The 115,343-nt window shown below is 58.3% G+C and carries 91 protein-coding genes and 1 riboswitch (2 of these 92 only partly in view); of the genes, 41 read left to right on the forward strand and 50 right to left on the reverse strand.

From position 1 onward, the window contains the following. From iolB to F3J36_RS16425, 3 genes are all read right to left on the reverse strand, one after another. Positions 1–283, reverse strand: partial view of a 5-deoxy-glucuronate isomerase gene (gene iolB / locus F3J36_RS16415; RefSeq protein WP_166720038.1) — the 5' portion only. It extends 533 nt beyond the left edge of the window; 283 of the gene's 816 nt are visible here — the first part of the coding sequence; the start codon lies at positions 281–283; the stop codon falls past the left edge of the window. A 23-nt stretch (positions 284–306) separates the two neighbouring features. After that, positions 307–1,812, reverse strand: a complete 1,506-nt coding sequence (locus tag F3J36_RS16420; RefSeq protein ID WP_166720039.1) for a CoA-acylating methylmalonate-semialdehyde dehydrogenase — start codon at positions 1,810–1,812, stop codon at positions 307–309. A gap of 554 nt (positions 1,813–2,366) precedes the next feature. Then, positions 2,367–3,590 (reverse strand): MFS transporter, encoded by a 1,224-nt coding sequence (locus F3J36_RS16425; RefSeq protein ID WP_166720040.1) that lies wholly within the window; start codon positions 3,588–3,590, stop codon positions 2,367–2,369. Positions 3,591–3,787: 197 nt separating this feature from the next. Between F3J36_RS16425 and F3J36_RS16430 the strand changes: the two genes are divergently transcribed. From F3J36_RS16430 to F3J36_RS16440, 3 genes are all read left to right on the forward strand, one after another. Continuing rightward, positions 3,788–4,864: an AI-2E family transporter gene (locus F3J36_RS16430; RefSeq protein WP_166720041.1), complete on the forward strand. Its 1,077-nt coding sequence runs from the start codon at positions 3,788–3,790 to the stop codon at positions 4,862–4,864. Between the two features lie 339 nt (positions 4,865–5,203). Continuing rightward, entirely contained in the window at positions 5,204–6,808 is a 1,605-nt protein-coding gene (locus F3J36_RS16435; RefSeq protein WP_166720042.1) for an EAL domain-containing protein, read from the forward strand. Further along, positions 6,783–7,742 (forward strand): D-2-hydroxyacid dehydrogenase family protein, encoded by a 960-nt coding sequence (locus tag F3J36_RS16440; RefSeq protein WP_166720043.1) that lies wholly within the window; start codon positions 6,783–6,785, stop codon positions 7,740–7,742. The genes F3J36_RS16435 and F3J36_RS16440 overlap by 26 nt, the downstream gene beginning before the upstream one ends. 27 nt (positions 7,743–7,769) lie before the next feature. Here the strand turns inward: F3J36_RS16440 and F3J36_RS16445 are convergent, their stop codons facing one another. Both F3J36_RS16445 and F3J36_RS16450 read right to left on the reverse strand, forming a co-directional pair. Then, positions 7,770–8,240, reverse strand: coding sequence for a hypothetical protein (locus tag F3J36_RS16445; RefSeq protein WP_021508122.1), 471 nt, complete (start codon positions 8,238–8,240; stop codon positions 7,770–7,772). Beyond that, positions 8,233–9,024 (reverse strand): hypothetical protein, encoded by a 792-nt coding sequence (locus F3J36_RS16450; protein WP_058774975.1) that lies wholly within the window; start codon positions 9,022–9,024, stop codon positions 8,233–8,235. The genes F3J36_RS16445 and F3J36_RS16450 overlap by 8 nt, the downstream gene beginning before the upstream one ends. Positions 9,025–9,382: 358 nt before the next feature. On the opposite strand from F3J36_RS16450, the gene proP reads away from it, so the two are divergent. The 3 genes from proP to F3J36_RS16465 all read left to right on the forward strand — a co-directional run bounded on the left by proP (position 9,383) and on the right by F3J36_RS16465 (position 13,292). Next, complete coding sequence (gene proP, locus F3J36_RS16455; RefSeq protein ID WP_021508120.1) at positions 9,383–10,888, forward strand: glycine betaine/L-proline transporter ProP; 1,506 nt, start codon at positions 9,383–9,385, stop codon at positions 10,886–10,888. 335 nt (positions 10,889–11,223) lie between these two features. Then, on the forward strand, positions 11,224–12,201 hold the full coding sequence (gene hemB, locus F3J36_RS16460; protein ID WP_031279816.1) for a porphobilinogen synthase: 978 nt from the start codon (positions 11,224–11,226) through the stop codon (positions 12,199–12,201). Between the two features lie 116 nt (positions 12,202–12,317). Continuing rightward, a complete protein-coding gene (locus tag F3J36_RS16465) occupies positions 12,318–13,292 on the forward strand; it encodes a diguanylate cyclase (protein ID WP_166720044.1) in 975 nt (324 codons plus the stop codon). Between the two features lie 7 nt (positions 13,293–13,299). Here F3J36_RS16465 and F3J36_RS16470 read toward each other — a convergent pair whose 3' ends face one another. Next, entirely contained in the window at positions 13,300–14,322 is a 1,023-nt protein-coding gene (locus tag F3J36_RS16470; protein WP_166720045.1) for an alpha/beta fold hydrolase, read from the reverse strand. Positions 14,323–14,641: 319 nt separating this feature from the next. Between F3J36_RS16470 and F3J36_RS16475 the strand changes: the two genes are divergently transcribed. Together F3J36_RS16475 and F3J36_RS16480 are read left to right on the forward strand one after the other, a co-directional pair. After that, positions 14,642–15,136, forward strand: coding sequence for a helix-turn-helix domain-containing protein (locus F3J36_RS16475; RefSeq protein ID WP_058759336.1), 495 nt, complete (start codon positions 14,642–14,644; stop codon positions 15,134–15,136). 82 nt (positions 15,137–15,218) lie between these two features. Continuing rightward, on the forward strand, positions 15,219–16,025 hold the full coding sequence (locus F3J36_RS16480) for a hypothetical protein (protein ID WP_166720046.1): 807 nt from the start codon (positions 15,219–15,221) through the stop codon (positions 16,023–16,025). Here F3J36_RS16480 and F3J36_RS16485 read toward each other — a convergent pair. Continuing rightward, positions 15,990–16,337, reverse strand: coding sequence for a hypothetical protein (locus F3J36_RS16485; protein WP_088516543.1), 348 nt, complete (start codon positions 16,335–16,337; stop codon positions 15,990–15,992). The two genes, F3J36_RS16480 and F3J36_RS16485, sit on opposite strands and share 36 nt — an antisense overlap. Positions 16,338–16,515: 178 nt before the next feature. Between F3J36_RS16485 and F3J36_RS16490 the strand changes: the two genes are divergently transcribed. The 3 genes from F3J36_RS16490 to F3J36_RS16500 all read left to right on the forward strand — a co-directional run bounded on the left by F3J36_RS16490 (position 16,516) and on the right by F3J36_RS16500 (position 22,237). Beyond that, positions 16,516–20,172: a S6 family peptidase gene (locus tag F3J36_RS16490; protein ID WP_166720047.1), complete on the forward strand. Its 3,657-nt coding sequence runs from the start codon at positions 16,516–16,518 to the stop codon at positions 20,170–20,172. A gap of 148 nt (positions 20,173–20,320) precedes the next feature. Next, entirely contained in the window at positions 20,321–21,724 is a 1,404-nt protein-coding gene (locus tag F3J36_RS16495; protein WP_166720048.1) for an autotransporter outer membrane beta-barrel domain-containing protein, read from the forward strand. A gap of 12 nt (positions 21,725–21,736) precedes the next feature. Then, positions 21,737–22,237 (forward strand): hypothetical protein, encoded by a 501-nt coding sequence (locus tag F3J36_RS16500; RefSeq protein WP_166720049.1) that lies wholly within the window; start codon positions 21,737–21,739, stop codon positions 22,235–22,237. On the opposite strand, the gene F3J36_RS16505 is transcribed toward F3J36_RS16500, so the two are convergent. Further along, positions 22,155–25,778, reverse strand: a complete 3,624-nt coding sequence (locus tag F3J36_RS16505; protein ID WP_166720050.1) for a response regulator — start codon at positions 25,776–25,778, stop codon at positions 22,155–22,157. The genes F3J36_RS16500 and F3J36_RS16505 overlap by 83 nt on opposite strands. 2 nt (positions 25,779–25,780) lie before the next feature. Beyond that, positions 25,781–26,407, reverse strand: coding sequence for a response regulator (locus F3J36_RS16510; protein WP_088516538.1), 627 nt, complete (start codon positions 26,405–26,407; stop codon positions 25,781–25,783). A gap of 229 nt (positions 26,408–26,636) precedes the next feature. Between F3J36_RS16510 and F3J36_RS16515 the strand changes: the two genes are divergently transcribed. Beyond that, positions 26,637–27,254: a hypothetical protein gene (locus F3J36_RS16515; protein ID WP_141097305.1), complete on the forward strand. Its 618-nt coding sequence runs from the start codon at positions 26,637–26,639 to the stop codon at positions 27,252–27,254. A gap of 173 nt (positions 27,255–27,427) precedes the next feature. Here the strand turns inward: F3J36_RS16515 and F3J36_RS16520 are convergent, their stop codons facing one another. Both F3J36_RS16520 and F3J36_RS16525 read right to left on the reverse strand, forming a co-directional pair. Continuing rightward, positions 27,428–27,781, reverse strand: coding sequence for a hypothetical protein (locus F3J36_RS16520; RefSeq protein WP_166720051.1), 354 nt, complete (start codon positions 27,779–27,781; stop codon positions 27,428–27,430). Positions 27,782–28,391: 610 nt separating this feature from the next. Continuing rightward, positions 28,392–29,576, reverse strand: a complete 1,185-nt coding sequence (locus F3J36_RS16525) for an NAD(P)/FAD-dependent oxidoreductase (RefSeq protein WP_166720052.1) — start codon at positions 29,574–29,576, stop codon at positions 28,392–28,394. A 240-nt stretch (positions 29,577–29,816) separates the two neighbouring features. On the opposite strand from F3J36_RS16525, the gene pitA reads away from it, so the two are divergent. Continuing rightward, positions 29,817–31,316: an inorganic phosphate transporter PitA gene (gene pitA, locus F3J36_RS16530; protein WP_021508108.1), complete on the forward strand. Its 1,500-nt coding sequence runs from the start codon at positions 29,817–29,819 to the stop codon at positions 31,314–31,316. Between the two features lie 78 nt (positions 31,317–31,394). Here pitA and uspB read toward each other — a convergent pair whose 3' ends face one another. Continuing rightward, complete coding sequence (uspB, locus tag F3J36_RS16535) at positions 31,395–31,730, reverse strand: universal stress protein UspB (protein ID WP_010618665.1); 336 nt, start codon at positions 31,728–31,730, stop codon at positions 31,395–31,397. A 422-nt stretch (positions 31,731–32,152) separates the two neighbouring features. Here uspB and uspA point away from each other — a divergent pair, with 422 nt between their 5' ends. After that, on the forward strand, positions 32,153–32,590 hold the full coding sequence (uspA, locus tag F3J36_RS16540; protein WP_021508107.1) for a universal stress protein UspA: 438 nt from the start codon (positions 32,153–32,155) through the stop codon (positions 32,588–32,590). A gap of 84 nt (positions 32,591–32,674) precedes the next feature. On the opposite strand, the gene F3J36_RS16545 is transcribed toward uspA, so the two are convergent. From F3J36_RS16545 to F3J36_RS24085, 6 genes are all read right to left on the reverse strand, one after another. Then, positions 32,675–33,565 carry an OmpA family protein gene (locus tag F3J36_RS16545; RefSeq protein ID WP_088516533.1) on the reverse strand — a complete coding sequence of 297 codons (891 nt, stop codon included), beginning with the start codon at positions 33,563–33,565 and terminating at the stop codon, positions 32,675–32,677. 73 nt (positions 33,566–33,638) lie between these two features. Further along, entirely contained in the window at positions 33,639–43,775 is a 10,137-nt protein-coding gene (locus F3J36_RS16550; RefSeq protein WP_166720053.1) for an Ig-like domain-containing protein, read from the reverse strand. Between the two features lie 507 nt (positions 43,776–44,282). Beyond that, positions 44,283–45,032 carry a 16S rRNA (guanine(1516)-N(2))-methyltransferase RsmJ gene (gene rsmJ, locus F3J36_RS16555; RefSeq protein WP_021508104.1) on the reverse strand — a complete coding sequence of 250 codons (750 nt, stop codon included), beginning with the start codon at positions 45,030–45,032 and terminating at the stop codon, positions 44,283–44,285. Positions 45,033–45,040: 8 nt separating this feature from the next. Continuing rightward, positions 45,041–47,083: an oligopeptidase A gene (prlC, locus tag F3J36_RS16560; protein ID WP_058759342.1), complete on the reverse strand. Its 2,043-nt coding sequence runs from the start codon at positions 47,081–47,083 to the stop codon at positions 45,041–45,043. Between the two features lie 216 nt (positions 47,084–47,299). Continuing rightward, a complete protein-coding gene (locus F3J36_RS16565; RefSeq protein WP_166720054.1) occupies positions 47,300–49,402 on the reverse strand; it encodes a hypothetical protein in 2,103 nt (700 codons plus the stop codon). A gap of 133 nt (positions 49,403–49,535) precedes the next feature. Continuing rightward, positions 49,536–49,985, reverse strand: a complete 450-nt coding sequence (locus F3J36_RS24085) for a hypothetical protein (RefSeq protein ID WP_021508101.1) — start codon at positions 49,983–49,985, stop codon at positions 49,536–49,538. A gap of 336 nt (positions 49,986–50,321) precedes the next feature. Between F3J36_RS24085 and F3J36_RS16575 the strand changes: the two genes are divergently transcribed. Further along, a complete protein-coding gene (locus F3J36_RS16575; protein WP_021508100.1) occupies positions 50,322–51,164 on the forward strand; it encodes a 23S rRNA (adenine(2030)-N(6))-methyltransferase RlmJ in 843 nt (280 codons plus the stop codon). Positions 51,165–51,167: 3 nt separating this feature from the next. On the opposite strand, the gene rnz is transcribed toward F3J36_RS16575, so the two are convergent. Continuing rightward, complete coding sequence (rnz, locus tag F3J36_RS16580) at positions 51,168–52,079, reverse strand: ribonuclease Z (RefSeq protein ID WP_166720055.1); 912 nt, start codon at positions 52,077–52,079, stop codon at positions 51,168–51,170. A gap of 130 nt (positions 52,080–52,209) precedes the next feature. Here rnz and gorA point away from each other — a divergent pair, with 130 nt between their 5' ends. The 3 genes from gorA (at position 52,210) to F3J36_RS16595 (ending at position 55,510) form a co-directional block, all read left to right on the forward strand. Further along, positions 52,210–53,562 carry a glutathione-disulfide reductase gene (gorA, locus tag F3J36_RS16585; RefSeq protein WP_058770933.1) on the forward strand — a complete coding sequence of 451 codons (1,353 nt, stop codon included), beginning with the start codon at positions 52,210–52,212 and terminating at the stop codon, positions 53,560–53,562. Between the two features lie 141 nt (positions 53,563–53,703). Next, positions 53,704–54,636, forward strand: a complete 933-nt coding sequence (locus F3J36_RS16590) for a nucleoside recognition domain-containing protein (RefSeq protein WP_166720056.1) — start codon at positions 53,704–53,706, stop codon at positions 54,634–54,636. 70 nt (positions 54,637–54,706) lie between these two features. Then, positions 54,707–55,510 (forward strand): hypothetical protein, encoded by an 804-nt coding sequence (locus F3J36_RS16595; RefSeq protein WP_166720057.1) that lies wholly within the window; start codon positions 54,707–54,709, stop codon positions 55,508–55,510. Between the two features lie 95 nt (positions 55,511–55,605). On the opposite strand, the gene F3J36_RS16600 is transcribed toward F3J36_RS16595, so the two are convergent. Further along, positions 55,606–56,427, reverse strand: coding sequence for an SDR family oxidoreductase (locus tag F3J36_RS16600; RefSeq protein WP_166720058.1), 822 nt, complete (start codon positions 56,425–56,427; stop codon positions 55,606–55,608). A gap of 95 nt (positions 56,428–56,522) precedes the next feature. Between F3J36_RS16600 and F3J36_RS16605 the strand changes: the two genes are divergently transcribed. After that, positions 56,523–57,425: a LysR substrate-binding domain-containing protein gene (locus F3J36_RS16605; RefSeq protein WP_166720059.1), complete on the forward strand. Its 903-nt coding sequence runs from the start codon at positions 56,523–56,525 to the stop codon at positions 57,423–57,425. Between the two features lies 1 nt (position 57,426). Here the strand turns inward: F3J36_RS16605 and F3J36_RS16610 are convergent, their stop codons facing one another. Further along, positions 57,427–58,068: a hydrolase gene (locus tag F3J36_RS16610; protein ID WP_166720060.1), complete on the reverse strand. Its 642-nt coding sequence runs from the start codon at positions 58,066–58,068 to the stop codon at positions 57,427–57,429. Between the two features lie 253 nt (positions 58,069–58,321). Between F3J36_RS16610 and F3J36_RS16615 the strand changes: the two genes are divergently transcribed. After that, positions 58,322–59,239 (forward strand): bestrophin family protein, encoded by a 918-nt coding sequence (locus tag F3J36_RS16615; RefSeq protein WP_031279808.1) that lies wholly within the window; start codon positions 58,322–58,324, stop codon positions 59,237–59,239. A 301-nt stretch (positions 59,240–59,540) separates the two neighbouring features. Here the strand turns inward: F3J36_RS16615 and F3J36_RS16620 are convergent, their stop codons facing one another. The 4 genes from F3J36_RS16620 to F3J36_RS16635 form a co-directional block, all read right to left on the reverse strand. Further along, on the reverse strand, positions 59,541–60,437 hold the full coding sequence (locus tag F3J36_RS16620; protein WP_166720061.1) for an alpha/beta hydrolase: 897 nt from the start codon (positions 60,435–60,437) through the stop codon (positions 59,541–59,543). Positions 60,438–60,598: 161 nt separating this feature from the next. Beyond that, positions 60,599–60,946 (reverse strand): hypothetical protein, encoded by a 348-nt coding sequence (locus F3J36_RS16625; RefSeq protein ID WP_021507870.1) that lies wholly within the window; start codon positions 60,944–60,946, stop codon positions 60,599–60,601. Between the two features lie 26 nt (positions 60,947–60,972). Beyond that, positions 60,973–62,322: a sodium:proton antiporter gene (locus F3J36_RS16630; protein ID WP_166720062.1), complete on the reverse strand. Its 1,350-nt coding sequence runs from the start codon at positions 62,320–62,322 to the stop codon at positions 60,973–60,975. Positions 62,323–62,375: 53 nt separating this feature from the next. Continuing rightward, entirely contained in the window at positions 62,376–63,584 is a 1,209-nt protein-coding gene (locus tag F3J36_RS16635) for an MFS transporter (protein WP_031279767.1), read from the reverse strand. Positions 63,585–63,677: 93 nt separating this feature from the next. On the opposite strand from F3J36_RS16635, the gene F3J36_RS16640 reads away from it, so the two are divergent. Continuing rightward, positions 63,678–64,607 carry a LysR family transcriptional regulator gene (locus F3J36_RS16640; protein WP_059012526.1) on the forward strand — a complete coding sequence of 310 codons (930 nt, stop codon included), beginning with the start codon at positions 63,678–63,680 and terminating at the stop codon, positions 64,605–64,607. Positions 64,608–64,710: 103 nt separating this feature from the next. Here the strand turns inward: F3J36_RS16640 and F3J36_RS16645 are convergent, their stop codons facing one another. The 10 genes from F3J36_RS16645 to F3J36_RS16690 all read right to left on the reverse strand — a co-directional run bounded on the left by F3J36_RS16645 (position 64,711) and on the right by F3J36_RS16690 (position 75,956). After that, the gene (locus tag F3J36_RS16645; RefSeq protein ID WP_021507874.1) at positions 64,711–65,211 is read right to left on the reverse strand and encodes a TIGR00645 family protein; all 501 of its coding nucleotides are present in this window, start codon (positions 65,209–65,211) and stop codon (positions 64,711–64,713) included. Between the two features lie 54 nt (positions 65,212–65,265). Then, entirely contained in the window at positions 65,266–67,941 is a 2,676-nt protein-coding gene (gene kdpD, locus F3J36_RS16650; RefSeq protein ID WP_166720063.1) for a two-component system sensor histidine kinase KdpD, read from the reverse strand. A 108-nt stretch (positions 67,942–68,049) separates the two neighbouring features. Further along, the gene (kdpC, locus tag F3J36_RS16655; RefSeq protein WP_021507876.1) at positions 68,050–68,622 is read right to left on the reverse strand and encodes a potassium-transporting ATPase subunit KdpC; all 573 of its coding nucleotides are present in this window, start codon (positions 68,620–68,622) and stop codon (positions 68,050–68,052) included. An 11-nt stretch (positions 68,623–68,633) separates the two neighbouring features. Continuing rightward, on the reverse strand, positions 68,634–70,682 hold the full coding sequence (kdpB, locus tag F3J36_RS16660; RefSeq protein WP_166720064.1) for a potassium-transporting ATPase subunit KdpB: 2,049 nt from the start codon (positions 70,680–70,682) through the stop codon (positions 68,634–68,636). A gap of 7 nt (positions 70,683–70,689) precedes the next feature. Continuing rightward, positions 70,690–72,369 carry a potassium-transporting ATPase subunit KdpA gene (kdpA, locus tag F3J36_RS16665; protein ID WP_166720065.1) on the reverse strand — a complete coding sequence of 560 codons (1,680 nt, stop codon included), beginning with the start codon at positions 72,367–72,369 and terminating at the stop codon, positions 70,690–70,692. Next, positions 72,369–72,458, reverse strand: a complete 90-nt coding sequence (gene kdpF, locus F3J36_RS16670) for a K(+)-transporting ATPase subunit F (protein WP_021507879.1) — start codon at positions 72,456–72,458, stop codon at positions 72,369–72,371. Before kdpF ends, kdpA begins: the two co-directional genes overlap by 1 nt. Before the next feature lie 108 nt (positions 72,459–72,566). Next, complete coding sequence (locus F3J36_RS16675; RefSeq protein WP_021507880.1) at positions 72,567–73,730, reverse strand: HD-GYP domain-containing protein; 1,164 nt, start codon at positions 73,728–73,730, stop codon at positions 72,567–72,569. Between the two features lie 91 nt (positions 73,731–73,821). Next, positions 73,822–74,154, reverse strand: a complete 333-nt coding sequence (locus F3J36_RS16680) for a HigA family addiction module antitoxin (RefSeq protein WP_058775157.1) — start codon at positions 74,152–74,154, stop codon at positions 73,822–73,824. 48 nt (positions 74,155–74,202) lie between these two features. Then, positions 74,203–74,502 carry a type II toxin-antitoxin system RelE/ParE family toxin gene (locus F3J36_RS16685; RefSeq protein ID WP_059013049.1) on the reverse strand — a complete coding sequence of 100 codons (300 nt, stop codon included), beginning with the start codon at positions 74,500–74,502 and terminating at the stop codon, positions 74,203–74,205. 59 nt (positions 74,503–74,561) lie between these two features. Further along, a complete protein-coding gene (locus tag F3J36_RS16690) occupies positions 74,562–75,956 on the reverse strand; it encodes an MFS transporter (protein WP_166720066.1) in 1,395 nt (464 codons plus the stop codon). Positions 75,957–76,391: 435 nt separating this feature from the next. Here F3J36_RS16690 and F3J36_RS16695 point away from each other — a divergent pair, with 435 nt between their 5' ends. Further along, positions 76,392–77,306 (forward strand): sugar ABC transporter substrate-binding protein, encoded by a 915-nt coding sequence (locus F3J36_RS16695; protein WP_021507882.1) that lies wholly within the window; start codon positions 76,392–76,394, stop codon positions 77,304–77,306. Between the two features lie 148 nt (positions 77,307–77,454). On the opposite strand, the gene F3J36_RS16700 is transcribed toward F3J36_RS16695, so the two are convergent. Next, positions 77,455–77,949, reverse strand: a complete 495-nt coding sequence (locus tag F3J36_RS16700; protein ID WP_166720067.1) for a GNAT family N-acetyltransferase — start codon at positions 77,947–77,949, stop codon at positions 77,455–77,457. A gap of 63 nt (positions 77,950–78,012) precedes the next feature. Between F3J36_RS16700 and F3J36_RS16705 the strand changes: the two genes are divergently transcribed. Continuing rightward, positions 78,013–79,845, forward strand: coding sequence for an ABC transporter ATP-binding protein (locus F3J36_RS16705; protein WP_166720068.1), 1,833 nt, complete (start codon positions 78,013–78,015; stop codon positions 79,843–79,845). On the opposite strand, the gene F3J36_RS16710 is transcribed toward F3J36_RS16705, so the two are convergent. Beyond that, complete coding sequence (locus F3J36_RS16710) at positions 79,842–80,966, reverse strand: GNAT family N-acetyltransferase (protein WP_058775152.1); 1,125 nt, start codon at positions 80,964–80,966, stop codon at positions 79,842–79,844. The two genes, F3J36_RS16705 and F3J36_RS16710, sit on opposite strands and share 4 nt — an antisense overlap. Before the next feature lie 185 nt (positions 80,967–81,151). Here F3J36_RS16710 and F3J36_RS16715 point away from each other — a divergent pair, with 185 nt between their 5' ends. From F3J36_RS16715 to F3J36_RS16725, 3 genes are all read left to right on the forward strand, one after another. Then, positions 81,152–82,051 (forward strand): LysR family transcriptional regulator, encoded by a 900-nt coding sequence (locus tag F3J36_RS16715; protein WP_166720069.1) that lies wholly within the window; start codon positions 81,152–81,154, stop codon positions 82,049–82,051. A gap of 98 nt (positions 82,052–82,149) precedes the next feature. Beyond that, entirely contained in the window at positions 82,150–83,091 is a 942-nt protein-coding gene (locus F3J36_RS16720; RefSeq protein WP_058759362.1) for a glutathione S-transferase family protein, read from the forward strand. A gap of 11 nt (positions 83,092–83,102) precedes the next feature. Beyond that, positions 83,103–83,708 carry an alpha/beta hydrolase gene (locus tag F3J36_RS16725; protein WP_058759363.1) on the forward strand — a complete coding sequence of 202 codons (606 nt, stop codon included), beginning with the start codon at positions 83,103–83,105 and terminating at the stop codon, positions 83,706–83,708. On the opposite strand, the gene F3J36_RS16730 is transcribed toward F3J36_RS16725, so the two are convergent. Both F3J36_RS16730 and crcB read right to left on the reverse strand, forming a co-directional pair. Then, complete coding sequence (locus F3J36_RS16730; RefSeq protein ID WP_058775150.1) at positions 83,705–84,502, reverse strand: sugar phosphate isomerase/epimerase; 798 nt, start codon at positions 84,500–84,502, stop codon at positions 83,705–83,707. The two genes, F3J36_RS16725 and F3J36_RS16730, sit on opposite strands and share 4 nt — an antisense overlap. A 106-nt stretch (positions 84,503–84,608) precedes the next feature. Continuing rightward, the gene (gene crcB, locus F3J36_RS16735) at positions 84,609–84,986 is read right to left on the reverse strand and encodes a fluoride efflux transporter CrcB (RefSeq protein WP_021507890.1); all 378 of its coding nucleotides are present in this window, start codon (positions 84,984–84,986) and stop codon (positions 84,609–84,611) included. A 91-nt stretch (positions 84,987–85,077) separates the two neighbouring features. Next, positions 85,078–85,152, reverse strand: a riboswitch (Fluoride riboswitch). 107 nt (positions 85,153–85,259) lie between these two features. Between crcB and F3J36_RS16740 the strand changes: the two genes are divergently transcribed. Beyond that, positions 85,260–86,177 carry a nucleoside hydrolase gene (locus F3J36_RS16740; RefSeq protein WP_166720070.1) on the forward strand — a complete coding sequence of 306 codons (918 nt, stop codon included), beginning with the start codon at positions 85,260–85,262 and terminating at the stop codon, positions 86,175–86,177. A gap of 8 nt (positions 86,178–86,185) precedes the next feature. On the opposite strand, the gene F3J36_RS16745 is transcribed toward F3J36_RS16740, so the two are convergent. After that, a complete protein-coding gene (locus tag F3J36_RS16745) occupies positions 86,186–87,214 on the reverse strand; it encodes a zinc-binding alcohol dehydrogenase family protein (protein ID WP_058775148.1) in 1,029 nt (342 codons plus the stop codon). A 135-nt stretch (positions 87,215–87,349) separates the two neighbouring features. Between F3J36_RS16745 and F3J36_RS16750 the strand changes: the two genes are divergently transcribed. The 6 genes from F3J36_RS16750 (at position 87,350) to F3J36_RS16770 (ending at position 95,077) form a co-directional block, all read left to right on the forward strand. Further along, positions 87,350–88,252: a GntR family transcriptional regulator gene (locus F3J36_RS16750; protein WP_166720071.1), complete on the forward strand. Its 903-nt coding sequence runs from the start codon at positions 87,350–87,352 to the stop codon at positions 88,250–88,252. Positions 88,253–88,423: 171 nt separating this feature from the next. Then, positions 88,424–89,794: an MFS transporter gene (locus tag F3J36_RS16755; protein WP_166720072.1), complete on the forward strand. Its 1,371-nt coding sequence runs from the start codon at positions 88,424–88,426 to the stop codon at positions 89,792–89,794. Between the two features lie 381 nt (positions 89,795–90,175). Continuing rightward, positions 90,176–91,549, forward strand: coding sequence for a glycosyl transferase family 2 (locus F3J36_RS24090; RefSeq protein WP_211073142.1), 1,374 nt, complete (start codon positions 90,176–90,178; stop codon positions 91,547–91,549). Positions 91,550–91,562: 13 nt separating this feature from the next. Beyond that, positions 91,563–92,837 (forward strand): glycosyltransferase, encoded by a 1,275-nt coding sequence (locus F3J36_RS24095; protein ID WP_211073144.1) that lies wholly within the window; start codon positions 91,563–91,565, stop codon positions 92,835–92,837. Beyond that, positions 92,837–94,243 (forward strand): radical SAM protein, encoded by a 1,407-nt coding sequence (locus tag F3J36_RS16765; RefSeq protein ID WP_166720073.1) that lies wholly within the window; start codon positions 92,837–92,839, stop codon positions 94,241–94,243. The genes F3J36_RS24095 and F3J36_RS16765 overlap by 1 nt, the downstream gene beginning before the upstream one ends. Positions 94,244–94,291: 48 nt before the next feature. After that, positions 94,292–95,077 (forward strand): hypothetical protein, encoded by a 786-nt coding sequence (locus F3J36_RS16770; protein ID WP_166720074.1) that lies wholly within the window; start codon positions 94,292–94,294, stop codon positions 95,075–95,077. Between the two features lie 52 nt (positions 95,078–95,129). On the opposite strand, the gene treC is transcribed toward F3J36_RS16770, so the two are convergent. The 5 genes from treC to mntP form a co-directional block, all read right to left on the reverse strand. Further along, positions 95,130–96,794, reverse strand: a complete 1,665-nt coding sequence (gene treC, locus F3J36_RS16775; RefSeq protein WP_166720075.1) for an alpha,alpha-phosphotrehalase — start codon at positions 96,792–96,794, stop codon at positions 95,130–95,132. Then, entirely contained in the window at positions 96,778–98,220 is a 1,443-nt protein-coding gene (gene treB / locus F3J36_RS16780) for a PTS trehalose transporter subunit IIBC (RefSeq protein ID WP_058770908.1), read from the reverse strand. The genes treC and treB overlap by 17 nt, the downstream gene beginning before the upstream one ends. Positions 98,221–98,490: 270 nt before the next feature. Then, complete coding sequence (locus F3J36_RS16785) at positions 98,491–99,327, reverse strand: fumarylacetoacetate hydrolase family protein (protein ID WP_166720076.1); 837 nt, start codon at positions 99,325–99,327, stop codon at positions 98,491–98,493. Positions 99,328–99,517: 190 nt separating this feature from the next. Further along, complete coding sequence (azuC, locus tag F3J36_RS24390) at positions 99,518–99,595, reverse strand: stress response protein AzuC (RefSeq protein WP_125310475.1); 78 nt, start codon at positions 99,593–99,595, stop codon at positions 99,518–99,520. Between the two features lie 119 nt (positions 99,596–99,714). Further along, complete coding sequence (gene mntP / locus F3J36_RS16795) at positions 99,715–100,287, reverse strand: manganese efflux pump MntP (protein WP_021507902.1); 573 nt, start codon at positions 100,285–100,287, stop codon at positions 99,715–99,717. Positions 100,288–100,572: 285 nt separating this feature from the next. On the opposite strand from mntP, the gene F3J36_RS16800 reads away from it, so the two are divergent. Together F3J36_RS16800 and F3J36_RS16805 are read left to right on the forward strand one after the other, a co-directional pair. Further along, complete coding sequence (locus tag F3J36_RS16800; RefSeq protein WP_010615729.1) at positions 100,573–100,818, forward strand: DUF1158 domain-containing protein; 246 nt, start codon at positions 100,573–100,575, stop codon at positions 100,816–100,818. 526 nt (positions 100,819–101,344) lie between these two features. Then, positions 101,345–102,955, forward strand: coding sequence for a malate:quinone oxidoreductase (locus F3J36_RS16805; protein ID WP_166720077.1), 1,611 nt, complete (start codon positions 101,345–101,347; stop codon positions 102,953–102,955). Positions 102,956–103,232: 277 nt separating this feature from the next. On the opposite strand, the gene F3J36_RS16810 is transcribed toward F3J36_RS16805, so the two are convergent. Continuing rightward, positions 103,233–103,820, reverse strand: a complete 588-nt coding sequence (locus F3J36_RS16810) for a LysE family translocator (protein WP_058759374.1) — start codon at positions 103,818–103,820, stop codon at positions 103,233–103,235. A gap of 135 nt (positions 103,821–103,955) precedes the next feature. Between F3J36_RS16810 and F3J36_RS16815 the strand changes: the two genes are divergently transcribed. Further along, positions 103,956–105,446: a PLP-dependent aminotransferase family protein gene (locus F3J36_RS16815; RefSeq protein ID WP_166720078.1), complete on the forward strand. Its 1,491-nt coding sequence runs from the start codon at positions 103,956–103,958 to the stop codon at positions 105,444–105,446. On the opposite strand, the gene F3J36_RS16820 is transcribed toward F3J36_RS16815, so the two are convergent. Then, positions 105,413–106,036 (reverse strand): glutathione S-transferase family protein, encoded by a 624-nt coding sequence (locus F3J36_RS16820; RefSeq protein WP_058780243.1) that lies wholly within the window; start codon positions 106,034–106,036, stop codon positions 105,413–105,415. The two genes, F3J36_RS16815 and F3J36_RS16820, sit on opposite strands and share 34 nt — an antisense overlap. Before the next feature lie 114 nt (positions 106,037–106,150). Between F3J36_RS16820 and F3J36_RS16825 the strand changes: the two genes are divergently transcribed. Then, positions 106,151–106,999, forward strand: a complete 849-nt coding sequence (locus F3J36_RS16825) for a PhzF family phenazine biosynthesis protein (protein WP_166720079.1) — start codon at positions 106,151–106,153, stop codon at positions 106,997–106,999. 50 nt (positions 107,000–107,049) lie between these two features. Here the strand turns inward: F3J36_RS16825 and F3J36_RS16830 are convergent, their stop codons facing one another. Further along, positions 107,050–107,808, reverse strand: coding sequence for an SDR family NAD(P)-dependent oxidoreductase (locus F3J36_RS16830; protein ID WP_166720080.1), 759 nt, complete (start codon positions 107,806–107,808; stop codon positions 107,050–107,052). 115 nt (positions 107,809–107,923) lie between these two features. Between F3J36_RS16830 and F3J36_RS16835 the strand changes: the two genes are divergently transcribed. The 3 genes from F3J36_RS16835 (at position 107,924) to F3J36_RS16845 (ending at position 111,499) form a co-directional block, all read left to right on the forward strand. Next, entirely contained in the window at positions 107,924–108,823 is a 900-nt protein-coding gene (locus tag F3J36_RS16835; RefSeq protein ID WP_031279769.1) for a LysR family transcriptional regulator, read from the forward strand. Positions 108,824–108,873: 50 nt separating this feature from the next. After that, on the forward strand, positions 108,874–109,875 hold the full coding sequence (gene yhjD, locus F3J36_RS16840; protein WP_166720081.1) for an inner membrane protein YhjD: 1,002 nt from the start codon (positions 108,874–108,876) through the stop codon (positions 109,873–109,875). A gap of 289 nt (positions 109,876–110,164) precedes the next feature. Next, the gene (locus F3J36_RS16845; RefSeq protein WP_166720082.1) at positions 110,165–111,499 is read left to right on the forward strand and encodes an MFS transporter; all 1,335 of its coding nucleotides are present in this window, start codon (positions 110,165–110,167) and stop codon (positions 111,497–111,499) included. A 305-nt stretch (positions 111,500–111,804) separates the two neighbouring features. Here the strand turns inward: F3J36_RS16845 and ilvC are convergent, their stop codons facing one another. After that, positions 111,805–113,280, reverse strand: coding sequence for a ketol-acid reductoisomerase (gene ilvC / locus F3J36_RS16850; protein WP_021507912.1), 1,476 nt, complete (start codon positions 113,278–113,280; stop codon positions 111,805–111,807). A 162-nt stretch (positions 113,281–113,442) separates the two neighbouring features. Between ilvC and ilvY the strand changes: the two genes are divergently transcribed. Then, the gene (gene ilvY, locus F3J36_RS16855) at positions 113,443–114,324 is read left to right on the forward strand and encodes an HTH-type transcriptional activator IlvY (protein WP_021507913.1); all 882 of its coding nucleotides are present in this window, start codon (positions 113,443–113,445) and stop codon (positions 114,322–114,324) included. A 1-nt stretch (position 114,325) separates the two neighbouring features. On the opposite strand, the gene ilvA is transcribed toward ilvY, so the two are convergent. Beyond that, positions 114,326–115,343, reverse strand: partial view of a threonine ammonia-lyase, biosynthetic gene (gene ilvA / locus F3J36_RS16860; RefSeq protein WP_058759907.1) — the 3' portion only. Its footprint extends 527 nt past the window's final position; only the last 1,018 of its 1,545 coding nucleotides appear in the window; the start codon falls outside the window, past its right edge; it ends in the stop codon at positions 114,326–114,328.

The following is a 115,343-nucleotide window of genomic DNA, read 5'->3' on the forward strand; positions in this document are numbered from 1 at the left end:
CCTCATCATGATGCGGCACGTAAACCGAGTAAGGCGGCGTGCGCTCAAACGGCGACAGGCGCTTACCGATGCCAGGGAATTCTGCGTCGCGGGTTTTCACCGACGCCAGACCGGCCACCAGCACCAGGCACAGCTCCCTCTCGCCGCTGCTTAACCGCAGCGTCTGGCCCTTTTTCAGCAGATAAGCGTCAAAGCCCACGTATTCCCAGCCGGCGCTCTCGGGCGTCACGTGCTGGATACGCCCGTGGCTGTCCGGCTGCTGCACTTTTGAAATCAGTGACATCCTGTTTCTCCTGTTGCGCGACATTAACCCAGCGTTGGCATGCTGAATTCAGAAACGGTCTGCTGACCGCTTGGCCAGCGCACGGTTGCCGTTTTCATGCGGGTGTAGAAACGCACCCCGTCCGGACCGTGCACGTTGAGCGCACCAAACACCGAACGCTTCCAGCCGCCAAAGCTGTGGAACGCCATCGGCACGGGCACCGGCACATTGACGCCCACCATGCCCGCTTCCACGTTGTGCACAAATTCACGGGCGGTGTGGCCGTTGCTGGTGAAAATGGCGCTGCCGTTACCAAATTCGTGGCTATTCACCAGCTGCAGCGCGCTGTCGAAGTCGCTGGCACGCATGATGCTCAGCACCGGTCCGAAAATTTCTTCGCGCCAAATCACCATCTCCGGCGTGACGTTATCGAACAGCGTACCGCCAACGTAGTAGCCCTCTTCATGGCCCGCGACTTTCACGCCGCGTCCGTCAACCACCAGCGTCGCGCCTTCCTGCTCACCTTTGTCGATGTAGCCCAGCACTTTCTTCTGGTGCGCAGCGGATACCACCGGCCCCATTTCATTCTCTTCGGCACCCTGCTGCATGCCCGGCCCCACGCGCAGCGCTTTGATCAGCGGCGTCAGGCGCGAAATCAGTTTGTCGGCCGTATCATTGCCAACCGCCACCACCACCGGCAGCGCCATGCAGCGTTCCCCGGCAGAACCGAAAGCACCGCCCATGATGGCGTTCACGGTGGCATCCAGATCGGCATCCGGCATCACGATGGCGTGGTTTTTCGCGGCGCCGAAGGCCTGCACGCGTTTGCCATGCGCGCTGGCGGTTTTGTAGATGTGCTCGGCCACGCCGGACGAGCCAACGAAGCTGACCGCCGCGATGCGCGGATCTTTATACAGCTGCTCGGCGTCTTCGTTTGAGGAGTGCACCACGTTGAACACGCCATCCGGCAGCCCCGCTTCTTTCAGCAGCTCAGCCATGCGTACCGAGGCAGAGGGATCGAGCGCCGGCGGCTTCAGCACAAAGGTATTACCGCACGCCAGCGCGATAGGGAACATCCACAGCGGCACCATCGCCGGGAAGTTGAACGGCGTAATGCCCGCAACCACACCCACCGGCTGCATCAGTGAATAGCTGTCGACGCCGGAACCGACGTTCGGTGAGTTTTCCCCTTTGATCAGGTGCGGAATGCCGCAGGCAAATTCGATCACTTCGATGCCGCGCGTCAGCTCACCCAGCGCATCGGACCAGACTTTACCGTGCTCAGAAACAATCAGCGCCGCCAGTTCATCGCGATGTTTTTCCATCAGCGCTTTGAAGTTGAACATGACGCGGGCACGACGCAGCGGCGCCGTTTTCGACCATTCCGGAAACGCCGCATGGGCGACCTCAATGGCCTGCGCCACTTCTGCCGCCGTGCTTTGCGTCAGTTCGCGGATCACTTTGCCGGTCGCCGGATCGTAGACCGGAATGGTTTCGTTGCTGGCGCTGTGCGTGATTTTGCCGCCGATAAAGTTTCCTACGATAGTCATGTCGTTGCCTCTTTGATGTGTAAGGTCCCTGCAGGCCGCGGGTCAGTCTGGGTCGCGCCCGATCAGGCAATACGGAAAGCGTGCTATGAAGCTATTACAGTGAAATAAATTTTTCAAATAGTTCTTTTTGGAAAATTTACTTTTAGCGGCCTGGATCGCATTTTTCCGCCAGCGTTAGCGGACTGGCGCAAAGTGCGGGCCTGATGACAATGCTGATGCTGCCTGCGCCCGTAATCAGCAGCAGGGAGATTAGCAGGACGAGCAGTCAGCGAGAGTGTCAGCGCCGGAGCGCGGCTGGATGAAACGAAATATGAAATTTTTGCGAGGCAGATCCAATATCCGTTATTTCATAATTCAATTAAAACGAAATAAATGTTTTCTTTGCAGCATCTGCAGACAATGTGATGTGAAACGAACCCTTATCTGTGTCTTAGCGACACGCTTTTGTTAGTGTTGGCCTCGGTCGGAGGCCTTTTTTTCACCTGTTTCCCCATCCGATGCGTGATTACCCGGTGCGCATCATTGCGTGCTCTGTCATGCTGTAGGGGCGCCATTTATGGCGACCTGGACGCCGCGTCTTCGGCTGGCATCCCAGCCTGACGCTTGATCATCCGCAGGGTACAAAGCAGCGCAAATCCCACCAGCAGCGCAGTCAGCAGGTAGACCAGCTGTACGCCGGCGAAGCTCATGATAAAGCCCGCGATCGGACCGGTGATGCCGAGCGACAGATCCATAAACGCGGTGTAAGTGGCCAGCGCGCTGCCCTGGTTCTGCTGCGGCACCACTTTGACTGCGACCACGCCAATCGCCGGAAACACCAGCGAGAAACCGGCGCCGGTGAGAAAAGCGCCGAACTTCGCCATCCACGGATCGAACGCGCCCGCCACCAGCAGCAGGCCAATCGCCTCGACGGCAAAACACAGGCTGGCGACGCGCAGCCCGCCGAGCTTATTAATGGCGTTGGGAAACAGCAGGCGCATGCCGACGAACGCAGCGCTGAACAGCGTCAGCGCGAAGGCGGCACCGTCCCAGCCCTGCTCCTGATAAAACAGGGTGATAAAGGTGGCGATCACGCCAAAGCCCGCCGAGCCCATCGCCAGCAGCAGGCCAAAACCGTACACCTTACCGAGCACCGCGCGGAACGGCAGCGGTTTGGCCTTGCTGCCTTTCACCGGCGCACGGGGCAGCGCCAGCACTATCGCCAGCACGCTGATGGCGATAATCACGCTGGAGAGCAGCAGCAGGCCGCCGCTGCGAAAGATCATCACCCCAAGCGGTGCGCCAATCGCCATTGCGCCATAGGTGACAATGCCGTTCCAGGAGATCACCCGACCAATATGCAGCGAGCCGACTTTCGCCACGCCCCACAGCGAGGTGCCGGTACCGCAGAAACTCTGCCCGACGCCGAGCAGCACGCGCCCGAGGCACAACAGCGCGAGGCTGAGCACCTCCTGCTCCTCCACCAGCGCCGACAGCAAAATACACAGCCCGCTCACCAGGCTACCAAACAGCCCAAGCACTACCACCTTTTTGGGTCCCCAGCTGTCGGCATAGCGACCGGCATGCGGACGGCTTAGCAGCGTGGCGACATATTGCAGGCTGATCACCACGCCGGCCCAGAAAGCGCTGTAGCCCAGGCCGTCATGGACAAAGCCCGGCAGCACCGCCAGCGGCAGGCCAATGGTGAGATAGGTGGCGAAGTTGAACTTCACGATAGAGAGAATCTGTAAATTCAGACGAAAGCGGCTGTATTCGGCCGCGGCGGGCTGGTCAGGCATGAGTGATTGCGCTCGTGTTTGACGGAATTTTTATAGCTGAAGCTTCACTATACGCCTTTTCTCGCCGTGCGCACCGTCGATTAGCGGCGGTATCTCTGGCGGTGCTTATCGGGTTCGCTTCGCTTACTCCTAAACAAACAATTACTTACTGGCGTTCAACTACACTTTCCACAGCGAACCACCATTCAGGAGAGGGAATGAACGAAAAGCCACAGGAGAAAATTGGCCAGAACATCCTGGTCAAGCTGGCGATGTTAGTGATTATTCTGGCGGGCATTCGTGCCGCGTCGGATATTCTGGTGCCCTTCTTACTCGCCAGCTTCCTGGCGATTGTGCTTAATCCGCTGGTGACCCTGCTGATGCGCCGGGGTCTGCGGCGCGGCGTGGCGATCTCGCTGGTGATCACGGTGATCTTCATTGTGATGCTGCTGCTGGTCGGGGTGCTGGCCAGTTCGGTAAGCGAGTTCAGCGATACCTATCCGCAAATCCGCAGCCTGCTGGAACAGAAGCTGACGGTGCTGCAGCATTTCGCCGCGCAGTTTCATATCAATATCTCCACCAGCGCACTGGCGGCACGGCTCGATCCCAATGTGATTATGAATATGGCCACCACGCTGCTGGCGCAGTTCTCCGGTGCCATGACCAATGTGGTGCTGTTGATTCTGACCGTGGTGTTCATGCTGTTTGAGGTGCACCATCTGCCGTACAAATTGCGCAATGCGATGATGAATCCGCAGATCCGCATCGCCGGATTGCACAAGGCACTGAAGGGCGTCACGCACTATCTGGCACTGAAAACGCTGGTCAGCCTGATTACCGGGCTGGCGGTGTGGCTGGTGCTGATGCTGCTGGACGTCAAATTTGCGCTGTTCTGGGGCGTTGTCGCCTTTATCCTCAATTTTATCCCCAATATCGGCCCGATTATCGCCGGTGTGCCGCCGTTTATTCAGGCGCTGGTGCTGAATGATGTATATGACGCCGTGCTGGTGGCGGCGCTGTTCAGTGCCATTCACATGGTGTTTGGCAATATGCTGGAACCGCGCCTGATGGGACGTGGGCTGGGGCTGTCAACATTGGTGGTATTTCTGTCGCTGATTTTCTGGGGCTGGCTGCTCGGTCCGGTCGGGATGCTGCTGTCAGTGCCGCTGACCAGCGTCACCAAAATCCTGATGGAAACCACGCCGGGCGGCAGCCGGCTGGCGATAATGCTGGGTAATGGCCGCCCCAAACCGCGCCTGCGCGTCAAAGCTAACTGGCCCGCGCCGCGCCCGTAACGTCTTACCACGCCACGATGCCAGACGATCCATATTTGCCGATCGTCTGGCAACTTCCCTGCGCAGTGACGCTGCCGCCGTATGGCATCAATGCGCATCGCCATGCCTGATGATTCTGGCGCAACACTCTTACTCATCTCGTGCCACAGGTATTTTCCTGCCGGGAAATGCCAGTAACGGCAAAACATTGTCAATAAACGCAAAGCGCGAACCATAATTGACTTGTATCAGATTGGTGGAAAATCAAAACGCTAACATGCACGGCCGCGGGAAAGTGTTATGCTGCTGACGCCGTGACGCGCTCCCTGAATGCTGCTTAAACCGACCGAGGAAAGTCTGGTGCCTCTGCAAAAACGACAACGCGATTTTGGCTGGCTGTTGATTGTCTGTGCCGGGTTATTACCGCTGGTGCTGGGCATATTTTGCACAGCCATTGAGGCGCGCCATACGGTCAGCCAGCAGCAAATTGCCACCGCCAATGCCCTGCTGACGCAGGCAGAAAAGATGAGCGACAGCGCCTGGGACATGGTGACCCGCCTGCGTCAGTACCAGAATCGTCGCTGCGCCGATATTGATGAAGATTTGCAGCGCGCCGGCACCCTTAACGCCTACTTCCGCTCGATTGGTACCCTGAAGGGCAGCGAAATCACCTGCTCGTCGGCTTACGGGCTGCAGCACGACACGCTGGCCGGGATGATGATGCAGTCGCCGCCGGTGACCGGCAAAGCCTGGTGGAGCCTGTCGATTCGCGGCACCTCCGGCGTACCGGATCGCCCGGCGGTGATTTTCGTACGTCACCTGCCGGACAGCAGCGGTTTCTGGGCGGTGATTGATGGCCAGTATCTGATGGACTTTATGCGCGCCATCGGCGAGTCGAACCGTTATCAGATGAGCCTGCGCTTCAACGGCGGCAGCCCCATCGCCAGCGGTCCGGACGATCAGCCAGAGCTGCTGTACCTCAGCAGCGCCAACTATCAGGCGGAGTCCAGCCGCTATCCAATCAGCGTCAGCGTGACGGTACCCGCCGCCGAGCTGATCAAAGCCTGGCGTCAGGCGCTGCTTATTTTTCTGCCGATGGCCGCCATCTTTTCGATATTGCTGATGGTGCTGACCGCCAACTGGCTGCGCCGCCGCCTCTCATGGGCGGATGAAATTCGCCGGGCGATACGCAACCGTGAGTTCACGGTGCACTACCAGCCGGTGTACAGCACCGGGATTCAGCGCTGCACTGGTGCGGAAGCGTTGATGCGCTGGCAGCGGCCCAACGGCGAAATGATCCGCCCGGATATCTTCATCAGCCATGCCGAAGCGGAAGGCATGATCGTGCCGCTGACCCAGCATTTGCTGGCGATGATGGCGGAAGATATCCAGAGCTGGCAGGTTGAACCAGGCTTCCATATTGGCTTTAACCTCGCGGCTGAGCATCTGCAGCACCCCGATTTTGTGCAGGACATGATGCGTTTTGCCCGCAACATCCGTGACAAACAGATGCTGATCACGCTGGAGCTTACCGAGCGCAGCCTGATCGAGGACGGCGACGCGGTGTCGCGCAAGCTGCGCTATCTGCAGTCACACGGCATGAAGGTGGCGATTGACGACTTCGGCACCGGCCACTGCGCGCTCTCCTATCTGATGACCTTCCCGCTCGATTACCTGAAGATTGACCGCGGCTTTATCAACGCCATTGAAGGACTGGAGATCGAAACCCCGGTGCTGGATGCCATCATCAATCTGTGCCACAAGCTGCAGCTCGAGGTACTGGGTGAAGGGGTAGAAACCGCGTTGCAATTTCAGTATCTGCAGCAGCGTGGCGTGGTGTTTATTCAGGGCTATTATTACGCCCGTCCGATGGACAATAACCAGCTTCGCGCCTGGCTTAATCAGCAGGGGCGCCAACCGCTTCCCGTTGAGGACCACCATGAGCCTGAACTGCATCATTCTTGATGATTATCAAAATGTTGCCCTGTCGCTGGCCGACTGGGCATCGCTGCAACCGCAGGTAAAAACTACCGCACTGCACCGCCACTACGCCGACGAAGATGAACTGGTCGCTCACATCGCGCACGCCGACATTCTGGTGGTGATGCGCGAACGCACGCCACTCAGCGCCCGGCTGATAGGCCGCCTGCCCAATCTGAAACTGATTGTCACCTCCGGTATGCGCAATGCCTCAATTGATCTGCACGCCTGTGCCGAACGGCTGATTGCGGTGTGCGGCACCGCCAGTAGCAGCGCGGCGCCGCTGGAACTGAGCTGGGGGCTGCTGCTCGGTCTGGCACGCCATATCCCGGCGGAGAGCCAGGCGCTGCGCAGCAACGGTGCGTGGCAGCATACGCTGGGCATGGCGCTGCACGGCAAAACCCTCGGCCTGCTTGGGCTGGGCAAGATTGGCGGTGAGATGGCTAACGTGGCGCGCGCCTTTGGCATGCGCGTGTGCGCCTGGAGCCAGAACCTGAGCGAAGCACGCGCAGCGGCGTGCGGCGCAGAGAAGATGGCTTCGCTGCCGGCGCTGCTCAGGGCGAGCGATGTGGTATCGATTCATCTGGTGCTGAGTGAGCGCACCCGTCATCTGCTGGACGGCGCGGCGCTGGCGCACATGAAGCCGGGTGCGCTGCTGATTAACACCTCGCGCGCCGGGATTGTCGATCAGCAGGCGATGATCAGCGCGCTGCAGTCTGGCCAGCTGGCGGGTGCCGGGCTGGATGTCTTTGAACAGGAGCCGCTACCGGCCGATCATCCGCTGCGTCAGTTGCCGAACGTGCTGGCAACGCCGCATCTGGGCTATGTTGCCGATACCAATTACCGCACCTACTTCAGCGAGGCGGTGGAAGATATTGCTGGCTGGCTGCACGGCGCGCCGCTGCGCTCGCTGCTTTAAGCCCCCGGCGCGTCGACAGCACCAGGGTTAGCTGTGGCAGTACAGCCGCGGCAGCCCGGCATAATTAATCATCTGGTCGCCATTGGGCAGCTGGTACATCTGGTAATAATCGTTATTGCCCTCGCGCGCTGGCGAAAACACGATCTGCGCCGCCAGTGCGGGCGGTACGGTGTCGTCTGCCAGGATACGTACGTTGCGCGTGGTGCTGAGCATGAAATCGCCCTGGCGGCGCCAGGTGGTATCGGATACGCGATGCAGGCGATAGTGGCGATCGCGTACCGTGACGGTTCCGGTCAGCGTTGAGCTGCCGCTGCCGTCCGCCTTAAAGCGCGTGCGAATGGTGGCATCAATCGCGCCAGCCGGCGCGCCTTCATGATCAATACGATACGGTACCTCACACCACTCCGGCACCGGTTCTGCCGGCCGCAGCAGCAGCGCCAGCGCCCACGGCAGCACAAAGGCCAGCACCACCGCCGTGGTGATTATCGCTTTACGCATCGGGTATCTCCTGCGCTGACACCATCCATGAAATACATTCGTTGTCCTTCTGCGCGATCGGTTTGGCGCACAGGAAGGTGCTGGAAAAGAGTCGGGTGCGCACCGGGTTGATGTACACCATCGGCGGCGCTGAGCCATCCGGCAGGCGCGGCTGCCACTGCCGATAGCGCCGCAGCGCGTCCTGCACCACCCACGAATCGGCTTTCAGGTGGCTGGGGATAAACACCTGGCTGTTCTGGATGCGCAGCAGCGGCCGGAAATCCAGCGCATCGTGCTGCACCGGCGCGAACATCTGGCGTGCCAGCAGCGCCAGCGCGACATTCACCAGCAGCAGCGCAACGATTACCCAGCGCAGCACAGGCCGCTTCTTCTTTACGCTGGCCGGCGCGGGCGCAGGTTGCGGACTGACCACCGCTGCCGCTGGCGCAGCCACCGGCTCATCGCTCAGCGGCGCCACATCGACCTGATCGGCCAGCACGCAGCCAATCAGCGGCACCTGATGCACCAGCGGCCCCGGCGCGTGTGCCAGCTGCGCCTGCTGATTGATGGCGGCAATGGTGGCCGTCAGGCGTTCGGCGAACGGTGTGTCGCTGGGGACGCGCTGGAACAGCGCATGCAGGGTCTGGTTGCGCACCAGTTTGCCATCCGCATCAATCACGCGCCGCAGAATGGCGGTTTGCAGCGGCGTCAGTGCCACGCGGTGCGCGGGCGACTGCACCGGAAAGAGGACCTGCTGGTCAACGTCAAAACAGAGACTTTTTGCAAATAAAACAAAGCGTGCCATGCGGCGCCCGATCTCCGGCAGAGAAACTGGCGCAAGTATAGATATTTTCGCTCGCCCGCGCATCTACGCTGCGGCCTGCGTCGCGATTCAGACAATTTTTTTGCCGCGATTGCGGACCAAAACGGCCATAGTTTTAGCCAAAAAATAGCCAGTTATTGGCGGAAACATGACAAATATCACATTTAAACGGTATACTCTGTCGCGGGATGCAATAATTACCTGAGTAATAATTGCTTTGGCAGGCCAGGGAAAAAACCACTTTCACGGCTATGCTTTAATTTTCTCAACGCCGCGGACTGAACGCTCCACCGAGTCCGCAGCGTTGAGGACTTTTTGAATTCCAATACAGGGTAACCTCATGAAATTACGTAGGAAGCGTGTAAAACCTATTGGGCTGGATGACGTCACGATTATCGATGACGCTCGTTTACGTAAGGCCATTACCGCCGCGTCACTCGGTAACGCGATGGAATGGTTCGATTTCGGTGTTTATGGCTTTGTGGCCTACGCGCTGGGTAAAGTGTTCTTCCCGGACGCCTCGCCTGGCGTGCAGATGATTGCCGCGCTCGGGACCTTCTCGGTGCCGTTCCTGATCCGTCCGCTGGGCGGCCTGTTCTTCGGCATGCTGGGCGATAAATACGGTCGCCAGAAAATCCTGTCGATCACCATTGTCATCATGTCGATCAGTACCTTCTGTATCGGCCTGATTCCTTCTTACGCCTCGATTGGCATCTGGGCACCGATACTGCTGCTGCTGGCGAAAATGGCGCAGGGCTTCTCGGTAGGCGGGGAATATACCGGTGCGTCAATCTTCGTCGCCGAATATTCGCCGGACCGTAAGCGCGGCTTCATGGGAAGCTGGCTGGACTTCGGTTCGATTGCCGGCTTCGTGCTGGGCGCGGGCGTAGTGGTGCTGATCTCAACGGTGATTGGCGAGCAGAAATTCCTCGACTGGGGCTGGCGTATTCCGTTCTTCCTCGCGCTGCCGCTGGGCATCATCGGCCTGTATCTGCGTCACGCACTGGAAGAGACCCCAGCGTTCCAGCAGCATGTTGAGAAGCTGGAGCAAGGCGACCGCGAAGGTCTGCGCGACGGCCCGAAAGTGTCGTTTAAAGAGATTGCCAGCAAACACTGGAAAAGCCTGCTGGCCTGTATCGGTCTGGTGCTTGCCACCAACGTGACCTATTACATGCTGCTGACCTACATGCCGAGCTATCTGTCGCATAACCTGCACTACTCGGAAGATCACGGCGTGCTGATTATCATCGCCATCATGATGGGGATGCTGTTTGTGCAGCCGGTGATGGGCATGCTGAGCGACCGCTTCGGCCGTCGTCCGTTCGTGATCGTCGGCAGTATCGCCCTGTTCTTCTGTGCGATTCCGGCCTTTATGCTGATCAACAGTAACGTACTGGGGCTGATTTTTGCCGGTCTGCTGCTGCTGGCGGTGATCCTCAACGCCTTCACCGGCGTGATGGCCTCGTCACTGCCGGCGATGTTCCCGACGCACATTCGCTACAGTGCGCTGGCCAGCGCCTTCAACATCTCGATTCTGATTGCCGGTCTGACGCCAACCGTGACCGCCTGGGCGGTGGAAGCCAGCAACAATCTGTATATGCCGGCTTACTACCTGATGGTGGTGGCGGTGGTCGGTCTGGTGACCGGTCTGTACATGAAAGAGACCGCCAACAAACCGCTGCGCGGCGCGACACCGGCGGCATCGGACCTCGAAGAAGCGCGTGAGATCCTGCAGGAGCATCACGACAATATCGAGCAGAAGATTGAAGATATTGATGAAGAGATCGCCCGCCTTGAGGCGAAGCGGAAAAACCTGGTGCAGCAGCACCCGGACATCAACGAGTAATCTGCCCTTCACTCCCGCCACCTGGCGGGAGTTTTGTTTCTGCGGTGGCCGGGTGCGTGAGAATGTGGGTACTGCGGTGATGTTTCCAGGTGCGCATGAATGCGCACCCTATGGGTATGCTGCGGGTTAGGATGCTGCGGTTGCCTGGTGCGCATGAATGCGCACCCTACGGGTAACGGCGGGTTGGGATTCGGCGGTTGCCGGGTGCGCTGTAGGGGCGGCATTCATGCCGACCAGCAACGACGCCCGGCCTGCACCGCACACAATCCTTCATGCTACCCGGCGAAAAGGGGTAAACTGTCGCCACTTTTTTCACCAGCATAAGTTAATCGAGCATGTCTGATTTCAATCTCATTCAGCGCCCAAGAAGACTGCGCAAAAGCGCGTCGATGCGCGAACTGTTCCAGGAATCCCACCTCAGCCTGAACGATCTGGCCCTGCCGATCTTCGTTGAAGAAGGCGTGGATGATTACGTGCCAATCAACGCCATGCCGGGCGTGATGCGCATTCCGGAAAAACGTCTGGCGTACGAAATCGAACGCATCGCCAAAGCCGGTATCCGTTCGGTCATGACCTTCGGTATCTCGCACCACACCGATGCCACCGGCAGCGATGCGTGGAACGAAAACGGCCTCGTGGCGCGCATGTCGCGCATCTGCAAAGACACGGTGCCGGAAATGATTGTCATGTCCGATACCTGCTTCTGTGAATACACCAGCCACGGCCACTGCGGCGTGCTGTGCGATCACGGCGTCGACAACGACCAGACGCTGATTAACCTCGGCAAACAGGCGGTGGTTGCTGCGCAGGCCGGTGCCGACTTCATCGCGCCGTCAGCAGCAATGGATGGCCAGGTGAAAGCGATTCGCCAGGCGCTGGACGCGGCCGGTTTTACCGATACCGCTATCATGTCCTACTCCACCAAATTCGCCTCGTCGTTCTACGGCCCGTTCCGTGAAGCAGCGGGCACCGCGCTGAAAGGCGACCGCAAAACCTATCAGATGAACCCGATGAACCGCCGTGAAGCGATTCGCGAGTCGCTGATTGATGAAGCGGAAGGTGCAGATTCGCTGATGGTCAAACCGGCAGGCGCTTACCTCGATATTCTGCGTGATATCCGCGAGCGCACCACGCTGCCGCTGGCGGCTTACCAGGTGAGCGGTGAGTACGCGATGATCAAATTTGCCGCTCAGGCGGGCGCCATTGATGAACGTAATGTGGTGCTGGAGAGCTTAGGTGCCATTAAGCGTGCCGGTGCAGATCTCATTTTCAGCTATTTCGCCCTTGATCTTGCCGAGCAAAAAGTGCTCTGATCCTCTCGTTACGCTAAACAATCGCGCATTGCCGCGGTTGTTTAGTGCTCTCTGCCCCTGCGCGGGCACGACATCCGGTTTGCTGTAACACATCCATCATTAACAAGAGTTACGCGATGAAAGCACCTGCACTGCCTGCGGACGAATCACAGCGTCTGGCCCAGTTACGTGCGCTCAACATTCTGCACACACCCACAGAAGAGCGTTTTGACCGTTTAACCCGCCTTGCCCGACGTCTGTTTGATGTTCCGGTCGCGATGGTCAGTCTGCTGGAGAATGACTATCAATGGTTTAAATCCAGCGACGGTTTTGATCGGCCAACCACCGCGCGTAACATCTCTTTTTGCGGCCACACCATCCTGCAGGATGAGGTGATGGTGGTTGAGGACGCGCTGGCCGACACGCGCTTCAGCGATAATCCGCTGGTTACCGATGCAGACAATCCGGTGCGTTTCTACGCGGGCTATCCGCTGCGCACGCCGTCTGGTGCCAAAGTCGGTACGCTGTGCATCATCGATAATCATGCGCGCCAGTTCAACGCGGAGGATCTGCACGCGCTGCGCGATCTGGCGGCCATGGCCGAAGCCGAGCTGGTAGCGTTTCAGACCGCGACGTCCGATGAGCTAACGCAAATCACCAACCGGCGCGGCTTTATGACGCTGGGTCAGATGGCGCTGAATGAGTGCCAGCTAAAACAGCTGCCCGCCAGCCTGACGTTTCTCGATCTCGACGGCTTCAAGGCCATCAACGACCGGCATGGTCACCGCGAGGGCGACCGCGCGCTGATGGACTTTGCCGATGCCATGAAGGTGAGTTTTCGCCATGCCGATATCTTTGCCCGGCTCGGCGGTGATGAGTTTGTGGTGCTGCTGAATGGCATTCGTCAGGATGAGGCGGAAGTGACGCTGGCGCGCTTCGCCCACTATCTGCATAAACAGATGCAGGATCTGGAGCGGCGCTACACGCTGCAGTTTTCATCGGGCATCGTGGAATTTGATCCGCAGCAGCCGCAATCGCTGGAGCAGCTGCTGGAAAGCAGCGACGCACGCATGTACGCCGCCAAGTACCAGAAAAGGCAGCCGCGCAGATAGCCGCTCCTTAATGCGCCAGGTCGTCAATCAGCGTCTGATTAAACTTCGCTGGCGCTTCCATCTGCGGCGCGTGCCCCATGCCGGGGAACTCAATCAGTCGCGCGCCGGGAATCAGCTGTGCCACCTGTTTGCCCAGCACATTGTAATGGCCGAGCTGCGCTTTCACCGCCGGTGAAGCGATATCGCTGCCAATCGCTGTGGTATCGGCCGTGCCGATCATCAGCGTGGTCGGCACCTTCAGATCTTTAAACTCGTAATAGACCGGCTGGGTGAAAATCATGTCGTAGATCAGCGCCGAGTTCCACGCCACTTTCTCATGCCCCGGTCCTTTATTCAGCCCGGCCAGCATCTGCACCCATTTGTCATATTCCGGCTTCCACTGGCCGCTGTAATAGGTGTGCTGCTCATATTTCTTAATGCCGGCCGCGTCGAGCTTCAGCTCGCGCTGATACCACTGATCCACCGAGCGCCACGGCGCGCCCTTCGCCTTCCAGTCCTCAAGGCCAATCGGATTGACCAGCACCAGCTTCTGCGTCTGCTGCGGATACATCAGTGCGTAACGCGTCGCCAGCATACCGCCGGTCGAGTGGCCAACAATCACCGCTTTCTCAACGCCGAGCTGCGCTAACAGCTGATGGGTGTTTTGCGCCAGCTGCTGGAAGCTGTACTGATAGCGGGCGGGTTTGGTGGAGGTGCAGAAACCAATCTGATCCGGCGCAATCACGCGATAGCCCTGCTGGCTCAGCGCGTTGATGGTGTCTTCCCAGGTGGCAGCGCAGAAGTTTTTACCGTGCATCAGCACCACTGTCTGACCATTGGCCTGCTGCGCCGGCTTCACGTCCATATAGCCCATGCTGAGCGACTGCTGCTGGGAGGAGAAGGCAAAATGCTGCAGCGGATGCGGATAGTGAAACCCCTCCAGCTGCTCGCCATACACGGCCTCAGCGGCCTGCGCGCTAAGCGTGCCGCACAGCATCGCTGACGTCAGCGCTACGCTCAGTAACGGTTTTAATCGAAAACGAAACGTCATGTGACCTCTTCTGTACAGGGGAAAAACCCTCAGTCTGGCACGAAAACCGCCGGTGGATATTGATGCGCCGTGCCGCCGCCCGGAACACCTTTGACTGTTAAGCCGCGCAAAGCGATAACCCATTTGCGTTAATAATAACGGCCGTAATTACGGCAACTATTCAACATCATCACAACATGTCGTCGATTAATTTCACGATAAACAAGACCAGTCTTGATGACAATTAATAAAAAAGCCATTTCCTGATAAAACTTTACGTTACGCCAGTGCTTAAAAAGTTTAATTTAATTACACTGTGTCGAGTTATTGGAGGACCATAATGATGCAGCAAAAATACAACCAAGGGGTGATTGATTCGGTGACCGAATGGATTATGGCCAACCTGGATCAACGTTTGAGCATTGATGATATTGCACTGAAATCTGGCTATTCCAAATGGTATTTACAGAAACTGTTTGCCCGTTACCATAACGAAACGCTGGCGCGTTATATTCGCAAAAAGAAACTGATTTGTTGCGTGAATGAGCTGAAATTCAGCCGCACACCGATTATCAGTCTGGCGGTTAAATACCATTTCGAAAGTCAGCAATCCTTTACCCGCTCGTTTAAACAGGTGATGGGCTGCACGCCGCTATTCTGCCGCAAACGCCAGCTGAGCGATGCTGCCGAAGCCCTGTTGCGCAGCAGTGACGATCCCTGCGCGCTGTGTCGCAAAGTCGGGTTTAATCGCAGCGAGCAGGAAAAACAAGTTGTTAATCCGGTAAGCGAAAATAATGGGAAGTTTCCAGCGCGTATTAGCTGCGCGGTACGTTAATCACGTCTGATATTTCGGGAAAATATTTATAACCACACAGGTTGAAGCGGCGCGATTTATTACGCTGGTGTTCAGGTGCACCGTGTCCACTCAGGCATTGCGCAATAAATTGCGCCGCTACGGTACGTGCAAAATGTCATTTCAGTGCCTTTCGACCGCACAGATTGTAGCGGCGCGATTTATTGTGCTGATGTTCAGTTGTACCGTGCCCATTCAGGCGGTGCGCAATAAATTGCGCCGCTACGGTACGTGCGAAATATCATTTCGGTGCCTGTCGACCGCACAGATTGTAGCGGCGCGACTTATCGCGCTGATGTTGAGTTGCACCGTGCCCACTCAGGCATTGCGCAATAAATTGCGCCGCTACGGTACGTGCAAAATGTCATTTCAGTGCCTGTCGACCGCACAGATTGTAGCGGCGCGATTTATCGCGCTGATGTTGAGTTGCACCGTGTCCATTCAGGCATCGCGCAATAAATTGCGCCGCTACGGTACGTGCGAAATATCATTTCGGTGCCTGTCGACCGCACAGATTGTAGCGGCGCGACTTATCGCGCTGATGTTGAGTTGCACCGTGTCCATTCAGGCATTGCGCAATAAATTGCGCCGCTACGGTACGTGCGAAATATCATTTCGGTGCCTGTCGACCGCACAGATTGTAGAGGCGCGATTTATCGCGCTGATGTTGAGTTGCACCGTGCCCATTCAGGCATCGCGCAATAAATTGCGCCGCTACGGTACGTGCGAAATATCATTTCGGTGCCTGTCGACCGCACAGATTGTAGCGGCGCGACTTATCGCGCTGATGTTCCGCTGCACCGTGCCTGTCCGGCCGGTAAAACCCTGTTATTTCTCAGCGCACCGGCTGGCCCGGCAGCAGCTTATCTGACATCAACTGGCGACAAACAAACGCGTCCTGTCGCGCCTGCTGCTGCTGTTGCGGCGACAAATCCTGCCACACCGTTTGCAGATGCTCGGCCAGCCCAGACTGGAAATGAATCTTCTGCAGCGCGTAATCCGAATTACCGCCTTCAATAATCTGCTGCATCGCCTGCGCGCTGTTATCGCGCCCGTCATGGGTCAGCGTACAAAAAGTCGCGATGTAGTAAGCCTTGTCCTCATCGCTGTAATGCGGCATCAGCCACCAGACCAGCGCACTGATAACCAGCAACAGCGGCAGCAGGAATTTGATTTTTAACATGGATTTATTGACCAGCTGAAAAAGAAAACGCCGCGATCTTAACAGATTCGCCGCGCCATGCCGTACGCCATTTTCAGGCTTTTCTCCGGCAGATTGAGACGAGGCTTAAGCGTGAATAACACCGATGCGCTTATAAAGTAGCCCACTTCATTTGCTTCATTATTCAGGGAAGAAAATCATGAGAAAAAGCCAGCTGGCACTGTTGATTAGTGCCTGCTTTATAAGCAGCTCACCCTATGCGGGCGTTATCCGCCACGATATTGATATGCAGGAATATCGCGATTTCGCCGAAAACCGCGGCAAATATAAACCCGGTGAGGTAAATATTCCAATTCATCGTCTGGACGGAGCACTGGATGGCTATCTTGAAACCCCCATGCCTGACCTGGCAGCCATTTCAACCCGGGGTGACCAGACTATCGTCTCGCCGACTTTTATTATTGGAGCAAAGCACGTCGGTTCTGGCTATGAAATGACCTTTGGCCACAATGCCCGCTTTGCACCGACCTATCACCGCATTCAACGTTATCCCGGTGCCGCTGACTTTGACAGTGCACGTTTAAGTAAAGCCGTAGTCGAGAGCGTCCCTTTACCTTACGTTTCCGGCGATCAGCTCAAGGCGAATCCTGGACGCTACACGATGTATTCGCGTGCGGGTGCGGGCATGCAATATAGGGAAAATCCGGAGACCGGTGAGATGGATTATTTGGCATATGCTCATCGATACAAAACGGGTGGAATGATTAAACCTGAAGCAGTCCGAGCCGACACCATGCTGCGTTGGTCCAGTTATGCTCCAGATTCGCCACGCTCTTCGCCTTTAGTTGTTGTACCAAGGGGGGGAGACAGCGGCAGTCCAGTGCTGGTATGGGATAATGTAGATAAACAATGGATGGCGGCTGGAACACATTTTTCCGGTAGTTCTGGCAGTGTTTACAACAGAATGTCACACAGCTCATTTATCGATACCGCAGTAATGGAAGCGGCAATGGCTGCCGTTCGCGATGCCGATGTCGAAGACCTCGCCGCCGCTGGCCCGTTGCGCTGGCAGCACGATGTGATTACGCAGGGTGAGCGCCATTGGCTGTGGCACGGTCTTGATGCCAGCCAGGCAGACATTGCGCCGGAAAAAAGCAGTGCGGCAGACCTGGCGGCCACCAAAGATCTGCGCTTTAACGGCGACGGTGGCATCATCGAGCTGGCGCAGTCGGTCAACCTCGGCGCGGGCTTGCTGCGTTTCTCTAACGACTACACCCTGCGCGGCGCAGGCGACGGCAACTTCAGCTGGGTCGGCGGCGGCGTTGAGGTCGACAAAGACAAAACTGTGCTGTGGCAGGTTAACGGCCTGCAGGACGATGCGTTGCACAAAATCGGCGCTGGCACGCTGCACATTAACGCCAGTGGCATCAATCCCGGCGCGCTTAACGTCGGCGACGGCACGGTCATCCTTGACCAGCAGGCCGACGCGCAGGGACGTAAACAGGCGTTCTCCACCGTCACCCTGTTCAGTGGCCGCCCGACCGTGGTGCTCAACAGCGCCGATCAGTTAAGCACTGACAACATCCGCTTCGGCTACCGCGGCGGTACGCTGGACGTAAACGGCCACGATTTGACCTTCGACGATATCCTGCACAACGACAGCGGCGCGCGCATCGTTAACCGCAGTCAGACGCTGGCGCATCTCGATCTCACCGGCGATAACCGCCTGTTCCTCGGCGAGCTGGGCGAAGCGGACTCACGCGATAACCTTAACGTGATCACCCATCAGCGCTGGCAGCTGGCCGGCGGCGCGCAGCTTAATCAGCTGGCGGTGGCCGACGGTGTGCTAACGCTGAGCGGCGAACAGGTTGAGCATGCCGGGAAAGTGTTCTTTGCCAATGACTGGCAGGACAAAACGTATCACATCAACCAGTTGCAGGTGGCGCAGGACGCCGCGCTAACCGTTGCTGAGCACGCCCACGTTACCGGCGATATCACGCTGGCCGACGAGGCCACGCTTAACGTGCTGGGCCGATCCACGCTGGCCGGCGACATCAACCTGAGCGGCACCGCTTCCAGCCTGATTGCCGATATCGCGCAGTACGTCAGCACGCTGGGCGAGCTGGCTTCCACCATCAGCGCCAATATCAGTGGCCAGGGCCGCGTGATTAAAAGCGGTGACGGCCGGCTGACGCTGAGCGGTGACGTCAGCAACCAGCAGGGCGTTGAGGTGCAGCAGGGCGAGCTGGAAGTGAGCGGCCGGCTGCACACGCCGCTGAATATGGCCACCGGCACGCTGCTCTCCGGCGGCGGCGTCATCAAGCACGCCAGCCTCGCCGATAACGTCACGCTGGCACCGGGCTGGAACAATGCGCCGGACAGCTGGTCAGCCATGCGCCTTGGCGATCTGCACCACGGGCGCGACATGGCGCTGGTACTGAACTCCGCGTTCCGCCAGGACGCCAGCGATCGCCTGCTGATCGATGGCGATCTGCAACAGCCGGACGATGCGCCGCTGTGGCTGACGGTAAAACCGCAGGCCAGCTGGATCGATAGCGATCGCAACCACAACGGCGCAGCGGATAACAATGAAGGTGTGTCGCTGGTGCAGGTCGGCGGCCAGGCGCACGCCGACAGCGTCCAGCTGGCCGGCAGCTATGTGGCGCGTGGTGCCTGGGCTTACGGTCTGTACGCCTTCGCACCGGGCCGCGCCAGTGGCGATGAGCGTCTGGTGGCGGGCGAAGGGGATCAGTTCTGGGATTACCGTCTGCAAAACATTCTGCTGGCTGAAGGGGATAACCGCGAACCTTATCTGCCGGAGCCGGAACCGCAGCCCGAACCACAGCCGCAACCCGATCCAGAACCGCAGCCGGAACCGGAAAATCCGCAGGTGCCGCAGCCAGAGCCAAAACCAGAGCCAGGTAAGGTGCGCGCGGCGGTGATTCCGCAGGTGCCGACCTATATCTCACTGCCCGCCGCCTTCCACAGCGTGACGCACAACCTGCAAGCGCTGTTCAGCAGCAGTGCGCAGCAGGCGGGCGCAGAGGGGCGTCCGGATCTGTTTGTGTCCGGCTACACCGGTGACGACCGCTATCACAGCGCGGGCGGCTTTATGGATTACGGCTACGATTTCCACAGCCGCTATCAGGGCTGGATGATTGGCAGCCGCTTCCCGCTTAATTCCGCGCTGGCGCTGAGCGTCGGCGTCAATAAGGGCAACCTGAGCATCACGCCGGAAGCGCGCGACGGTAACAGTCACGCCCGCATCGATACGCTGGGCGCCAGTGCGCTACTGAGCTGGCAGCCCGATCAGGGCCTGCAGCTGGCCGTGCCGGCTGGCGTGATGCAGTATCGCGGCAGCGTCAGCACCGACCTGCGCGGTAACGTAACGCAGCTGAAAGCGCGCGGCGCGAACCTCGGGCTCGACAGCGGCTGGCGCTGGCAGTCCGGCGCGCATGCGCTAACGCCGGTGGCCGGCGTGAATGCGCAGTGGCTCGATATCAATGATTTCACCGACAGCGACGGCGCACAGGTCAGCTACCGTAATCCGCTGCAGTGGCAGCTCTCAGGCGGCGTAAAATACGACTTCCGCCTCAACCAGAAGCTGAAGCTGGGCGCAGAAACGCGCTACGTGCAGCGCATCAGCCAGCGCGATCGGGTAGCGATTGGTGACGGCCAGCAGGCAGCGCACTTCGCCACCGGACGCGGCGGCAATAGCCTGCAATACAGCGGTTACGCCGGCTGGCAGGTGCTGGACAATCTGGAGCTCAACACCCAGCTTCAGGGCCAGCAGCGCCTGACGCAGGAAGGCCTCAGCGACTGGAATCTGCAGGCCGGTGTGAAAATCAGTTTTTAATCACGGCTCTCACCACGCATCAGCCCGGGACATGTCTTACCGGGCTTTTTTATGCTTTTCTGAAAAAAAACCAGACAAAACTTAATTGCCACGTTAGTCGGTCGCTTTAGGTTTGCGATTCTCGCTATTTTCATCCATGGAAGAGAATATGAAACTTACCCCGCTGACGCTGGTGATCAGTACGTTCTGTTATAGCCTTCCTGCATTCGCTGATGAGCGCACCCCTACCCTTCCTGCATCAGAAAATAATAATGTTAACGCTGCGAATATTCCGTTTCTGCCAGAGCCTTCGTCAGGTCAGACTACAGAGGAAATCCCTGAGCTGCCGCTGCTTGCGCAGGTCAGCCGCCAGACCGGCGAAGGGATTAAACAGCTTGGGAAAATCATCGCCCGCGGTTCGTGGTTTGATGAGATCAATCCGGCAACCTCGGGCCTGGTGCGATCCAGCGTGCTGGCCGGCAATAACAGCCATCATCTGTGGTATTACCGGTTACAAAACGTGGTTGTGACTGGTGAGCCAGACAATGGCATCCCTAATCTTATTGATATCCCGGGTGAAATAATGCCGGAACCCGATCCCGATCGTGGCGAAGCTGTCATAATACCTCCACCGCCGCCTCCCGAGCCGGAACCGCCACAGATCACACCCGCGCCACAAATCCCGACCTACCTCGCCCTGCCCAACATGTTGTATGCCCTCAACGACACCATGCAAACCCGCTTCCACTTCGCTGCCCAACAGATGAGTCTGGATGATCATCACAACCTGTTTGTCTATGGCTATAGCGGCGGCGAGCGTTATCGCAGTGCGCAGGGCGATAGCGATGCCACCAGCCGTTATCAGGGCTGGATGATGGGTGCGCGCTGGACGCCGGAAGCGGAACTGAGCCCGCTGGCCTTCAGTGCGGGCGTGCATAAAGGCGCGATGACTATGCTCTCAGATACGCCGACGGGGCGCAGCCAGCTGCGTATGCAAACCCAGGGCATTAATGCGCTGATCGGCATTCAGCCGCCTGAGGGCTGGCAGCTGGAGATACCGCTGGGGCTGACGCATTATCGCGGCACCTTACGCCATGAAACCCAGGGTGAAGTGGCGCGGATCAGCGCCGTTAGCGGCAATATCGGCGCAGAAGCCGGCTGGCGCTGGCAGCAGGATGCGCATAGCCTGATGCCGCTGGCCGCAGCCGGTGTGCAGTGGCTGCATATTGCGGATTTCACGGAGCAACAGGGGGCACAGGTGAGCTATCAGCTGGCGCCACAGTTCAGCCTGGCTGGCGGTATTAAGTATGATTATCAGCCGCTGTCGTCAGTGAAGCTGGGGCTGGAGGCGCGTTATGTCTGGCACAGCGGCAGGCAGAATACGCTGGATGCCGGTGATATGCGCGGATTACCGATTGAGCGCGCCCGCCACAGCGCCCAGCTGGGCGGTTACGTCAGCTGGCAGTTGCATGAGAACGTCGAGATCGGCACACAGTTGCAGGTGCAGCAGCGGCTGGATCGCCCCGGCGTGAGCGACTGGAATGTGCTGAGCGGAGTGAAAGTGGCGTTTTAAACCAGTAAAAGGATGCAGATTGTTGTAGCGGCGCGATTCATCGCGCATTTCAATTCCCGCACCGCGGCGGAATGCGCAATAAATTGCGCCGCTACCACCCGTGCGGTTATCAGCGGCATCACATGGAAGGGATATCTGCACGATAAGTCGCGCAATCATGATTTATTGCGGATGCGATTTCTGCACTGTCCAGTCGCACAAACCGTAGCGGCGCGATTTATCGCGCATTTTAATTACCGCACCGCGGCGGAATGCGCAATAAATTGCGCCGCTACCATCCGTGCGGTTATCAGCGGCGTCACATGGAAGGGATATCTGCACGATAAGTCGCGCCATATAGATTTATTGCAGATGCGATTTCTGCATGATCCAGTCGCACAAACCGTAGCGGCGCGATTTATCGCGCAATTTCAATTACCGCACCGCGCCATCACGACGCCTGCAAATAATGCACTACCGACTGGTTCAGCGTATCCAGCTTCTCTTCCAGCAGGAGAAGCCCTTCGCGGATGACCTCCTGATCTTCAGCGCTTTGGCAGGCGCGCTCGATCTGCCCGCACAGATCATCGATCTCGACAGCGTAAATGATCTGCGCCGATCCGCCCAGCCGATGCAGCGACGAGGCCAGCGCCGGCCAGTCCTGCGCATCAAAATGGCGCCAACACTGCTGCATATCGTTGCGGCTCTCCTCGCCGACCTTCTCCAGCATCTTCGCCACCATCGCATCGTCGTGATACACCATGGCGCGCAGCGATTCGAGCGACAGCAGCGAATCCAGCGCCGGCACTTCGGCGGCTGGCTCGTTGCTGCTCAGCAGCTCGGCCAGCTTGTCAATTTTCAGCGGCTTAAACAGGCAGGCGTTCATGCCCGCTTCCAGACAGCGCACGCGCACGTCCGACTGCGCATTCGCCGTCAGACCAAAAATTTTCACCGCGTTGCCGCTGCGGCGCAGGGTCTGCGTCAGTTCGATGCCGCTCATGCCCGGCATATTGCAGTCGGTAATGATCAGATCGAACGCCTGATGCGCCAGCAGCGCCAGCGCCTCTTCGCCGCTGCTGGCTTCGCTGATCTGCTGACCCAGCTCGCTGAGCTGGCTTCGCAGCAGCAGGCGGTTGGCCGGATGGTCGTCGACCACCAGAATATTCAGCTGCGGCAGCGCACGGTTGCGCGCCACGCGGGTTTTCTCCAGCAGCTTGCGCGCCCGGCGTGCCGGCATCATCACGTTAAGCTGAATCAGCGTGCCGCGTCCCGGCTGGCTGTTGAGGTTCATGGTGCCCTGCATCTTCTCCAGCAGCTGGGCGCTAATCACCAGACCAAGACCGGTGCCGGTCTGCTTGCGGCCCTCTTCGGTCTGGGCAAACGGCTGAAACAGTTTGGCCTGGTCGGCAGCGCTGATGCCCACGCCGCTGTCTTCGATCTCAATTTCCAGCTCCAGCGAACCGTCTTCCCACTCATGGCCGATCACCCGTACTTCCACGCCGCCTTCGTGGGTAAATTTGATGGCGTTATTGATGTAATTGGCGATCACCTGGCGGAAGCGCGCGGCATCGATAAACACTTCCAGCCCCGGCGGCGTGTCACTGTGGTAGTGCAGCGTCAGATTTTTGCCGCTGGCCATGCCGTCAAACAACCGCACTACCGGCAGCACCAGCTGCTCGGTGCTGACCCACTCCGGCATCAGCTCCAGCTGACCGCTCTCGATCTTGGCCATGTCGAGGATATCGCCAATCAGCCCCAGCAGCGTATTGGCCGACTCGTAGGCGATCTGAATGGCTTCGTTATCGCGCTGTTTGCGCCCTTCCAGCTCCAGCAGGCCGATGATGGCGCTGATCGGCGTGCGGATCTCGTGGCTCATGGTGGCAAGGAACGAACTCTTAGCGCGGTTGGCTTCATCCGCCACCTTTTTCTCCGCCTGCAGCGCCAGCATCAGCAGTTCGTAGGCGGTGACATCCTGCCAGCCGCAGATCAGCCCGGTGATATTGCCCTGCGCATCGCGCTGCTCCTGCGCCCAGTGGTGCACCATGCGCGCTTCGCTGCCGTTCTCGATCTCAATTTCCAGATCCTGGGCGGTATCGCCCCACAGACTGTTGTGCGCCAGCGCCACCAGCTCCGGATCGTTGACCGCTTCCGGGCTCATCAGCGGATAGAGTTTGCTGATGAGCGGCGACAGCGGATGGCGCTGATCGTAAAGCGAAAAGCTCAGGCGCTGCGCGTCAACGCCGGCAAAAAAGCGCTGAAACGCGCCGTTAGCACTGACCACGTTCCAGTTGCGATCCAGCACATAGACCGGCGTTGGCAGGCCATTCAGCAGCGCATCGCGAAAGCGCAGTTCAGCCTGCAGGTCAGCTTCAGCGCGACGGCGATGCTTCACCTCTTTGCCGCGATAGTAAACCCACGCCAGACAGGCGATCAGCAGCAGCGCGGTCAGCAGAGTGATGGCGTAAAACTGCGCGCGGTACAGCTGCCAGGTGGTGCGCGTGGTCTGTGGTGTGCCCTGCCAGCGGCTGGCAATCAGCGAGATTTCGCTCGGCTGAATGTCGGCCAGCGCCTTATCAATAATGCTCAGCAGCTCCGGCTGATCGCGGCTGACGGCAAAGCTCAGCTCCACCGGCGGCAGCGCCAGGCGCGACACGATTTTCAGCGGCTGCTGCGCGTAGCGCGCCAGTAACGTGTTCACGCTCAGCTGGTTATCGATCAGCCCGGCAACCTTGCCCTCCTGCAACAGTTGCAGCGCCAGGCTGGCGTTATCCACTTCAGACAGCTGCAGCGTGGGGAAACGATCCAGCAGCGCCTGACGCGCCGGATTGCCTTTGACGATGCTGAGCTTCATGCCGGGATAGAGCGCCTGCGGCGCATCAGGCTGGTCCGGCACCAGCAGCACCAGCGGCACCTTCAGGTAAGGTCGGGTAAAGCGCACCGCCTCCTGATGGCCGCCATCCTGCGCCACCGCCGCCAGCATTGCTACCTGATGCTGCTCCAGCTGCTGTACGCCGTCACGCCACGAATACGCCGGCACCGGGGTGAAAAACAACCCGGTGCGCAGCTGGATCAGATGCAGCAGATCGGCGCTGATCCCCTGAAATTCGCCCTGCTCATCCAGCAGCGCCAGCGGTGCAGAGAACGGATTGAACGCCACCTTCACCTGCGTATGCTGCTGCAGCCACTGCTGCTCGCGCGGCGTCAGGCTGAGCGGATCCTGCAGTCGCCAGACGTCCGGCCGCTGCGTCCACTGCCGCGAAATCAACCGATGCTGTTCGCCGGGAATGGCCACGATGGCGGCATTCAGCGCTTGCAACAGCGGCTGATTATCGGCTTTCACCACCAGACGGCTGCCGTATAGTGCGTCTTCCGGCAAAATCGCGGCCAGCGCCAGCTGATTGACATAGCTGCGCTCAATCAAAAACGTCGCCGCCTGCAGGCTGCCGAGCGCATAGTCCGCTTCGCCACTGGCCACCGCCGCCAGCGCCGCCTGGCTGGTGGGATAACGCACGATGGTGGCGTCAGGGAAATGCTGTTTGATTTGAGCATCGGTAAGTGAGCCTTCACGCATGGCGAGGCGAAGCGGCGCATCATAGGGCACTGGCTGTGAGGCCTGCTTTTCAGTAGCAATCACCACCGGACGGTTGATGAGAAAACTGTGTGTTGCCCTGAAGGCCGCCGCATCGTGCAGTTCGCGCCCCGGCGAGCTAAACAAGGCGTCCGCCGCGCCGCTTTTCACCGCCGCCTGCGCCGCCGCCTGGCTGGGATAACGCACCATCACCGCCTGTAAGCCAAGATTACGCGCCAGCAGCTGCAGATAATCGGCATAGATGCCTTCCACGCTGTTACCGCTGCCCGCAGCCTCCTGATAGATCAGATAAGGCGGCAGCTCCGGCGTCCACACCGCGATGCGCAGCTCATGTTTGATGCGCAGCCAGCGCCACTCGTCACCGCTCAACTCAATATGCAGGGGTGCCAGCTTTTCACGGCTGAACAACTGAAATATCTCGGGCTGCGGCTGGGCGGCCAGCAGCGGGCTCAACAGCAGCAGAAGCAGGGTGACCAGGCGCAGCATCGCTACTCCATGTGATTACGATTGGCGAAGGCAAAGAGATCGCGCAGGCTTTTGCAGTGCAATTTCTCCAGCAGACGGCCTTTGTAAGTTGAAACCGTTTTATTGCTGAGATTCATGCGGTTAGCGATGCGCATGTTATCCAGCCCCTTCAACAGATAAGTGAAGACCTGAAATTCCTGCGGCGAGAGCGATTCCAGCAGCCGGATATCGGGATGAGTGCTGCTCTGTTCCGGTGGGGCATTAATACCGGCTAACGGAAAGTAGCCATAACCATTTTGTGCCGCCCGAATTGCGGTGATGATTTCCGGCAAATTGTCTTTTTTACTGATAAAACCATTTGCGCCACAGCGAATACTCTGTATTGCATAGAAACTCTGATTCTTACCTGAGACGATAATAATAATACCCGGAAAACTCCTGGCGCGCAGAGTTTTTACGACTTCAATACCGTTTATCGAGTGAATATCAATATCCATCACCACAATCTCCGGGTAATGCTGATCAACCAGCTGGAGTGCTTCGCGACCATCATCAGTTTCAGCAATTAAAGTATGCCCTTCTTTTTCAAGTAAAAAAGTTACAGCCATACGCGCCATGGGATGATCGTCGACGACGATAAAGTTCGCCATGATTCATTTCCTGTCAGTAGCCAAATATAAACTTTCTCTATCCAACTATTAGACTAATAAATTCAACAAATAATCAATAATAATCAAATAACAAAACGTAGGCCACGTCCTACACGGCACCGATGAACAATCCCATATCTTTGTAAGAACATTAATCGTATGATCTTCATGTCGCAATTAATCACCCTGTAAAAAATTTCACAAACCGCCATAAAATAAGAGCATAAAAATGGGAATGGATATTCTGTTCAACGCTGGTGACGATAATAAACCAAAAAAAATCATTATTGCGTTAAGCTGCAATTTTGCACTGACGGGTTTACACGAGCTTTGCTGTTCACTCCCGGGATGTGAAGTGCAAACGATACAGGGTGCGCCAGAAGCAATATCAGATGAGCTCATGTTTAGTTATGCCGATTTAGTGATTACTGACCTGCCTCGTGATGCGGCAGGTCTGGCAGAGTTACTTCTCATTCCTGAATGGTTCAAAGGCAGCACGTTGATTTTATTGGATGAAGAAGCTAAGGCGATGCGTCGTACACTCCTGGATGCAGACTTCAGTGATGTGGTAATGAAAAAAGAAAAATTAACGACGCTGCATCAGGTAATACATAATCTGCTGCAAGCTAACCCTGAATCGATTGAAGAACAGTTAATCGGGAAAAACGCCCTCATACGTGAAAAACGCGTCATTTGCGCTTTGTTACGTGGAGTGAAGCCGTCTTTGATTGCCCGAGAGATGGGACTTCACCCACGTGAAATCAGTCGCAGCAAAATTAACTGCCTGGCTAGAAGCGGTTTTTCATCGCTTAATGCCATGCTGGCGTGCGCATCAAGAACATCATAATGACGTCATTTTTAGTTAATAAAATTTTTTTGCGTTAACAGCGCTCGGTTTTTAACCCAAAGGGAATAATCCGATAACAACTAAATGCTAACTTTAACAGCGCGACACAATTTTGTTGTAGCAGCATCCTTTCAGGCTTAAATTTCACCTGCCATGGCCGTGTCCAAAGCAAATCAGACGTTGATACAACCTATCCATACATCGCCTGTCTGGTCAAACAGGAAAAATTTCCCGGCTGCAGGGCTAATCACCAGCCTTATCTTACACCTTTGCGGCTGTAGTTCCCCCAGCGCCAGCGTGCGCGCGTCATTGAAATCCGTCACCAGCGCCGGAAAATGCGCCATGCCGTTAATCTGCGCCCGGTACTCGCGCATCATGCCGCGTCGCAGGTGCAGCACATCATTATTGAGCCAGCGCGGCAGGCTGTTCGCCAGCTGATGCGCGGCCACCGGCCCGCCGGTGTAAGCCAGCAAACGCACGCGCGCCTGGCGCGGCGGCTGAATAAAGTGGTGAATGAACCAATCCATGTATGCGTCTTTCATCCCTGCGCTTCCCCTGTGCTGACCGGCCGGCCTCAGGCTATTTTAAGGACTGGCAGGTTTAAGGTTAATGAGACCAGGCCTACGCGCCGGTCAGTGCAGTCTGACAAATGGGGGGATTCTTAGTCGTTTGGGTTTGGGTTTGCCCTCACCCCGGCCCTCTCCCGCAAGCGGGAGAGGGAGCGGTCCGCTGCGGGTGGGGAATGCAGTGCATCACATAAGTTAACCAGGAAGGCGCAGCGGGTGGAAATGTGAAAGGCATGCACCGCCCAGTTCCCTCTCCCGCAAGCGGGAGAGGGAGCGGTCCGCTGCGGGTGGGGAATGCAGTGCATCACATAAGTTAACCAGGAAGGCGCAGCGGGTGGAAATGTGAAAGGCATGCACCGCCCAGTTCCCTCTCCCGCAAGCGGGAGAGGGAGCGGTCCGCTGCGGGCGGGGAATGCAGTGCGTAATATTCGTTAACCAGGAAGGCGCAGCGGGTGGAAAGTGTGAAAGGTATGCACCGCCCAGCTCCCTCCCCAACCGGCACTGGTCAGTTCCCTCGCCCGCTTGCGGGAGAGGGTTAGGGTGAGGGAAAAACCACTCGACTATTAAAAAATTAAACCGCCTGCGCGCACGCCCATGCCGAACTCCACGCCCACTGGAAATTGTAGCCGCCGAGCCAGCCCGTCACGTCCACCACTTCGCCAATGAAATAGAGCCCCGGCACGTCGCGCGCTTCCATGGTCTTTGACGACAGCTGCGAAGTATCCACGCCGCCCAGCGTCACTTCGGCGGTACGATAGCCTTCGGTTCCGTTTGGCTGCACGCGCCACTGGTGCAGCGTAGTCACCAGCTCGCTCTGCTGCTTGCTGTTAAGCTGCTTCAGCGTTACGTCCGGAATCTGCTGCAGCTCCTGCAGCACTTCCACCAGCCGCTTCGGCAGGATCTTCGCCAGGCTGTTTTTCAGGCTGAGGTTGGGATGCGCCGCACGCTGCACGTCGATAAAATCGTCCAGCGCGGTCTCCGGCGACAGGTTGACGGTGACAAACTCGCCCGGCTGCCAGTAGCTGGAGATCTGCAGCACCGCCGGACCGGACAGGCCGCGGTGGGTAAACAGCATTGCCTCTTTAAACAGCGTGCCGTCCTGAGCGGTGATGGTGGTCGGCAGCGCCACGCCGGAAAGCGTGTTCAGCTGCTCCAGCAGCGGCTTGTGCAGCGTAAACGGTACCAGCGCGGCGCGCGTCGGATGGACGCGCAGGCCAAACTGTTCCGCCACCTTATATCCGAACGGCGTTGCCCCCAGTCCCGGCATTGACAGACCACCGCTGGCGATCACCAGCTTTTCCGCCTGCACCGCCGAGCCATTCAGTTGCAGCGTGTAACCGTCGTCGTCGCGCGCCACGCTCAGCACTTCGCTGCGCAGTCGCAGCGTCACCTGGCCGGCTTCACACTCCTTCAGCAGCAGATCAACAATCTGCTGCGCCGAATCATCGCAGAACAGCTGGCCGAGAGTTTTCTCGTGCCAGGCGATGCCGTGACGATTAACCAGATCGATGAAATCCCACTGGGTGTAACGCGCCAGCGCCGATTTGCAGAAGTGCGGATTATGCGACAGATACGCCGCCGGTTCGGTGTACAGATTAGTGAAGTTGCAGCGGCCACCGCCGGACATCAGGATTTTGCGCCCTGCCTTCTTGCCGTTATCCAGCAGCAGCACGCGACGGCCCAATTGCCCGGCCTGCGCCGCGCAGAACATGCCGGCCGCGCCTGCACCAATGATGATAACGTCAAACTTTTCCACTGCCTTAACCCACCTGATTGAAAGGCGCTGATTGTAGAGATCTGCGGCTTTTCGCGCCAGTGACAAAAAATTGCCGTAAATGTGTCATATTGTAACTTGCTCATTTTGCGGTCTTTTTGCCATTAATTACCTGCCGGATGACAAATTTAAGACAAAAAAGAGCTATATTTTTCTTTCCCATAGCGCACGTTGTCGCAGATAATGCGCCGCGTTCATGTCCTCCAAAATGGCGTAACGTTTATGCTACATCTGTTTGCTGGTCTTGACCTAAGCACCGGCCTGTTATTGGTTCTTGCTCTGCTGTTTGTGTTGTTTTACGAAGCAATCAACGGCTTTCACGACACTGCCAACGCGGTCGCTACAGTCATTTACACCCGTGCGATGCGGGCGCAACTGGCGGTTGTGATGGCCGGTGTGTTCAACTTCTTAGGTGTGCTGCTCGGCGGTTTGAGCGTGGCCTATGCCATCGTGCATATGCTGCCAACCGATTTGCTGTTGAATGTCGGTTCGGCGCATGGGCTCGCCATGGTGTTCTCCATGCTGCTGGCGGCGATTATCTGGAACCTCGGTACCTGGTATCTCGGCTTACCGGCGTCCAGTTCCCACACGCTGATCGGCGCCATCATCGGTATTGGTCTCACCAATGCGCTGATGACCGGCACGTCGGTGGTGGATGCGCTGAACCTGCCGAAAGTCATCAATATTTTCCTCTCCCTGATTCTGTCGCCGATTGTTGGTCTGATCATTGCGGGTGGCCTGATTTTCCTGCTGCGTCGCTACTGGAGCAGCACCAAAAAACGGGCTCGCATCCACATGACGCCTGCTGACCGCGAGAAGATCGACGGCAAGAAAAAGCCGCCGTTCTGGACGCGTATCGCGCTGATTGTCTCCGCCATTGGCGTGAGTTATTCGCACGGTGCCAACGACGGTCAGAAAGGCATCGGCCTGATCATGCTGGTGCTGATTGGCGTCGCGCCGGCGGGCTTTGTGGTGAATATGAATGCCTCCGGTTATGACATCACCCGTACGCGCGACGCGGTGAATCATCTGGAGCAGTATTACCAGCAGCACGGCCAGTCGCTGACGCACATCGTGCAGATGGCGCCACCGGCAGTGCCGACGCCGGAAGAGTCGCTCGGCGGCCCGCAGGAGTTCCATTGTGATAGCTCCCGTGCGCTCGATGCGATTAACCGTGCGCAGGGTCTGCTGGGTAATCTGCAGAGCTACAGCGATCTCACACCTGACCAGCGCGGTCAGATGCGTCGTCTGCTGCTGTGCATCTCCGACACCGCGGACAAAGCCGCTAAGCTGCCGGAGACCAGCGCCGACGATAAGCGCTTCCTCAATAAGCTGAAAGGCGATCTGCTCGGCACCATCGAGTATGCGCCGGTCTGGATTATCGTGGCGGTCGCGCTGGCGCTCGGCATCGGTACCATGATTGGCTGGCGCCGCGTGGCGACCACCATCGGCGAGAAGATCGGTAAAAAAGGCATGACGTATGCGCAGGGCATGTCGGCCCAGGTAACGGCAGCGGTGTCGATTGGTATCGCCAGCTACACCGGGATGCCGGTTTCGACCACGCACATTCTGTCATCGTCGGTTGCCGGTACCATGCTGGTGGATGGCGGCGGTCTGCAAAGCCGCACCATCAAAAATATCGCGATGGCCTGGGTATTCACCCTGCCGGTGTGTATTTTGCTGTCTGGCTCGCTGTACTGGATTGCGCTGAAGCTGATTTAACGCTTCAGCGTTGCACGGTTCTGTCGTGATGCGTTGCGAATACAACACAGCGCGCCGCGACAGAACCCGCTCCCCCTCTCAGTGCCAAATCGCTAAGGCGATCAGGCTCACCACCACCAGAAAACACAGCCCGCTGGTCAGAACAAACTGACCGCGCACCCGCTCGCAGCGACGAATAAATTCATCGTCGTGATGATCGCGATAGCGTTTCTCCCAGATATAGCGCACCAGCCGCACCTGCTTGCTCGGCTGACCGTGGGACGTAAAGAAACCGGCACCATCAACATACTGATACAGCAACGGATCGCACCCGCGCAGCACCGCCAGCAGTGAGCGCAACGATGAGAAGTAACGCGCCATATTCACCAGACAAACCACACACAGAGCCCAAAAAAGCGCGATAGTGCTGATCATGTTCCCCTCCCGGCTGGAGCCGCAATGACGTTACCTGCAGCGGGGAAAAGCTGCAGACGCCCCACGGGAAATAAGCCAGCCACAGATGAATCGAATTGCATTGTTGTTATGCGGACCTGAGCGCGCTACCCGGACGGGAGTGGCCCTCATTTTCAGTGTAGGAGATCTGTTTAAATTTTTTCCAGCGATGATTTTCGTTCAGCGCGAGCGAAAAAAGCGATAACCCATGATCTGACTCACAGCCGGGCTTCGGTTTGCAGCATTTGCTACCCACTCTGGCTATACTCGGGATATAACAATTATTCGCCTGCGTGGCTGACATTGTGGTTGGTGGCGCTTCATCGCCGTTACGCGCAAAGGATTACGCCAGCCGAACGGCAGAAATTCGGGTTGCCCCAGAATCTTGAGAAAGGAGTTTTATCATGGCTTATAAACACATCCTGATTGCAGTAGACCTTTCCCCGGAAAGCCAGTTACTGGTTGATAAAGCGGTATCACTGGCCCGTCCTTATGATGCAAAAATCTCGCTGATTCACGTTGATGTGAACTATTCAGATCTCTACACCGGGCTGATTGACGTCAACCTCGGCGACATGCAGAAGCGTATTTCGGAAGAGACACACACCGCGCTGCGCGAGCTCTCCACCAATGCCGGTTATCCGATTAGCGAAACCCTGAGCGGCAGCGGCGATCTCGGCCAGGTGCTGGTGGACGCGATTAAAAAATACGATGTCGATTTGGTGGTGTGCGGCCATCATCAGGATTTCTGGAGCAAGCTGATGTCGTCGGCGCGCCAGCTGATCAATACCGTGCATATCGATATGCTGATTGTGCCGCTGCGCGACGAGGAAGAGGAATAACCGATAAAAAAGCCCCTCGGACCGAGGGGCAAAAGACTGCAATAACAGAACAACTCCAACATGGCTTAGGGAAATGAGTGACGCTTACGGCTGTTGGTTCAGCGCCACCCGTACGACTACCCGGCGATTCGGCGCGTTACAGGCAATCTGCGCGGCGCGCGATCCTTCACAATACTCCACCACCGGTTCACTGCTGCCCGCGCTGCTGGCACGGATCACCGTGGCCGGCAGGCCGCCGTCAATCAGCATCTGGCGTACCGTAGCAGCGCGCTGCTGGCCGAGCTGGCGGTTGGCGCTGGCGTTACCAATCGGGTCGGTGTGACCAATCACTTCAAGGCTTTTCAGCTCGGCGCGATCGCGCTGCAGCTCGGCAATCAGCGCACCGACCGCGCGCCGGCCAGCGGCGGAGATATCGCCGATGGACGATTTACCAAAATTGAACAGCACGTCACCGGCCAGCACGTAGTCTTTGTAGCTGCGCGGCGCGAGGTTGTCACACTTCACGACCGATGATGCACGCGACAGTGCGTGAATCTGCTGCTGCGCCCCGTTGAGTTCCCGCTCGGCCTGCTGGCGGCTGACCACCTGCGGCTGGCCAGTGGTGACGTTGCCGAGGCGCACAAAGTAGGTGGTGCCGCCGGCAAAGTTGTCGCGCCACGCCTGGGCGCGCTTACCGCTGTAACGCGGCGCGTCTTTCATGTAGTTATCCAGCGAGTGGCTGCCCGGTTTGAGGCAAAAAACACTGAAGCCACCCGGCAGCAGCGCGGTCTGGAATTCGCCGTCGACATACACGTGCGCCGCGTCTTTGCCCGTCTGGGCAAGGGTGCGGTAGTACACCACCTGGGTCTGGGATGCCGGCACGCCGCTCACCGGCTGATACAGTTCGCCGAACGGTTTTGCTGCCAGCGCGCTATGACTAAAAGTGGCGGAACCGGCCAGCAGTGCGGCCAGCAGGGTAAGGCTGAAAGTTTTCATAACTCCTCCACGGGTGCCCAAAAGGGCACCCGATTAATATTGATGGTTAACAGGTTAAAAATACGAAGACTGATTAGTGGTTATCCAGTTCGACTTTTACCCCCTGCTGCACCAGCAATTCGCCTTCCACTCCGCTGTGACGATAAACATCATAAACCTGACCGCCCTGAGTAATGGTGCCCGTAACCTGAGACCAGTCGCCGAGATCGGTGCCGTCTTTGAGTAAATCATTTAAAGTGATCGTTTCTTTCTGAGAAGCCTCTAATATGAGCTGTTCATTTTTAATATGATCCAGCCCATCCTCGCCTATTGAGGAAAAGACTTCGTCCAGCCTGATATCATTTAAACTTTCTAACTCCTCACTCCTAACAAATAAATCATCATTTTCATTAATAGAGTTTATAAGAACATTTTCGTCGTGTATTGGCGTGAGCTCATCATAATTCAAAACATCAATAGAACTATTTGACACTTTGGAAATATCATTACCCCATTTTACATCATCTACCCACAATCCTCCCGAATCCTTAGTTGAGAGCTCAGCATGGCTGATATACACACCCTCAGGAGCGACATAATCGAATTGAACATACTCCATAAAAACACTACTTTGGATTTGTTGGGTATGTATTAAATTACCTTCTATATCATAAACTTTTATGAATGCAGGACTACTGGCTACATTCGTTGACCCCCATCCCAAAACCGAAAAATGAATATCGGTTGTAGCACCGAAATGTAAGGTTGTTGAAACATCGCGGTCTAATTTAAGAACCCCACCAGGAACGTTATAGGTATCGTGTATAAAAAAGTATTCTCCCTCTTTAGTGGTTATTTTCAAACCACTCGAAAGCGTTGTTCCGGATAAAAAGTATTTATCACTATACATAAATTTTTCGGAACCTTTCTTTAAAGTAACATCAGGACCTATTGCAATATTCCAGCTTTCTGATTTGGCTGTATTACCTGCACTATCTGTTGCCTGTATATTAAAGTTATGAGCACCGTTGGCCAGTGCAGGCGATGGAGTAAACGTCCAGGTACCATCTATTCCTGCGGTCACTGAGCCTAGTTTGGTGCTGCCATCGTAAATAGTCACCACGCTGCCTGCTTCGGCCTTACCGGATAAGGTCGGCGTGGTGTCATCAGTTCTACTGCCTTTGCCCACATTACCGGTTTTGCTGCCGGCGTTGTCATACACCGTATCAATAGTCGGGGTGCTGATCACCGTATCAACGGTAATATCCCACGTCTGCGCCTCACCGCTGCTGTTGCCGGCGGCATCGCTGGCTTTGGCGCTGATGTGGTGCAGTCCGTCAGACAGATCGCTGAGCGGCACGAAGCTCCAGTTGCCGCTGGCATTAGCACGTGTGCTGCCCACGGGGATGCCATCAATGTAAACCGTTACCAGGCTGTTGGACTCGGCGGTGCCGTTGATGGTTGGCCGCTTGTCGTCGGTAACGCCATTTTTATCGATGTTGCCCTTAATGCTGCCGACATCATCTTCAATGGCGACAATTACTGGTGCGTTTGGTGCCACGGTATCCACGGTAATGTTCCACGCCCCGGTCTGGCCGCTGGTATTACCGGCGGTATCGGTGGCGGTGGCGGTAATGCGGTGCAGGCCGTCCGCCAGATCGCTGTCCGGGGTAAAGCTCCAGTTGCCGCTGGCATCGGTGCGCGCCGTACCGGCAGGCGTACCGTCAATGTATACGGTAACGGTGCTGTTGGCCTCGGCGGTGCCGCTGATGGTCGGACGCTTGTCATCGGTTATGCCGTTGTTTAGCACATCACCGGTGAGGCTGCCGGCGTCATCGTAGACACGAACAATCGCTGGCAGGTTAGGCGCCACGGTATCGACGATGATCGCCCACGGCTGGGTTGGATAGCTGGTGTTACCGACCGCGTCGGTGGCGGTGACGGTAAACTCATAGCGTCCGTCGGCCAGATCGTTATCCGGCGTAAAGCTCCAGTTGCCGCTGGCATTAGCATGTACCGAGCCCACCGCAATCTCACCATTGTATATGGTCACCAGACTATTGGCCTCAGCAGTACCATTCAGCGTTGGCCGTTTATCGTCGGTCACGCCGTCGCGCTTAATCTCACCGGTCACGCTGCCAACGTTATCGATGATGCTGGTGATCACCACCGGATTCGGCGCCTGAGTATCAACAATCACTGGCCAGACGTCAGACGGTGCCGAGCTGTTGCCCACCGGATCGGTCATCACCACGGTGAAGTTGTGTGTGCCGTCATTGAGTGGTGTGGTCGGGGTAAAGTTCCAGCGCCCGTCACTGCCAACGATGGCTTCACCCATTGGCTTACCGTTATCAATGATGGTGACTTTATCACCCGGCGTACCGCGACCGGCCAGGGTTGGCGTGGTGTCATCGGTGTAACCGCCTTTGTCAATTGGCCCCTGAAGGGTGCCGACGTCATCGCTGACAGAGTCAATTACGCCTTTATTCGGTGCAGTAATATCAATCAGCAGATCGAACTGGCTGGTTGGCTCACTTTCGCCGTGTGCTTCCGTGGTCGCCGTCACGGTCAGAGCGTGCGGACCTTCGCTGAGCGGCGTGCCCGGCGTGAAGTTCCACTGGCCCTGCGCGTTAGCGCTTACCTGACCAATCAGCTTGCCGTTGTCATAAATTTTCACCAGTGCGTTCGGCGTCGCGGTGCCGTACAGCGTTGGCGTGGTGTCATCGGTGGCCTGGCCGGAACTCAGGTCGCCTTTGACACTGCCAGCGTTATCTTCCACGCGGGTCAGCGCCACCACTACCGCAGAAGTGTCGACGGTAAAGTCAATGGCACCGCCAATCGGACCTTTGTTGCCGGCGGTATCGATCGGCTGCGCGGTGAAGCTGTGCTTGCCATCCGTCAGCGGCGTGCCTGGAGTAAACGTCCAGTTACCGCTGTTGTCGGCGACCACGCTTCCCAGCTCTTTACCGTTGTCGCGCACGATGACTGTCGCACCCGGCTCGGTTTTACCGCTAAAGGTCGGCGTGGCGTCGTCGGTGGTGTCACCGCTGCGAATCGGACCCTGTACCTGGCCGACATCATCGTTCAGCAGCGGATCGATGATGTTGCCTGGCGCCGTGGTGTCCACTTCAATCGGATAGACGCCGGTTTCCGGGCTGACGTTGCCGGCCGCATTGGTGGAAGTCGCGGTGATATTATGCAGGCCGTCAGGCAGATCGCTGGCTGGCGTATAACTCCAGTTACCGCTGGCGTCTGCCACCATTGAGCCCAGCTTAATACCGTCTGCGTACAGCGTGACGAGGCTGCCCGGCTGAGCGGTACCGTTAATGGTTGGTCGCGCATCGTCGGTGACACTTCCCTTCTGCACGACGCCCTGAATGTCCCCCACGTTATCCATCACGCTGGTGATGGCCGGCGCATTTGGCACACCGCCGCTGATCAGGCCAAACTCAAATTTGTCTGACGGCTCACTGACGTTGCCAGCGGCATCTACCGCTTCCACTATCAGCGCATGGGCGCCGTTGGCCAGCGGTAACAGCGGCTCGAAGCTCCAGTTACCTTTGCTGTCGGTGCGGGCCGAGCCAATCAGCACGCCATTGTCATAGATTTTTACCAGGCTGTTTGCCTCGGCGGTACCGCGTACCGTCGGCGTAGCATCATCGGTGGTGTCGCCAGCAGCGATTGGGCCACGGCGATCGCCCTGATCGTCGAACACCTCCGTGATCGCCGGCTTATTCGGTGCCTGCGTATCCACAATCACCACATAAGGATCCGACGGTTTGCTGCTGTTGCCGGCCGGATCGGTGATCACGGTTTCAAATTTGTGCTCACCGTCGTTAAGCGGGGTTTCCGGCGTGAAGGTCCACTTACCGCTGTCGTCGATAACTACCTTGCCGATGGTTTCACCGTTATCGATAATGGTCACCACGTCGCCCGGCTTGCCGCCACCAATCAGCGTTGGCGTGGTGTCGTCAGTCGCGCCGCCGTTGTCAACCGTGCCCTGTTCCGCACCCACGTCATCAAGGACATCCTCAATACCCGCGTTGTTCGGTGCCGTGATATCGATGGTGATATCGAAGGCGGCGGTGGCCTCACTCTCTCCATGTGCTGGCGTAGTCGCGGTGGCCGTCAGGCTGTGCGGCCCTTCGCTCAGCGCGACGTCTGGTGTAAAGCTCCAGCTGCCGTCTTTGGCTGCCACCGTGCTGCCAATCAGCTGGCCATTGTCGTAAATTTTCACCAGCGCATTGCCGGTTGCGGTGCCTTTCAGGGTCGGCGTGGTGTCATCCGTGACCTGACCGGATGAGAGATTACCGGTAATGCTGCCCGCATCGTCAATCACCTGAGTGATGGCAATCACCACTTTAGAGGTGTCGACGGTGAAGTCGATGGCATCACTCTCCGGCCCTTTATTTCCGGCCTTATCCACCGGCTGAGCGGTAAAGCTGTGGTCGCCCTCCGCCAGCGGCTGATCCGGCGTGAAGCTCCAGTTACCGTCTTTATCGGCTACCGCTCTGCCCAGTTCATTACCGTTGTCGCGCACGATTACCGTGGCGCCCGGCTCGGTTTTGCCGCTGAAGGTTGGCGTTGCATCGTCGGTGATGTCGCCGCTGTTAATCGGGCCCTGCACCAGGCCTACGTCGTCAATCAGCTGATTGCCTTTGCTGGCTTCTGGCGCGGAGGTGTCGATTTCAATCGGATAGACACCGGTTTCCGGACTGATATTGCCGGCTGCGTTGGTGGCGGTGGCGGTGATGTTACGCACGCCGTCCGCCAAATCGCTGTCTGGCGTAAATGACCAGTTACCGGCGGCATCGGCCAGCGTGCTGCCCACGGCTATGCCATCAACCAGCAGCGTGACGATGCTGCCCGGCTGGGCGGTACCGTTGATGGTCGGACGCGCATCGTCGGTCAGGTCGCCTTTCTGGATTGCACCCTGAATATCACCCACGTTATCTGTCACGCCGGTGATGGCCGGTGCCGTTGGTTTACCGCCGGCTGCCAGCGAGAAGTCAAACTTGTCTGATGGCTCACTGACGTTGCCCGCCGCGTCGGTAGCCTCCACGGTCAGTGAGTGCGCGCCGTTGACCAGCGGTTTGCCCGGCTCAAAGCGCCAGTTGCCCTGCGCATCTGCGCGCACGCTGCCGATCAGTTCACCGTTGTCGTAAATCTTCACCAGGCTGTTGGCTTCCGCAGTGCCTTTCACGGTCGGGATGCTGTCGTCGGTGGTGTCACCCGATTTCAGCGCACCGGTGCGATCGCCCTGGTCATCAAACACTTCGGTAATGGCTGGCTTGTTCGGGGCCTGCGTATCCACAATCACCACATAAGGATCCGACGGTTTGCTGCTGTTGCCGGCCGGATCGGTGATCACGGTTTCAAATTTGTGCTCACCGTCGTTGAGCGGGGTTTCCGGCGTGAAGGTCCACTTGCCGCTGTCGTCGATTACCGCACTGCCGATGGTTTCACCGTTATCGATAATGGTCACCACGTCGCCCGGTTCACCTTCGCCCACCAGCGTTGGCGTGGTGTCATCAGTCAGTCCACCGTTGTCGACCGGGCCCTGCACCGCGCCCACGTCATCCAGTACCGTATCAATACCGCCCACTGCTGGCGGGGTTAAATCGATGGTGAAATCAAAAACTGACGACTCAGCGCTGGTACCGGCAGCGTTAGTCGCGGTGGCCGTAAAGTGATGTTCACCTTCCGCCAGCGCAACATCTGGCGTAAAGCTCCACTCGCCTTTGTAGTTGGCTTTTACCGAACCGATGAGCGTACCGTTGTCATAGATGTGAATCAGCGCGTCTGGCGTCGCCGAACCGTTGAGGGTTGGCGTGGTATCATCGCTGACCGCACCGCTGGTCAGGTTACCCGTGACAGCACCTGCATCGTCAAAGACGTTATTGATGCTCACCAGCACCGCAGAGGTATCGACTATGAAATCAACTGGCTGACTTTCCGTGCCTTTATTACCCGCTTTATCAACCGGCTGCGCAGTGAAGCTGTGATCGCCATCCGCCAGTGGCTGGTCCGGCGTAAAGCGCCAGTTGCCGTCTTTATCAGCGATAGCGCTGCCAATTGGCTGGCCGTTGTCACGGATAATGATGGTCACACCCGGTTCGGTTACACCGCTGAAGGTTGGCTGCGCGTCATCCGTGGTGTCACCGCTGTTGATCGGCCCCTGAATCGCTCCGACATCATCCGTCAGCTGGTTGTCACTGCTGGCATCTGGCGCGGTGGTATCGATGACAATCGGATAGAGGCCAGTTGACGGACTGATATTACCGGCCGCGTTGGTCGCGGTGGCACTCAGATTGCGCAGGCCCTCGGCCAGATCGCTGTCCGGCGTGAATGACCATTTGCCTGCCGCATCGGTCAGGGTGGTTCCCAGCGCTTTGCCATCGGCATACACAGTGATCACGCTGCCCGGCTGTGCGGTACCGTTAATGGTTGGACGAACATCATCGGTCACGCCGCCTTTTTCGATGGTGCCCTGCACATCGCCAACATCATCCATCACGCCGGTGATGGCCGGTGCAGTCGGTGCGCCGCCGGCATCCAGCATGAAGTCAAAGTTGTCGGATGGTTCGCTGACGTTACCGGCCGCATCGACCGCTTCCGCAATGAGTGAATGCGCGCCGTTCAGCAGCGGTCGGGTTGGGGTGATTTCCCATTGACCTTCAGCATTCGTGACAGCTGAACCCACCAGATTACCATTGTCATACAGGTTAACCAGGCTACCGGGCTCCGCTTCGCCGCGCACGGTCGGCTGAGCGTCATCCGTCACCTCACCTGGGTTGAGCGCGCCCTGCTTATCACCCTGATTGTCATAAACTTCTTTGATTACTGGTTTTTCTGGCGCCTGCGTATCTACGATGATGGTGTAATCGTCAGACGGTGCGGAGTCATTACCTGCCGGGTCTGTCACGATAATGCCAATATTGTGCTCGCCGTCTTGCAGCGGCTCTTCCGGCGTAAATTCCCATTTGCCATCGTCACCGATCACGGTGCTGCCGATAGGATTACCGTTGTCAATGATGGTTACTACGTCACCCGGCGTGCCGCCACCACCGATGGTCGGCTGCGTGTCGTCGGTTGATCCGCCGTTTTCGATTGGCCCGGTTACGTTACCGATATCGTCAATGATATCGCCGATTTCCGGTTTCGCGGGTGGCGTAGTATCTACGATAACGGTATAGGGATCGGACGGTTCGCTGGTGTTACCCGCCGGATCGGTGATTACGGTTTCAAACTCGTGCTCACCGTCGTTGAGTGGCGTTTCTGGCGTGAATTCCCACTTGCCGTCATCACCGATGACGGTGCTGCCGATGGTTTCGCCGTTATCAATAATAGTCACCACATCGCCCGGCGCACCGCCACCGATGAGTGTTGGTGTGCTGTCATCGGTAACGCCGCCGCTTTCAACGGGTCCCTGAACGCTACCCACGTCATCCTGCACCTCGTCAATGCCGTCATTGCCAGGGGCAGTGATATCAATGATCAGATCGAACGGCGCGGTCGGTGCGCTGACGCCATTGGCTTCGGTCGTCGCCGTGGCGGTAAAGCTGTGTTCGCCTTCGTTCAGCGGCTCCGCTGGTGTAAATGACCACTCGCCTTTGTAATTTGCCAGCGCGGAGCCAATCAGCTCACCGTTGTCATAAATATGGATCAGCGCACCTGGCGTCGCGGAGCCATTAATGGTTGGCGTGGCATCGTTAGTCACGCCGCCTTTCTGCACGTATCCTGGCTCACCTACATCGTCATAGACGTTGATAATCGTCACTTCAACACCAGAGGTATCGACGATGAAGTCGACTGGCGCACTTTCTTCGCCTTTGTTACCCGCGTTATCTACCGGTTGCGCAGTAAAGCTGTGATCGCCTTCGGCCAGCGGTTGTTCCGGGGTGAATGTCCAGTTACCGTCTTTGTCCGCGACAACGCGGCCAATTTCGTCACCGTTATCACGGATGATCACTACAGCGCCCGGCTCAGTTTTACCGTCAAAGGTAGGTGTGGCGTCATCTGTGGTATCACCACTGTTAATCGGACCCTGAATCGCGCCGACATCATCAGTCAGGGTGTTATCACCGCTATTTTCCGGCGGGGTAGTATCAATGATGATGGGATAAACGCCGGTCTGCGGACTAATGTTGCCCGCCGCATCGGTAGCAGTAGCGGATAGCTGATGTTCACCTTCCGCCAGGTCCACTTCCGGTGTAAAGCGCCAGCGGCCGTTTTCATCGGCAGTGGTGGTGCCCAGCAGTACGTCACCGTCATAGACAGAAACGGTGTAACCTGGCTGTGCCGTGCCATGCACGGTTGGGCGGGTGTCATCGGTGACACCGTTTTTCGCGACGTTGCCCTGAATATCTCCCACGTCGTCAAGCACACCAATAATTGCCGGCGCGCTTGGCACACCACCGGTGATCAGCGTGAAATCAAAGCTGTCAGACGGTTCACTGACGTTACCCGCTGCGTCCGTTGCTTCTGCCGTGAGAGAGTGTCCGCCGTTGCTGAGCGGTTTGTTCGGGGTAAATTCCCAGTTACCAGCGGCGTCTGCACGTGCGGAGCCAATCAGCACGCCATTGTCATACAGGTTAACAATGCTGCCAGCTTCAGCCTCGCCTTTTATGGTCGGGAGCGCATCATCGGTCGTATCGCCCGGCTGCAGTTCACCCTGCTGTTCACCCTGATTGTCGATAACCGCAACAATGCGTGGCTTATCCGGTGCCTGGGTATCGACAATAATGGTGTAATCATCTGAAGGTGCAGACTCGTTGCCAACCGGATCGGTGATAATGATACCGATGTTATGCTCACCGTCTTCCAGAGGTTCTTCCGGCGTAAACTCCCATTTGCCGTCATCGCCCACGACAGTGCTGCCAATCGGCTTGCCGTCGTCAATGATGGTTACCACGTCGCCCGGCGTGCCGCCGCCGCCGATGGTAGGTGTGCTGTCGTCGGTACTGCCGCCGTTGTCTACCGGTCCGACGATGCTACCCACGTTGTCAGTGACTTCACCAATGCCCGGATTTTCCGGCGCTTGCGTATCGATAATAATGATGTGAGGAGCGGAAGGCAGGCCGATGTTACCGGCACGATCGGCAGCCACCACGGTAAAAGTATGCTCGCCATCAGCCAGTGCCGTTGCAGGGGTGAAAGTCCAGTTGCCATTGGCATCGGTCAGTGCTTCACCGATTTTTTCACCGTTGTCATAGATCGATACGGTACTGTACGGTTCCGCTTTGCCGGAGAGGGTCGGCGTATTGTCATCGGTGGCTTCGCCATTGCCAATCAATCCGGTGAGGGAACCGTGGTCGTCGAATACGCTGTCCAGCGTAGCCTGCGCCGGCGCTTTAAGATCGATAATGAGTTCAAACGGTTCGGAAGGCTGGCTGGTGTTGCCTTTGCTGTCGCGTTCAATCACCGTAAAGCTATGGTCGCCTTCGGCTAATGGCGTGCCTGGCGTAAATGTCCAGTTACCGTCCTGATCGACAATGGCTTCACCAATTTTTGTACCGTTATCCCAGATCTCAACAGTATTACCAGGATTAGTGCCGGTGCCGCTCAGGGTTGGCGTCGCGTCATCGGTATAGTTGCCGCTGGCCAGCGGTCCCTGAATGGCGCCCACGTTATCCGTCACCGCATCAATGGTTGCGCCTCGCGTGAATATTGGATCAGGCAGATTCCCGCCTTCACCCTCACCTGACTTACCGTGATCTTTTTTATGATTGTGATAAATGATGCCTGCCGCTGCACCAATCGCGCTAAGTAAACCCAGACCCAACAGCATCGGATTAATCAGGCCATTTTCGGCAATCAGCAGATTATCCAGCCCCGGAACGGATTCTGAACCAAGCACCAGCGCCGAATAATCGCCGTCAGCAAGCGCTGCAGCTTCGTGATCATCACGCGCATCAGAGGCGATGTATTCATGGAAAGCGTTATCTTCTGCTTTACCAACCAACTGACCAGGGTAGACAAAAAAATCCTCAATGATGAGGTCGGGTTTATCCAGATCGCCATCCTCCAGGATAACCCAGAGACTTTTGCCTACGCGCTTGACGGTGATGTTTTCAGGTGCAACACCCTTCTCACCTTCAGCAAGAATATATTTCCCATTGGCAATGGCTTTGATTTTTACCGGTTTTCCATTTTTACCGTTGCGAAGCACCTGCGCTTCGACAACCGTTTTTTTGTCTACAACGGCGACATTAACGGGGATGGCGTTCATAATTTATTTAGTCCATGTATTTTAATAGTCACGCTAAACAACCAGGTTAGCGTTGAGAAATTTCCCGGATGAGAGAGCACAATGAAAGCTCCATCCTTAACGCGGAAATAATATCAACAAGGACCGCACTTTCTTATTGAGACATGTCGCAAAACAAATCCAGATAAAAAATACAAATAATCAATTTTATCAATGAGTTATATAAATAATAAGATTAATCTCTTAGGGGAAAATTCTTATATAGCCGGATGTTTATCAGTAATTTCACCCTTAAAATTAAAAAACATAAAAATAGCAACACCGATGTCAAAAAAAATCAATGGAAATATAATTGATGGGTTAGCATAAGTCTGGAAGGAGTGAATTGCCGGGCGGAAGACAGTAAAGATATGAGTTTTAACCAGTTAACTTATGGCTATGCACAATCCACGCTATGCATCGTCATGATATGAAATTATATGGCTTGCAGCGACGCGATGATTCACGCCGCTAAGCTATCGTGACTACTTACGACAACGGCGGATAAATATCGAAACGGTGGCTTTTGGTCACCACTGCGGATTGGGTGGCGACGCCGGCCAGCGGCGGTGCGTAATCCGGGCGCTTCACCACGATGCGCTTCTTCGCCAGACGGCGCGCCGGTTCGAGCAACGCATCGGCATCCTCGTCCGGCCCCACCAGCGACTGAAACACCCGCATCTCCTTCTTCACCAGCGCGCTTTTCTGCCGGTGCGGATACATCGGATCGAGATACACCACGTCTGGTGCCGGCGTGATATCACTCAGCGCCTGCTGACTGACCACATGCAGCAGCGTCAGGCGCTCGCGCAGCCAGCCGCCGATCTCCGCATCTTCATAGCCACGCCGCAAACCATCTTCCAGCAGCGCCGCGACCACCGGATGGCGCTCCAGCATGCGCACGCGGCAGCCCAGCGCGGCCAGCACAAAGGCATCACGCCCCAGTCCTGCCGTCGCATCCACCACGTCGGGCAGGTAATCCCCTTTGATGCCCACCGCTTTCGCCACCGCTTCGCCGCGTCCGCCGCCAAATTTGCGCCGGTGCGCCATCGCGCCGGAAACGAAATCGACAAAGATGCCGCCAAGCTTCGGCTCATCCACTTTACGCAGCTCCAGATGCTGCGCTGTCAGCACCAGCGCCAGCGTGGCGCTGTCGTCCTGCTCCAGCCCCCAGCGCTGCGCCAAATGTAATAAGGCGCCGTCTCCGGCGCCTGTTTCATCCACTAAACCGATCTTCACAAGCAGGCTTATCCCTGAATTCCGTAGTGTTCCAGCATCGCATCCAGCTGCGGTTCACGGCCGCGGAAGCGTTTGAACAGCTCCATCGGCTCTTCGGAACCGCCGCGCGTCAGGATGTTGTCGAGGAACGACTGACCGGTCTGACGGTTGAAGATGCCCTCTTCTTCGAAGCGCGAATACGCATCGGCAGCCAGCACGTCGGCCCACAGATAGCTGTAGTAACCCGCCGCGTAGCCACCGGCAAACACGTGGCTGAAGGCGTGCGGGAAGCGGCCCCACTCCGGACTCGGCACTACGGCAACCTGTTTTTTCACTTCACGCAGGGTTTCGAGGATTTGCGCGCCCTGCGCCGGATCAAACTCGGTATGCAGACGGAAATCGAACAGGCCGAACTCCAGCTGACGCAGAATGAACAGCGCCGCCTGATAGTTCTTCGCCGCCAGCATTTTATCCAGCAGCGCTTTCGGCAGCGGCTCACCGGTTTCGTAATGGCCGGAGATGAACGCCAGCGCTTCCGGCTCCCAGCACCAGTTCTCCATAAACTGGCTCGGCAGCTCGACCGCGTCCCACGGCACGCCGTTGATGCCGGATACGCCAGGCGCTTCGATGCGCGTCAGCATATGGTGCAGGCCGTGGCCGAACTCGTGGAACAGCGTGGTCACTTCATCGTGAGTGAACAGCGCCGGTTTGCCCTGGACCGGACGGTTGAAGTTACAGGTCAGGTACGCCACCGGTTTCTGCAGACTGCCGTCGGCTTTACGCATCTGCCCGACGCAGTCATCCATCCACGCGCCGCCGCGCTTGTGCTCGCGCGCGTAAAGGTCGAGGTAGAAGCTGCCACGCAGCTCGCCGCTCTCGTCGAACAGGTCGAAGAAACGCACGTCCGGATGGTAAACATCCACGTCGGTACGCTCTTTGGCGGTGATGCCATAAATACGCTTCACCACTTCAAACAGGCCGTTCACCGCGCGTGATTCCGGGAAGTACGGACGCAGCTGTTCATCACTGATGGTATACAGATGCTGCTTCTGCTTCTCGCCGTAATAGGTGAGATCCCACGGATTCATGTCATCCACGCCAAACTCTTTTTTGGCGAAGGCACGCAGCTGCGCCAGCTCTTTTTCACCCTGCGGGCGCGCGCGTTTAGCGAGATCGTTCAGGAAGTCGATCACCTGAGACGGGCTTTCCGCCATTTTGGTTGCCAGCGATTTGTCGGCGAACGAGTCAAAGCCCAGCAGCTCGGCCAGCTCGTGGCGCAGCGCCAGCTCTTCCGCCATGATCGGGCCATTGTCCCATTTACCGGCGTTCGGGCCCTGATCGGAGGCACGGGTGGAATAGGCGCGATACATCTCTTCACGCAGCGCGGCGTTGTCGCAGTAGGTCATCACCGGCAGATAGCTCGGGATATCCAGCGTCAGCAGCCAGCCTTCCTGCTGTTTGGCTTCCGCCTGCGCTTTGGCTGCGGCCAGTGCGCTCTCCGGCATGCCCGCCAGCTCGGCTTCGTCGGTGATCAGTTTGCTCCAGCCCATGGTGGCGTCCAGCACGTTGTTGCTGTAAGCCGATCCCAGTTCGGAGAGGCGCGCGGCGATCTCGCCATAGCGTTTCTGTTTCTGTTTATCGAGGCCGATACCGGACAGCTCAAAGTCGCGCAGGCTGTTATCCACCGCTTTCTTCTGCGCGGTATCCAGCTGTGCGTAGCTCTCGCCCTCACGCAGGTTGCGATACGCCTGATACAGGCCTTCGTGCTGGCCCACCCAGGTGCTGTATTCGGACAGCAGCGGCAGCGTCTGCTCATAGGCTTCGCGCAGTTCCGGGCTGTTTTTTACCGAGTTGAGGTGGCTGACCGGCGAGAAGATGCGGCCCAGGCGATCGTCCACTTCCGCCAGCGGCTGGACTAAATTTTCCCAGGTGTAAGGCGCGCCCTGCGCCACTACGCGCTCCACCGCTGCGCGACAGTCGTTCAGCGCTTCAGTTACAGCGGGAACCACGTGCTCAGGTTTGATGGCGGAAAAAGGCGGTAGCGTAAAAGGCGTGAGTAACGGATTGGTCATAAGCGCAGTCCTTTCATCATGGAGTGGGGCCGCGCGCAGGGGCGCGACGCAATTTTACTAACATGCGGCCAGACGAGGGGAAAATCAATGCCACCCGCAAGGGCAGAGAGAAAAACGCGCGATGAATCGCGCCGCTACAATAAGTGCACGAATCAGTAGCGGCGCGATTTATCGCGCAATATTGAAAAAAAAGCCCGCCAGACGGCGGGCCAGAGGTTATTTGATGGTCAGCTGATAATGGATCACATCATACGGCGCGACCCACGGTGGCAGCGGCTCGCGCTCGTAAATATCTTTCGCCAGCGCCCAGCCTTCCACTGCGCCGCCTTTACCGGTCAGCGACATGCCTTCCTGCAACAGTGGCGGCAGGCTGTCGTTGAACGGCACCTGATCATGTGAAAAATCGTTGATTACCTTGCCGCTCAGAGTGGTGACCCGGACGCTGACCGCTGCCTGCTGGTCCGGCAGCAGTTTGCCTTTCACGCTTTTCACCGCAAACCACTGCATGCCGAGATCTTTCTTCAGCGCTTTACGCTTCGCCACTTTCTTGTCCAGCTGCGCGTAACCTTTTTCAATCAGTGCGTTGAGTCCTTTGCCAATGGAGGCCTGCATAGTGGCGTAACGGCGCGCCATCTCTTCGCCATCAAGCAGCGAATCACCGCTTTGCAGCTGGGTGGTTAAGCCGGCAATCAGCTGATCCATACTGATGCTGAGGCCGATGTCTTTGACCATCTGCAGCTGCACTACCGCATTGCTGGCGATGAACTGACCCAGCGTGTAACCATCGCGTTCGGCATCGCTTTTCGGGGCAGAAAGTTTCGGCGCGGCGGCCGGTTGCTGCTTCGCTGCCTCCAGTTCCCGCGTCAGCTGCGCCAGATTTTGCGCCTGCTGCTGTTTTTCGCTATCCAGCGCGGCGAGTTGTTTTTCACGCTCGGCCTGCTGCGTCTGCAGCGCGGTGAGCTTCTTCTCGCTTTCCGTCTGCTGTGACTGTAACGCTTGCAGCTGTTTGTCGCTTTCCGTCTGCTGCGCGGCCAGTTTTTGGGCGCTCTCAGCCTGCTGCGCGCTGAGCTGCTGCTTGCTTTCAGCCTGTAATGCCGCCAGCTTTTTGTCGCTTTCCGCCTGCTGGGCGCTGAGCTGCTTTTTGCTCTCTGCCTGCAGTGCCGCCAGCGCCTTGTCGTTTTCTGCCTGTAAGGCCGCCAGCTTTTTGTCGCCTGCCGCCTGCTGGGCGCTGAGCTGCTTTTTGCTCTCTGCCTGCAGCGCCGCCAGCGCCTTGTCGTTTTCCGTTTTCAGCGTCTTCAGCGCGTCAGCGCTCTGGGTGGCCGCCGCGCGCGCGTCGCTGAGCTGTTTCGTCAGCTGGGCGCTGCCGGCACTTTGCTGCTGCTGGGCCTCTTTCAGCGCCTGCTGCAGCGTGGCGATGTTTTTCTCCTGCTGCTGCTTCTCCGTGCTAAGAGCCGCCAGCTTTTTGTCGCTTGCCGCCTGCTGGGCACTGAGCTGCTTTTTGCTCTCTGCCTGCAGCGCCACCAGCGCCTTGTCGTTTTCTGCTTTCAGCGCCTTCAGCGCGTCGGCGCTCTGGGTGGCCGCCGCGCGCGCGTCACTGAGCTGTTTCGTCAGCTGGGCGCTGCCGGCACTTTGCTGCTGCTGAGCCTCTTTCAGCGCCTGCTGCAGCGTGGCGATGTTTTTCTCCTGCTGCTGCTTCTCCGCGCTGAGCGCTGCCAGCTTTTTGTCGCTTGCCGCCTGCTGGGCGCTGAGCTGCTTTTTGCTCTCTGCCTGCAGCGCCGCCAGCGCCTTATCGTTTTCCGCTTTCAGCGCTTTAAGCGCGTCGACGCTCTGGGTGGCCGCTGCGCGCGCGTCGCTGAGCTGTTTCGTCAGCTGGGCGCTGCCGGCGCTTTGCTGCTGCTGTGCCTCTTTCAGCGCCTGCTGCAGCGTGGCGATGTTTTTCTCCTGCTGCTGCTTCTCCGCGCTGAGCGCCGCCAGTTTTTTGTCGCTGGCAGCCAGCTGCGCCTTTAACGCATCGTCCGCTTTCACCGCAGGTGCCGCAGAAAGCTTTTCCAGTTCCGCCACACGGGCGCGCAGACGCGTCAGTTCCGCATTGTGATCGGGCGCTGTTGCGGCTTTTTTCTCTGCCTTGCTGACGGTTTTCGCCGCCGGTTTAGCGGCCGGTTTTGCAGGTGGCTGTGGTTTTGCTGCCGGTGCCGGCGGCAGGGTGCGCGCTGCTTCGCTGAACGCGCGCAGCATGTCATCATCAGCCGCTGACGCGGCCTGTCCGGGTAGCAGTAAGGCCGCGCTAATCAGCACCGCCAGCAGATGACGCTGTGTCATCAAAACCTCCAGTCGCGGCTCCTTGCCGCTAAGAAAACAAAAGGCCTCATCTCAATATGTTAATTGAGATGAAGCCATCCACCGCGCGAGGTTGTCGCGCTGTTAAAAAAGGGGTCGGCTTACGCCGTTATTGTTAACCGGCCTGGCGAATAATCAGCTGTGACAGACGGGTTTTAATGCGGAAGCACAGTTCACGGATCTGGAACTGATAGCGCGGCATGACTAAATCGTTAATATCCGCGCCGATCGAATCTTTAATCTGCAGATATTTGTTGGTCTGCGCGCCAATTTTCTGGAATTCCGCCTGGTAGCTGTCGTAAGACGCCTGGCTGTAGAGGCGCATCGCATCCAGCTCTTTACGGCACTGCTGAATGTTGCTGGCGCGATCGTCAGCGAACGAGGCAGCGGCCGGCTGGGCTGGCGCTTCGGTTACAAACGGCTGGCCGTCAGGCCGTGCAGCGGATTCAGCCATCGGCTGAGCGTCGGCGGCGGGCGGCGTTACCAGGCTATGAACAGGCTGTTGTTTCGCGCAGCCGGCCAGTGCCAGCAGGCTTGCCACCGCGATACCAGTCATTTTTTTCATTATTGTCACCAGGAGTTATTAAGGATGCTTGAAGCAAAAAATTATACGGCCATGGCCGAAAAGTTTCCTTGCCAGAGACGCATTCCTGGCATTTCGCTCGCGACCGCTTCGTTTTCGGCTACTAACTTACTTAATCTGCGGTAAAATTTCGAGAGTCGAATTATCCCTACGTGAAATTAGTTCTCTACCAGACCGGTCGCATTCCGCTAAAGCGACCCGCGCGCTGAAAACTTAAGCGGATGGTAAAACGTCAGCAATTTTTATGCGGCGCGGCTATAATCGCGCCACACACGATCTATTCGACTTGATTGATCCAACCGCGGACCCCTCTTTTTTATGCTGAGTTATCGCCACAGTTTTCATGCCGGCAACCACGCCGACGTGCTGAAACACACCGTTGAAAGCCTGATCCTCACCGCCCTGATGGAGAAGGAGAAACCTTTCCTCTATCTGGACACCCACGCCGGTGCCGGACGTTACCAGCTGAGCGGTGAGCACGCCGAACGTACCGGCGAATATCTGGAAGGCATTGCGCGTATCTGGCAACAGCCGGACGCACCGGCGCTGCTGAAGCCCTATCTGGCGGCGATTCGCAACCTCAACCCAACCGGCACGCTGCGCTATTACCCTGGCTCGCCGCTGATCGCCCGCCATCTGCTGCGCGACGAGGACAAGCTGCAGCTCACCGAACTGCATCCGACCGATTACCCGCTGCTGCGCAGTGAGTTCAGTAAAGATGCGCGCGCCCGCGTTGAACGCGCGGATGGTTATCAGCAGCTGAAGGCCAAACTGCCGCCACCGACCCGTCGCGGCCTGATCCTTATCGACCCGCCGTACGAAATGAAAAGCGATTATCAGGATGTGGTGAAAGGCATTCAGGAAGGTCACAAACGTTTCGCCACCGGCGTCTATGCGCTGTGGTATCCGGTGGTGTTGCGTCAGCAGATCAAGCACATGCTGAAGGATCTGGAAGCCACCGGCATTCGCAATATTCTGCAGATCGAGCTGGCAGTGCGTCCGGACAGCGATCAGCGCGGCATGACCGCGTCCGGGATGATTGTCATCAACCCGCCGTGGAAGCTGAAAGCGCAGATGGAAGAGCTGCTGCCGTGGCTGCACCAGAAACTGGTGCCCGCCGGCACCGGTCACTACAGCGTGACGCAAATCGTGCCGGAATAAGCGCTAAACCTCAAATATCGCAAAATCATGCGCCAGTTCGGTGGCCGGAAACACCGACTGGCACTCTGCCAGTAGCCTTTCCCGATCCTGTGACAAATAGCGCGAGCTAAAGTGCGTAGCGATCATGCGTTTTGCGCCAGCGCGCTGTGCCACGCTGGCCGCCTGCACCGTAGTGGAGTGGCCGCGCCCGTTGGCTTTTTCCGCCATCGCCGCTTCCAGCGTGGTTTCATGCACCATCACATCGGCGTTCGCCGCCAGCTGCAACGCCACCTCGGTAGGGCCGGTATCGCCGAAGATCGCCAGCACTTTGCCTTTGGTGGCCGGGCCAAGATAGTCGGCGCCGTTGATCTCGCGGCCATCTTCCACCGTGATGCGTTTGCCCTGCTTCAGATCCTGATACCACGGGCCGCGCGGCACGCCTTCCGCCTTCAGGCGCGGTGCGTCAAGGAAGCCCGGCTTATCATGCTGTTCGATGCGGTAGCCATAGCACTCAACCACGTGATTCAGCGCATAAGCAGTGACGCGAAACTCACCGTTATCCAGCACCGGACCGGCTTCGATCTCAACAATCTCCAGCGGATAGCCGGTATAAGAGCCACTCAGGCTGAGCGCGGTCTCGACAAACTGGCGCAATCCTTTCGGACCGTACAGCGTCATCGGCTCGGTCAGGCCCGCCATCGAACGGCTGGTGAGCAGCCCTGGCAGGCCAAAGATGTGATCGCCATGCAAATGGGTAATAAAGATTTTTTCCAGCTTGCCGGGCTTAAGCGCCGATCGCATAAACTGATGCTGCGTCGCTTCGCCACAGTCGAACAGCCAGGTCTCGCCGCGTTTCGACAGCGTCAGCGCAATGGCGGTGACGTTGCGCTGCAGGCTGGGCGCGCCCGCGCCGGTACCAAGAAATGTCAGGTGCATGATAAGTTCCTTTGAGCCAACCCCTTGCCGGCATTCAACCCTATTACATACATAGGTGCAAACTTTGCGCCGGTAACTGAAGCGGCGTTACACTCTATGCCAGTTTTCCTCCAACAGATGGACACAACGGATGACCAGACATTTTGATTACCTCGCCATTGGCGGCGGCAGCGGCGGTATCGCCTCCATTAACCGTGCGGCGATGTATGGCCAGAAGTGCGCGCTGATCGAAGCGAAAGAGCTGGGCGGCACCTGCGTCAACGTCGGCTGTGTACCGAAGAAAGTGATGTGGCATGCGGCGCAAATCGCCGAAGCAATTCACCTGTACGGTCCGGATTACGGCTTTGATACCACCGTTAATCGCTTTGACTGGTCAACGCTGGTGAAAAACCGCAGCGCCTACATCGACCGTATCCACACCTCGTACGACAATGTGCTGGGTAAAAACCAGGTAGAAGTGATCAAAGGGTTCGCGCGCTTTGTCGATGCCCACACGGTGGAAGTGAACGGCGAGACCATTACCGCCGACCATATCCTGATCGCCACTGGCGGTCGTCCCAGCCATCCACAGGTGCCGGGCGCAGAGTACGGCATCGATTCCGACGGCTTCTTTGAACTGGAGGCGCTGCCAAAACGCGTTGCGGTGGTAGGCGCAGGCTATATTGCGGTAGAGCTGGCCGGCGTGGTGAATGCGCTGGGCGCAGAAACTCACCTGTTTGTGCGTCAGCATGCGCCGCTGCGCAGCTTCGACCCGCTGATTGTTGAGACACTGGTAGAAGTGATGCAGGCGGAAGGTCCGACGCTGCACACCGAATCGATCCCGAAAGCGGTGATCAGGAATGCTGACGGCAGCCTGACGCTGCAGCTGGAAAACGGCCAGCAGCAGACGGTGGATTGCCTGGTATGGGCAATTGGCCGCGAGCCCGCTACCGATAATCTCAACCTGGCGGTGACCGGTGTGGCGCTGAATGACAAAGGCTACATTCAGGTCGACAAGTTCCAGAACACTAACGTCAAAGGCATCTATGCGGTAGGTGATAACACCGGTGCGGTCGAGCTGACGCCGGTGGCCGTGGCGGCAGGCCGTCGCCTGTCCGAACGCCTGTTTAATAACAAGCCGGACGAGCATCTCGACTACAGCAACGTTCCCACCGTGGTGTTCAGCCATCCGCCGATTGGCACCGTCGGTCTGACCGAACCGCAGGCGCGTGAGCAGTATGGCGACGACCAGGTAAAAGTGTACAAATCGTCGTTCACCGCCATGTATACCGCCGTGACCCAGCACCGCCAGCCGTGCCGCATGAAGCTGGTATGCGTGGGGCCGGAAGAGAAGATTGTGGGTATTCACGGTATCGGCAACGGCATGGATGAGATGCTGCAGGGCTTTGCGGTAGCGCTGAAGATGGGTGCCACCAAAAAAGACTTCGACAACACCGTGGCGATTCACCCGACGGCGGCGGAAGAGTTCGTCACCATGCGCTAACACCGCTTCAGCGCCATCATCGCAGCCCCCGCCTGGGGGCTTTTTTGTTTGCTGACTACTCAACAGCGCGCATACCCGCTATGATTTTTGCTTTGCTGGCCCGGCGGCCAGCGTTTTGCGGTTAGGGGACGACGTCAGCACGTGAATATCATCAGCATAATTATGGAGTCGGGCAAAGCCGCGGTCGACGTCGCGCTTTACACCCTGATTCCCATCATGGTGGTGATGCTATTCATCATGAAATACCTCGAAGTGAAAGGCGTGCTGGATTTTGTCGTACGCCACGCCACGCCGTTACTGAAGCCGCTGGGGATTACCGGCCTGGCGCTGTTCGCACTCATCCAGTTAAATTTTGTCAGCTTTGCCGCACCGCTCGCCGCGCTGGCGATCATGGAGAAGCGCGGCACGTCAGACCGCCACATGGCAGCCACGCTGGCGATGCTGTTTGCGATGGGCCAGGCCAACGCCTTTTATCCGCTGATTCCTGACGGGCTCAACTGGAGCGCCGCGCTGCTGTTCTCCATCAGCGGCGGCGTGCTGGCGGCCGCCTCAACCTATCATTTTTTTGCCCGCAAACTTTCCGATGTCGCGCTGCGCGATGAAGACCAGGGCGTGGAGAACAGCGACACGAAGCCGGGGCTGATCGCCATCATCAACACCTCGGGTGCCGACGCCATTCGCCTCGCGCTCGGTTCGCTGCCGATGCTGATCCTTTCCTTGTCGGTGGTGGGCATCCTGAAGAGTGCCGGCGCCATTGAGCTGCTGACGCAGCTGCTGGCACCGCTGTTAAACAAACTGCATATCGCCGAGGTATATGTGCTGCCCGCGCTGACCAAATGCCTGGCCGGCGGCACCGCCTATTACGGCGTGGTTGCCGGTCTGGTCGAACAGGGGCAGTACAGTGCGCACAACATCAACGCCTCCGCAGGCCTGCTGATTCAGACCTTCGACCTGCCCGGCATCGGCATTTTCCTCGGTCTCTCCAGCCGTTTTCCGCGCCTGTTCCGCTTCGCCGTGCCCGGCATTTTGCTCGGCATTGCGCTGCGCGCCACGGCGCACAGCCTGCTGTTCTGATGCGCAACGCTTAATATCGACGTGATTCAGGCCGCTTTGAAAGCGGCCATCCCGACTCACGTAGCGAAAAATGACAATATTACATCCAGAGCAGCTCAGGCTTATTGAAGGTAACAAATTTCTCGGTAAAGAACCGACACTCATCAATAGCCAGATTAATTTTCATGGTAAGAACAATATTCTGATATGTGAGGAGGGCGTAGTCCTGCAGGATTCCGTACTGGATTTTCGGGCGGATAATTCAATCATTTATTTGAGCCAAAGTGCGATACCCTATATCGTTAAAATAATTGCATTCTCAAATTCGGTCTGCTTCATCGGCAGACATAATTACTTCAATGAAAAGTTAACGCTGATTCTCTCAGAAGAAAAAAATATCATCATTGGCAATCATTGTTGTCTCTCCTTTGGTATCTGGATGCGAACCGCCGATCCTCATCTGATATATAACATTGCGGATAATCAGCGCATCAATCATTCCCGTAGCATTTATATCGGCGATCACGTTTGGATCGGACAAAACGCGATGATTTTAAAAGGTTCATCTATCCACTCCGGCAGCGTAATAGGTGCCATGAGTCTGGTGGCGGGGAAAACGATACACTCCAATAGCTGCTGGGGCGGGAACCCAGTGAGAATGCTTAAAGAGAATATTGCCTGGTCCGGAGAAAGCGTTCATCACTGGACAGAACCGACAACGCGTGCCTGGAACATGTGCGATACCGAACCAATGCAGTTTAACCATGACGAACATGCATTAAATATTGCGGTGATTGAAAAGGGGTTTAAAGATGCCCGCAATGTTGTTGATAAATGCCAATATCTGTTGAAGCATATCGTTAAAAACGAAAATAAAAATCGTTTTTATGGTTAAGGTAAATAAAAGAGCCAACGATGTCAGCCAGTCCGTGTTAACCAGCCGCAGACCGCCATTAATAACGGTCTGCGCAACCAGGTGACACGGCAAAGTTACGCATCCGCGCCAAACGCCAGCGCTTTCTGCGCGCGCAGCTCTGCCAGCCGGGCTTCCAGCGCGGCTTCGATGTGCTGATAGGCCGTGCTGCCGAGCGCCAGCCGCAGCGGCATCGTTTCCTGATCCAGCGTCGCCAGCGTGGCCGCCACGCATTTTCCGGCATCACCCAATATAGCAAAGTCACCCGCTTCAATCGCCCGACGGAACTGACCGGATGCGTTGTCACGATAGGCGTCGAGCGGCGCGGCGATATCCAGCCCGCTGGCGAAGTTGGTGACGGTCGGGCCCGGCTCCACCAGCAGCAGCTCGATGCCAAAGCTGGCGACTTCCTGGCGCACCGCTTCGACAAAACCTTCAATGCCCCATTTGCTGGCGTGATACAGGCTGAAATTGGGATACGCCACCTGACCGCCCTCGGACGAGATCTGCGCAATGCGGCCACCGCCCTGCTGGCGCAAATGCGGGATGACAGCGCGAATCAGCTGGATCGATCCGGTGAGATTGGTGGCGATCTGGCGTGCAATCTGCGCGTCGCTGAGCTCTTCCGCCGCGCCAAACAGACCGTAAGCGGCGTTGCTTACCACCACATCAATACGTCCGACGCGGGCAAAGGCGGTGGCGATGGCCGGTGCGATACTGGTCGTTTCGGCCAGATCCAGCCGCATCACCAGTAGCCGATCGCCATATTGCTGCTGCAAATTGGCCAGCGCCTGCTCGCGGCGCACCGTTGCCACCACGCGATCGCCACGCTCAAGTAAACGTTCACTCATCAGTCGGCCCAGTCCGCTGCTGGCACCGGTAATTAACCAGGTTTTCATTTTGCGCTCCTCATGTTGAAAACCTGATGATAGATCGCTTTACTGGTGGTCATAATCTCCCCAATTGCACATGACCTGGTGAGGAAATACCACCAATGAAACGCCCTTCCTGGCACGAACTGCAGGCGATCAAAACGCTGGGCGAGCAGCGCAGCTTCCGGCGCGCTGCCGAGCTGCTTGGCCTGAAGCGATCTTCGCTCAGCCACCTGGTGAAAACGCTGGAGCACAACCTCGGCGTGCAGCTGTTTCAGCGCACCACACGCAGCGTGTCGCTGACCGACGCCGGTGAGCAGCTATTACAGCGTCTCGCGCCGCTGCTCAATCAGATGGATGAGGTGCTGCACGACGTCAGCCTGAGCCGCCAGCAGCAGTACGGTACGCTGCGCATCAGCGCCAGCGATGTGGTGATTGGCCTGCTGCTGGATCAGGTGGTGCCCGAGTTCAGCGCGCGCTATCCCGGTATTCAGCTTGATTTCGCCGCCCAGGGCGCGCTGGTGGATATCACCGCCGCCGGGTTTGATGCCGGTATCCGGCTGATTGAAGATGTGCCGCAGGATATGGTGGCTATTGCGCTCGGCGGCCCGCTGACATTCGTTACCGTAGCCTCGCCCGACTATCTGGCGGCGCACGCGCCGGTGCGTCAGCCGCAGGATTTACTGCAGCAGCAGTGTATTCGTCATCGCCTGCCCGGGGGCAAACGCTATCGCTGGGAGTATCAGAGTGCGGAAGAAAGTCTGGAGATTGACGTGCCGGGTACGCTGACGTTAGACAATAACGCGCTGATGGCGCGCGCGGCCATCAACGGTTCAGGCATTGCGTTCGTGCCTTCGCTGTACGTTAGCGAGGCACTGCAGCAGGGAAAATTAGTGGAGCTGCTGGCCGACTGGCGCATTCAGTCGGCGGGAATCGCGCTGTGGTTCCCGCCGAACCGGCATCAGTCGATGGCGCTGCGGCTGTTTATCGACGCATTGAAAACCCGCCTGCCGCATCACCGCTGAATCAGCCCTGACGCTGCGGCGCTTTGTGCACCATGGTGTAGGCGTAGTCGACGCCCATGCCGTAGGCACCGCTGTGCTCACGCACCAGATCCATCACTGCATCGTAGGTCTCTTTGCGTGACCAGTCGCGCTGGTACTCCAGCAGTACCTGCTGCCAGGTCACCGGCACCGCACCCGCCTGCACCATGCGCTGCACGGAACGTTCGTGCGCATCAACACTGGTGCCGCCGGAGGTATCGGTCACCACATACACTTCGTAACCGGCTTTCAGCGCCATCAGAGCCGGGAAAGTCAGGCACACTTCGGTCCACAGCGCCGAGATGATCAGTTTTTTGCGGCCGGTTTTCTCTACCGCCTCGACAAATTTCGCGTCTTCCCAGGAGTTCATGGAGGTACGCTCAATCGGCTTCGATTCCGGGTGCACCGCCAGCAGTTCTGGCCAGATGTAGCCGCTGAAGCTTTCCGTTTCTACCGAGGTGTAAATCACCGGCACGTCGAAAATTTTCCCCGCTTTCGCCAGGGCGACGGTGTTATTTTTGAGCTGCTGGCGGTCAACATTGGCGACACCAAACGCCATCTGTGGCTGGTGGTCGATGAAGATCAGGGTTGAGTTCTGTGGGTCAAGCAGGTCGAGTTTAGACATGATAGTTTCCTCTAAAGTGGTTTTAAATTTGTGTGTTGTGCTGCTGGAATAAACTTTAGAGAAAGCGCGGACAAAGAGATAACGCAAAGAATTTTACAACTTGTTCAAAGCGTTTTTAGAAGCTTGATTTAAATAGATTAATTGTCCAAAGCGCAGCGTTTTTGCTGGTAAAACAGCGGCTCACCGGCGTTGATTCTGCGCCTGCGACGGGCGTAATCTGTGGCGACAAAATCATAAAAAACACCATCGCAAAATGATCGTACGTCCTCATCAACACTGGTTTCTCCGGTTGTTTGACTGGCACGGCTCAGTGCTGTCTCGCATTGCGTTCCGCCTGTCGCTTAACCTGCTGATGTCAGTGATCGCCATTCTGGGTTATCCCTGGTATTCCACGCTCGGCATTCACCTGACCACCGCACCGTTCAGCCTGATTGGCGTGTCGATCGCCATCTTTCTTGGCTTTCGCAATAACGCCAGCTACGCGCGCTTTATCGAGGCGCGCACGCTGTGGGGCAATATGCACATCACTCAGCGCTCGCTGCTGCGCCAGGTGAAAACGCTGCGCGGACTGCGTGCGGAACAGGTGCAGGAGTTTATCGGGCTGCAGCTGGCGTTTAGCTGGAGCCTGAAACACCGGCTGCGTAAAACCGATGCCCAGGCCGATCTGCAGCGGCTGTTGCCGCCCGCGTGGCACGCCGCGGTGCTCGGCCATCCGATGCCGACCTCGCAAATCATGTTATGCATGGGCGAATGGCTGGCGCAGCGGCGTGATGAGGGATTAGTGACGGATATCGTCTGGCAGAGTATTGATGACAACCTCAACCATCTGTCGGCGTATCTGGGTGGCTGCGACCGGCTGGCCAGCACACCGATTCCCTTCGCCTACAGCCTGATTCTGCACCGCACGGTGTATCTGTTCTGCACCCTGCTGCCGTTCGCGCTGGTGGCGGATTTGCACCTGATGACGCCGCTGGTGTCGGTGTTTATTTCGTACACATTTTTGTCGCTGGAGTCGCTGGCGGAGGAGCTGGAAGATCCGTTCGGCACCGCGCCCAATCACCTGCCGCTGGACGCGCTGTGCGTGAATATCGAACGCAATCTGAAAGCGATGAACAACGATTTCCCGCTGCCGGCAGCGAGCCAGCCGGACCGGTATTTTAATCTGACGTGACGGCACGAGCTGATTCAATCGCCATGCTCGCTGAGCGCACCGCATCGTAGCGGCGCGATTTATCGCGCTAATCCGACCGCTGCGCCGCTGTTTTTTGCGCAATAAATTGCGCCGCTACGGTTCGTGCGGCATTTTATTTCTGCACCATCATCCTGCACACATTGTAGCGGCGCGATTTATCGCGCTAATCCGACTGCTGCGCCGCTGTTTTTTGCGCAATAAATTGCGCCGCTACGGTTTGTGCGGAGGGTTATTGCAGCGCCGTTGCAAGCACTCCTGGATTGATGCGCCAGTAAAGAAGTTAACCCAGCTTATCCAGCCAGCGGACATACGCCTGGTCCCACAGCGCGGCGGGGGTGCCGGCTTTACCGAGGCCAAAGCCGTGGCCGCCGCTGCTCAGTTCGATTAGCTCAACCGGCACGCGCATACGGCGGCAGGCGTCGCGCATCAGCTCGGTGTTGTGGGGGTTGGAGGTATGATCGTCCTCCGCCTGCGCCAGGAAGGTTGGCGGGTAGGCGCGGGTAACGTAATTTTGCACTGACCAGTTGGCTTCCTGGGTCGGCGTGGCGTCATTGCCCACGATCATCTGATGAGTACGGGTGTGCTGATATGGCGCTTCAAGGGTGATAACCGGGTAAATCAGCCCGACGCTGTCTGCGGATGGCCGGATGTCGTCCAGCGAATCCTGCGGTGAATAGGTGACGAAGTCAGGCCGCGCTGCCGCCATGCCGAGCAGATGGCCGCCGGCCGAAAAGCCCAGCAGGTGCACCTTGTTTTCCATCGCGCGCACCATGCGAATCGCGCGCTGCGCATCCTGCAGCGGCGCCATTCTGCCGGCCTGCCACTTTTCACCCGGCAGTCGGTAGCTCAGCACGTAGGCGGTATACCCGTTGGCATTAAGCCAGCGCGCGACCGGCCAGGCTTCGCGCCCCATGCCGATAAAACGGTAGCCGCCACCAGCCGCAACGATCACCGCTTCACCGTTGGGATTCTCCGGACGAAAGCGCTGAATGGCGGGAGAAACGATATTGGTCCACGAACCGTTAGCGCTGACTTTCAGCAGGCCAGACGGACCGCCGCCACCCGGTGGGTCGTCCGGCCAGAGCGGAATAATATCATCCCGGGCAAACAGTTTGCCCGCCGTCATGGAGAGTACGGTTGCTCCGCTAGCCAACAGAAAACGACGCCGTGTAATCATCTTGCCCAGTAGCCGGTATGGAAAATGCGCCAGCCCGGAGGCGGCGTCTCATTATGTGATGCAGGTCCTGTTTCAATCTGGCGATAATGTACGCATTTCGTACAAAAAAGCCATAAAAAAACGCGCCAGAAAAGGCGCGTATTCACGAAGAGAAGGGAAAATTAATCCTGCTGCTGGAATTGAGTCATCACCGTCTGCTCGCACTGCTGCTGATCGTGACGCAGCTTCGCCCGCTCTTCTTCGCCCAGCTCCAGCCAGCCGTTGACCACTTCCTGGGCGGTTTCCTCGTTGAAGGAGGGCTTGTTCATGGCCGACGGTGACTGGCTGGCCGCCAGCTGTGACTTCATTTTCTCAGTGTAGCTCTGCATGTCACCGGTTTTCTGCTCCCCGCTAACAATGTGGCACAGCTGGCTGGCGTAGATATTCTCCTGCGCGTCGGCATCCGTATCATCCGCCAGCGCGCTGGCAGACAGCGACAGCCCTACCAGGGCGATAAGCAATGCTTTCATAATAAGCTCCCGTTATTTCCAGAAAATCACGTTTCGTCTTGCTGCGCGCGTGCCGCCTGCCGGGCAGCACGCCAGTTCAGTAGCGGCGTCACCGTGATGCCGTGCAGCACAATGCTGCACACCACCAGCGTCAGCGCCATATCCATCATCTGCTCCGCCTGCGGGCCCTGCAGGCCGTGCACCCAGGCATAAGCAATATAATTGATACTACCGATGCCGCGAATCCCCAGCCAGCCAATCAGCATCCGCCGCATAAACGGCATTTCGCAGCGCCAGGTGGTCAGCCATACCGCCAGCGGCCGCACTACCACAAACAGCAGCAGCGCCAGGCCGATGCCGGTGAGATTCCAGTGATGCGCCAGCGTAATGCCCAGCACCACCATCATCGCTGCCGCCAGCAGGCGTTCGATAGTATCACCAAACGACAGCGCATCGCCGACCACCAGGCCGACCGATTTTACCGGGCTGCCGCCCCCCTGCTTCAGGCGCTGGTTAGGATTGACCAGCACCTCTGCCGGCAGGTAGCGCTTCTCTTCCGGTAAATCTTCCAGTGGAAAGCGTTTAGTCACGCGCAGCTCGGCGCGGCGTAAGCCAACGCCTGCCGCAAAAGTGGCAAGGAAGCCAGACGCATCCACCGACTGCGCCGCCGCGTAGCTCAGGGCGATCAGCGCCAGCGCGAGGAAATCATTGGGCGCCACGTCGTGATGCGCGCTGCGCAGATGGGTCGCCAGCTGGCCGATCAGCCGTCCGAGCAGATAACCAATTGCCAGGCCGCCGCCAATCGCCCACACCACATCGCGCACTGCCCAGCCGCCCAGCAGCTCCAGACTGAAGGCGCCCGGATGCATCAGCAGCAGCGCCAGCATCAGCAGCGGCAGCGCCGAACCATCGTTCATGCCGGCCTCGCTGGAGAGCGCCACGCGCAGCGCATCGTCATCGCGCGCATCGTTAACGGAGATCAGGCTGGCAAGCACCGGGTCGGTCGGGGCAACAATGGCACCAAACGCCAGCGACAGCGGCCAGCCAAAGCCGGTAATCCAGTGAATCAGGCAGGCCATGCCGCCGACGGTCAGCAGCATCGCCGGGAATGCCAGCCGCAGCCCGACGCGCCACGCGTGCGCGCTCATCGGCAGACGCAGCTTGAGCCCGGTGATAAACAGCGAGGCGGCCATGGTGATTTCGGTGATATGGGCGGCGAGCTCGGCGTGGCCGATAATGTCGATTTGCAGCAGATTAAGCATCCACGGGCCGCACAGAATGCCCGCGAACAGGTAGAGACCAAAAGACGTCACCGGCCCCCGGTGAATCCAGCCGGAAGCCAGTGACATCAAAAGTAGCAGACCGCCAGTAAGGGCGGTCCAGGCCAGGAAGTTCATAACGCTCCGTTTTTAAATAACATTCTCCTTTAAGCCTGGCACAGGATCGTGAATTAGTTTTGCAGATGGCGACTGGCGAGGCGAATCAGCAGCGCAAGCACAGCGGCAGCCGTCGCAAGGCTGACCACGCCATTCCAGCCGAAATGGGCCAGCGCCAGGCTGCCGAGCGCCGCGCCGGTCGCCATACCGATAAACACCACGGTGAACATCAGCGCATTGAGGCGGCTGCGCGCTTCCGGCGCCAGGCTGTAGACCAGCGTCTGATGCGCCACCAGCGTGGCCTGCACGCCAAGGTCAAAGCCGATGGTGCTGAGGATAATCAGGCCAAGCTGCGCCGGCACCGGCAGTACCGGCAGCAGGAACATCAGGGCAAACGACACCATCACCAGCGTGGCGCCATACTGGGTGACACGCGCCGGGCCGATGCGGTCGGCAAAACTGCCCGCCAGTGGCGCGGCCAGCGCACCGGCGGCACCGGCCAGACCGAAGGCCCCTGCCACGGCGCTGTCGAGATGGAAGCGATCGCTCAGCATCAGCGCCAGGGTAGACCAGAAAGCGCTAAAACTTACCGACAGCAGGCCCTGCGCCAGCGCCGCACGGCGCAGCGTCTGGTGATGCTGCCACAGATGCGCCAGCGACAGCAGCAGACGCGGATAGCTCACTGTGGTGCCCGGCGTAAAGCGTGGTAGCGCGCGCCACAGCGCCAGACTGCTCAGCAGCACCGCCGCCGCCGCCATCATGTACATGGTGCGCCAGCCCAGATACTCCGCCACCACGCCGCTCACCACGCGCGACAGCAGAATGCCGACCAGCAGCCCGGTCATCACCGTGCCGACGGTTTTGCCACGGCTGCGCTCCGGTGCCAGCGCCGCCGACGCCGGCACAATGTCCTGCGCCACGGTAGCGGTTAATCCGGTAACAAAGCTGGCGATCAGCAACGCATTGATACCGCCGGAAAAGCCGCACAGCAGCAGCGCAGCGACCAGCAGCAAGCCTTTAACCAGAATGATGGTGCGGCGATCGTGGCGGTCACCGAGCGGGGCCAGCAGCAGAATCCCCAGCGCGTAACCGGCCTGGGTCAGCATCGGTACCATACCAACGCTGCCGATGCCCACGTTGAACTGCTTACTGATGATATCCAGCATCGGCTGGCTGTAGTAAATCGATGCCACGCTGAGACCGGCACCGGCCGCCAGCGTAAACACCAGCGGCGCCGGCAGCTTTTCAGCAGGCATGGCAGAAGATTGAGACATGGCAGACATAGTGGTTTTCCCCCGGGATAATGCGCTTATTAAAGCGCGTTGCGGCCATACGCGGTAGACTGCTATGACACAGAACTGTTATGCAGGTTACGTATGAGCACATTCACCAGCGTTGACCGCATCGAACTGATGCAGACGTTTATCCGCATTGTTGAAAGCGGCTCGCTATCGGCGGCCGCGGCGCAGCTCGGCACCACCCAGCCCACCGTGAGTCGCCGTCTGCAGGCGCTGGAGCAGCGGCTCGGCCTGAAACTGATTTTACGCACCACCCATGCGCTGAAACTCACCGACGACGGAGAGCGCTGCTATGCCCAGGCGCGGCAGCTGGTGGCGACCTGGCACGCGCTGGAAGATGAGTTAACCGGCGCGAATGACGACCCGATCGGCACCCTGCGCGTGCGTGCGCCGCATGCATTTGGTCAGGATCAGTTGATTGCACCGCTGATGGATTATCTGCAGCGCTATCCGCGCCTGGCAGTGGAGTGGATGCTCAACGACCGCACGCCGGACTTTGTCAGTGAAAACGTTGACTGCGCCATTCAGGTCGGCGCGCCCACCGATCCGTCGGTGGTGGCGGTGCTGCTGGCGGAAGTGCCGCGCTTTGTCGTTGCGGCACCGGCGCTGCTGGCGGCTCATGCGCCGGTGAAAGAGGTTACCCAGCTGACGCAGCTGCCGTGGCTGGCGCTGACCAGTTTTTATCGTAATGAAATTGCGCTGCAGCGTCTCAGCGACGGCCAGCCGATCAACCTGGCGATTGCCCCGCGCCTCGCCAGCGATAGCCTGTACGCGGTACGCAAAGCCGCGCTGGCGGGCATGGGCGCCGCGATTGTGTCGTCATGGGTGGTGCAGGAGGATTTAGCCAGCGGCGCGCTGGTGCAGCTGGTGCCCGACTGGCAGGCGCCGCCGCTGCCGGTGTGGCTGACCTACCCGTGGGCCAGTTATTATCCGGCCCGCCTGCAGCATTTTTTCGCGATGATCAGGGACGTGATGCCGCAGCTGACCGGCACGCAGCCGGTGCGGTAATGGGCCAGGTCGCCATGAATGGCGACCCTACGGGACATTGCGGGTTTTTACAGGGTGCGCATTCATGCGCACCTGGTGCAATGGGTCAGATCGTGCGTGAAGGTCACGATTTCTTTTCAACCTTCGACATATTATCCAGCCAGCCCATCACAAAGGCCGACAGCACGAAGGTCAGGTGGATGATCACGTACCACATCAGCTTTTCGTTGGCGACGTTACGCGCGTCCATAAAAATACGCAGCAGGTGAATCGATGAGATCGCCACAATCGAAGCTGCCACTTTGTTTTTCAGCGAGCCGGAATCCATCTTGCCGAGCCAGCTTAGCTTCTCTTTGCTTTCATCAATATCCAGCTTGGAGACAAAGTTCTCATAGCCGGACAGCATCACCATGACCAGCAGGCCACCGACCAGCGTCATGTCCACCAGCGACAGCAGCAGCAGAATCAGATCGTTTTCCGCGATGCTGAGAATGTTGGGCAGCAGGTGAAAAATTTCCTGAAAAAATTTAACCGTCAGCGCCAGCAGCCCCAGCGAAAGTCCAATGTAAACCGGTGCCAGCAGCCAGCGCGATGCATACATCAGGTTTTCGGTAAAACGTTCCATAAGTTCCCATTTATCAACAGACAAGCCATCGAGTATAACCGAACTTATGTGAAGTTATTTCAGTGCTTCTTCAGAAATTTCAGGCGCGACTGGCAGCGGCAGCGACAGGCGAAACACCGCCCCGCCCTGCGGCCGGTTTTCCGCCCAGATGCGTCCGCGATGCGACTCAATAATGGTTTTGCTGATAGCCAGCCCCAGCCCGACGCCCGGCACGGCCGACTCCTTGTCGCCGCGGGCAAACTTGTCAAAAATGCGCGTCAGATTCTCCGGCGCAATACCCGGTCCGTTATCCCAGACAGCGATCTCCAGCCGCGCTTTATCGCGCCAGGCGCGAATGCCGTGCTGCGCGGCATTGCCGGCATACTTCAGGCTGTTTTCGATCAGGTTAGTAAATACCCGCTCCAGCATTGCGCTGTCGCCTTTGATCAGCACCAGCTCCGGCGGCAAATCCAGCGTAAAGTCGTGCCCTTTCAGCGACGGTCCCATGCTGCTTAGCGCGCCGCCAATCACCTCGTCCAGCGCCACCCACTCTTCGCGCAGGTTGAGCCCGCCGGATTGAATGCGCGCCATATCCAGCATGTTACTCACCAGCCGGATGGTGCTCAGCGTCTGTTCGCGGATCTGATTGGCCTGGCCAACGTATTTCGACTGCTCGCTGGCGAGGTCCAGCATCAGCATCTCAGCCTGGCCAAACAACACCGTCAGCGGCGTGCGCAGATCGTGGGACAGCGCCGATAGCAGCGCATTACGCAACTGCTCACGCTCGGCGGCCAGCCGTGACGCGGCTTCGCTGTGCGACAGCGCCATGCGTTCCAGCGCGTTGGCAATCAGCACCGTAAAGGTCTCCACCAGCCGCTGCTGTTCGGGAATCATCAGCTGGCGCAGGTTGTCCGGCTCAACCACCAGCAGGCCGCGGCAGTGCGCCCCGCTTTTCAGCGGCAGAATCTGGTACGGCACCGCCGGTAACGTATCGGTGCCGGCACCGGCTGGTTGCCCTTTGCTGTAGCTCCATTTGGCGATGCCGAGGTCGGGCGGCGTCCCGATGGTGCTTTCACCCGCCGACTGCAGCTCACCCTGTTCGTCGGGCAGCAGCAGCTGGCTGCGCGCCTGCAGCGTCACCTCAATAACGCGCTGGCTGGTGGCGGCGATATCCTGCGGCGTCAGCGCGCTGCCGAGCGATTTCGCCATCTCATACAGATGACGCGCGCGCTGTTCACGGTAGCGCGCCACCCGCGCCTGATAGCGCACGCCGGCGGTGAGATTGCCGACAATCACCCCGACTGCCAGCATCACCGCAAAGGTCACCAGATATTGCAGATCCGATACCGCCACCGTGCCGGTAGGAGCCACAAACACCAGGTCGAAGGCCAGAATATTGATTACCGTGGCGAATACCGACGGCCAACGGCCAAAGCGCAGCGCCACCAGCACCACCGCCAGCAGATAGATCATCACCGCGTTGGCGGTATCAAACTCCACCAGCCACCAGCGGCCGATCAGCGTCACCAGCACGCACAGCGCGATCGCCATCAGGCAACCGCGCAGGTGCAGCCGCCATTTCTCGCCGCTGGCACGCTGGCCGCTCAGGGCCGCTGGCACATCGCGCACCGGCTCATCGAGCGCCACTACCAGCAGGTCGAGCTCCGGCCCCAGCTCGCCGAGACGCTGGGCAAAGCTGTCGCGTCGCCAGCGCCGCTGCGGCTGCCGGCCGGTAACAATTTTGCCGAGATTGTGCTCGCGCGCATAGCGCAGCACTGCGCGCGCCTCGTCCGGATCGGACAGCGTGGCGGTCTCCGCGCCCAGCTCCTGCGCCAGCTGCAGCGTGCGCAGAATGGCGCGCCTCTGCGCTTCCGGCAGTCGGTTGAGGCGCGGCGTTTCCACATACACCGCATGCCACTCGCTGCCGAGCCGGGCAGCGAGACGGGCGGCGGTGCGTACCAGCTTTTCACTGCCGGTGTCGTCACCGATGCACAGCAGAATCGCGTCGCGCGTGTGCCACACTTTGTCGCGCCCCTGCTGATCGCGCCAGGCGCGCATCTGATCGTCTACCCGGTCGGCCGTGCGACGCAGCGCCAGTTCACGCAGCGCGAACAGGTTGCCTTTGCGGAAGAAATTTTCGATGGCGCGCTCGGCGCGGTCGCCGACATACACTTTGCCCTCTTTCAGCCGCTGACGCAGATCGTCCGGCGGCAGATCCACCAGCACCACTTCATCGGCGCTGTCGAAAAAGGGATCGGGTACGGTTTCGCGCACCTGAATGCCGGTGACGCCGCCCACCACGTCATTCAGGCTCTCCAGATGCTGCACGTTGACGGTGGTAATCACGTCGATACCGGCATCCAGCAGCTCTTCAATGTCCTGCCAGCGCTTGGGATGGCGCGAGCCCTGCACGTTGGTGTGCGCCAGTTCATCCATCAGGATCACCGCCGGATGGCGCGCCAGCGCGGCGTCGAGGTCGAACTCCGCATGGCGCGACCGACCGGTGGCGCGCCGCGCCAGCACCGCCAGCCCCTGCAGCAGCGCGGCGGTCTCTTCACGGCCGTGGGTTTCGACCACGCCAGCCAGCACGTCCAGCCCCTGCGCCCGCAGGCGCTGCGCCTCCTGCAGCATGGCGTAGGTTTTCCCTACGCCCGCGCAGGCGCCGAAGTAGATTTTCAGTTTACCGCGATGGCTGTCGCTGTGATTGAGCAGCAGGGCATCGGGATCGGGGCGCGGTAATTCGTCGTTCATGCGAGGTCCATTTTTATCGCGTGCACCAATGTGGCATTGCGCAATAAATTGCGCCGCTACGGTATGTGCACATTTTTGTAGCGGCGCGATTCTTCGCGCGGTTTGAAACTATCCCTGCAAATCATCCAGCGCCATATTCAGCCGCAGCACGTTCACCGTTTCTTCGCCGATAAACGGCAGCAGCGGGCGCTCGGTGTTGCGCGCAATCAGCGCCTCAACGTCTTTCAGCGTCATGTTGCGCGCTGCCGCGACGCGCGGTGCCTGCCACAGCGCCGCTTCAGGGGAGATATCCGGATCCAGGCCGCTGCCTGAAGCGGTTACCAGCTCCACCGGCACCGCTGCAGGCGCCTGCGGATTGGCAGCGCGCAGCGCAGCCACCCGCTCCGCCACCGCTTTATCCAGCGCCGGATTACTGGCGGCAAGGTTGCTGCCGCCTGACGCCTGCGCGTTGTACGGCACGTCGCTAGTGGCCGATGGACGGCCCCAGAAGTGCCCCGGCTGGCTGAACGCCTGACCGATCTGCTCTGAGCCACGCACCGCGCCGTCGCGCTCAATCAGCGAACCGTTGGCCTGCGACGGAAACCACCACTGCGCCAGGCCGGTGGTCAGCAGCGGATAGACCGCGCCGGTCAGCAGGGTAAGCAGCACTAACAATACTATAGCCGGACGTAACTGACTCATTTCTCTTCTCCTTACACCAGGCCCGACAGCGTCAGCAGCAGGTCGATCGCTTTAATACCAATAAACGGCACCACTAAACCGCCTACGCCATAAATCCACAGATTGCGGCGCAGCAGCGCTGCCGCGCTCATCGGCCGATAGCTCACGCCTTTCAGCGCCAGCGGAATCAAAAACACAATTACCAGCGCGTTAAAGATCACCGCCGACAGAATCGCCGAGGCCGGTGAATGCAGCGCCATCACGTTCAGCATATTGAGCTGCGGATAAGTCACGGCAAACGCCGCCGGGATGATGGCGAAGTATTTCGCCACATCGTTGGCGATACTGAAGGTGGTAAGCGAACCGCGCGTCATCAGCATCTGTTTGCCGATGTGCACCACTTCAAGCAGTTTGGTCGGGTTGGAGTCAAGATCGACCATGTTGCCAGCCTCTTTCGCCGCCTGGGTACCGGAGTTCATCGCCACCGCCACGTCGGCCTGCGCCAGCGCGGGGGCATCGTTGGTGCCATCGCCGGTCATCGCCACCAGGCGCCCTTCCGCCTGATACTGACGAATCAGCGCCAGCTTGGCTTCCGGCGTCGCTTCCGACAGGAAGTCATCGACACCGGCTTCCGCCGCAATCGCCGCGGCGGTTAACGGGTTATCACCGGTGATCATCACCGTTTTGATGCCCATCTTGCGCAGCTCGGCGAAACGTTCCTTGATGCCGCCTTTAACGATGTCCTTTAACGCCACCACGCCCAGCACCTGCGCGCCTTCAGCCACCACCAGCGGCGTACCGCCGGCGCGCGCCACCTCTTCCACCCGGGCATTAACCTCAGCCGGGAAGCTGCCGTGGCTGGCTTCGATATGACGGCGTACCGCGTCCACCGCGCCTTTGCGGATCAGGCGATCCTGTACGTTGACGCCGCTCATGCGCGTCTGTGCGGAGAACGGGATAAAGCTGGCACCCATGCTGCTAAGATCGCGTTCGCGCAGGTTAAATTTCTGCTTCGCCAGCACCACGATGCTGCGCCCTTCCGGCGTCTCATCGGCCAGCGATGCCAGCTGCGCCGCATCGGCCAGCTGCTGTTCGCTGACGCCCGGCGCAGGCAGGAACAGCGTCGCCTGGCGGTTACCGAGCGTGATGGTGCCGGTTTTGTCCAGCATCAGCACATCCACGTCACCGGCAGCCTCCACGGCGCGCCCGCTGGTGGCAATCACGTTGGCTCCCAGCATGCGGCTCATGCCCGCCACGCCAATCGCCGACAGCAGTCCGCCGATGGTGGTGGGAATCAGGCACACCAGCAGCGCCACCAGCACCGTCACGCTAACCGGCGTGCCGCCCCAGGCGGAAAACGGCCACAGCGTGGCGGTCGCCAGCAGGAACACAATGGTCAGCGACACCAGCAGAATGGTCAGGGCGATTTCGTTGGGCGTTTTGCGGCGTTTCGCGCCTTCCACCATGGCGATCATGCGGTCGAGGAAAGTTTCGCCCGGATTGACGCTGCACTGAATCACCAGCCAGTCCGACAGGATGCGCGTCCCGCCGGTCACCGAGGCAAAATCCCCGCCGGATTCACGAATCACCGGTGCCGATTCGCCGGTAATGGCGCTCTCATCCACTGACGCGCCGCCCTCCAGCACTTCACCGTCGCACGGGATGATGTCGCCGGCTTCCACCAGCACCACATCGCCTTTGCGCAGCGTATCGGCCGCCACCGGCCGCCACTGCGCACCGTGAAACGGTTCCGCCAGTTTCTTCGCATCGCTGTGCTTGTTCACCCCTTTCAGGCTGTTGGCCTGCGCCTTGCTGCGCCCTTCCGCCAGCGCTTCGGCGAAGTTAGCGAACAGCACGGTAAACCACAGCCAGATGGCGACCGCCGCGGTAAAGCCGGCGCTGCCGTTCAGCTGCCCCGCCGCCATACCGATGGCCAGCAGCGAGGTGAGCACGCTGCCGATCCACACCAGAAACATCACCGGGTTGCGAAACTGTACGCGCGGATCGAGTTTTTTCACCGCATCCAGCATCGCGGTGCGCGTCAGCGCCGCATCAAACAGCGCCAGTTGTTGACGACTCATGATTCCGTTATCCCTGAATAAGTTGCAGATGTTCCGCCACCGGGCCAAGCGCCAGCGCGGGAACGAAGGTCAGCGCACCCACCAGCAGCACGGTGCCCACCAGCAGTGCGATAAACAGCGGGCCGTGAGTCGGCAGCGTGCCGTTGCCCACCGGCTGAATTTTCTTCGCCGCCAGCGAACCGGCAATGGCCAGCACCGGAATGATGATGCCGAAGCGGCCGACCAGCATGCAGAAGCCCAGCAGCAGGTTCCAGAACGGGGTATTGGCGCTGAGACCGGCGAAGGCGCTGCCGTTGTTGTTGGCCGCCGACGATACCGCATACAGCACCTCGCTGAAGCCGTGAATGCCAGGGTTGGCCATACCGGCGCGTCCGGCATCGGTCATCATCGCCAGCGCAGTACCCAGCAGCACCAGCGTCGGCGTCACCAGAATCGCCAGCGCGGTCATTTTCATCTCCCACACATCGATCTTTTTGCCCATGTACTCCGGCGTACGGCCAATCATCAGACCGGCGATAAACACCCCGAGCAGCACGAACAGCAGCATGCCGTACAAGCCGGCACCGACGCCGCCGAACACCACTTCGCCCAGTTGCATCAGCCACATCGGCACCATGCCGCCCAGCGCAGTGAAGGAGTCATGCATGGCGTTTACCGCGCCGCACGACGCTGCGGTGGTGATCACCGCAAACAGGCTGGAGTTGAGAATGCCGAAGCGTGTCTCCTTGCCTTCCATGTTGATCGCGCTATCGGCCCCCAGGGTCAGAAAGTGCGGATTGCCGCGCAGCTCAGCCCACATCACCGCGACCACCGCCAGCACAAACATGATGCTCATGGCCCACAGCAGCATATGGCCCTGACGGCGATCGCCCAGTTGCTGACCAAAGGCAAAACACAGCGCGGCCGGGATCAGGAAGATGCTCAGCATCTGCACAAAGTTGGTCAGTGCCGTCGGGTTTTCGAACGGATGCGCCGAGTTGGCGTTGAAGAAACCGCCGCCGTTGGTGCCGAGCATTTTGATCGCTTCCTGCGAGGCTACCGGCCCGAGCGGCAGCGTTTGCTGCGCGCCTTCCAGCGTGGTGAAGGCATGATAGGGTTCAAAGTTTTGAATGCTGCCCTGGCTGACAAAAAACAGCGCCATCAGCAGGCTAATCGGCAGCAGCACGTAGACGGTGATGCGCGTCAGGTCGCGCCAGGCATTGCCGAGCGTTTCCAGCGAACGGTTGGCAAAACCGCGCATCAGCGCAAACGCCACCGCAATACCGGTTGCCGCCGAAAGGAAGTTTTGCACCGTTAAGCCCGCCATCTGGCTGAAGTAACTCAGCGTGCTCTCGCCCGCGTACGCCTGCCAGTTGGTGTTGGTGACAAAGCTAATCGCCGTATTGAGCGCCAGATCCCAGCTCAGGCCAGGCAGATGCTGAGGATTGAGCGGCAGCGCGCCCTGCCCCATCAGCATCGCCAGCAGCAGCACAAAGCCGAGCGCGTTAAACAGCAGGATGGCCAGCAGATAGTGCGGCCAGCGCATCGCCGCGCCGTCAACGCCGGCCAGACGCCACAGCACGCGTTCGCTGCGCGCCAGCAGGGGCTTATCCGCCACCATCAGCGCCAGCAAGCGGCCCAGCGGCTGCGCCAGCGCCATCAGCACCAGCAGATAGCACGCAATCAGTAAAAACGCATTCGCCGCCATCAGAATGCCTCCGCATTAAGCAGGGCATAAATCAGGTAGCCCAGTAATAAAAATACCAGCACGATGCCGGCTATCACGCCCACACTCACAGCAACCTCCAGAGGATTTGGTAGTGCAGCAAGCATGCGCGGCGCGGCATAAAGAAGGGGTAAAAAGGCGCAGAGCGGGCGTAAAGAAAGTATAAAAACGCGGGCAGATCAGGCGCTTTCCAGCGCCCAAATGCGATTCAGGTCAACGTTGTGCCACAAGCCGCTGTCCTCAGCGCCGGTGATGGTATCGGTGCAGAAGCTGTCGCCGAGGTCCAGCGCTTCCGGTTTGACCTCGCGCTGCGAATGCAGCGACCAGAACACATGCACTTTGGGCTTCAGCAGCGATTTTTCCCCGGCCTGCACCACCAGCGCCACGCGCCCGGAGGCCAGCCGTACCAGCGAGCCCACCGGATAAATACCGATGGTGCGCACAAACGCGTGCAGCAGCGCACTGTCAAAGTGGCCGCGCCAGCTCAGCATATTGTGCATCGCCTCCGCCGGCGTCCAGCCTTTGCGATACGGGCGATCGGAGGTCACCGCGTCGTAGACGTCACACACCGCCGCCATGCGTGCGTACAGCGAGATCTCTTCGCCCTGCAGCCGATGTGGATAGCCGCTGCCATCGAATTTTTCATGGTGATGCAGCGCAATATCCAGCAAATCTTCATCCGCATGGGCTTCCATCAGCATTTGCGCACCGACGATTGGATGCTGGCGCATAATCGTAAACTCTTCGTCGGTAAGCTTATCCGGCTTGTTGAGGATGGTCAGCGGCACCGCGGCTTTACCGACGTCATGCAGTAATCCGCCCATGCCCACGCGACGCAGCTGCTGCTCATCCAGCCCCATTTTCTTGCCCAGCGAAATCATCAGACCGCACACCGCCATGGAGTGCAGGTAAGTGTAATCGTCATGATTTTTCAGCCGCGCCACGCTGAGCAGTGCGGTCGGCTCGCGGGTAATCGATCCGGCAATTTCATCAACCAGCTCAAGGGTAAAGGCAAGATCGAGGCCCTGCCCCATGCGCGCTTCGTTGAACATCGCCAGCACCTGCGGCTTGCCCTGGTTGAAGATGCACTGCGCCTGATCCATCTCGCGGAAAAACGGCGTTTGCGGAATGTCTTTTTTCGGCTGCGGCGTGGCAGGCGCGCGCACCGACCGCTCGGGATCGATCCATACCTGCTGGATCCCCTCGTTACGGATCAGGGCGATCTGACGCTTATCGGTGATCAGCATCTGGTTGCGAATGCGTTTGTCCTTGATCCACCAGACCTCAAGCTTGTGGATAAACATGCCTGGCCGCAGCTCGTCAACGGTAATCAGCTTTATCACGATATCGCTCCTTAATATCAGTGGATGGTAAGGAGTGATATCGGCAGCTGAGCAAAAAATCTTCAGGGCGGCGTGACTGGTCGGGTCAGGTTCAGGCAACCTGCGTGCCGCGCTGGGCTAAAAAGGCACTCAGCGTCATGACACGGCTTAACTCCTCCTGCGTTCTGGCGTCATTTTCCACTTCCCACTGATCGAGATGACGCTGCAGGTTAAGCCAGAATTCAATCGAGGTGGCGAAAACCCGTGCCAGCCGGTAGGCCATCTCAGTGCTGAGTTTACGGTTGTTATTCACCAGCGCGCTGACGGTGTTGCGATGCACATTCAGCATCTCCGCCAGATCATTCACTTTGAGGTTGAGCGGTTCGAGAAATTCATACTGCAGGACGTCCCCCACGCTGGTGGGTTTGCGCATTGCTTGTTTCATAAGGTGCTCTCTTTGGTACGGGTAGCGGGCCAGAAGGGATCGTTAGCGCTATTTTTTGTAGCGGTGCGGATCCAGATATAGATCCCAGGCTTCGCCTTTTGCCCACTGGAAAATTAGCCGATACTGCGCGTTAACCCGAATCGAATAGTAACCCAGCAGCGGCGGCTTCAACGCTTCGAAACGGTTACCCGGCGGCGAACGCAGATCCTGGTGCGAAGTGGCGGCATGAATGATATCCAGCTTACGCGCCAGCGCTGATTCAATCGCACGCGGAATCTGCGCATGCGGTGTCCCATGGGTATAAAATTGTGCCAGCCAGGCCTGACGAAACGCCCTGATTGAACCCATCCTGCTTCCCTGCCTGTCTTACGAACCAGCAGGTAAAATAGTGCACTCAAGCACAGTGCTCAAGTGCACTTTTTAACATCATAGTTTATTTCCGATCGGGATTCCAGATCGGCAACCTCAGACCGATCGCCTACGCGTTCAATCGGGCCCATCACCAGCAGGAACAGCAGTGCCGCGACGACACAGTGCGCGCCGACGAACACCAGGCCAATGCTGTAGCTGCCGGTCAGGCCAACGATCACGCCAAACAACAGCGGCGTGATAAAACCCGCCATGTTACCGATGCCGTTGAAGATCGCGCCGGCGAGGCCAACCGCCTCTTTGGGTGCCGTATCGCTGACCACGGTCCAGGTGCCCGCGCCCGCCGCCACGCCTTTGCCGAAGAAGGCAAACGACATGATGGCGATAATGCCGGCGTTGGAAGGGATCACCGCCGCCAGAATCAGCGAGGCGGCCATCAGCATGCCAACGATGTACGGCGTTTTGCGCGCCCACGACAGGCTCCAGCCGCGCGCCAGCAGCTTATCTGAGATATAGCCACCGCTGATGCCGCCCAGAAAGCCAAACATCGCCGGTGCAATGGTGGCGAAACCGGCATCCAGAATGTTCATGCCGCGCGCCTGCACCAGATAGATCGGGAACCAGGTAATGAAGAAGTAGCTAAGCGCGATGGTGCAATACTGGCCGAGGTAGGCGCACCACAGCATGCGGTTGGTAAGCAATGTTTTAAACATCGCTTTGCTGACCGGCGGCCGTGCGCGCAGCGTTTGCGCGGCGTCGATATCCACCAGCGCGCCGCCCTGTTCAATGTAATGCAACTCGCTGGCGGAAACGTGCGGATGCTGACGCGGGCTGCGCATATAGCCCGCCCAGACAAACACCGCCAGCACGCCGATGCCGCCGAGCACAAAGAATGGCCATTCCCAGCCATAACGCGACACCAGCCAGCCGGAGAGCGGTGAGAATATCGCCACGGCAAAGTATTGTGCCGAGGCAAACAGCGACGATGCGCGTCCGCGCTCTGCGCCCGGGAACCACATGATCACTGCGCGGGCGTTGGCGGGAAAGCTCGGCGCCTCAATCAGGCCCAGCGCGAAGCGCAGCGCAAACATCAGCGTCAGCGCCATGGTCATGCCACTGGAAAACTCACCGACAAATCCCATCAGCAGGGTCGAAACCGACCACAGCGCCAGCGTCACGCCGTAGACCTTTTTGGTGCCGAAGCGATCGAGAATCAATCCGCCGGGGATCTGGCCGATGACATACGCCCAGCTGAAGGCCGAAAGGATCAGGCCGAGCTGGATCGCCGACAGGCCAAACTCCTGTTTGATCGCCGAGCCGGAGATCGACAGGATCGAGCGATCGGCATAAGCGACCACTGACAGGAACAGAATCAGGCAAAGGATCCAGATACGCACGTGGCTGTTCTGGCTGCGGTTTTTGCGTTGCAACATAGGCTGAATTCCTTGATGGAGGAGCATCCTGCCCCGAAGCGATGATGTTCAGGAATACCGCGCAGATTTCCCTGTTCAGCAACTATAGGAAGCCAGTGTTGCTCTGGTCATTGTGCGAATGAAGGAATCCGCGCGGCGAAACGGCGCGGGTTTTGGTCGCTGACACAAAGCCGGGTGCGGTAGCGCACAAAATCTTCAATCCGTGCTGGCTTTCGCCGCGGAATGTGCGCCAGCGCTGAGAAAAGAGTTTGCGCGATCACTATGAGCAGGCAAAGCATCCATGCGCGTCGGGCAAATTGTGCGCTACACAGCAAATTACCACGCAGCAGATTGCCAGCTCTGCTGCCGGCTCGTAGGCTGAAAATGATTTCATTGAGCCATTTTTAACACCAATGAAAAATTTATTCTAATAAACAGCTTACTCTGGAGTCTGCGATGAAAACCCTCAAGGCGATACTGTTACTTGGCCTGCTGACCAGTTCGGCTTCCGCGCTGGCGGAGAAGATCGGTGTGTCGATGGCCTATTTTGACCAGAACTTCCTTACCATTATTCGTCATGCCATTGATAAAGAAGCCAAAGCGCGCGGACTGGATGCCCAGTTTGAAGATGCGCGCGGCGACGTCGGCCGCCAGACCGACCAGGTGCAAAGTTTTATCAGCGCAGGCGTGGATGCCATCATCGTCGATCCGGTGGATTCTGCCAGCACACCACAGCTGACCAGACTGGCGCAGCAGGCGAAAATTCCGCTGGTGTACGTCAACCGCACGCCAGGCGATAAAACCCTGCCGCCCGGCGTAGTGTTTGTCGGTTCGGACGAACGCGAATCCGGCACACTGCAAATGGAGGCGCTGGCTAAGCTGGCGAATTATAAAGGTAACGTGGCGATCATGATCGGCAACCTGACCGATGCCGGCGCGCTGCAGCGCACCAAAGATGTCGAGCAGGTGGTGGCGAAATACCCGGGCATGAAAGTGGTACAGAAGCAGCCAGCAAACTATGCGCGCAACGAAGGCATGGACCTGATGCTCAACTGGATTGGCAACGGTGAAGCGATTGATATCGTCGCGGCCAATAACGATGAGATGGCGATTGGTGCGGCAATGGCGCTGGCAAAGAGCAATAAAAAGATTCTGGTGGGCGGCATCGACGCCACGCCGGACGGCCTGAAGGCTCTGGCGCAGGATAAGATGCAGGTGACAGTGTTTCAGGACGCCATCGGTCAGGGCAAAACCTCGGTAGACGTGGCGCAGAAGCTGATTAAAGGCGAGAAAGTGGCTTCACACGTGTGGATCCCGTTCGAGCTGGTGACCAAAGAGAATATGCAAAAATACGTCGAGCGCAGCCAGTAGCCGGCGGACACTGCCGGGGCGCGATTGTGGCGAGCTGAGTTGCCTGGTGCGCATCAATGCGCACCCTACAGATATTCTGTGAGCACTGTAGGGGCGCCATTTATGGCGACCTGGTTACAGGGCGCCTTGGTGCAGGCCGACGCAACCATCACTCGCGCAGTATCGCCATGACGATAATGTCGTGGTACTCGCCCTCGCGCAGGCAGGCTTTGCGCTTCACGCCTTCCTGCTCAAAGCCCAGGCGCTGATACAGACGCAGCGCGCGCTGGTTGTCGTGAAACACTTCCAGCTCAACGCGGATTACGCCCAGCCAGTTAAAGGCATAGTCGATACCGGTGCGGATCAGCCGCTCACCGATGCCGCGACCGCTAAACGCCGGATCGACGCCAATACCAAAGCTGATGCTGTGGCGCGTACGCGGCCGCTGTTCGGTAAACAGCGTCAGCTCGCCCACCATCTGCCCGTCGATTTCCGCCACAAAGCCGATATAGCCTTCGCTGTCCATACGCTCGAATTTTTTCTGCCAGGTGGCGACGCTGGGAAACGGCAGCTGCGTGGTCCAGCGATACACCTCGGGATGACTGTATAAACGTTGATAGGCGGCGGCATCGCCCGGTTCGCATCCGCGAATCTGCAAATCCATGTCGATAATCCCTGTTCAGTTGCACTAAGCTGTTAACTCTCACCGATCGGAAAGAGTGGCCTTATGTTGTATCGTCGTTTTGAACGTTTTATCAATATTTTTCAGGATGCCCCCACCGATTCCCCACCCGCCAGCGTGTGGCCGTTTTACCTCTATTATCTGCGTCAGGTGTGGCCAAGTTTTGTCGCGCTGCTGATTGTCGGGCTTGCGCAGGCGCTGATCGAAGTGGCGCTGTTTAGCTATCTCAGCCGTATTATCGATCTGGTCAATCACACCACGCCCGCTACGCTGTTCAGCGATAACTGGCCGATTCTGCTATGGATGGCGGCGGTGGCGCTGATTCTGCGGCCGGTGGTGATCGCGCTGCACGATATGCTGGTGCATCAAAGCATTAACCCCAGCATGACCAGCATGATTCGCTGGCAGCATCACAACTATGTGCTGCGGCAGAGCCTCAATTTCTTCCAGAACGATTTTGCCGGCCGTATCGCCCAGCGCATCATGCAAACCGGTAACTCGCTGCGTGACTCGGCGGTTCAACTGGTGGATGCCATCTGGCACGTGGTGATTTACGCCGTGACCTCACTGGTGCTGTTCGCGGAAGCCGACTGGCGCCTGATGATTCCGCTGATCATCTGGATTGTGGCGTACAGCCTGTCGCTGCGCTTCTTTGTGCCGCGCGTCAAGCAGCGCTCGGTGGTGTCATCCGAGGCGCGCTCGAAGCTGATGGGCACCATCGTTGACGGTTACACCAATATCGCCACCCTGAAACTGTTTGCCCATAACGATCTGGAAAAACGCTACGCGCGCGACGCCATTCAGGAACAGACCAACAAAACCCAGCACGCCAGCCGCATGGTGACCAGCATGGATATCACGCTGTCGACGCTCAATGGCCTGCTGATTGTCAGCACCTCCGGCCTCGCGCTGTGGCTGTGGAGCCAGTCGCTGATCAGCGTAGGCGCCATCGCGCTGGCAACCGGGCTGGTGATTCGCCTGGTGAACATGTCCGGCTGGATCATGTGGGTGGTGAACGGCATCTTCGAAAACATCGGCATGGTGCAGGATGGCCTGAATACCATTGCGCAACCGCTCAGCGTGCAGGATGCGCCGCAGGCGAAAAAGCTGCAGGTGACGCGCGGCCAGATCCGCTTTGAGGATGTGCGCTTTGACTACGGCGGCGGCCGCCAGGTGATTAACCGCCTGAATCTCAACATCAAGCCTGGCGAGAAAATCGGTCTGATTGGCCCGTCCGGCGCCGGTAAATCGACCCTCGTGAACCTGCTGCTGCGGCTGTATGACATCAACGGCGGGCGCATTCTGATTGACGATCAGGACATCGCGCAGGTCACGCAGGCGAGCCTGCGCAGTCAGATTGGCATGATCACCCAGGATACATCGCTGCTGCACCGCTCAATTCGCGAAAACCTGCTGTACGGTCGCCCGGATGCCAGCGAAGCCGAGCTGCAGGCGGCGATTGTGCGCGCCCGCGCCGACGAGTTTATCCCGCTGCTCTCCGATCCGCAGGGCCGTACCGAGCTGGATGCGCACGTCGGCGAGCGCGGCGTCAAACTCTCTGGCGGCCAGCGCCAGCGTATTGCCATCGCCCGCGTGCTGCTGAAAGATGCGCCGGTTCTGATCATGGATGAAGCCACGTCGGCGCTCGACTCGGAAGTGGAAGCGGCGATTCAGGAGAGTCTGGAGACGCTGATGCAGGGCAAAACGGTGATCGCCATCGCCCATCGCCTGTCGACCATCGCGAAAATGGACCGGCTGGTGGTGCTGGAGAACGGCGGCATTGTTGAGATGGGTAACCATCGCGAACTGCTGGCGCACGGCGGGCTGTACGCGCGCCTGTGGCAGCATCAGACCGGCGGATTTGTCGGCGTCGATTAATCACCGCGCCGGTAAGGCAGGGCGTCGCGCGCTTCCTGTGCCCAGGCGCGCACGCCTGCCCGCTCCTGCTGTAGAAAATCCCCGACCGCGTCACGCAGCCCCGGATGGCACAGATAGTGCCAGGAGTGGGTGAGTTGCGGTTCAAAGCCGCGCACCAGCTTGTGCTCGCCCTGCGCACCGGCATCAAAGCGCTGCAGCCCTTCGGCGATGGCGAAATCCATGCCCTGGTAGAAACAGGTCTCGAAGTGCAGCCGGTCAAACTCCGCCAGACAGCCCCAGTAGCGGCCATACAGCGTGTCGTCATCCACCAGACAGAAAGCCATGGCGGCGGGCTGCTGCTGTAGCGTGGCGATCACCACGCGAATCGCCTGCGGCATCCGCTCCGCCAGCAGGCTGAAGAAGGAGCGCGTCAGATAGGGACGCTGGCCGCGCACCGCGTAGGTGTTGGCGTAGCAGGTATACACAAAATCCCACTGATCTTCACGCAGCTCATCACCGCGATACCAGTTAAACGCAAAGCCGCTGCTGGCCACCTGTTCGCGCTCTTTGCGTAGCTGCTTGCGTTTGCGCGACATCAGCGTGTCGAGAAAGTCGTGAAAATCGCGGTAGCCGCGATTGTGCCAGTGATACTGCACGCCGAGGCGCGCCAGCCAGTCCGGCTGGGTTGCCAGCAGCGCGTTGGCGTGCGGCGTGGTGAAGTTGATATGCGCCCCGCTTAAGCCGTGCCGCTGCAACGCATCGGGCAGCGCTTCCAGCATCGGAATAATGGCCGTCTCGTCGCCCAGCAGACGCGCACCGGTCACCGGGCTGAACGGAATGGCGCCGAGCCATTTGGGGTAATAGGCGATACCGGCACGCTGGCAGGCATCGGCCCACGCGTGATCGAACACATATTCGCCCCACGAGTTGCGTTTACGGTAGCCCGGCAGCGCCGCCCGCAGCCTGCCGTCTTCGCGCCACAGCAGATGATCCGGCTGCCAGCCGTTTTCCGCGCGCACGCTGCCACTCTCTTCCAGCGCGAGCAGGAAGGCGTGACGCAAAAAAGGTTGATTGTCAGGTAACAGCGCATCCCATTCGGCAGCGGTGATCTCCGCCAGCGATGACAGGTGAAGCAAAGGCATTGGTGGCTCCCGGCCAGCTTAAGGCGAATGCCTAGTTGAGCAGGTTTTGCCGCCGTGCGAAAGGTGCGGCGCACTGAATGTAAAGCGGGTCGTTGCTCAATGCTGCGCACATTGCTGTCGCGGCCCGTGCCACGATTTTTCACGTCGCCTGTGTATACTCACCCTTTTCCCTTGCAGGAAATGCCATGGATCGTCTTGATTGTGATCGCATGTTTGTCGCCGTACTCGAAGTCGGCAGTTTTGCCGGAGCCGCCGCCCGACTCGGCACCAGCAGCGGCCAGGCGTCAAAGCTGGTGTCGCGTCTGGAGCAGCAGCTTGGCGTGCAGCTGTTCAAGCGCAGCACACGGGCGCTGTCGCCCACCGAGATCGGCCGCGCCTATTATGAGCGGGTGAAAACCCTGCTGGAGGCGTTCGACGCGCTGGATGCCACGGTGCAGGAAAATGCCCGCTCGCCCACCGGCCGCCTGAAGATTAGCGCACCCGGCACCTTCGGCACCGCGGTGCTGGCCAGCGTGCTGGTGGCGTTCGCGCGTCACTATCCGCTGATTGAGCTGGACGTCAACTTCTCCGACCGCGCCGTGAATATCGTCGATGAAGGCTTCGATATGGCGATCCGCATCGGCAAGCTGGACGACAGCAGCCTGATTGCGCGCCGTCTGGGCGAGGTGCCGATTCGCCTCGCCGCCGCGCCCGGCTATCTGCTGCAGCACGGCACGCCGCAGCACTGGCGCGATCTGGCGACGCATCAGTGCATCAACGACACCAACTTTCGCGATCCGTGGCACTGGCCGTTCGTTACGCCGTGCGGCGACAGCGTCAGCATGCCGATTCGCGGCCGCCTGTGCTTCTCCAATACCGAAGCCTGCCTGCAGGCGGCGCTGGCCGGCCTCGGCATTGCGCGTCTGCCCGGTTTTATCGCTGCACCGGCGCTGCAGCGGGGCGAAATCGTCACGCTGCTGGAGGACTTTGCGCCGCCAGCCATGGGCCTGTTTGCTCTGTATCCGCCCGCGCGCCACCTGGCGCAGAAAACCCGCCTGCTGATCGACTTTCTGGCCGAGCACTTCCGCCTGCATCCGCCCGGCTGATTCCTTCCATTCTGGAAACAATCAAAGCCGTTTTGCCCGGATTATCAGCATAACGGCAGCACGGTAAGCTGCTGACATCACTTCAGAGGAGCAGAGCGATGTTGGTAAACGGTAAGTGGAGCGCAGAGTGGCATCCGGTTCAGGCCACCGATAAACAGGGTGGCTTTGTACGCCAGACTTCCAGCTTTCGTCACTGGATTAGCGCCGATGGCAGCAGCGAATTTGCCGCCGAACCGGATCGCTATCATCTGTATGTCGCGCTGATCTGCCCGTGGGCCTCGCGCACGCTCATTGCGCGCAGCCTGAAAGGGCTGGAGCAGATTGTCAGCGTGTCGGTGGTTGAGCCGCAGCTTGGCGCGCAGGGCTGGCGCTTCGGCGATTATCCCGGTGCCGATCGCGACCCGCTGAACAACGCTGAGTATCTCCACCAGCTGTATACCCGCGCCGACGCCGACTTTACCGGGCGCGCCACTGTGCCGGTGCTGTGGGATAAAAAAACCCAGACCATCGTTAACAATGAGTCGGCGGATATTCTGCGCATGTTCAACAGCGGCTTTGGCGATCTGGCAGATAACCGGCTCGATCTCTACCCTGAGGATCTGCGCCCGGAGATCGACGCGCTGAACGCAACGATCTATCCGCGTCTCAATAACGGCGTTTATCGTACCGGTTTCGCCACCACCCAGGTGAGCTATCAGCAGGCGTTTAATGAGGTGTTTGAGCAGCTGGATGAGCTGGAGCAACGGCTGAAAGATGGTCGCACTTTTCTGCTGGGTGAACGACTGACCGAAGCCGATATCCGCCTGTTCGTGACCCTGATACGCTTTGACGTCGCCTATCACGGCCTGTTCAAATGCAACCTGCGCCGCCTGCGCGATTACCCGCTGCTCGATCGTTATCTGAAGAGTGTGCTGGCGGTCTCCGGCGTGCGGCAAACGGTGAACATCGACCACATCAAACAGGGCTATTATTCGATTAAAGCGCTGAATCCCAACGGCATCGTGCCGGCGGGACCGGATTTGGCGGACTACGGTTTTTAAGGAGCAGGGCAATGGCAAAAGCGTTAGTGGTGTTTTTACATGGCGTCGGCAGTAATGGCGCGGATTTGGCGGTGCTGGGGCAACACTGGTCAGCGCTGCTGCCCGACGTGGCATTTGCCGCGCCCGATGCGCCCTTTCCCTTTGAGCACGCCATGGGCTATCAGTGGTTCAGCCTGACCGGCATCACGCCGGAAAACCGTCCGGCACGCGTACGGGCTGCGCGCGACGCCTTTGACGCCACGCTGCAGCAGCTGATGGCGCAGCACGCGATGGCCGGCGCGTGGCAAAAGGTGATTCTGGTGGGATTCTCGCAGGGCTCGATCATGGCGCTGGATGCGCTGGCCTCCGGACGCTATCCGCTGGCTGGTGTGGTGGCCTTCTCCGGTCGCCTGGCCTTTGACGAGGCGCTCACGCCGCCGCCGCATGCCTCCGCGCTGCTGATTCACGGCAAAGCCGATGAGGTCATCCCATTCAGCGAAACCGTCTCCGCCGCGCAGCGCCTGCAGAGCGCGGGCGTCGCGGTCACCGCACAGTATGAACCCACCACCGGTCACACCATTTCCAGCCACGGCGCGATGCAGGCAGCGGCCTACATCGCCCAGTGCCTGCAGGATTAAGGCCAGTAGCGCTGCAGCGCCTGCCACGCCTGACGCGCGGCCGCTTCCGGCGGCTGTGCTTTGAGGCGATCGTTAAACACTTCGATGCCCACCGGACCGCGATAGCCTGCGCTTTTCAGCTTATCGACAAAGCGTTCCACTTCAATGATGCCGTCGCCGGGCAGTAAGCGCTGATGGCGCGCATAGTCGCTCAGCGCCTGCTTTTCCTGCGGTGGCATCTGCGCCATATCGCACAGCTGCACTTCATAAATGCGGTCGGCCGGAATGCCGTCGAGCTGAGAGGCATCGCCACCGCGTGCGCAGATGTGGAACAGATCGACCACCAGCCCGATATTGGGCTGATCCAGCCGCTGCAAACGCTGCCACGCCAGCGGCAGCGTATTGTCGACGCTGCACCACGCCATCGGTTCATACATGATGCGCATGTTATAGCGCGCGGCTTCCGAGGCCAGCCAGCGCAGATCTTCATCAATGCGCTCCGCAACGCAGTCTTCGCGCGTGGTTGCCGGCGCCTGAATGGTATCGCAGCCCAGCGATTGCGCGACGCGAATGAAATCACGCAGTTCGGCGCGCTTTTGCAGCCGTTCGCTGTCCGGCGCGCCGGTAAAGTCACGCAGCACCTGCAGATTGGTAAAGCCCAGGTTTAGCTGCGCGGCCAGCGCCGCCGTGTGCTCAGTAACCTCTTCCCGCCACATTTCAACCTGATCGAACCCGGCGGCACGCGCCGCCTGCAGCTTATGCGCCGATTCACCGTTTAACAGCACCAGGTTAAGGAATTTCGGGTTTGCAGACATCAACAGCTCCTTAATCGTCCGGATAAAGCGGTGACAGATGCTGTGCGCCACCCGCACAGCATCCTGATCAGTATCCCCCTCTTAAGGGTGATTTCAAGCGTGTCGTTTAGCCCAGCAGGTTCACCACGGCAAAACCGGCAAAGGTCATCAGCAATGAACCGATGACATGCACCATCACGCTCGACATTGCCCACAGGTATTTTCCTGATTGTAGCAACACCACGATCTCGGCCGAAAAGGTCGAAAACGTCGTCAGCCCGCCGCACAGGCCGGTGACGATCAGCAGTTTCCATACGGGATCGATGTGCGGATTGCGCACAAACCACGCCATCGCCGCGCCAATAATAAAGCCACCGACCAGATTAACGATCAGCGTCCCTGGCGGCAGGTTGGGGAATAACGTATTGAAACGCAAAGAGATAAGCCAGCGCAGCGTGCAACCGATGGCACCACCGATCATGACCGCGAACAGCGACTTCAGCATAGTCTGGAGCTCCTGAATTGAGATACGCGCAGGGCCGCGGCAGGACAGAAACTACACCTGACACACCGCCGTCTCCCGCGCAGGGATAAGCAAGTTGTCAGGCGTCATCAGCCGTCTGTGACCAGAGGGCGGTTGGGTAAGGTGGCACGCCATCACCTCAGAGGCACGATAATACGCTGGCGCGGCGGAGGTGACAATATTCACCTGCCGTCAGCGTATCGTCGGGAACGATTATGTTTTACCGTGGCAGACATCATCAGCAAGGAGATTCCGATGCGTACCCTGATTTTTGATACTGATATCGGCGTGGATGACGCCTTTGCGCTGGCGTATGCGGCGCGCACGCAGCGGCTGCTGGGCATCACCACGGTGTTTGGCAATGTCGCGGTTGGCCAGGCGGTAAAAAACGCCCGGCTGTTCTGTGCAAAGATGAACATCAGCGCGCCGGTGTATCGCGGCTGTGCGCGTCCGCTGGCGCTGGCCCCTTCCGCACCGGCTACCCTGCACGGCGCAGACGGTCTCGGCGATGCCTTCGATAACCCGTATAGCGATGCCGCCGACAGCGCGGTGCAGTTCATCATTGATAGCGTACGCGCGCAGCCGCATGCGATTACCCTGGTGGCAATCGGGCCGCTGACCAACATCGCCTGCGCCATCAACCAGGCGCCAGACATTATTCCGCTGGTGAAAGAGCTGGTGATCATGGGCGGCGCGTTTGGCACTGACGGCCACGCCGGCAACGTGACGCCGTTCGCCGAGTTCAATATCTGGAAAGATCCGCATGCCGCCGATCAGGTGCTGGCCTCGGCGCTGCCGGTGGTGATGCTGCCGCTGGATGTGACGCACAAGGTGCTGATCAGCGGAGAGGAAGTGCGCCAGCTGAATCAGCCGGTGTTGAGTGCCATCTGCCGGCCTTATCTGGCTTACAGCCTGCAAAAAGAAGGATTTGATGGCATGGCGCTGCACGATACCCTGACGCTGTCATGGCTGGCGCTGCCGCAGGCGTTCAGCGTGACGACAGCGCCGGTGCGCGTGGTGACCGAAGGCATCAGCCGCGGCCAGACGCTGCAGCGCGTGAGCGCTCTCGCCTCGCGCGACGATCCGTTCGCCGGCCTGCGCGCCCAGCGGTTGTGTCTGGGCGTCGACGCCGAGGCGGTACGGCAACATTTTTTTGCCACGCTGCGCGCCTGACACGCTCTCTAGCGGGCGAAATGGATGACGCCTTTGATCAGCTCAGGGTTGTTGATCACCCCGGGCTCAAAAGTCTCGGCCAGCGTCGAGAAGTCGTAATGGCGGTTGAGCATCATATCGGCCCGCAGCTGACCGCTGGCCATCAGGGCGCGCACCTTGTCGAAGTCTTCCCGCGTGGCGTTGCGGCTGCCCAGCAGCGTGGTCTCCTTTTTGTGAAACTCGGTGTCGGGGATCACCAGATCGCCTTTGTGCAGGCCAACAAACACGATGGTGCCGCCGTGACGAATCAGCTGCACGGCGCTGTTCATCGCCGCCGGACTGCCGGTGGCGTCAATCACTTTCGCGGCCAGCCGCCCGCCAAACTCTGCGCGCAGCGCGGCCGTAAAATCCGCCGCCAGCGGATCGATCGTCGCCAGCTGCAGCTGCTGCGCAACGTGCGCGCGCCGCTGAGCGCTGGTATCGGCCACCACCACCTGTGCACCGGCTGCGGCGGCAATCGCCGCGACGCCCAGGCCAATCGGTCCGGCTCCGACCACCAGCACCTGCTCATCGGCGACCAGCGCCGCGCGTCGCACCGCATGGGCGCTGATGGCAAAGGGCTCGATCAGTGCCGCTGCTTCGGGCGCCACATCGTCAACCGCCAGCAAATTAGTGTCCGGCACGCTGAGAAACTCGCAAAAACCCCCATCCTGATGCACGCCAATCACTGAAATCTGTTCACAGCAGTTGGTTTTGCCGCTTAAGCAGGCGTCGCAACGCTGACAGGCCACGTAAGGAATCAGCGCCACGCGCTGCCCTGGCTGAAAACCCTGCGCCGCCGCGCCCAGCGCCACCACTTCACCGCACAGCTCATGACCGAGCACGCGCGGATAGGAGAAAAACGGCTGATTGCCGGCCCAGGCGTGAATGTCGGTGCCGCAAATGCCGGCGGCAATTGGTTTAATCAGGACTTCGTGCGCGGCAGGCGTCGGTACGCTGCGCTGCTGCCACACCATGCTGCGCGGTTCGGCGACCACCAGCGTTTTCATGTTCGTCATCGTTTCCTCCTGGGCTGTTCACGCAGTTATGGCGAAAATCTAATGCGGCGGGAGGTTGCGCTGTGCGAAGTGTGAGTCAGCGCGATTTTTTTGGGCTTTGTGTGGTTTTTAATGCATAAAAAACCGGAGGGCCGTATGAGCCGAAGCCAGAATCTGCGCCAGAACGTCATCAATCAAATGCTGGAAGCCATTGCCCGCCGCCATGTGCGCTCGCCGCTGCCCCCGCAGGCGGCGCTGGCCGAGATGTTTAATATCAGCCGCACCACGGTGCGCCACACGCTGCAGCATCTGCATCAGCGCGGCGTGCTGGAAAAAGTGGCTGAGACCTACGTGATCGTGCGCGATCCCTGCGAGGAGGATGGGTTTAGCGTACTCAGCCCACCGATCGACCAACAGGCGGTGCAGTTTGAGCAGGCGTTTTTTAACCTGATTAACCAGCGTTTGCTGATGCCAGGCGACAGTTTTACCGAACTGCAGCTGGCGCAGCAGGTGCGGGTCAGCCCGGTGGTGGTGCGCGAGTTCCTGCTGCGTTTTATGCGCTATAACCTGCTGGAACCGGTTAAGCGCGGCCACTGGCGGATGAAGAAATTCGATCAGGAGTACGCCGAAAAGCTGTTTGAACTGCGCGAAATGCTGGAAACGCACGCGCTGACCCGCTTTCTTAATCTCGCCGCCGGTGATGAACGCTGGGTGCAGGCGCGCGATCTGCTGGATCGTCATCGCGCGCTGCGCGACACCATCGCCAGCAACTACCGCCAGTTTGCCGCGCTGGATAAAGAGATGCATACGCTGATTCTCTCCGCCGCCAACAACCCGTTTTTCAACCAGTCACTCGAAATTATCTCTGTGATTTTTCACTCGCATTATCAGTGGGATGAAAGCGACCTGAAACAACGCAACATCGTCGCGCTGGAGGAGCATATGGCGATTCTTACCGCGCTCATCAGCCGCCAGGATGTGGACGCGCTGTGCGCGCTGCATGCGCATCTCAGAACCGCCAAATACTCGATGATCCGCTCTATCCGGCAGTACAATTAAAAACCGATTAAAAACCACAAAGCATAAGCGCCCGCACGAATCAGAAACATGTTTGCAACATCTCCCGCGGTTTACTTCTAGTCTCGAAGGCAGCCCCTTAGGGCAGCCCGTTTCGCTGCCGCAGGAACCCCAAGACTGATAACGATAAGTACCCGAACCTGGGAGGTTGCAATGGAAAATACATCAACGCGCGGCGGCACCACCGCGCCAGCACCCGAGCACGCCGGGCAGGATTATGTACCGGCGCGCGCCGATGTGGTGCGCTCTCCGCGCATCCGTAAGATTCAAATCACCGCCATGCTGTTGCTGCTGTTCGCCGCCATCATCAACTACCTTGACCGCAGCTCGCTGTCGGTGGCCAACATGACCATCCGCGAGGAGCTGGGCTTGTCGGCCACCGAGATTGGCGTGCTGCTGTCAGCGTTTTCGCTGGCCTACGGTTTAGCCCAGCTGCCGTGCGGCGCGCTGCTCGATCGCAAAGGCCCGCGCATTATGCTGGCCATCGGCATGTTCTTCTGGTCACTGTTCCAGGCGGCGGCCGGGCTGGTGCATAACTTCACGCAGTTTGTGCTGGTGCGCATCGGGCTGGGCATTGGCGAAGCGCCGATGAACCCGTGCGGCGTGAAGGTGATCAACGACTGGTTCAATATCAAAGATCGCGGTATGCCGATGGGGATGTTTAACGCGGCGTCGATGATTGGTCTGTCGGTGGCACCGCCGATTCTGGCGGCGATGATGCTGGTGATGGGCTGGCGCGGCATGTTTGTCACCATCGGCGTGCTGGGTATGTTTCTCGCCATTGGCTGGTATCTCACCTATCGCGACCGGGATAACAACAAGCTGAGCGGTGAAGAGATTCACTATCTGCAGGCGGGCAGCGTGGCATCACGCAAAGAGCCGCTAAGTTTCGCCGAGTGGCGTGGACTGTTTAAGCAGCGCACCATGTGGGGCATGATGATTGGCTTCAGCGGCATCAACTATACCGCGTGGCTGTACATCGCCTGGCTGCCGGGCTATCTGCAGTCGACCTATCATCTGGATCTGAAAAGCACCGGTCTGCTGGCCGCCATTCCTTTCCTGTTCGGCGCGGCGGGCATGCTGCTCAACGGTTACGTGGTGGATGCACTGGTGCGTCGCGGTTTTGACGCGGTGAAAGTGCGCAAGGTGTCGATTGTCAGCGGCATGCTGCTCTCCGCGGCCTTTACCACCTTCGTGACGCGCGCCACCGACACCACCAGCGCGGTGACGCTGATTGGTATGGCGCTGTTCTGCATTCACTTTGCCGGTACCTCATGCTGGGGCCTGATCCACGCTAACGTCACGGCGCGCATGACGGCGTCAGTGGGCAGTATCCAGAACTTTGCCAGCTTCGTTTTCGCCTCTTTTGCGCCAGTAATTACCGGCTGGGTGCTGGATACCACCAAATCGTTCAGCCTCGCGCTGATGATATGTGCTGGCGTCACGGTGGTCGGCGCGCTGGCTTACCTGCTGCTGGTCAGAAAACCGATCACCGATGGGTGTAACACCAGGGTTTCTGCTTAATGCTCTTCTCCGGGTGCGCAGGTTATGCGCACCCTTTCTTCATCCGCCCGCCACACCTATTCCAGCCGCCGCGTTATCGCCTGATTCTGGATCTGATCAGATAAATTAAACTGCATGATGGCAATTACTATCCAGCACTATTAAGCCCGAAATAAGGAAAATATACTGCTAAACACGCCGGTAATAGTTATTATTTTAAGACAAAACTCAAAGACGAATATTATAAATCACCATCCTCAGTGCATTATTATCCATTAATGCATTAACGAAGGTGAATTAATTAGCCACAGTAAACTTTTGTGGGTTGGATCAAAGTTTGACCGGATAATTTAACTTACCGTTCAGTCACTATTAATGTTCAGGTATGAGCGTGGTGACCAAATGGATTTACAACGCAAGGCCCTTTTTATCTCTTTTGATGCCGTGGCATTATCGGGTATTACAGTAGAAGCCACTAAAATTGCCGTTCGTTTACGCGAGCAGGGAATCACCTCCTTTCTTGATATCGGCTACGACATAAAAATTGATAAGGGAAACTTCGGACGTCCCTATTCCGAAAACGAAATTAATTCGCTGAAGCATCATTTTACATTAGTCCGGCACGATGAAATTTGTCAGGTGGAAGGTTATAACCCGGCCTTTCTGCAATATATTCATGACGTACTGATTAATCATAGCCAGACGCTGGATGCCGCCGCAGAAAAAATCCTGGTGCAGCAGACGGAAAAGATGGCACAGGCGGTGGCAAACGCGCTGTGCGCAAAATGGCAGGCGCTGGATATCAATTATTTAATCATTGAGAACGGGACGCTGCCGGATAATATTATTTTTACCCGCGCGCTCTATCTGGCGATAGCGCAATACGGCGCCGCTAAACAGCTCGGCCGGTTTGTGTTGTGGCGCGACCACGACCTGATGTGGAACAGCGAATCCACCTCATCGCGTTACGGCAGCGCGCCCTGGCCACATGCCGTCAGGCCGCAGCCCTCGCCGCATATCACCTACGTCACGCTGAACCAGGCACTGGCCTCACAGCTGGCGGCCTGGTGCGAACATCAGGTCGAAATCGAGGTGATGCGTAATACCTATCCTTTTGACCCGAGCCATCCGCGCAAAGATTTACGCCGCCAGTTTGGGTTGCTGGCGCAGGACAAGGTGATTGCCCGCACCACGCGAATTATTCCGGCTAAGCGACTCGATCGGGATATTCACCTGTTGCATGCGCTGAACAGTGAACTTATCGCGCAGCATCAGCCACAGCGCGTTTATTTAATGGTCGCTGGCGATCCGCTGGAAGACAGCGTGCATTATCACGCATTAAAGCAGTTAATTAGCCGGTTCCAGCTGGAGCGTTACGTCATCTTTTTTGGCGCGTTGAATCACGACTTTATGGAGCGTAATCCACAGGCCACCACTATTCAGGATATTTATCACGCCTGCGATGTGGTGTCGTTTTTAACCGCATGGGATTACGACAGCTACGGTAATCCGATTGGCGAGGCGATCAGCCATCAGCGCTGTTATATCGCCACCCGCTATGAATATTATCACGAGGTGTATGGCCAGTACGGTTTTGAAGGCGAACTGATGGCGATTTCCGCCAGCCATGATGGTCTGCCGGATGCCGATTTTATTCAGCGCGTCAGTGCCTTATTACAGGATGACGCACGCCGCGACGCCATCGCCACGCGCAATTATCAGAAAGGAAAATCCCTGCTGTCGGATCACATCTTCCGGCAGATATTTAATGTGTAGTTAAGGAGTGACTATGGATAACCGTTGTTTTATTTCTGTCGTGCTGCCGGTTTATAACGAGGCAGCACGTATTAACGCGGTGCTGGAATCAATATTGCAGCAGCGTTCACCCGGCGGATTGTTTAATTTTGATAATCTGGAAGTGATCATGGTGGATAATAATTCCACCGATAACTCGGTCGCGCTGATTGAAGCCTTTGCCGCGCAGCATCCGCAGCTGACGATTCATCAGCTGCAGGAGACGGTGCAGGGCGTCTCTTCGGCGCGGAAAAAAGGCATGGATTTCGCCTCACAGCGCGCCGGTATGCGCGACGAGGCCAGCGGCTTTCAGCGCAAGCACTACATCCTTTCGGCCGATGCGGACTGTACCGTTGATGCACTGTGGATCGACGAACTGGTCGGCACCATGATTGCGCAAAACGGCGATCTGGGCACCTGTAACTACTACTACGAAACCGCGGATTTTCACGAGCGCCCGCGGCTGTATGCGGAGATTGATAAAACGCTGCGCTGCCGCCACGCTTCCTTCTCCCTGTTTGGCGGCTTTCCGGACGGCAAAGGCTTTGGCGTCGAAAAGCAGCTGTACGACGAAGTGGGCGGCATCGAGATTTTTTACCAGCTGAAAAACGGTGAGTTTGTTGAACATCTGTCAGACGACTGGGATTTTGGCATCAAGGTGATCGCCGCCGGCGGCAAACCGGTGTATGCGCCCAATTCGCGCGTGCAGATCAACAGCCGCCGGGTGGATAACCTGCTGCACGAAGTGATTGAAGGCGTGGCCTACGGCCATAACGGCACCATCATCATGAAAGATGTGCGACCCACGCTCACCGCACTGACGCCGTTCACCGATGTCAGCGCAGAGCAGGCGCAGCAGGCGTGGCACTACTCGATTAAAGATTACGTGCCAAAAAATCTGGTGTTGCCGGTGTTGCTGAATCCGTCGCTGCTGCGCGACGATGCCGCGGTGATTGATTTCTTCACGCCAGAGGTGGCTGAACGCCTGTTCGCCCGCATTCACAGCATGATGCAGGAGATGAGCGTGACCGATTTCCTGCCGATTCACAGCTACAAAACCCCGGCGTTTCGCCTCTATTTTGAATTCCGCCATGAGCTGTTTGCCGCGCTGCGTCGTGCCGTCGGCGCAGAGATTGGCGAGCCACCGCCGCTGCCGGCCTGCTTTGCCCGGGTGACGGAAAATGATTTCGCCCGCTTTGTCTGGTATTACTGCGAAGATCGCGAATCCGGTGAGGCGCATAACTACTTTGCAAACGGCGGGGTGTTCTGATGCGTGCTGCCTGGCTGCAATCCCTGCAGGATATCGATCGTCACTATCCTCGCCCGGCCATATGCGAGGTGCTTAGCCGGCCGGAAAACGCCGATTTGCTGGAATACGTGGTGCATGATCCTTTTGGCTGCCATGTGTTTCCCGGTGATATCGACGATTTTCCGCTGCCGAATTTTTTCCGCGCCATGCAGCAAAGCCTGAGCCATGCGCCGCAAATTCATCTGTGGGCGTATATCCCCACTTGCCGCTATAAGTGCCACTTTTGCCAGTTTCCCACGGTGATTGTAAATCCGCAGTCGCCGCGCGCGCCTGAGCTGTTTCGCGATATCGTCGATCGCAACATTCAGGAGGCGAAGCTGTGGCTGGCGCAGCTGCCGGCACTGGGTGAAGTGCCGGTGGGTGAGTTCAACCTGTTCGGCGGCACGCCCTCGCTGCTGCCACCGGATGAGCTGCGGCGCTTAATGGATTTTTACCGCAACCATTTCAACTTCCGCGAAGCCACGCTGCGCTTCGAAGGCGAGCCCGGCACGCTGACGCGCGAATTCCTCGCGCAGCTGCGCGAACTGGGCTTCAGCAAACTGTCGTTTGGCGCGCAGTCATTCTCAGACCGCCTGATCAAAGGCTGTGGTCGCCTGCACAGCGCGGATGCCTGCTACAAGGTGATTCGTGATGCGCGCGAGCTGGGCTTCGCCCTGGTCAGCGTCGACCTGATGTATGGCCTACTGGGACAAACGGTGGACGACGTGCGTGACGATCTGCAGCAGGCGCGCGCGCTTGACCTGTCGCATCTGGTGTTCACCAAGCTGCACATGAAGCCGTTCGCCGAGAGCCGCACCGGCGTGTCGGCGGAGGGAGAAAATGCCTGGCAGCGTAAGAATGCGGCGATGCCCAGTCTGGGTCAGCAGTATCAGATGCGCGCGCTGGCCGAGCAGTGGCTGGATGGCGATTACCTTGAACATCCCACCATGTATTTCCACCATCGCAGCGCACCGCCGGAGAAGTGGAAAGCGATCATTACCGATCTCGACCAGCAGGCGCCGGAAGTGGCGATTGGCCTTGGCGGCAGCTCCAAATGTGCCGGCGCGGAGCTGATTAACCTGACCGACTACGCCGATTATCAGCGCGCACTGGATAACGGTGAGCTGCCGATCGCCTCGGTGCGCGGTATGTCGCCGGATCAGCAGGCCATCAACGGCTGCAAGATGGCGCTGTCAACGCTGATTCCGCTCGACGATGTGCTGTTTCAGCAGAAGTTTGGCGTCAGCCTGTTTGCCCAGCCGACCATCTCTCGTGCGCTGCGTGAGTTGCAGCAGCGCGAGTTAGTACACAGCGATGGCCGCTACGTCACGCTCACCCCCACCGGCCGCGTGCTGGTAGAAGCCATCATCAATACCCAGTTCGACTAAACCGCCCTTACCTCTCAACGGCACGCGACGGCGTGCCTGGAGCCTGTTATGTCCCAGTCTGTTTATAGCTTTTTTTATATCGCCATCGACACCGAAGCGGGCGTCACCGCTGAACAGTTTGAAACCTTCGTGCGCGAAAAAAGCGTGCATCTGCCCTGCTATCCCGGCTGGCGCTGGACGCTGTTTCGCGGTCTGCGCGGCGAGCGCGTCGATCAATACCTGATGCTGTTTGAAATGAAAGATGCGGCACAGCGCGCGCGCTTTATGCAGGATGACGGTGAACTTACCGCCGAGGCAGAGCACTTCTGGCATCTGCATCCCGACGCGGACGCACTGCTCAGCGAGTGGCGCCAGCTGGCAACCTTCGCGCGGCGCCCGACAATTTTCACCCATTTCGATCTGCTGGCAGAGAATCCTCACAGTACGCTGCCGGGCGGCCCGCGTTTTGATGCCCGCAGCGGCACCGCGCGCATTCTCGGTACCCACTATCTGGCGCTGCGACCGGGCGTGCAGCCGCAGGAATTTGAGCAATTCATCGCGCAGAATGCCGCGCGTATCGTTGATTATCCCGGCTGGAAGTTTCATCTGCTGAAAGGCCACAGCGGCAACCGGCTGGACGGCTATGTGGTGATGATGGAGATTGAGAGTGAAGCGGCGCTGAATGTATTTTATCCGCAGCCTGATATCGCCACCGCCAGCGCGGCTGACTTTGCGCGCACACACCGGGATACCAAACAGATGTATGAAGAGTGGAAGCAGCTGGCGTCCTTTTCCGGTTCGCCGCAGCTGTATACCGATTATCTCGCCGTGGCGGAATGTGGCACGCTGAAGTGAGTGCTGGCGGCGCGCTCTGCTCATTGCTGAAACGCGCCGCCGGATTTCTCCGTTACGACTGGTAGTAATACACCGCTTCAAAAGGCCGCAGGTGCGTCAATGCCCCAGGCGGCGATGCCTCACTGTAATTACTCATCAGCACCTGCCAGTTGCCTTCAACTTCCGGCAGCAGCAGTGGCTGCGCGCTGTGACTCAGGTTCGCCACCACCAGCAGGCTTTCACGCGGCGAATTGCGCCGATAACACCAGATGTGTGACGCTTGCGGTGCCAGATCCTGATAATCGCCCTCGGTGAAGATAGCGTAACGCTTACGCAGCCGAATCAGCGTTTGGTAGCCATAGAACACCGAGTTGCTGTCGAGCAGCGCGTTAGCCGCGTTGATCAGCGTATAGTTATCCGCCACGCCTATCCACGGCTCACCCCGCGTGAAGCCGGCATTGGCGCTGCTGTCCCACAGCATCGGCGAGCGGCTGTTATCGCGCGATTTGCTGGCCAGTATCGCCAGGATTGCCGCCTCCGGCTTGCCCTGCGCCAGCCACGCAGCGTGGATGTTGTGGCTCTCGATGTCCTGATACTGCTCAATGCGGGTAAAATGAGGGTTGGTCATTCCCAGCTCTTCGCCCTGATAGATATAGGGCGTGCCCTGCATGCCGTGCAGCAACATCGCAAAGCATTTTGCCGAGGCGATGCGCAGCGCACCTTCATCACCAAAGCGCGTGACGATACGCGGCTGATCGTGGTTACACCAGAACAGCGCATTCCACGCCACGTCGTGCATCCCGCGCTGCCACTCCGCAAAAATTGCCTTGAGCTGAACGAAGTCCGGTGCCGCCAGCGTCCATTTGTCGCCCTGGGGATAATCCACCTTGAGATGGTGGAAGTTAAAAGTCATCGACAGCTCGTTTTGCGCCAGCGAAGCATAGCGCTGGCAGTTGGCCAGCGTGGTCGAGGACATTTCCCCCACCGTCATCAGCCCGCGCGGCGTGAACACATCGCGGTTGAACTCCTGCAGGTAGTCATGGATGCGCGGGCCATCGGTGTAGAAGCGCCGCCCGTCATGGCCGGGTAGATCGTCGCTAAAATCCTGGTGCTTCGACACCAGGTTGATCACATCAAGCCGCAATCCATCGACGCCTCGATCCGCCCAGAAGTGGCACACCCGCTTTAACGCCTCGCGCACCGCCGGGTTTTCCCAGTTGAGATTGGCCTGCTCCGGCGCGTACAGGTGCAGATAGTATTGCTGACGCCGTTCGTTCCACGCCCAGGCGCTGCCGCCAAACTTAGACTGCCAGTTGTTGGGTGGCGTACCGGGCACCCCGTCGCGCCAGATATAAAAATCGACGTACGGCTGTTCACCGGCTTCGGCACGCTTAAACCAGGCATGCTCGGTCGAGGTGTGGTTGAACACCATATCCAGCACCATGCGCATACCGCGCCGGTGCGTCTCCGCCAGCAGGTGGTCAAAGTCGGCCATGGTGCCGTAGGCGGGATCGATGGCGGTGTAATCCGCCACGTCGTAACCGTTATCGATCTGCGGCGACACATAGATCGGCGTCAGCCACAGCGCATCGACGCCCAGCTGCTGCAGATAATCCAGCCGCTGGATCACGCCGTTGAGATCGCCGGTGCCGCGCGCCCCGCTGTCCTGAAAACTTTTGGGATAGATTTGGTAGATCACCGCCTGGCGCCACCAGGGATATTCAGCGTGCCTGTTCATGTTGCACCTCGGCCTGGCTGATGATGGCGGTTGCCGCTTTACGTTTGGTGATGATGATGGTTAGCAGCAGCGGAACCAGAATCGCCACCAGAATCGCCAGCGAGTAAACCGTCCAGTACTGTGGCTGAATCGAGAGGATGCCCGGCAAGCCGCCCACGCCGATGCCGTTGGCCATCACGCCGTTGAGGCCGCACAGCAGCGCCGCCAGCGCAGAGCCAATCATGGCGCACAGCATGGGGTAGCGGTACTTGAGGTTGACGCCGTACATCGCCGGCTCCGTTACGCCGAGCCACGCTGAAATGGCGGCCGGCACGGTGAGGTCGCGTTCAGCACGATCTTTGTTAGCGATAATGATGCCGACCACCGCAGCACCCTGTGCAATATTGGACAGCGCAATCAGCGGCCACACCGGCGTGCCGCCCATGCTCTGAATCATCTGCAGATCAACCGCCAGCGTGGTCTGATGCACGCCGGTGATCACCATCGGCGCATACAGGAAGCCAAACAGCGCGGCCCCAATCGGCGCGAAGCTGCCGGTCATCAGGTGACGCACCGCAAAGGCGATGCCGTCGCCAATCAGACGGCCAAACGGGCCAATCAGGCTGTGGGCGAGGAAAACCGACAGCAGCAGCGCACACACCGGCACCACCACCAGCGTCAGATAGGCGGGCACGATACGTTTTAGCGCCAGTTCGATTTTCGCCAGCGCCAGCCCGGCCAGCAGCGCCGGGATCACCTGCGCCTGATAGCCGACCCGATCAATGCTGAACCAGCCGAAGTTCCACACTTCCGGCACCTGGCTGCCAATCAGATACGCATTCATCAGCTGCGGTGAAACCAGCGTAATGCCCAGCACAATCCCCAGGATTGGCGTACCGCCCAGCTTGCGCACCACCGACCAGCAAATCCCCACCGGCAAATAGAAGAAGATCGCTTCGCCAATCAGCCAGAGGAAATCGTACAGCCCTTTCACACCGGGATAGAGCTGCACCAGGGTTTTATCATCCGCCACGGCAATATCGCCCAGCACGTTACGGAAACCGAGAATTAAACCGCCGCTAATTAACGCCGGTAATAACGGGAAAAATATCTCAGCAAAATGGGATAATAATGCCTCGTGCCATTTCATCTGGCTGCGCGCTGCAGATTTAATCTGCTCCTTAGAGGTCTCACTAATATTTAGTGCTTCAACTAACGCTTTATAATAAGTGTCAACTTCGGTTCCAATAATTACCTGAAACTGTCCGGCAGAATTAAAGCATCCTTTAACGCCGGGCGTGGCGCGGATGGCCTCTGGATCGGCCTTGTCGACATCCTGCAGCACAAAGCGCAGGCGGGTAATACAGTGCGAAAGTGACAGAATATTTTCCCGACCGCCCACGCGGTCAATGAGATCGTTAATGATCTCGCGACTGATGGTTTTCATTATCATCCCTTATTTCCATGCCGGAATCGGCAGTGGACGATAATACGCCGCTGCTTTTAATTTTAACTATAGCAAAGCGAGGGAATTAGTTGGCGATCACAAAAATATTTACGCAATACATCGCAGGAAAATTAACTTAACAATAATTATTTAACCTGATAACTAAATCTGCGCCATTTAAATATAAATTCGGGACATTTCGTATTGTTGAATATTTATTTAAACGGTAGCGCGGTGGCTGTGCAACGTTCGCCACCGCGCAACAAAACGTCAGACGATGCGGTGGCGCAGACGACCAATCTTCTCAATTTCCACTTCGATCTCATCGCCAGGGAACATAAACAGCGGTGGTGTACGCTTTTTCCCCACGCCGCCTGGTGAGCCGGTGATGATGACATCGCCCGGTGACAGCGGACTAAACGCCGAGATGTATTCAATGATCTTCGCCACCGGATGCACCATGCTGGCCGTGGTATCGTTCTGCACTTCGCGCTGATTCAGCCAGGTTTTGATCGCCAGCTGCTGCGGGTCCGGGATGTCGTCGGCGGAGGTCATCCACGGGCCAAAGCCGCCGGTTTGCTGCCAGTTTTTGCCTGCGGTAAACCAGGTGAACTGCATGTCGCGCACCGTGGCATCCATAAAGCAGCTGTAGCCCGCCACATGCTGCAGCGCATCGGCGGCTTTTACCTGATAAGCCGCTTTGCCGATGATCACCGCCAGCTCGCCTTCGTAATCAAATTCAGCCGTGGTCGCCGGTTTCAGCAGGGGCTGCTCGTGCGCAGCCAGCGAATCGGCAAAGCGCACGAACAGCGTCGGCGCGTCGAGCGTGGCGGCAAACTCCTGGCGCTTGTCGGCATAGTTCATGCCAACGCAGAAGACTTTGCCTGGGTTTTCCACCACCGGCAGGAAGCGAATCGCGCTGAAGGCATAGTCCACCGGCTCGCTCAGGTATCCCTGCAGGTCACTCAGGCCACCGCGCTGCAGCAGAGTTTTCAAATCCGGACAGCTGTCGCCCAGCCGCGTACCGAGATCGATCACGCCGTCGGCTTGCACGATGCCATAACTTTTTCTTGCCTGGTCAATAAGAGAAAAACTGCACAGCTGCATGATGGCCTCAATGTTATAGAGAATTTGCGCGCAGGTTATCAAAAGCCAGACGGAAAAGCGGTATGACCTGAGGGTAAAGTAATTAATGTTTGTGAGTTTTGGTGACAGAGATGCGCAGAGGGGAACGGCGCCGGGTGATAACCACAGGTCGATCCCTGACCGCGATTATCGAGGGTTTCTGGCGGAGCGCTTAGTTTAAGGCGCCCGGCGGTACGTGTTTGAAGGTCTCAACATAAGAGCGAAACACGGAGCGGAAAAAACGTTTCATGGTGCACCTGATACAAAAATTGTTGAAGAATTACGCGAAAATTATAACGCCCGCGCATTTTTCACGCAATTATTTTTGAACCAGATCACAAAAACGTGCCCACCCCATCGTGCAAGTCGTCAACGGAACAGCCCTAAGTGCTCAATCAGGATGGTGCAGCCAATGCTGATCAGTACCACGCCGCCCAGCACTTCCGCCCATTTGCCCATTACCGGACCGATAAAGCGACCGACCAGCACACCGGTGGTCGCCATGATAGTGGTGGCCGCACCGATGGTGAGCGCGGTGAGCACAATGTTAACCTGCAGGAACGCGAGGCCAACGCCCACCGCCAGCGCATCAAGGCTGGTCGCTACCGCCGTCAGCGCCAGTACCATAAAGCCGTGGCGCTGCGGCGCTTCGCACGGCTCGTCGGCCGTCTGACGGAAACCTTCCATGATCATCCGCCCGCCAAGAATGCCCAGCAGACCAAATGCCACCCAGTGATCCCACGCCATAATGTAGTGGCTGGCGGCCAGCCCGATGGCCCAGCCCACCAGCGGCGTCAGCATTTCAATGACGCCAAAAATCAGCCCTGTGCGTAATGCTTCTTTGAAGCCCGGACGATACAGCGACGCGCCTTTGCCCAGTGCTGCAGCGAAAGCGTCCATCGACATACCAAAGGCCAGAATCAGGGTTGCGATAAATGTCATGGTTTTCAGTCAATGCGGTGAAATAAGACGATTAAGCCTGCACTTTGTCCGCATATCGGGTTCAGTAATGAAAAAGTGCGCGCAGTCTAGCACGTCAACCCGCCAAAAAAAAGACAACAAAATCATGGGTTTAAGTATAGCAAAGGCTATAACTCTTAACTGCCGCTATTTCTGCAGCTAAGTGGATGGAATAGAAGAAATTTCTTAGCGCGCGCTGCTGCGGGGATTGCACCGCGCCGCGGTTTTATGCGCTAATGCCCGCGCTAACTGATTTGGAATGATGCGATGAAAAACCCATTTGAAACGCTGATCATCCCGGGCGGCATTCTGCTGCTGGGCTTTCTTTCGGCGCTACTGCTGCCCGCCCCTTCGTTTGGCGTGGCGCTGGCAAAACAGCTGCAGCAGGCTCTGCATCTGCAGGATGTGAATCAGCTGTACACCATGGTGTTCTGCGTCTGGTTTTTGCTGCTGGGTACCGTTGAGTTTTTCATTATTCGCTTCGTCTGGCGCCGCTGGTTCCAGCTGCGCTGAGCGGTGCGCGTGATGCATTTTTCTTCTGACGGGCGCCTGACACGGTGCCCAAATTAAAAGTCACACAAATGTAACATTATTTTTACACGATCTGGCGAAACATCAGGCAACATAAAATCCGCATAAAAAATCAATTTCGCTAAAACCTATCGTTTTCAATGCGTTAATTTGTGACCCAGCTCACCTTGTGAAATCAACCCTCTCCATTTCCCTCACACTGTCGCAACAACTACGTTACTATAACTGCCTGATTAGGGGATAAAAATCCCTTATGACAGCGCCGTCGGGCTGATTAATTCTTATGCTGAATCATTTCTGCATTTAAAAAATAAACAAACGTTTAATTCCGATACGAGAATGTTATATTCGAATGCATATGCATAACGTGCAGTTAACCGTTATCACACCTATGGCTTAAACCTGAGTCTTAACCTTTGAGAAATAGCGCAACGCGCTTGCAAAAAGCGTGGCTGTTTCGCCTGCGAACCTGTTGAGCTTCAGGGCAACAGAGAGGAGATGTCGCCTCATGAGCAACACTGCGGTAAATCTGGCGCTAGCCGCCGCTGGCATGGAAAGCACACACCTTCAGGAACGAAAAGACGTAGATGTCCTGCTGATCGGCGCAGGCGTGATGAGTGCTACCTTAGGCACCTGGCTGCAGGATCTCGAGCCAGACTGGTCGATTGAGATGGTCGAGCGGCTGGATGATGTCGCGGTCGAATCCTCTAATGGCTGGAACAATGCCGGCACCGGCCACGCGGCGCTGGCCGAGCTGAACTATACGCCCGAAAGAGCGGATGGCAGCATCGACATTGCCAAAGCGGTGGCGATTAACGAATCCTTCCAGATTTCCCGCCAGTTCTGGGCGTATCACGTACAGAAAGGCAACCTGAGTAATCCACAAAGCTTTATTCACAGCACGCCGCACATGAGTTTTGTCTGGGGCGAGGCCAACGTCGCTTTCCTGCGCAAGCGCTTCCAGGCGCTGCAGAAAAGCACCCTGTTCCGCGGCATGAACTATTCCGAAGATCGTGACCAGATCGCTCAGTGGATTCCGCTGGTGATGAACGGGCGTGACCGCAAGCAGAAAGTGGCGGCCACCTGGACCGACATGGGCACCGACGTTAACTTCGGTGAAGTGACGCGCCAGTTGATTGCCGCGCTGGAGAAGAAAGAGAATTTCCGCCTGCGTCTGCGTCAGGAAGTGCGCGATATCAAGCGCCTGAGCGATGGGCGCTGGCAGGTAAGCCTGCACAACCTCGCCAGCGGTGAGTCGCGTGTGCTGACCGCGCGCCAGCTGTTTATCGGTGCCGGCGGTGCGGCGCTGCCGCTGCTGCAAAAAACCGGCATCCCGGAAGTAAAAGGCTACGCCGGTTTCCCGGTGGGCGGCTCGTTCCTCGTCACGGAAAACCCGGACGTAGTGGCGCAGCACATGGCGAAGGTGTACGGCAAAGCCAGCGTGGGCGCACCACCGATGTCGGTACCGCACGTTGATACCCGCGTGCTGGATGGCAAGCAGGTGCTGCTGTTTGGCCCGTTTGCAACCTTCTCCACCAAATTCCTCAAACAGGGCTCGCTGCTGGATATGTTCGGCGCGATGAACAGCAGTAACCTGCTGCCGATGATGCAGGTTGGGCTGAAAAGCTTCGATCTGGTGAAATATCTGGTCGATCAGGTGCTGCAGAGCGATGACGATCGTATGGAAGCGCTGCGCGCTTATGTGCCGCAGGCAAAACAGGAAGACTGGAAGCTGGTCACGGCCGGTCAGCGCGTGCAAATCATCAAAAATGATGAGAAAGAGGGCGGCGTGCTGCGTCTCGGTACCGAAGTGGTCACTTCGGCCGACGGCTCGATCTCTGCGCTGCTGGGCGCGTCACCGGGGGCCTCCACCGCAGCACCGATTATGCTGGAGCTGATGGCGAAAGTGTTCCCGGAGCAAATGCGCTCGCCAGAGTGGCAAACCAAAATCCGCGCGGTAATCCCGTCGTGGGGCCGCAAGCTGAACGGCGACGTGGCGCTGACCGAGAAGGTGCTGGCCGAAACCAGTCGCGTGCTGCAGCTGGATTACGCACCGGTCATCACGCCGGAAGCCGCGAACGACGAAGGTCGTGAAACCGCCCATGTGGTGGGCAAATAAGCGGCGACGCCTGTCCCTTCACCGGTAAATAGAGACCTGACTGGGGCCGCAATCGCGGCCTCTTTTTTTGATTACGGTGTCGCCCTTTGGATGACGCAATCCCTGACGGTTCAGCCTGGGATTTATTCACCAGGAAGCGCGCGTTTGTTAGCGGCACAATACATTGCACATTGCGCGATAAATCGCGCCGCTACATCAGGGTGCGTCGTACGGCTTCGTTAACTGACCAGCCCCCCATATGGTGCCCCTGCTTACCGCGCCATCCAACGCCGTGGCATCAGCTCAACAGCAGCGCGTCATACAGCATCCAGCCGGTGGTCGCCACCAGCGACAGCGCCATTAGCGTGTTGAACGCCTGACGTTTCCACGCAATCTGCAGGTGATGGCGCAGCCGGTCGCCCAGCGCTGCCCAGATTAAAATGCACGGCAGGTTGAGGGCGGCAAAGCCGAGCAGCACCGCCAGCACACCGTTGCTGTTGGCGTACATCAGCGCCACGTTGGTGACCATCAGCCAGGCTTTGGGATTCACCGCCTGGAAACACACGCCGCCCAGCAGGGTCATCGGACGCGGACGTTCGCGCAGCTGCGGCGCACCGGCGCGGAAGATTTTCCACGACAGCCACAGCAAATAGCTGCATCCCACCACCGTCAGCGGCAACCGCACAGACGCCATCCAGTGCAATAGCAGCTCCAGCGCCACGCTCGCCAGCAGCATCTGTAACGCACAGCCGAGCAGGATGCCAAACAGCATCGGCAGCGTGCGCCGGAAGCCAAAATTGACGCCGGACGTGGCCAGTAACAGATTGTTCGGACCCGGTGTAATCGACATCACCGTAACGTAGCTAAAGAAGGATGGATCGAGCATGGTACGTTTCCCTGAGAATCAACGAAACACCATGCTAATGCGCATATTACGATGGCAACAGAGACACAAAATCACTATTGTGATGGATACAGTTAAGGCAATTTTAAATTGTACCTATCGCGCGCGGAGGCTTTTGTGTCCCTTCCTCTCTCATCCGGCCAGACGCTGTACCAGCAGCTGGCGGACAGCTTTGCCGAATCTATCCATCAGGGCACGCTGAAGCCGGGTAAGCGCCTGCCGGCCATCCGGCGCGTGGCGCAGTCGCACCAGGTCAGCATCAATACGGTGTTAAGTGCCTGGCATATTCTTGAAGATCGCGGCCTGATAGAAGCCCGTCCGCAGTCGGGCTACTACGTGCGTGGCGTGCTGCCCGCGGTGACGCGACCGCTCAGGCCAATGAGCGCCAGCGTTAATGACCCCAGCACGCAAAAACTGGCACTGATCGAGCAGGTGTTCGCCGCGCAGAACCACCCCGACTACACCAATATTTCGCTGGCCTGCCCGCAGGATAGTGAGCTGTTTCCGGCGGCGAAACTGGGACGCATTACCGCCTCCCTTATTCGCCGCGATAACGACATCATTGGTCGCTACGCGCTTCCGCCGGGTAGTGAGCGCTTACGGGAGGAGATTGCGCGCCGTAGCCTGCACACCGGCCTGAATCTCACTGTCGCGGACATCACCCTGACCCACGGCTGCATGGAAGCGCTGCAGCTGGCGCTGCGTGCGGTGACGAAGCCGGGCGACTGCGTCGGGCTTGAATCGCCGACCTACTTCTTTTTGTTCCCGCTGCTGGCCTCACTCGGGCTGAAGGCGCTGGAAATCCCCACCGATCCGCAAAACGGCCTGTCGCTGGATGCGCTGGAGATGCTGCTGCAGGAGCAGCGCATTCAGGCGCTGATCGCCATGCCGGGCGCGCAGAATCCGCTGGGCTACGTGATGCCGCTGGAGAATAAAAAGCGTCTCGCGAAGTTAGTGAATACTTACCACGTTCCGCTGCTGGAAGATGGGCTGTATGACGAATTGCAGTTTGACTGGCCGCTGTCGCCACCGGTCAAAGCCTTTGACCGCGACGGCTGGGTGATTTACTGCACCAGCTTCACCAAAACCGTCGCGCCCGATTTTCGCGTGGGCTGGACGGCTGCCGGCCGCTTCCATCCGGTGATTGCGCGGCTGAAAGCGGTATCGTCGATGACCGAATCAAAACTGCTGAGCGAAACGCTGGCCGAATTCCTCGCCAGCGGCGGTTATGATCACCATCTGCGCTCGCTGCGGCGTCGCTATGCCGCCAATCTGGATGCGGCGCGCGGCATCATTGCCCGTCACTTCCCGCAGGGCACGCGCGCTACCCTGCCGCGCGGCGGCTTTGTGTTTTGGGTCGAGCTGCCGGGCAAGGTTGACACGGTGGAGATGTTCCATCGCCTGTTGCAGGAGCAGATTTGCGTCACGCCGGGCGCGCTCTATTCACTGAGCGATCGCTATCGCCATGCGCTGCGTCTCTCCTGCTGCTATCCGTTTGATGAGCGTTACACCTGGGCACTGAAACGCACCGGCGCGCTGGCCTGTGAAATCACCGGTATCGCGCCGGGTCAGGCTCAGGGCTTACCGTTGCGGCCCCAGGTGGTGTAACCCTCGCGTTCGGTCAGGCGCTCGTAATAGGTTTGCACGGCAGGAAAGTCCGGATGGTCGAGCGGGGTTTCAAACCAGCGGTTCACCGCCAGGCCAACCGGAATATCGGCCAGGGTAAAGTTACGGCCCGCGACGTAGCGCCCGGTTTTTTCCAGCTGCTGATTAAGAATACCCATGGTGTGGCTCCAGCCTTTGACGGCGGCAGCCAGCAGGCGTGGATCCTGATGGGCTGGCGAATTGCGCACCAGCGACATAAAAGCATAGCGCCATGAGGTGTTGAGCTCGGTGGCCTGCCAGTCCATCCACTGATCGACCGGCGCGCGCGCCCGCGGATTATCCGGGTAGAGCCATTCACCGCCGTTGCTGTTGGCGAGGTAGCGCAGAATCGCGTTGGACTCCCACATCACGAAGTCATCTTCGATGATCACCGGCACCATGGCGTTGGGATTGAGCGCCATAAACTGCGGTGAGTGCAACGACTGCGGGTCTTCGCCCCACGGCTCGTGCTCCCAGGCAATATCCAGCTCTGAACAGAGCCACAGCACTTTACGAACGTTGATTGACGAGTTACGGCCCAGAATTTTTAACATAGCGGACTCCGCTGGCAGAATTGTTAATCTATTCATAGTCCTGTTAGACGCCTTAAGCAATCAGCAGGATGTAAATCCGGATTTCAGACAACCTCAATGAGGAAAGGAGCGAACATGCAGGTGGCGTTTAAACAAGTGGATGTGTTCTCCACAGGCGCGTTCAGCGGCAATCCGCTGGCGGTGATTATGGATGCCCAGGGTCTGAGCGATGCACAGCTGGCGGCCATCGCACGCTGGACCAATCTGTCGGAAACCACCTTCGTGCTGCCCCCACAGGATGCCACAGCCGACTATCGTGTGCGCATCTTTACGCCTGGCGGCGAACTGCCGTTTGCCGGACACCCCACGCTTGGCACCGCGCATGCCTTGCTGGAAGCCGGCTGGCCCCTGAAAACAGCGGGTAAGATCGTGCAGGAGTGCGGCGTGGGCCTGGTTGAGGTGCAGATTGGCGCTGATGGTACGCTGGCCTTTGCCGCGCCGGACGCCAGCCTGACGCCGTTCAGCGATGCGCTGATGAGCAGCGCACTGCACAGTGACGCGTTCGATCTCAGCCAGACGCCAGCCGTGGCGGATATGGGGATTCGCTGGCTGTTGATTCCGATGAGCAGCGCGCAGGCGGTGCTGGAGGTGGTCACCCAGGCGGACGATTTACTGCGGCTGCAGCAGCATGCGGGCGTGAACGGCATCGCCCTGTTTGGCTCGCTGCCGCAGGATGCAGAGGCGCAGTACGAGGTGCGCGCGCTGCTGGTCGAGAACGGTAGCCTGGTCGAAGATCCGGTCACCGGCAGCGCTAACGCCTGTCTGGCACGCTATCTGGCGGCGCAGGGCCAGCGGCAGGATTACTGCGCGCGTCAGGGCAGCGCCATCCAGCGTGCCGGTCGCATTGTGGTGCGTTTTGCCGGTGAGACAATCTGGATCGGCGGGCAAACCGTCACCCTGATTGATGGCACGATTGAGGTGTAAAACGGGCGCTGCTCCGTTCGTTAACACGATCCGGTCGCAGCGCGATGTTTTTACAGTGCCTGACCGCCGGAGGCCTCGATACGCTGGGCGGTAATCCAGCCGGTTTTGTCGCTCAGGATCGCGCTAATGGCATCACCGATGTCATCCGGCAGACCAACGCGGCCCAGCGCGGTCACTGAAGCGATATGCGCGTTCAGATCTTTCGTGTCGCGCACGCGACCGCCGCCAAAGTCGGTTTCAATCGCCCCCGGTGCCAGAATGTTGACGCGAATGCGGCGCTCGCCCAGCTCTTTCGCCTGATAGCGCGTCAGCACTTCCATCGCCCCTTTCATGGCGGCGTAAGTACCTGAACCCGGCAGCGTCATGCGCGTCAGACCGCTGGAAATGTTCAGGATGCGTCCACCATCGGCGATCAGCGGCAGCAGTTTCTGCGTCAGGAAATATGGCCCTTTAAAATGCACATTCACCAGCGCATCAAACTCCTCTTCACTGGTTTCGGCCAGCAGCTTGTAATGACCGTGGCCAGCGTTGTTCACTAAATAATCAAAGCTATCGCGCTGCCAGGTCTCGTTCAGCGTTGCTTTGACCCGCGCCGCAAAGTCATCGAACTGTTTACTGTCGCCCACATCCAGCTGCAGCGCCACCGCACGCGCGCCCAGCGCCTCAATCTCCTTCACGAGCGCCTGCGCTTCTTCAGCATGACCGCGCCAGGTAAACAGAATATCGACGCCCTTAGCCGCCAGTTTTAGCGCGCCATTCTTGCCCAGACCGCGGTTACCGCCGGTAATCAATGCAATTTTATGAGACATGTTTCGCTCCGGTTGGAAAATTGAACACGGATTAAGGATATTCGCGAATAATTGATCTATAAACGCAGGGGAATACACAGCACTGTTTCACTAACAACAACAATCGGTGAACAACATGGATAAAATTCACGCTATGCAGGTGTTTGTGCGGGTGGCAGAAATGGGCAGTTTTACCCGCGCGGCTGAGAGTCTGGGTTTACCCAAGGGCAGCGTTTCCCGCCAGCTGCAGGCGCTGGAAAACCAGATGGGCACACGCCTGCTGCACCGTACCACGCGCCGTGTGCATCTCACCCAGGATGGGCTGGTGTATTACGATCGCTGCCTGGATTTGCTGTCGATGCTGGATGATATGGACAGCCTGTTCCAGCACGATCCTGCCACGCTGAGCGGCAAGCTGCGCGTCGATATGTCGGTGGCGATGGCGACCGGTTTTATCCTGCCGCGCCTGCCAGAGTTTTTGCAGCACTATCCGGGCGTGGAGATTGAGCTGAGCAGCAGCGATCGCCAGGTTGATGTGATTCGCGAGGGCTTTGACTGCGTGTTGCGCGTGGGCGAACTGAAAGATTCCGGCCTGATTGCGCGAAAAATTGGCTCGCACGCCTTGATCAACTGCGCCAGCCCTGGCTACCTTTCCCGCTTCGGCATGCCGGTGCGGCTGGACGATCTCGGCCAGCACGCCATGGTGCACTATACCCAACAGCTGGGGCAGCCCTCGCCGGGCTTTGAGTACTTTGATGGCAAACAGTGCCACTACGTGCAGACCGGCGGCGTGGTGACGGTAAACAGCACCGAAACCTATCGCGCCGCCTGTATTGCCGGGCTGGGCATTATTCAGGTACCGGCGATTGGCGTGCAGCCGCTGCTGGAATCCGGCCAGCTGGTCGAAGTGCTGCACCACTTCCCGGCCAAACCGATGCCGATTTCCCTGCTCTATCCTCACCGTCGCAACGTGGCGCGCCGGGTGCGGGTGTTTATGGAGTGGCTGAGTCAGGTGCTGCAGGAATACGTGACCTGAACGGGCAGGCTATAATTTTATTTTCGCTGTGAACAGGATGCAGAAGGTCTATGACGGACAAAACCACAAAAGCCTCAGCGGCTGAAGCTAAGCCGCTGATTGATATCAAAACCGGCAACAAAACGGTGGATGGCTCGATCAGGCGCGTCTCACGCTTTGCCGCCTGGTTTCAGGCGATCCCGGCAGTAGCGCACTTTTTGCGCGCGCTGGAGCGCTTTAACGATCGCCTCGGCAGCCAGTTTGGTGCGGCGATCACCTATTTTTCATTTCTTTCGCTGATACCGATTTTGATGGTCTCCTTTGCGGCGGTCGGCTTTGTGCTGGCGTCCAATCAGGACCTGCTTTCTGAGTTGATCAACAAAATCGTTAACAGCATCAGCGACCCGACGCTGGCCACCACGCTGAAAAATACCGTGAATACCGCGATTCAGCAGCGCGCAACCGTCGGCCTGACCGGTTTGCTGCTGGCGCTCTACTCCGGCATTAACTGGATGGGTAACCTGCGCGAAGCGGTGCGCGCCCAGTCGCGTGACGTATGGGAACGCAAGCCGGATGACCAGGAAAAGTGGTGGAAGAAATATCTGCGCGACCTGGTTTCGCTGCTGGGCCTGATGCTGGCGCTGGTGATTACGCTGTCGCTGACCTCGATTGCCGGCGCAGCGCAGGCGGCGATCGTGAATGCGCTGGGGCTGGGCGATATCGAGTGGCTGCGGCCGGCGATGACCATCATCGCGCTGTCGATCTCCATCTTCGCCAACTATCTGCTGTTCCTGTGGATTTTCTGGATCCTGCCGCGCCACAAGCCACGCAAAAAAGCGCTGCTGCGCGGTACGCTGCTGGCGGCGATTGGGTTTGAGGTGATCAAGTTTGTTATGACGCTGACGCTGCCGAAGCTGGCGACGTCGCCCTCCGGTGCCGCCTTTGGATCGGTGCTGGGGCTGATGGCCTTCTTCTACTTTTTCGCGCGTCTGACGCTGTTCTGCGCCGCGTGGATCGCCACCGCAAAATACAAGGATGATCCCGAGATGTCGCAGCCGCATCACCCGGCGTAACGCGACAATTCAGTTACATTTGCCGCAACAGCAAAAAATGTTTCCTGCTGGCTACTAAAGCAGCAAAAACCAGCAGGAAACGCTAAAGGGTCACTTTTATTTGGCCCTTTTGCAGAGAATCACGCCAGAAAAGCCGCGCTTCCCCTTCCCATCCGCCGCCGATTGCCGTAACTCAGAAATTATCCTCTTTTTCGCCGCCAAAGCCCGGTGTGACGCGGTTTTTCGTCATTGAATGCGGCAAAACAGGTGCGTAAGATTCTTTGTTTACATTTACAATTAAGAAACAGTTATGCAAGCCTCCATCTCCGAAACATCCGACCAACCACACGACGGCACACCGGTTAACTCACGCAGTAAAGTGGTAGTTGCCTCGCTGGTCGGCACTGCGATCGAATTCTTCGATTTCTATATCTATGCCACCGCCGCGGTAATTGTTTTTCCGCATATCTTCTTCCCGCAGGGTGACGCTACGGTTGCCACACTGCAGTCGCTGGCCACCTTCGCTATTGCCTTTGTTGCGCGCCCTATTGGCTCCGCGCTGTTTGGTCACTTTGGCGATCGCGTGGGCCGTAAAGCGACGCTGGTTGCCTCGCTGCTGACCATGGGCGTTTCTACCGTACTGATCGGCCTGCTGCCGGGTTATCAGACCATTGGCGTGGCGGCACCGCTGCTGCTGGCGCTGGCGCGTTTTGGTCAGGGCCTGGGACTGGGCGGCGAATGGGGCGGCGCGGCGCTGCTGGCCACCGAGAACGCCCCGGCGAAGAAACGCGCGCTGTACGGCTCGTTCCCGCAGTTGGGCGCACCGATTGGCTTCTTCTTTGCCAACGGCACGTTCCTGCTGCTCTCGTGGCTGCTGACCGATGAGCAGTTCATGAACTGGGGCTGGCGCGTGCCGTTTGTGCTCTCTGCGGTGCTGGTGATTATCGGTCTGTATGTGCGCGTGTCGCTGCATGAGAGCCCGGTATTTGCCAAAGTGCAGAAAGAGAAGAAGCAGGTGCGTATCCCCATCGGAACGCTGCTGAGCAAGCATATGACCGCGACCATTCTCGGCACGTTTATCATGCTGGCGACCTATACGCTGTTCTACATTATGACGGTGTATTCGATGAGCTACGGCACCGCGCCGGCGCCGGTTGGTCTCGGCTATTCGCGTAACAGCTTCCTGTGGATGCTGATGGTGGCGGTGATCGGTTTTGGCGTAATGGTGCCGATTGCCGGCCTGCTGGCGGACCGTTTTGGCCGTCGCAAAACGATGATCACCATTACGCTGATGATTATCGCCTTTGCGCTGATGTTCCCGCTGCTGCTCGGCTCCGGCTCGCAGATTCTGGTGATGGGCTTCCTGCTGCTCGGCCTGAGTATTATGGGTCTGACATTCGGCCCGATGGGCGCGCTGCTGCCAGAACTGTTCCCGACCGAAGTACGCTATACCGGTGCGTCGTTCTCTTACAACCTGTCGTCGATTCTTGGTGCCTCGGTGGCGCCTTATATTGCGACCTGGCTGAATGCGAACTACGGCTTGCAGGCGGTGGGCTTCTATCTGGCCTCCATGGCAGTGCTGACGCTGATCGCGCTGATCGCCTGTAAAGAGACGCGCCACCAGACGCTGTATGAAGCGGTGTGATTGATTGCGTGTTGACAGAACCCGGCTCCGGCCGGGTTTTTTATTGGCGGTGTGGGGGGATGGTGCGGTGTGTCCCTCACCCTGGCCCTCACCCCGGCCCTCTCCCGTAAACGGGAGAGGGAGCGTCCGCGCGATGTTGATAGATAAGTGTAGAAACATCAGCCCGCACCGAACGGTTCCCTCTCCCGCCAGCGGGAGAGGGCCAGGGTGAGGGTGAGAAAAACCCTTCTGCACCCAGACATAAGACATAAAAAAACCCCGGCAAGCCGGGGTTTGAGTGTGCTGAAAACTGTGTCTCGCGTGCCTTAGCCCGCGACGGCGATGCGTTTCATGTCGGTCATATAGCCACGCAGTTTGCGACCAACGGCTTCGATTGGATGCTGGCGGATCGCTTCGTTCACGTCGCGCAGCTGCGCGTTATCCACCTGCGTGCCTTCCACCGCTTTGCCCAGGTCGCCAGGCTGCAGCGTGGTCATGAACTCTTTCAGCAGCGGAACGGCCGCGAAGGAGAACAGGTAGTTACCGTATTCTGCGGTATCGGAAATTACCACGTTCATTTCATACAGACGCTTACGGGCGATGGTGTTAGCAATCAGCGGCAGCTCGTGCAGCGATTCATAGTAAGCCGACTCTTCGATGATGCCCGCGTCAACCATGGTTTCGAACGCCAGCTCAACGCCCGCTTTCACCATCGCGACCATGACCACGCCTTTGTCGTAGTACTCCTGCTCGTCGATTTTGCCTTCGAACTGCGGGGCGTTTTCGAACGCGGTTTTACCGGTCTCTTCACGCCAGGTCAGCAGGTTTTTGTCGTCGTTCGCCCAGTCAGCCATCATACCGGAAGAGAATTCACCCGAGATGATGTCATCCATGTGCTTCTGGAACAGCGGGGCCATGATGGTTTTCAGCTGCTCAGACAGCGCGTAAGCGCGGATTTTTGCCGGATTAGACAGACGATCCATCATCAGCGTGATGCCGCCGAACTTCAGCGATTCGGTGATGGTTTCCCAGCCGAACTGAATCAGTTTCTCGGTGTACGCCGCGTCGTGACCTTCGGCCACCAGCTTGTCGAAGCACAGCAGTGAACCGGCCTGCAGCATACCGCACAGAATGGTCTGCTCGCCCATCAGGTCTGATTTGACTTCTGCCACGAAAGACGATTCCAGCACGCCTGCACGGTCGCCGCCGGTGGCTGCAGCCCAGGCTTTGGCAATCGCCATGCCTTCGCCTTTTGGATCGTTTTCCGGGTGAACAGCGATCAGCGTTGGAACGCCGAAGCCACGTTTGTACTCTTCACGTACTTCGGTACCCGGGCACTTCGGTGCCACCATCACCACGGTGATGTCTTTACGGATGGTCTCGCCCACTTCGACGATGTTGAAACCGTGAGAGTAACCCAGCGCGGCACCGTCTTTCATCAGCGGCTGAACGGCCTGCACAACGGCAGAGTGCTGCTTGTCCGGCGTCAGGTTAACCACCAGATCCGCCTGCGGGATCAGCTCTTCGTAAGTACCCACTTTAAAACCGTTTTCGGTGGCTTTACGGAACGACGCACGCTTCTCAGCGATGGCTTCAGCGCGCAGTGCGTAAGACACATCGAGGCCAGAATCACGCATGTTCAGACCCTGGTTCAGGCCCTGCGCGCCGCAGCCGACGATGACCACTTTCTTACCTTTCAGGAAGCTAGCGCCATCCGCGAATTCATCGCGCGACATGAAGCGACATTTGCCTAACTGCGCTAACTGATTGCGCAGATTCAATGTGTTGAAGTAGTTAGCCATGGGTACTCCGCTCAGATGTTGTGTTTGCTTTTGTTCAGTAACGGCGCCGGATTTAGCGCCGCGAATGACCCCATCATATGACAGGAAATCTGTTGCTTAAATTGATATATTAACAACGTCACATTGCAGAATTTGCAACATCACGCTGAGGGCAAAACGCGCATGGATTTACGAGACCTGAAACTATTTCTTCACCTGGCGGAAAGCTGCCACTTTGGCCGCACCGCGCGCGCCATGCACGTCAGCCCGTCGACATTATCACGCCAGATTCAGCGGCTGGAAGAGGATGTCGGACACGCGCTGTTCCTGCGCGACAACCGCACCGTGACGCTGACCGAAGCCGGCGAGCGGCTGCGTCAGTTCGCCCAGCAGACCCTGCTGCAGTATCAGCAGTTGCGCCATGTCATGGACCTGAACGGTCCGTCGCTGAGCGGCGAGCTGCGCCTGTTCTGCTCGGTAACCGCCGCCTACAGCCATCTGCCGCCGATTCTCGACCGCTTTCGCGCGGAGCATCCGCAGGTGGAGATCAAACTCACCACCGGCGACGCCGCCGATGCCATTGAAATGGTGCAGTCCGGTGAAGCAGATCTGGCCATCGCCGGCCGGCCGGAGTCGCTGCCCGCCAGTATCGATTTTACACCGCTGGGTTTGATCCCGCTGGTGCTAATCGCCCCGGCGCTGCCCTGCCCGGTGCGCAGCCAGGCGACGCAGGAACAGCCGGACTGGTCGCAGATTCCCTTTATCCTGCCGGATCAGGGGCCGGCGCGGCGCGGTATTGATTTATGGTTTCGCCGCCACCGCATTGCCAACCCGCAGATTTACGCCACGGTGTCTGGCCATGAGGCGATTGTGTCGATGGTGGCGCTCGGTTGCGGCATCGCGCTGCTGCCGGATGTGGTGCTGGAAAACAGTCCGGAACCGGTGCGCAATCGCGTACTGACGCTGGAGAATGTCGAATCGGTGGCGCCGCTGGAGCTTGGCGTATGCGTACAAAAAAAGCGGCTCGGGGAGCCGCTGATTAATGCTTTCTGGCACCTGCTGTAGTTTAGCCGGCGAGGAAGAAGCGAAATGCCGGATTGCTGGCTTCGTCGTGCCACTCATAGCCGAGCGCGTTGAGGTGAGTGTCGAAATCCGGCTCTTTGTCGTTGATCTCGAACGCCGCCAGCACGCGACCAAAATCGGTGCCGTGGCTGCGATAGTGGAACAGCGAAATATTCCAGTGCGCGCCCAGCGTCTGCAGGAACTTCAGCAGCGCGCCCGGCGCTTCCGGGAATTCGAAGCTGAACAGCCGTTCACGCAGCGGTTTTGACGGGCGTCCACCCACCATGTAGCGCACGTGCAGCTTCGCCATCTCATCGTCTGACAAATCCACCACCTGATAGCCGCCTTCAGCCAGCTGGCTGATGATCTCGCTGCGCTCTTCAAGGCCGCGCGTTAAACGCACGCCAACAAAGATGCAGGCGTTGTCGGCATCGGCATAACGGTAGTTGAACTCAGTTACCGCACGACCGCCCAGCGTCTGGCAGAAACGCAGGAAGCTGCCCTGCTGCTCAGGAATGGTGACCGCCAGCAGCGCTTCACGCTGCTCACCCAGTTCACAGCGCTCGGAGACATAGCGCAGACCGTGGAAGTTAACGTTGGCGCCCGACAGCACGTGCGCCAGCCGCTCGCCTTTGATGTCGTGCTGCTGGATGTACTTCTTCATGCCCGCCAGCGCCAGCGCGCCGGAAGGCTCCGCCACCGCACGCACATCCTCGAACAGATCCTTCATCGCTGCGCAGATGGCATCGCTGTCCACGGTGATGATGTCGTCGAGGTATTCTTTACACAGGCGGAAGGTTTCGCTGCCGATACGCTTGACCGCCACGCCTTCGGCAAACAGCCCGACGCGCGGCAAATCCACCGGCTCGCCGGCATCAAGCGCCGCTTTCAGGCAGGCAGAATCCTGCGACTCAACCGCGATAACCTTGATTTGCGGCATCAGCTGTTTAATCAGTACCGCCACACCCGCCGCTAAGCCGCCGCCGCCTACCGGCACAAACACGCGATCGAGATGCGCATCC

Source organism: Pantoea sp. Cy-640 (assembly GCF_011752635.1).
In the GTDB taxonomy this organism is placed as follows: Bacteria; Pseudomonadota; Gammaproteobacteria; order Enterobacterales; family Enterobacteriaceae; genus Pantoea; species Pantoea dispersa.

Bases quoted from the DNA above. Each gene is read 5' to 3' on its own strand.
- F3J36_RS16475 (WP_058759336.1), top strand. From the start codon at position 14,642: ATGATGCAGCAAAAATACAACCAAGGGGTGATTGATTCGGTGACCGAA.
- azuC (WP_125310475.1), bottom strand. From the start codon at position 99,595: ATGAAACGTTTTTTCCGCTCCGTGTTTCGCTCTTATGTTGAGACCTTC.
- kdpC (WP_021507876.1), bottom strand. From the start codon at position 68,622: ATGAGTCAGTTACGTCCGGCTATAGTATTGTTAGTGCTGCTTACCCTG.
- F3J36_RS16700 (WP_166720067.1), bottom strand. From the start codon at position 77,949: ATGGATTTGCAGATTCGCGGATGCGAACCGGGCGATGCCGCCGCCTAT.
- F3J36_RS16550 (WP_166720053.1), bottom strand. From the start codon at position 43,775: ATGAACGCCATCCCCGTTAATGTCGCCGTTGTAGACAAAAAAACGGTT.
- F3J36_RS24090 (WP_211073142.1), top strand. From the start codon at position 90,176: ATGGATTTACAACGCAAGGCCCTTTTTATCTCTTTTGATGCCGTGGCA.
- F3J36_RS16430 (WP_166720041.1), top strand. From the start codon at position 3,788: ATGAACGAAAAGCCACAGGAGAAAATTGGCCAGAACATCCTGGTCAAG.
- prlC (WP_058759342.1), bottom strand. From the start codon at position 47,083: ATGACCAATCCGTTACTCACGCCTTTTACGCTACCGCCTTTTTCCGCC.
- F3J36_RS16750 (WP_166720071.1), top strand. From the start codon at position 87,350: ATGAGCCGAAGCCAGAATCTGCGCCAGAACGTCATCAATCAAATGCTG.
- F3J36_RS16500 (WP_166720049.1), top strand. From the start codon at position 21,737: ATGCAGATTGTTGTAGCGGCGCGATTCATCGCGCATTTCAATTCCCGC.
- F3J36_RS16545 (WP_088516533.1), bottom strand. From the start codon at position 33,565: ATGAAAACTTTCAGCCTTACCCTGCTGGCCGCACTGCTGGCCGGTTCC.
- F3J36_RS16715 (WP_166720069.1), top strand. From the start codon at position 81,152: ATGGATCGTCTTGATTGTGATCGCATGTTTGTCGCCGTACTCGAAGTC.
- F3J36_RS16645 (WP_021507874.1), bottom strand. From the start codon at position 65,211: ATGGAACGTTTTACCGAAAACCTGATGTATGCATCGCGCTGGCTGCTG.
- F3J36_RS16830 (WP_166720080.1), bottom strand. From the start codon at position 107,808: ATGTCTCATAAAATTGCATTGATTACCGGCGGTAACCGCGGTCTGGGC.
- F3J36_RS16440 (WP_166720043.1), top strand. From the start codon at position 6,783: ATGAGCCTGAACTGCATCATTCTTGATGATTATCAAAATGTTGCCCTG.
- F3J36_RS16845 (WP_166720082.1), top strand. From the start codon at position 110,165: ATGCAAGCCTCCATCTCCGAAACATCCGACCAACCACACGACGGCACA.
- F3J36_RS16635 (WP_031279767.1), bottom strand. From the start codon at position 63,584: ATGTCTGCCATGTCTCAATCTTCTGCCATGCCTGCTGAAAAGCTGCCG.
- F3J36_RS16810 (WP_058759374.1), bottom strand. From the start codon at position 103,820: ATGCTCGATCCATCCTTCTTTAGCTACGTTACGGTGATGTCGATTACA.
- F3J36_RS24095 (WP_211073144.1), top strand. From the start codon at position 91,563: ATGGATAACCGTTGTTTTATTTCTGTCGTGCTGCCGGTTTATAACGAG.
- F3J36_RS16520 (WP_166720051.1), bottom strand. From the start codon at position 27,781: ATGGATTGGTTCATTCACCACTTTATTCAGCCGCCGCGCCAGGCGCGC.
- F3J36_RS16425 (WP_166720040.1), bottom strand. From the start codon at position 3,590: ATGCCTGACCAGCCCGCCGCGGCCGAATACAGCCGCTTTCGTCTGAAT.
- F3J36_RS16420 (WP_166720039.1), bottom strand. From the start codon at position 1,812: ATGACTATCGTAGGAAACTTTATCGGCGGCAAAATCACGCACAGCGCC.
- F3J36_RS16640 (WP_059012526.1), top strand. From the start codon at position 63,678: ATGAGCACATTCACCAGCGTTGACCGCATCGAACTGATGCAGACGTTT.
- F3J36_RS24085 (WP_021508101.1), bottom strand. From the start codon at position 49,985: ATGAAAAAAATGACTGGTATCGCGGTGGCAAGCCTGCTGGCACTGGCC.
- F3J36_RS16725 (WP_058759363.1), top strand. From the start codon at position 83,103: ATGGCAAAAGCGTTAGTGGTGTTTTTACATGGCGTCGGCAGTAATGGC.
- kdpD (WP_166720063.1), bottom strand. From the start codon at position 67,941: ATGAACGACGAATTACCGCGCCCCGATCCCGATGCCCTGCTGCTCAAT.
- F3J36_RS16610 (WP_166720060.1), bottom strand. From the start codon at position 58,068: ATGTCTAAACTCGACCTGCTTGACCCACAGAACTCAACCCTGATCTTC.
- uspB (WP_010618665.1), bottom strand. From the start codon at position 31,730: ATGATCAGCACTATCGCGCTTTTTTGGGCTCTGTGTGTGGTTTGTCTG.
- F3J36_RS16445 (WP_021508122.1), bottom strand. From the start codon at position 8,240: ATGCGTAAAGCGATAATCACCACGGCGGTGGTGCTGGCCTTTGTGCTG.
- crcB (WP_021507890.1), bottom strand. From the start codon at position 84,986: ATGCTGAAGTCGCTGTTCGCGGTCATGATCGGTGGTGCCATCGGTTGC.
- F3J36_RS16630 (WP_166720062.1), bottom strand. From the start codon at position 62,322: ATGAACTTCCTGGCCTGGACCGCCCTTACTGGCGGTCTGCTACTTTTG.
- F3J36_RS16485 (WP_088516543.1), bottom strand. From the start codon at position 16,337: ATGTTAAAAATCAAATTCCTGCTGCCGCTGTTGCTGGTTATCAGTGCG.
- F3J36_RS16510 (WP_088516538.1), bottom strand. From the start codon at position 26,407: ATGGCGAACTTTATCGTCGTCGACGATCATCCCATGGCGCGTATGGCT.
- F3J36_RS16730 (WP_058775150.1), bottom strand. From the start codon at position 84,502: ATGTCTGCAAACCCGAAATTCCTTAACCTGGTGCTGTTAAACGGTGAA.
- F3J36_RS16605 (WP_166720059.1), top strand. From the start codon at position 56,523: ATGAAACGCCCTTCCTGGCACGAACTGCAGGCGATCAAAACGCTGGGC.
- F3J36_RS16710 (WP_058775152.1), bottom strand. From the start codon at position 80,966: ATGCCTTTGCTTCACCTGTCATCGCTGGCGGAGATCACCGCTGCCGAA.
- F3J36_RS16695 (WP_021507882.1), top strand. From the start codon at position 76,392: ATGAAAACCCTCAAGGCGATACTGTTACTTGGCCTGCTGACCAGTTCG.
- F3J36_RS16720 (WP_058759362.1), top strand. From the start codon at position 82,150: ATGTTGGTAAACGGTAAGTGGAGCGCAGAGTGGCATCCGGTTCAGGCC.
- F3J36_RS16470 (WP_166720045.1), bottom strand. From the start codon at position 14,322: ATGACGTTTCGTTTTCGATTAAAACCGTTACTGAGCGTAGCGCTGACG.
- hemB (WP_031279816.1), top strand. From the start codon at position 11,224: ATGTCTGATTTCAATCTCATTCAGCGCCCAAGAAGACTGCGCAAAAGC.
- F3J36_RS16835 (WP_031279769.1), top strand. From the start codon at position 107,924: ATGGATAAAATTCACGCTATGCAGGTGTTTGTGCGGGTGGCAGAAATG.
- uspA (WP_021508107.1), top strand. From the start codon at position 32,153: ATGGCTTATAAACACATCCTGATTGCAGTAGACCTTTCCCCGGAAAGC.
- rnz (WP_166720055.1), bottom strand. From the start codon at position 52,079: ATGCACCTGACATTTCTTGGTACCGGCGCGGGCGCGCCCAGCCTGCAG.
- kdpA (WP_166720065.1), bottom strand. From the start codon at position 72,369: ATGGCGGCGAATGCGTTTTTACTGATTGCGTGCTATCTGCTGGTGCTG.
- treC (WP_166720075.1), bottom strand. From the start codon at position 96,794: ATGAACAGGCACGCTGAATATCCCTGGTGGCGCCAGGCGGTGATCTAC.
- F3J36_RS16820 (WP_058780243.1), bottom strand. From the start codon at position 106,036: ATGTTAAAAATTCTGGGCCGTAACTCGTCAATCAACGTTCGTAAAGTG.
- F3J36_RS16680 (WP_058775157.1), bottom strand. From the start codon at position 74,154: ATGAAACAAGCAATGCGCAAACCCACCAGCGTGGGGGACGTCCTGCAG.
- gorA (WP_058770933.1), top strand. From the start codon at position 52,210: ATGACCAGACATTTTGATTACCTCGCCATTGGCGGCGGCAGCGGCGGT.
- proP (WP_021508120.1), top strand. From the start codon at position 9,383: ATGAAATTACGTAGGAAGCGTGTAAAACCTATTGGGCTGGATGACGTC.
- F3J36_RS16685 (WP_059013049.1), bottom strand. From the start codon at position 74,502: ATGGGTTCAATCAGGGCGTTTCGTCAGGCCTGGCTGGCACAATTTTAT.
- F3J36_RS16740 (WP_166720070.1), top strand. From the start codon at position 85,260: ATGCGTACCCTGATTTTTGATACTGATATCGGCGTGGATGACGCCTTT.
- F3J36_RS16465 (WP_166720044.1), top strand. From the start codon at position 12,318: ATGAAAGCACCTGCACTGCCTGCGGACGAATCACAGCGTCTGGCCCAG.
- F3J36_RS16515 (WP_141097305.1), top strand. From the start codon at position 26,637: ATGGGAATGGATATTCTGTTCAACGCTGGTGACGATAATAAACCAAAA.
- F3J36_RS16785 (WP_166720076.1), bottom strand. From the start codon at position 99,327: ATGCAGCTGTGCAGTTTTTCTCTTATTGACCAGGCAAGAAAAAGTTAT.
- yhjD (WP_166720081.1), top strand. From the start codon at position 108,874: ATGACGGACAAAACCACAAAAGCCTCAGCGGCTGAAGCTAAGCCGCTG.
- F3J36_RS16805 (WP_166720077.1), top strand. From the start codon at position 101,345: ATGAGCAACACTGCGGTAAATCTGGCGCTAGCCGCCGCTGGCATGGAA.
- treB (WP_058770908.1), bottom strand. From the start codon at position 98,220: ATGAAAACCATCAGTCGCGAGATCATTAACGATCTCATTGACCGCGTG.
- mntP (WP_021507902.1), bottom strand. From the start codon at position 100,287: ATGACATTTATCGCAACCCTGATTCTGGCCTTTGGTATGTCGATGGAC.
- F3J36_RS16600 (WP_166720058.1), bottom strand. From the start codon at position 56,427: ATGAAAACCTGGTTAATTACCGGTGCCAGCAGCGGACTGGGCCGACTG.
- F3J36_RS16450 (WP_058774975.1), bottom strand. From the start codon at position 9,024: ATGGCACGCTTTGTTTTATTTGCAAAAAGTCTCTGTTTTGACGTTGAC.
- pitA (WP_021508108.1), top strand. From the start codon at position 29,817: ATGCTACATCTGTTTGCTGGTCTTGACCTAAGCACCGGCCTGTTATTG.
- F3J36_RS16705 (WP_166720068.1), top strand. From the start codon at position 78,013: ATGTTGTATCGTCGTTTTGAACGTTTTATCAATATTTTTCAGGATGCC.
- F3J36_RS16620 (WP_166720061.1), bottom strand. From the start codon at position 60,437: ATGATTACACGGCGTCGTTTTCTGTTGGCTAGCGGAGCAACCGTACTC.
- ilvC (WP_021507912.1), bottom strand. From the start codon at position 113,280: ATGGCTAACTACTTCAACACATTGAATCTGCGCAATCAGTTAGCGCAG.
- F3J36_RS16615 (WP_031279808.1), top strand. From the start codon at position 58,322: ATGATCGTACGTCCTCATCAACACTGGTTTCTCCGGTTGTTTGACTGG.
- F3J36_RS16765 (WP_166720073.1), top strand. From the start codon at position 92,837: ATGCGTGCTGCCTGGCTGCAATCCCTGCAGGATATCGATCGTCACTAT.
- F3J36_RS16490 (WP_166720047.1), top strand. From the start codon at position 16,516: ATGAGAAAAAGCCAGCTGGCACTGTTGATTAGTGCCTGCTTTATAAGC.
- F3J36_RS16505 (WP_166720050.1), bottom strand. From the start codon at position 25,778: ATGCTGCGCCTGGTCACCCTGCTTCTGCTGCTGTTGAGCCCGCTGCTG.
- F3J36_RS16495 (WP_166720048.1), top strand. From the start codon at position 20,321: ATGAAACTTACCCCGCTGACGCTGGTGATCAGTACGTTCTGTTATAGC.
- F3J36_RS16770 (WP_166720074.1), top strand. From the start codon at position 94,292: ATGTCCCAGTCTGTTTATAGCTTTTTTTATATCGCCATCGACACCGAA.
- F3J36_RS16625 (WP_021507870.1), bottom strand. From the start codon at position 60,946: ATGAAAGCATTGCTTATCGCCCTGGTAGGGCTGTCGCTGTCTGCCAGC.
- kdpB (WP_166720064.1), bottom strand. From the start codon at position 70,682: ATGAGTCGTCAACAACTGGCGCTGTTTGATGCGGCGCTGACGCGCACC.
- F3J36_RS16825 (WP_166720079.1), top strand. From the start codon at position 106,151: ATGCAGGTGGCGTTTAAACAAGTGGATGTGTTCTCCACAGGCGCGTTC.
- F3J36_RS16800 (WP_010615729.1), top strand. From the start codon at position 100,573: ATGAAAAACCCATTTGAAACGCTGATCATCCCGGGCGGCATTCTGCTG.
- F3J36_RS16755 (WP_166720072.1), top strand. From the start codon at position 88,424: ATGGAAAATACATCAACGCGCGGCGGCACCACCGCGCCAGCACCCGAG.
- F3J36_RS16690 (WP_166720066.1), bottom strand. From the start codon at position 75,956: ATGTTGCAACGCAAAAACCGCAGCCAGAACAGCCACGTGCGTATCTGG.
- ilvY (WP_021507913.1), top strand. From the start codon at position 113,443: ATGGATTTACGAGACCTGAAACTATTTCTTCACCTGGCGGAAAGCTGC.
- F3J36_RS16565 (WP_166720054.1), bottom strand. From the start codon at position 49,402: ATGACACAGCGTCATCTGCTGGCGGTGCTGATTAGCGCGGCCTTACTG.
- F3J36_RS16575 (WP_021508100.1), top strand. From the start codon at position 50,322: ATGCTGAGTTATCGCCACAGTTTTCATGCCGGCAACCACGCCGACGTG.
- F3J36_RS16745 (WP_058775148.1), bottom strand. From the start codon at position 87,214: ATGACGAACATGAAAACGCTGGTGGTCGCCGAACCGCGCAGCATGGTG.
- F3J36_RS16595 (WP_166720057.1), top strand. From the start codon at position 54,707: ATGACAATATTACATCCAGAGCAGCTCAGGCTTATTGAAGGTAACAAA.